Origin of the sequence: Microbacterium sp. ZW CA_36 (genome assembly GCF_044987475.1) — a bacterium.
In the GTDB taxonomy this organism is placed as follows: Bacteria; Actinomycetota; Actinomycetes; order Actinomycetales; family Microbacteriaceae; genus Microbacterium.
On the sequence record NZ_JBJDRL010000012.1, the window covers coordinates 1 to 93,896 of the forward strand.

Here is a 93,896-nt window from a genome sequence, read left to right on the forward strand (position 1 = left end):
GTCCCGCGCCCGGCGTCGCCCTGGTGCCGCGAGCCGGTGTCGCCCCGGTCCCGCCCGGTCCCGCGCCCGGCGTCGCCCTGGTCCCGCGCCCGGCGTCGCCCTGGTCCCGCGCCCGGCGTCGCCTGGTCCCGCACCGGTGTCGCCACGGGTTCGGGGCGCATGCCGTGCGTTCGGGGCGCACGGCGCGCGCCCCGAACGGACGTATCGCGCCCCAAACCCGGATGGGGACGGATGCCCACGGCCGCGGCATCCGTCATTCCCACTGGATGGGAATCTCCGACGCGGACCACACCGCGCGGTGCGACGCTGGGAAGACCCGAGTCGTCGAAGGAGACCTCATGACCGCGACCCAGCCCGATCCACAGGGCGAGGAGGCGTTCTCGTCGTCGGTGGTGCTCGAGCAGAACGTGGCAGCGCCGGAGTCGCTGCTCGCCTCGCCCGACCAGCTGACGCAGAACGAGATCACGCAGGAGATCGTCGACTACCACGCCGCCGCAGCGCGGCGCGAGGAGGCGGGGGAGCGGCAGAACATCAGCCTGCACGACTTCCCGCCGTACCGGTCGAGCCTGCTGCGCCATCCGACCAAGAACCCGAAGCTCGTCGACCCCGAGACGATCGAGTTGTGGTCGCCGGCCTTCGGGCAGCGGGATGTCGCCGCCATCGAGTCCGACCTGACGCTGCAGCACATCGGCGAGCCCCAGGGCGAACGCATGACCGTCGAGGGCCGCGTTCTCGACTCGTGGGGGCGCCCGGTCGCCGGCCAGCTCGTCGAGATCTGGCAGGCGAACGCCGCCGGCCGCTACATCCACCAGCGCGACCAGCATCCCGCACCCCTCGACCCGAACTTCACCGGCGCCGGCCGCATCGTGACCGACGACGACGGGTTCTACAAGTTCACGACGATCAAGCCCGGCGCCTACCCGTGGAAGAACCACGTCAACGCGTGGCGTCCCGCGCACATCCACTTCTCGGTCTTCGGCTCGGGCTTCACACAGCGCCTCGTGACGCAGATGTACTTCCCCGGCGACCCGCTGTTCCCGCTCGACCCGATCTACAACACCATCTGGCGACAGAAGGACCGCGACCGGCTCATCGGGCTGTACGACCACGACCTGTCGGTGCCCGAGTTCTCGATGGGCTACCGCTTCGACATCGTCGTCGACGGCCCCGACGCGACGTGGTTCGAGCCCGAAGAAGGAGAGCACTGATGTCGACCCGCACCAAGCGCGACCTGGGCCCGAAGACCCACGAGGCCACGGGCGGGCAGACGGTCGGCCCGTTCTTCGCCTTCGGCCTGGACTACCCGAAGAAGCACGAGGTCGTCTTCCCGCACAGCCCCGGTGCGATCGTGCTCGGCGGCACGGTGTTCGACGGCGCCGGTGCGCCGATCCCCGATGCCGTCGTCGAGATCTGGAGCGCCGACGAGAACGGCGAGATCCCGCGCGCCCACGGCGCGTTCCGCCGCGACGACCACTCCTTCACGGGCTTCGGCCGGGCGGCGACGACGGACGTCGGCCGCTACGAGTTCTGGACCCGCAACCCCGGTCCCATCGACGGCGGCGCCCCGTTCTACTCGGTCGTGGTCTTCGCGCGCGGGCTGCCCGACAAGCTCGTCACGCGCATCTACCTGCCCGAGCACGACGATCTGCTCGCGGCGGACCCGCTGCTGTCCTCGCTCGACGAGGACGACCGCGCTACGCTCATCGCGACGCGCCTGGCCGATGGCAGCCTTCACCACGACATCCATCTGCAGGGCGAGAAGGAGACCGTGTTCCTTGCCTTCTGACCGTGACCGGCCCCCGATGGACGAGGGCCTGCTCTCGCCGGTGACCGTGGGTCACGACGAGACGGTGACGGATGCCGCGTACCTCGACGCTCTGGTGACGGCCGAGGTCGCGCTGGCCCGGGCCTACGGCGAACTCGGCCTTGCTCCGGCGGAGGCGGTGGACGAGATCGAGGCGGAGTTCGGCTGGCAGGGCGGCCTGCGCGGATGCCCCGACCACGGCGTCGACCTGACGGCGCTCGTTGCGGCATCCGTGGCCGGCGGGAACCCTGTGATCCCCCTCGTCGCGCGGCTCCGGGAGCGCGTGTCGGACGATGCTCGCGTGTGGGTGCACCGCGGGGCGACGAGCCAGGACATCGTCGACACCGCCGCGATGCTGCTCGCCCGCACGGCGACCAGCAAGGTCGTCGCCGCGCTCGAGCACACCGAGGTCTCGCTGCGCTCGCTCGCGCGCTCGCGTCGCGACGAGGTGGCGGCCGCCCGCACGCTCACCCAGCACGCGGTGCCGACGACCGTGGGCCTGCGCGCCACAGCATGGCTGAGAGGCGTCGCGCGTGCCAAGGAGCGAGTGCAGGAAGTGGAGCACAACCTGCCGGCACAGCTGGGCGGCGCCGCCGGGACGCTCGCGTCGTTCGCCGAGATCGCCGGACCCGAGCCCGCCGCCGACCTGCCCGCGGCGTTCGCGCACGAACTCGGGCTCGCGGCGCCCGACGCACCATGGCACACGACGCGCTGGCCCATCACCGAGCTCGGCGACGCCCTCGTGCAGGCGATCGACGCGGTCGGCAAGATCGCGGGGGATGTCGCGACCCTCAGCCGCACCGAGATCGGCGAGCTCGCCGAGGGCTCGGGCGGCGGATCGTCGGCGATGCCGCAGAAGCGCAACCCCGCGGCATCCGTCCTCATCCGCTCCGCCGCGCTGCGCGCGCCGCAGCTGGGTGCGACGCTGCACCTCGCGTCGGCGCTCGCGGCCGATGAGCGGCCCGACGGCGCCTGGCACGCGGAGTGGCCGACGCTCAGGGAGCTGCTGCGTCTCGCGCTCGGCGCCACGGCCCATGCCTCTGCACTCGTGAGCGACCTGCACGTCGACACCGACGCCGTCGCGCGCAACCTCGGTGCGACCGGCGGGCTCATCGTGGCCGAGCGGCTCTCGCTCGTGCTCGGCCCCGTGGCGGGCGCCGAGGCCGTGTCGCGTCTCGTCTCGGACGCGGCCGCGGGCGGCGGCGAGCGCGATCACGTCGGGCGCGGGGCGACACCCGAGGCGTTCGTCGCCGACCTGCTGGATCCCGCGAACTACACCGGCCTGGCCGGCGCGCTGGTGGACGATGCCGTCGCGCCTTCGGGCCGGTCCGGCGCCGACGTCGGTCCCCGGTTCGGGGCGCACGACGCGCGTTCGGGGCGCGCGGCGCACGCCCCGAATGCACGCGACGCGCCCCAAACCCCGCTTTCGGACCAGGAGGAGAACCCGTGACACTTCCCGCCATCGCCGTCGGCGCGCCCGTGGGGCCCTCGACAAGCTCAGGCGCCGGGGGCGTCGCGGGCACCGGGGGCGGCTCAGGGACCGGGCGAGGCGCGAGCGCCGCCGCGCCGACGCTCGTCCTCGGGCCGTCGCTCGGCACGTCGACGCTGCTGTGGGAGCGCGTGATCCCGGCCCTCGCCAAGCGCTATCGGGTCGTGGCGTGGGACCTTCCCGGCCACGGCGCCGCGCGGCCGGCGACCGAGCCGTTCACGATCGCCGAGCTCGCCGATGCCGTCGCCGAGGCGGTCGAGGGCCCGTTCCTCTACGCCGGCGTGTCACTCGGCGGCTGCGTGGGCCTCGAGCTGCTCCGGCGCCACGGCGACCGCATCGACGCCGCCGCGATCATCTGCTCCGGCGCGGCGATCGGCGCCCCCGAGGGGTGGCGCGACCGTGCCGCTCAGGTGCGTGCGCAGAGCACCTCGAGCCTCGTCGTCGGATCGGCGCAGCGCTGGTTCGCGCCGGGCACGATCGCGCGCGACCCCGACCTGACCGGGCGCATGCTGCACGTGCTGCAGGACACCGACGACGAGAGCTATGCGCTGTGCTGCGAGGCGCTCGCGGGCTTCGACGTGCGGGACGGGCTCGGCGAGATCGCCACTCCGGTGCTCGCGGTCTGGGGCGATCACGACGGCGTCACGCCCGAGGCATCCGCTCGCGAGATCGCCGACGGCGTGCAGCGCGGCCGGACGGTCGGGATCGCGGATGCCGCCCACCTGCCGCCCGCGGACGATCCGGCCGCGACGGCCGCGGCGCTGCGAGAGTTCTTCGACGCCGTTGCGCGGGAGCGTGCGGCATGAGCCGGCCCGCGGGCGAGGGCCTCACCGACGAGGAGCGATACGACCAGGGGATGGCCGTCCGGCGCGAGGTGCTGTCGGACGCCCACGTGGACCGGGCCATCGCCGGCACGAACGAGCTCACCGCCGACTTCCAGGACTTCATCACCCGCGTCGCGTGGGGCGACGTCTGGTCGCGCCCCGGCCTCGATCGGCGATCGCGGTCGGTCGCGGTGCTCACTGCGCTCATCGCACTCGGCCACCACGAAGAGCTGGCGATGCACCTGCGGGCGGCCCTGCGCAACGGCCTGACCGTCGACGAGATCAAGGAAGTCATCCTGCAGGCGGGCGTCTACTGCGGCGTCCCCGCCGCCAACACGGCTTTCCGCATCGCGAAGGACGTGTTCGCGGAGGAACACTGACGCCGTAGGCTTCATCGCATGACGGACCCGGGGACCGCATGACGGCCGAGCACGCGCCCCGCATCCTCTATCAGGTGAAGCAGGTCGAACTGGCGGTCCGCGGGCGCCTCGATGCGGTCGTGCGGCCGCACGGCATCACCGTCACGCAGTACACGGCGCTCACCGTGCTGGAGCAGCATCCGGGAATGAGCTCTGCGCAGCTCGCCCGCCATGCCTTCGTGTCGGCGCAGGCGATGGAGGGGATCGTGCGCGCCCTGGGCGAGGCGGGGCTGATCGAGCGCGTGCGCGACGCCGACAACCGCCGGCGCATGACGATCTCGCTCACTGCGGCGGGCACCGCACTGCTGGCGGCATGCCGGAACGACGTCGACCGCATCGAGGCCGAGGCCTTCGCCGGTCTGTCGTCGACGGAGCGCTCTGCGCTCGGTCGATGGCTGCAGGATGCACGACGCGCGCTCGAGCAATCGCCCTGACCCCTTGATTCATCATCAGGAAACTTGATAATTGGTCCTAGCTCCGTCGCCGACGACGGAGTCCCTGTCGATGATGACAACGGAAGGACCACCCCATGTCCCCGCACGTACGCACGCGCGTCCTCGGAGTCGCAGCGGTCGCCGCCGGCGCGCTGCTCTCCGCCGGTCTCGTCGCCCCGCCCGCCGTCGCAGCCACCCCGGGCGATTACTCCGGCTCGCTTCCCACCGGAACGACCTGGCTCGCCTCGGTGCCCTCGGACTGGAACGGCACCGTCCTGCTGTACAGCCACGGATACCGGCCCTCGTTCGTCCCCGGCAACCCGGCATCCGTCGCCCCCGACGACGCCACGAAGACACTGCTGCTCGAGCAGGGTTACGCGCTCGTGGGCTCGTCGTACGCCGCGAGCGGATGGGCGGTTCCCACCGCCGTCGACGACCAGCTGCAGTCGCTCGACGCGATGCTCGATGAGACCGGCCTCGATCCCGACCACATCCTGGCGTACGGCACCTCCATGGGCGGCCTCGTCACCGGCCGGATCGCGGAGTCCGCGGGCGACGTCATCGAGGGCGCGATGCCCACGTGCGGGCTCATGGAGGGCGGCGTCGATCTGAACAACTACCAGCTCGACGGGGCGCACGCGATCGACCAGCTGCTGGCTCCCGCGCAGGAGATCGACATCGAGGGCTATGCCACGCTTCCCGATGCGTTCGCGGCGTCGGCGGCACTGACTGCGGCGGTGGATGCCGGCCAGCAGACGCCCGAGGGGCGTGCGCGGATCGCCCTCGCCGCCGCCCTGTTCCACCTCTCGGACGGCGTGCTCGCGGCGGACGCGCCCACCGATCCCGCCGTGGCGCAGCAGTCGCTCTACGAGCAGCTGGTCGACACCATCGGGTTCGTCACGCCGGGGCGCTTCGACATCGAGTCGACCGCGGGTGGCAACGCGACGTGGAACGTCGGCGTCGACTACCAGAAGCTCTTCGCCCAGTCCGCGGACCGCGCGCTCGTCCAGGAGCTGTACCGGCAGGCCGGGCTGGGCCTGAAGGGCGACCTGGCGACGCTGACGCAGACCGCGGACGTCGCGGCGGACCCGGGATCGGTCGAGACGCTGCGCGCGTCGTCGGGGCTCACCGGCGACCTGGAGATGCCCGTGCTGACGCTCCACACCCTCGACGACATCCTCGCCCCGGTGCAGGTCGAGCAGGAGTACGCAGAGGACGTCCGCGCAGCGGGCGACCAGAGCCTGCTCCGTCAGTACTTCGTCGACCATGTCGGGCACTGCGTCTTCACGCCGGCCGAGATCGCGGCCGGCATCGAGACGCTGATGGACCGAGTCGAGAGCGGACACTGGGGCGGCCAGTCGGCCGAGCGCATGAACCGCCTCGCGGCGTCGCTGGACGAGAGCGGGTCGGCCTTCGTGCCGACGAAGCCCGGCGAGTTCCTCGCCGACCGCGAACGGCGCTGACCGGCCGCCGATCGCCGCAGTCGCAGAGAGGCCGCACCCCGACCCGGGTGCGGCCTCCGCGTCTCTCTCCGGCGGCGTCGCGTTGGGGTGTCACGACGCGCGGCTACGTCGTGCGCGTTGCCACGTTTCGTGACACATGAACGGTTGCCGGTGCGTGCCGGCGCCGGTTCGGGGGTCACGACGCGCGGCTACGTCGTGCGCGTTGCCACGTTTCGTGACACCCGAACGGTTGCCGGTCCGGGCCGTCGACTCGCGAGGGATGCCGCGCGCGGCCGGGTGCGATAGGCTATCCGCAGAACGGACGACTGTTCGCACAGCGAACACGAGGGGATCGTATGATCGACAAGACCGTGGGGTCTGTCGCGGAGGCCGTGGCCGGCATCCGCGATGGAGCGACCATCATGATCGGCGGCTTCGGCCGCGCCGGGCAGCCGGTCGAGCTCATCGACGCGCTCATCGCGCAGGGCGCCACCGACCTGACGATCATCAACAACAACGCGGGCAACGGCGATACGGGGCTCGCCGCCCTCCTCGCCAAGAAGCGCGTGCGCAAGATCCTGTGCTCGTTCCCGCGCCAGCACGACTCCTGGGTGTTCGACGGGCTGTACCGCGCCGGCGAGATCGAGCTCGAGCTGGTGCCGCAGGGCAACCTCGCCGAGCGCATCCGTGCGGCCGGCGCCGGCATCGGCGCCTTCTTCTCGCCGACGGGTGTCGGCACGCAGCTGGCCGAGGGCAAGGAGCTCCGCGAGATCGAGGGGCGCAACTACGCGCTCGAGTACCCCATCAGGGCGGATGTCGCGCTGGTCGGCGCGTATCGCGCCGACCGCTGGGGGAACCTGGTCTACCGCGAGACGGCGCGCAACTTCGGCCCGATCATGGCCGCTGCCGCGACCACCACGATCGTGCAGGTCGACGAGATCGTGCCTCTGGGTTCGCTCGACCCCGAGTCGGTCGTGACCCCCGGCATCTTCGTCGACCGGGTGGTCGCGGTGGGGGAGCGCCGCTGGCTGAGCGACGGCGCGTTCGTCGGGGGAGTCGACATCGAAGGGCGCCCGCTCGTACGCGCGGACTCATCCGCAGAAGGAAGCGAGGTCGACCAGTGAGCGCCACCGAGTCGTCGCCGGCCACGCGCATCACGCGCGAGCAGCTCGCCGCGCGCATCGCGCAGGACATCCCCGAGGGCTCCTACGTGAACCTCGGCATCGGGGCGCCGACGCTCGTCGCCGACTACCTGCCGCAGGACCAGGAGATCATCCTCCACACCGAGAACGGGATGCTGGGCATGGGGCCGTCTCCGGCCCCGGGCGCGGTCGACCCCGACCTCATCAACGCCGGCAAGCAGCCGGTCACCGCGCTCGCCGGATCCGCGTACTTCCACCACGCCGACTCGTTCGGCATGATGCGCGGCGGCCATCTCGACGTGTGCGTGCTGGGTGCCTTCCAGGTGTCGCAGGCCGGTGACCTCGCGAACTGGTCCACCGGAGCGCCGGGCGCCATCCCCGCCGTCGGCGGTGCCATGGACCTCGCCATCGGCGCGAAGAACGTCTATGTCATGACGGACCTGCTGACCAAGACCGGCGAGTCGAAGCTGGTCGAGGCCTGCACCTACCCGCTGACCGGCGTCAGCTGCGTCACGCGCGTCTACACGGACCACGCGGTGTTCGACGTCACGCCCGACGGCTTCGCGGTGCGTGAGGCGTTCGGCGACAACACGATCGAGCTCCTCGCCGAGCTCACCGGACTGGAACTGACCGACGCTTCAAGGAGCACGGATGCCGCGGCCCGCAGCATCCGGGAGGAGAACTGACATGGCCACCTACATCTATGACGCGGTGCGCACGCCGTTCGGGCGCGCCGGCGGTGCCCTGTCGGGCGTGCGGCCCGATGACCTCGCCGCGATCGTGATGAAGGCGACGGCCGAGCGCACGGGCATCGACCCGGCCCGGATCGACGACGTGATCTTCGGCGATGCGAACCAGGCGGGCGAAGACAACCGCAACGTCGCGCGCATGGGTGCGCTGCTGGCCGGGTTCCCGACATCCGTCACGGGCGTCACGGTGAACCGCCTCTGCGCCTCGTCCGTCGAGGCGGTGGTCCAGGGCTCCCGCGCGATCGAGGCCGGCGACACCGACATCGTGCTCGCCGGGGGCGTCGAGTCGATGAGCCGGGCGCCGTACGTGGTCGAGAAGTCGCCGCGGCCGTGGCCGAGCGTGGGCAACCAGACGATGTGGAACACGTCGATCGGGTGGCGCATGACCAACCCGAAGCTGCCGAAGCAGTGGACGATCTCGAACGGTGAGTCCGCCGAGCTGATCGCCCGCGAGTGGGGCATCTCGCGCGAGGCGCAGGACGAGTTCGCGGTGCGCTCGCATCGGCTCGCCGCCGAGGCGTGGGCCGCGGGCCGCTACGACGGCGAGATCGTGCAGGTGCCCGGTGCGGAGCTCGCCCGCGACGAGGGCATCCGCGACGACACCTCGGTCGAGAAGCTCGCCGGGCTGAAGGCGCTGTTCGCCGCCGACGGCGAGGGAACGGTCACGGCGGGCAACTCCTCGCCGATCAACGACGGCGCGTCGGCCGTGCTGCTCGGGCGCGAGGGTGCGCTGCCCGGCGAGCCTCTGGCGCGCATCACCGCACGTGCCGCGCACGGCGTGGACCCCGACCAGTTCCCGATCGCGCCGATCGAGGCCGCGAACAAGGCGCTGGCACGCGCCGGGCGCACGTGGGCGGACGTCGACTTCGTCGAGCTCAACGAGGCGTTCGCGTCGCAGTCGCTCGCATGCTTGGCCGGCTGGCCCGAGCTCGATCCCGACAAGCTCAACGTGCACGGCGGCGCGCTGGCGATCGGGCACCCGCTCGGCGCCTCGGGCGGGCGCATCATCGGCCACGCCGCGCACGAGTTGCGCCGGCGCGGCAGCGGCGTCGCGGTCGCCGCGATCTGCATCGGCGTCGGGCAGGGGCTCGCCGTCGTACTCGAACGGTGACCCGCGTTCCGGGTCGGTAGGGTGAGCCGATGACCGCGACCAGCGATGTGCCCGCCGCGGCCGACCGCCGCGGCGACCCGACCCCCGCCGCCGTCACCGACCTGGCTGGCAGCGGCGTGGTCCCGGCGGGCAGTGACCCCGCCGCGGGAAGGGACACCGTGCAGTCCCTCGCGCGGGGGCTCGCCGTCATCCGCGCCTTCGATGCCGACCACGCCGAGCTCACGCTGAGCGAGGTCGCGCGACGCGCCGGCATCACGCGTGCGGCGGCGGGCCGGTTCCTGCGAACGCTCGAGGAGCTGGGCTACGTCCGCGGCCGTGACCGGCTCTTCGCACTCACCCCGCGCGTGCTCGAGCTGGGCTTCAGCTACCTGTCGGCGCTGTCGATCCCCGAGATCGTGCAGCCGCACCTCGAGCGCCTGTCGCGCGACGTCGACGAGAGCGTGTCGGCGGCGGTGCTCGACGGCGAGGAGATCGTTTACATCGCCCGCGTGCCGACCCGCCGCATCATGAGCGTGCGCATCACGATCGGCACGCGGTTCCCCGCCTTCGCGACGTCGATGGGACGCGTGCTGCTGGCCGGGATGCCGGATGCCGCCCGCGACGCGCTGCTCGCGGCATCCGCTCTCCCCGCCCTCACCGACCGCACCGTGACGAGCGCCGGCGCGCTGCGCGACGAGCTCGCGCGCGTGCGGGAGCAGGGCTGGGCGCTGGTGGACGGCGAGCTGGAGCCGGGCCTGCGCTCGGTGGCCGTCCCGCTGCACGATCGCCGCGGCGACGTGGTCGCGGCCGTGAACGTGTCGACCAGTGCCACGCGCGACAGCATCGACCACGTCGTCGCCGAGTATCTCCCCCCGCTGCAGCGGACCGCGGCGGCCATCGACGCCGAGCTGCGCCTGGTCTGAGGTCACGGGCGTTTCGTCTCGCTCCGCTCGCTCAACGACCGGGGCCCGCCTCGGGCGACACGACGGGCGTTTCGTCTCGCTCCGCTCGTTCAACGACCGGGGCCGCATGGGGCGACACGACGGGCGTTTCGTCTCGCTCCGCTCGTTCAACGACCGGGCCGGGGCCGCATGGGGCGACACGACGGGCGTTTCGTCTCGCTCCGCTCGTTCAACGACCGGGCCGGGGCCGCATGGGGCGACACGACGGGCGTTTCGTCTCGCTCCGCTCGCTCAACGACCGGGGCCGCTTTGGGCGACACGACGGGCGTTTCGTCTCGCTCCGCTCGTTCAACGACCGGGGCCGGGGCCGCATTGGGCGACACCCCGGTCGTTGAGCGAGCGAGGCACGAGCGAGACGAAACGCGCCGGCTCTGACCCGTACGGATGCCGCGGGCCGCGGCGTCCATCTCAGAACACGATCGTGTGGTTGCCGTGGCGGATGATGCGGTCCTCGGCGTGCCACAGCACCGCGCGGGAGAGCACCTGGCGCTCGACGTCGGCGCCGCGGCGGGCGAGCTCGGCGGCGGAGTCGGCGTGCGTGACGCGCACCGTGTCCTGCTCGATGATCGGACCCTCGTCGAGGTCGTCGGTGACGTAGTGCGAGGTCGCGCCGATGAGCTTGACCCCGCGCTGCTTCGCCTTCTTGTACGGCTCGGCGCCGATGAAGGCGGGCAGGAACGAGTGATGGATGTTGATCACCGGCACCCCCAGCTGCGACAGGAAGTCGCCCGAGAGGATCTGCATGTACCGCGCGAGCACGACGAAGTCGACGTTGCCTCTGAGCAGCTCGATGATCTTCGCCTCGGACGCCGACTTGTCGGGACCGGGTGCGCCCGGCACGTGGAAGAACGGCACGCCGAACGAGCGCACGTCCTCGGCCGATGTGGTGTGGTTCGAGATCACCATCGGCACGGTGACGGGCAGGTCGCCACGGCGGTGGCGCCACAGCAGGTCGAGCAGGCAGTGGTCCTGCTTCGACGACAGGATCGCCATGCGCTTGGGCACCGACTGGTCGGTCAGCGACCACTCCAGCTCGAAGCCGGCGAGCGTCTCGGCGATCTCGCTCTCGATCACGGGGCGGTCGGCGGCGAACCCCGGGCGGTGGAACACGACCCGCTGGAAGTACGCCCCGCCGGTGGGGTCGTCGGAGTACTGGTCGAACGCGACGATGTTGCCGCCGATGCGCGTGATCATCGCCGAGACGGCGGCCACGATTCCGGGCCGGTCGCTGCCGTGCACGATGAGGCAGGCGTGGTCGGGCTTCAGGTTCGGTGAGGCTGGCACCGTTCGATTCTGCCCTGTGCGAAGGATCGCCGCTTCTTGGCGTCGGATGCGCGGATTCACAGGCGACAGCCGGATGCGGCGGCCAATACCCTGACGGCATGAACGCCGCCACGCCCACCCGTGCAGCGGGTCGCGACGACCGGATCACGCTCCGGTTCATGGCGGTGCCTTCCGACACCGCCGCCGGTGGACGATCCGTCGCCGCCGGAAGCGTCATGGAGTGGATCGACAAGGCCGGCTACGCGTGCGCGGTCGGCTGGGCGGGCGCCTACTGCGTCACCGCGTACGTCGGGAATGTCCGCCATCGGCGGCCGATCGCCCCGGGAAGCCTCATCGAGGTGCAGGCACGCATCGTGTACACCGGCCGTACGAGCATGCACGTGGTCGTCACCGTCTCGTCGGCGCGGGTGAATGAGCGCGCCTACACGCCGGCGACGACGTGCATCCTCGTCTTCGTCGCGAAGGGCGAGGACGGCCGGCCGACCGAGGTGCCGGCGTGGGAGCCGGTCTCGCGGTCGGATCACAAGCTCGCCGACGGCGCGCTCGAGCGGATCGAGTCGCGCGCCGAGATCAAGCGGCTCATGCTGGCGCAGGAGTACACGGACGCGTCGGCGGCGCCGCGCACCACGCTCCGCTTCCTCGCCCCGCCGGGCGTCGTGAACTTCGGCGGCAAGGCTCACGGCGGCACCGTCATGCGGTGGATCGACGAGGCGGACTACGCGTGCGCCGCGGCGTGGGCGAAGGACGGTCTCGGCACGCCTCGTTCCTCGGCACTCGATCCGGCGGGCGCCGACGCCAGCGCGGCGGTCGGCGTCTACTCCGGCGGCATCCACTTCTTCGCGCCCGTCGTCATCGGGCACCTCGTGGATGTGGACGCGCGCATCGTCTACACCAGCAGGCACAGCATGCATCTGAGCACGCAGGTGTGGACGGCCGATCCCCGCACGCCGGCGGAGCGCATGCTGACGACCCAGTGCCTGAGCGTGTTCGTCGTGCCCGGACCCGATGGCGTCGCCCGGCCGGTTCCGCAGTGGAGCCCGGAGCTGCCCGAGGATGTGCGCCTGCAGGAGCACGTGCGCGAGATCATGAGCCTGCGCGAGGAGATCCCGCCCATCGCGGCATCCCTCACCCTCGAGCCCTGAGCCAAGCCGCCGGACGTCGGGTGTCTGGACGGCGGGAAGGATGCCGCTACGCCGCCGTCCCGCTGCGCACCAGGTCGCCGTTGCGGGTGAGCGCGAGGAACTCCGCGACCGCATCGCGGCTCTTGGTCAGGCACGCGAGGCGGTCCTCGAGGGCGGCGAGCTCGGTCGCGAGCATCTCGGCGAGCTCGCGCGAGCAGGTGAGCTGTGACTGCAGCGCGCACTGCCGCTCGACGTCGAGCACGACCTTCGCAAGGCGCGTGGTGAGCCCGGCCTGGACGAGACCGCGTGCGCGTGTGGCGCGATCGACGTCGGACTCGTCGTACGACCGATAGCCGTTCGCCGACCGCTCGGAGACGAGCAGGCCCTGCTCCTCGTAGTACCGCAGCATGCGCGTGGGGATGCCGGTGCGCTCCGACAGCTCGCCGATCTTCATGACGCTCGGGCCTCCGTGTCGATTGATGTCGCTCGAAAGCTTGACATTGACATTGATGTCAAAGTTTAGCCTCGCTGCATGACTTCGTCCACGGCATCCGTCCCCCCTCCCTCCGCCGCCGTCGAACGGCTCCCGCTCGGCCCGCTCCTGCTGCTGTCGCTCGGCGTCTTCGTGACCGTCACGGCCGAGTCGCTGCCTGCAGGGCTCATGCCCGAGATGGCGGCCGAGCTCGGGGTCGATCCGCTGCGCATCGGCCTGCTGGTATCGGTGTGGGCGATGGTCGTCATCGGCACGAGCATCCCCCTCACGCGAGCTACCCGGCGCATCGACCGCCGCGTCGTCGTCGCGGTCTCGCTCGGGGCGTTCGCACTGGCGAGCGTCGCGACCGCCTTCTCGCCGAGCTACGAGTTCGCCTTCGCAACTCGGGTGGTCGCCGCGATCGCGCACGGCGTGTTCTGGGCGATTGTCATCGTGTACGCATCGTCGATGCTGTCGGGCGCGCAGCTCGGGCGCGGGCTCGCGCTCGTCACCGGCGGCGGGACGGCCGCCACCGTCGTGGGCCTTCCCCTCGCGACGGGTCTGGCGCAGCTCACGAGCTGGCGCGTCCCGTTCGCGGCGATGGGGATCGGGATGCTGCTGCTCGCGGTCGTCGTCTATCGCAGGCTGCCCCGATCGGTCGTGGCCGCGGTGCCGGAGGCCGAGCGCGCGCCGCTGCGGAACGACCGGTCGCTCCCGCCGCTCCTCGCCTTCGGGCTGGCAGGCCTGCTCATCGGCCTCGCGCAGTTCCTCGCCTTCGTCTACATCCGGCCCTACCTCTCCGAATCGGCCGGCATCGCCGATGGCTGGGCGAGCGCGCTGCTGTTCGTCTTCGGCGCCGCCGGGATGGCCGGCGTGGCGGTCGCCGGGACCCTTGCCGATCGGTTCCCGCGGACTGCGCTGAGTGCGACCCTCCTCGTCTTCGTCGCCGCCTACGCCGCCCTGGCGCTGTTTCCGCAGGTCACGGTCGTCATGCTCGTCGCCCTGGCGCTGTGGGGCGCGGGCACCGGCGCGATGTTCCCGCTGATCCAGACGGCACTCATGCGCGCGGCTTCCGATCGCCTGCGCGACCTCGCGAGCGCCTCGATCGTGGTGCTGTTCAACGTGGGGATCGCCGGCGGCTCGTGGGCGGGCGGTCAGCTCGCAACGACCTACGGGCCGACGGCGAACATGGCGGTCTCGGCCGCCGTGGTGCTGATGGCCACCGCACTGACTGCCGTCGGTGCGGCGCTGGCAGCCCGGCGGGCCGCTGTGCCGACGGCTCGGCGTGCCACTGCCGAGCCCAGCGCGGCTTCCACATCCGCTCGCCTGTCACAAAGTGTCGCCCCACCCGACACTTTGTGACAGGTGAGCAGCTCCGAATACCTCTATGTGCGTATCAGACATACTTATGCCATAAAACATCGGAACCTCGATACGCTGGTCGAACCGCAACCACGTGCGCCACCGCCGGCGCACAGAACAGAGAGCGAGCGTCGATGCTTCTCGAGCGCGACCTGATCCAGTCCACGGGCTTTCGCAACGTGCGAGAGGGCGGCGAGATCACCGGGTTCCAGCTGCGCGTGCGCATTCCGAACTACCGCGGACTGTATGCGTCGCTCATCGACGGGATCGCGGTGCGCGTGGGCGATCTCGTCGATGTCCGGCACGACGCGCCGCTGTGGACCCTCGGCGGCAGGACCTACACGCTCGCGCAGCTCTGGGACTCCGACGGGGTGCGCTGGCCGCTCGAAGAGGCTGCCGTCGTGACGGTGCCGTACCCGGGCGGACTGCCTGACGGCACGCACGAAGTGTCGGTGGAGATCCTCCTCCGGGCCTCGTACATCCCGATCGAGCACCAGCCGAGTCGCACGAGCGCCACACGTCACGTGACGCTGACCTCCGAGAACGACGGCGGACCGTTCCGGTACGGCGTGAGCCTCTACAGCTACACCGGCGACTTCAGCACGGTGCTCGACCTCGAGACCTCGATGGCGGCGATCGCCGACCTCGGTGCGACGGGCATCGAGATCCTCGGCGAGGGGCACGTCGCGGGCTACCCGGATCCGTCGGCCGCGTGGATCGACGAGTGGTTCCGGCTTCTCGAGGCGTACGGGCTCGAACCGACGAACCTGGGCTCGTGGATAGACACGCGCCTGCACTCGAGCGGGCGGAACGCCCGGGACATGACGGCCTCGGAGGGTGCTGCGGCGCTGCAGCGCGACATCCGTCTCGCCCATCGGCTCGGGTTCCGGTTCGTGCGCCCGAAGATCGGCGTCGTCTCGAGCGATCTCGTGCCGCACCCGATCTGGGCCGAATCGGTCGAGCGCAGCCTCGACCTCGCCGCCGAACTCGATGTCGTCATCGCCCCCGAGATCCACTCGCCCACGCCGATCAAGCACCCGGTCGTCGACGACTATATCGACCTCATCCAGCGCACAGGCACGAAGCACTTCGGCCTGCTCATCGACACCGGCATCTTCCAAGACCGACCCATCCCGCTGCGCCCAGGCGAGACGCGCGAGACGCGCCCGGCATTCCTCGACGGCATCGGCGTCGATCCCGCGGACCTGAAGGCGATCGGCGAGTACATCGTGTTCGTGCAGGCCAAGTTCCATGACATCGACGAGAACCGGGTCGACCAGCAGATCCCGTGGCGCCCGGTGCTGCAGGGGCTGAAGGATGCCGGCTACACCGGCTACCTGTCGAGTGAGTACGAGGGCGAGCGCGAGCCGTGGCGCTCGCTCGAGCAGGTGCGTCGGCAGCACTCGATCATGCGCGAGATCGCGTCGGATCTGGACTGAGAAGGAGAGACGGATGCCGAACGGAATGATCTCCGAGGACTCCCTGCGCGTCCACCCTGACGGGTTCGCGCTGGCGCTCACTCTGCCCTGGTACAGGAGCCTCTGGCTCTCATCGGTCTCGACGATCCGCGTCGCGATCGACGGCGTCGACCTGCCCGAGGCCGACCTGGCCTTCGAACTCCGCGGCACGCGCTACGCGATCGCCGATCTGCCGCAGCAGGCCGACGTGCTGTGGTTCCTGCAGGAGCACCCGCTCCTGATCGTGCGCCGCGATGTGCCGATCGCGGTCGGCGAGACGCACGACGTCGTCGTGCACGCCGAGCTCCGCCTGCCGTACATGCAGATCGCGCCCGGGCAGGATGGCGGGCCCGGACTGTACGTGCCCAACATCGTGCACCAGGAGCTCGCATTGACGGCCACGGAGGGTGCGGCATCCGTTCCGGCCCTCGTCTCGGGAGCAGTCCCGCCACCGCCCGCCACCGACGCCGACCCGTTCCAGCTGGGCCTTACGCTGTACTCCGCCAGTGCCGAGTTCCGCGCCGGCTGGTACGACTTCGACGGACTGCTGGATCGTGTGGCGGAACTCGGGATCGGTCCCGGCATCGAGATCGTCGCGTCGCAGATGGTGCCGACCTATCCGGTCGTGTCGGACGAGTTCGTGCGTACGTGGCGTGCGGCGTTCGACCGGCACGGGTTCGCGCCGAGCTCGTTCGGCGCGAACCTCGACATGGGTCGTCGACGCGACCGCGACATGACGCCCGACGAGGAGTTCGAGTTCAGCGAGCTGATGTTCCGGGGCGCGAGGAAGCTCGGCTTCCCGCTGGTGCGCATCCAGTCCGCGAAGCCCGAGCTGCTGCGGCGACTGCTCCCCGTGGCCGAGAAGCTCGAGCTGACGCTCGCGTACGAGATCCACGCGCCGATGGGGCCGAACGCCGAGCCGATCCTGCGAGTGCGCGAGACGTATGCGGAGCTCGACTCGCCGCTCCTCGGCTTCGTCGCCGACTTCTCGTCGACGATGCACGCGATGTCGCCGACGCTGCTGCGCGCTGTGCAGCGCGCCGGTCTCGACGACGACGCGCTCGTCGAGCTGCAGCGCATCTGGACGACCGATGCGACGATGCAGGAGCGACAGCAGGAGTTCATCGAATACCTGAAGTCCCGCGACTTCGACCCCGGCCGCCTCGGATCGTTCGCGCACCTCGCCTTCAACATGCACGGTCACGTCGACCCCCACGAGTGGGCCGACATCATGCCGCAGATCCGGCACGTGCACGCGAAGTTCTACGACATCGACGACGACGGCCAGGAGCCCGCGATCGACTACCCCGAGCACGTGCGCGTGTTCGTCGAGAACGGCTACCGCGGCTACTGGTCGAGCGAGTGGGAAGGTCACGCTTTCGCCGAGCTCGGAGAGGTCGACCCGCTGCTGCTGGTGCGCGGGCAGCACGACCTGATCCGCTCGGCGATGCGCTCGCCGCAGACCGCCTGAGCACTCGGATCAGGCGAGGTGCGCGTCGGCCTCGACGATGCGACCGGCCTCGACGAAGAGGGCGCGCATCCAGGCGTGCTCCGGGTCGCGGCCGTGCACGGGGTGCCACCACAGCGCGTTCGTCAGGGGCGTCGCGTCGAAGGGGAGCCCGACGATGCGCAGGCCGCCGGCCCGCTGCACGATCGGCGCGAGCGCGGCCTGCACGAGGCCGATGCGGCTGGTGCCGGCGACGAACAGCGGCAGCGACATGAAGCTCTCCACGACGACCTCCACGCGCGGTTCCACGCCGAGCTGCTGTACCTGCCGCTCGGCCGAGGTGAACGCCGTGCGCGACTGGTAGTGCATCGCCCACGGCAGGGTGGAGATGTTCTCCATGGTCAGCGCGTCCCCGACGGCCGCATTGTCTTCCGCGACGATCCCCACCCACCGGTCGTGCCACAGATCCGCGAAGGGCAGCTCGGTGAGGAAGCCGTGCGGGATCACCATGGCGTCGGCCGCACGCAGGCGGTTGGAGGCGTCCTCGACGATGAGCGGAGTGTGCAGGGCGAACCGGAACCGCACGCCGGGGGCGCGGTCGGCTGCGAGCTCGGACACCACGCGGCCGATCGTGGTGAAACCGTAGTCGGAGCCGTAGATGAGGAACTCGCGCGCCGACTCGGAGGGCTCCCACGTCGCCTGGCTCTCGAACACGCGGCGGGCGGCATCCAGGGCGGTGGTCGTGTGCTCGGCCAGCCGCAGTGCGAACGGCGTCAGCTCGTATGTGTTGCCACGGCGGGCCAGGATCGGATCGTTGAAGTGGGTGCGCAGTCGCGCGAGCGACGCCGACAGGGCCGGCTGGCTCAGGTGCAGCCGCTCTGCCGCTCGCGTGACGCTGCGCTCGGTGAGGAGCGCGTCGAGCGAGACGAGCAGATTCAGATCGAGCCGCGAAAGCAGCGCGTGGTCGGTCACGGCGATGTGATCCTTCGGGTGAGGTTCGGTGCTGCGATTGTATCCAGGCAGTCAATGCCCGCGCGAGGTCGCATAGGTGTCATCGATGGAAGAGGCGCCGCCGCAGTGCCTGACGACGGGCGCATCATCATCCGCAATTGCTCGAATCAGTCAATCTAATGAGGCTTTAAGACATAAGGTCTGGAATGATGGAGACAGCAGACTGAGCGAAGGCGGTCATCCATGTCCACGTCCACGGATCTCCTCATCATCGGGAGCGGCCCGGTCGGGTCGGCGTTCGCGCGCCTGATCTGGGAGCAGCGGCCGGGCACGGCCATCACGATGATCGAGCTCGGCCCGCAGGTCTCCGATCCTCCCGGCACGAACGTGCGCAACCTGCCCGCCGACGAACGGGATGCCGCACGTGAGCGTTCGCAGGGACCCCAGGGTGCTCCCAGCGGCGACTCGGCGCGCGGGCTGCAGGTCGAGGGCACTGTCATCTCCCCAGGCGGCACCTACCTCGCCTCGCCGGGTCATCAGCCCGGCATGCCGGCGGCGGCGCTGTCGAGCTGCGTGGGCGGGATGGGGGTGCACTGGACCTGCGCCACCCCACGGCCCAACGACGACGAGCGCATCGACTTCATCCCGCCCGCCGAGCTCGACGCGGCGCTCGACGAGGCGGAACGACTCATGCAGGTGACGACACTCCCCGAGAATCCGTACGGCTCGGCGATCAAGACCCTGCTGCGCGAGCACTTCGGCGACACGCTGCCCGAGGGCCGCCGGCCCGACGGCCTCCCGATGTCGGCGCTCCCACAGCCGGACGGGTCCATCCGCTGGGGCGGCGCCGACACCATCCTCGGCGACACGCCCGTCGTGCTGCGCGCAGAGACGATCGCCCGCCGGTTGATCCTCGACGGCGGCCGCGTCACGGGCGCCGAGGTGGAGCACGTGCAGACCGGGGAGGTGGACACCATTCTGGCCAAGGCCGTCGTGGTAGCGGCCAACGCGCTCCAGACCCCGCAGCTGCTCTGGGCATCCGGCATCCGTCCGCCCGCCCTCGGGCGCTACCTGACGGAGCATGTGCTGGTCTACAGCGTCGTCGCGCTGAGCGACGAGGTCGTCGTGCGCGCCGGCATCGATACGCCGGTGAAGGAGCTCGTGAAGGATCCGACCGCCTCGACCTTCGGCATCCCGTACACGGCGGGGGTGCACCCCTACCGCACCCAGGTGATGCACATGGCGGATGCCCCCTTCCCCGTCGACGAGGCCGCGGTGAGTGTGGGGGCGGCGCGCTACGTCGCGATGGGCAACGGCGTCCGCAAGTTCCCGCGCGCCGAGGATCGCGTGGTGTTCTCCGATACGGCGCTCGACGTCTGGGGGATGCCGCAGCTGTCGATCGAGTACGAGGTCACCGAGCGCGAGCTGGCCGAGGTCGAGGCGGCGATGACCGATCTGCGGGCAGTCGCTGCGAGCATCGGAGCGTTCGTCCCCGGCGGTGAGCCACGGCTCATGCCCGCCGGCACGTCGCTGCACTACAAGGGCACCGTGCGGATGGGTGACGACGAGGGAGAGGCATCGGTCGTCGACGATCGCTCCCGCGTCTGGGGATTCGAGAACCTGTTCCTCGGCGGCAACGGACTCATCCCGACGGCGACCGTGACCAATCCGACCCTGACGAGTGTCGCACTTGCCGTGCGTGCCGCGCCGACGCTCGCTCAACAGTTGAACGCCTGATCAGCAGGTGAAAACGGGCCGATACGCGGAAGCGTTCCGGCCCCGTTTCGCGGCCGTCGCACCGCTTATGTCCGGTATCGAAACGACTTATGTGCAAATCAGGCACATCGCGGTCATACTGAAGACACAGCAGGGTGCCTCGACGAACGAGTCGCCGACAACGAAGTCAGAAAGGCTGGACATGACACAGCACCGTCACTCCGCTCTGCGCCGAGGAGCGATCATCGCGATTCCGGTCGCCGGAGCGCTGCTCCTCGCCGGCTGCTCCGGTTCCGGCGGTGATTCCGGCGACGCCGGCGAGTCGGGGGAGGCCGAGTTCTCGTTCACGTTCGCCACCTCGAACAACCTCGAGAGCCCGTACGAGACCCTCGCCAATGCGTACATGGACGCCAACCCGGACGTCACCATCACGACCAACCCGACCCCCAACGACAAATACGGCGAGACCATCCGCACGCAGTTCCAGGCCGGCAACGCCGCCGACGTCGTTCAGACGACGCCAGGCTCCGGCGACGCCCGTGGGATCATCCCCCTCGCCGAGGCGGGGTTCCTCGAGCCTCTGGGCGACACCGCGGCCGGGCTCGTTCCGGCCGGCAGCGAATCGATCTTCGAGATCGACGGCGATGTCTACGGCCAGCCGATGGACTTCACGATCGCGGGGGTCGTGGCGAGCATGGGCACGGCCGCGATGAACGGGCTCGACGAGTGGCCGGCGACGGAGTCCGACCTCTACGACGCCTGCTCCGCGCTCTCGGCCGACGGCAAGTCGCTGCTGGCGGTCGCCGGCGCCGCCGGCCCGAACGCCGGTCTGACCGCGCAGGGAATCGCCGCCACACGCGTCTATGCCGAGGAACCCGACTGGAACGAGCAGCGCGCCGCGGGCGACACGACCTTCGCCGAGAGCGAGGGCTGGGCCGACACCCTGCAGACCGTCATCGACCTGAACGAGGGCGGGTGCTTCCAGCCCGGCGCCGAGGGCGGCGGCTTCGACGCCATCACCAACGGACTCTCGCAGGGCACCTCGGTCGGCAGCTTCATCCCGTCGGGCTCCGCGGTGGAGATCGCGACGGCCGCGCCGCCGGAGGCCGACTTCAAGGTGCAGCCCTTCCCGGCAGCCGATGGCGGCGACCCGTACATCATCGCGAGCTCGAACTACACGATCTCGATCAACGCCGCTTCCGAGAACAAGGATGCCGCCGCGGAGTTCGTCGAGTGGCTGGCGACGTCCGAGGCGCAGGAGATCTACTACGAGGCATCCGGTCTGCTGCCGATCTCGTCCTACCAGGATCTCGACCTCAGCGACACGATCTACTCGCCGGTGGTCGACCTCCTCGCCGACGGGTCGTACGCGCCGCTGCCGAACAACATCTGGCCGAACCCCGCGGTGTACGAGGCGCTGCAGGTGGGGGTGCAGGGTCTGCTGACGGGTCAGAGCACCGTCGAGCAGGTGCTGCAGAACATGGACGCCGCCTGGGGCGAGTGATCCGGACGCGGCCGCCCGGGAGCACATCCCCGGGCGGCCGCGCGTTCCGCACGACGCCGTACGAACACGAGGGATCATGACCGCGACACTGAACTCCGAGACTGAAGCGCTGATCGTTCCCAAGCGCGATCGCCGGGGCCGCCGGCGCGACACTTCTCCACGCCGCCCGGGCCTCCTGAAGTTCGGCTACTGGTGGTGGGCGCTTCCGGGCATCCTCCTCGTCCTCGCGATCCACTACGTCGCGACGACGATCGGCGGGTTCTTCGCATTCACCGACTGGTCCGGGATCGGGGACTTCAGCTGGATCGGCCTCGACAACTTCGTGGCGATCTTCAACGACCCGACCCAGATCGGCGCGGTCACCAACACGCTGTTCCTCGCCTTCGCGTCGGTGATCCTGAGCAACGTCGCCGGCCTCGCGCTGGCACTCGGCCTCAACCGCGGGCTCAAGACGAGGTACGCGCTGCGCGTCCTGTTCTTCATGCCGGTGGTGCTCAGCCCGCTGGCCGTCTCGTACGTGTGGAAGTTCATCTTCGACTACAACGGGCCGATCAACGGCGTCCTGCGAGCGATGGGTCTCGGCGAGTTCGCCAAGGCCTGGGTCGCCGATCCGACCTGGGCGATCTGGACAGTGCTCATCGTGATCGTGTGGCAGAACACCGGCTTTGCGATGGTGATCTACATGGCGGGCCTGGCCGCGGTTCCCATCGAGATCGAGGAGGCGGCGGCGATCGACGGGGCGTCGCTCTGGCAGCGCTTCTGGAACGTGACGCTGCCCGCGATCCGGCCAGCCGTCGCCATCGCGACGACGCTCGGCCTCGTCAACGGCCTGCGGGTCTTCGACCAGATCATGGCGCTCACCGGAGGCGGCCCGGCCGGCGTGACCGAGACACTGGCGACGCAGGTCTACAAGGAGTCCTTCGCGCTCGGCAACTTCGGCTACGGCGCGGCGCTCGCGCTCGTGCTCACGCTCATCATCCTGGTGTTCGCCGTCATCCAGCAGCGTGTGAGCACCGGTCGCCCCGAGGAGGCCTGACATGTTCCGCTACACCAAGCTCACCGCGCTGCGCGAGGTCGTCTTCTGGGTGATCGCCCTCGTGTTCCTGGCGCCTTTCTACTTCCTGCTCACGACGGCGCTGAAGTCCGACGAAGAGGTGCTGACCACGTCCAACCTCGCGCCGCCGTCGAGCCTGGACCTCAGCAACTTCGCCGAGGTGCTGACAGCGCAGGGGAACTCGAACGTGCTGCTCGGCCTTCTCAACAGCGTCATCATCACGGCGGGCAGCATCCTCGGACTGGTGCTGCTGGGCGCCCTCACCGGCTACGTCATCGCACGCAGCACGCGTCGCTGGAGTCGCGCGGTGTTCTACCTGTTCCTCATCGCCATCGTGCTGCCGACGCAGCTGGGCACCGTACCTCTCTACATCGGCGCGCGGGCGGCCGGTCTGACGGGTTCGGTCTGGGGGATGATCTTCCTGTTCACCGGGATGCTGCTGCCGCTGTCGATCTTCCTCTACGCCGGGTTCTTCCGCGGCCTCGGCACCGAGTATGAAGAGGCGGCGACCATCGACGGCGCCTCGCGCACGCAGATCTTCTTCCGGATCGTGCTCCCCCTGATGTCACCGGCGACCGGCACAGTGGCGATCCTCGCCGGGCTGATCGTGTGGAACGACTTCTTCACCTCGCTGATCTTCCTCGGCGGCTCCGACAACCAGACGCTCCCGGTCGCCATGTACTACTACATCGGCTCGCTGGTGTCGTCGTGGAACAAGATCTTCGCCATCGTCATCGTCTCGATGATCCCGATCCTCGCCTTCTACCTGTTCGCACAGAAGCGCTTCATCCAGGGCTTCGCGGGCGGGCTCAAGGGCTGATCCCGCAGAACCTTCCGACGACGGATGCCGCCGCCGCGGCATCCTTCTCGACCCCACCTTCTTTCGACTCAAAGGAGCACCCCATGTACCAGCTCGCCCCGAACATCGAACTGCTCTTCACCGAGGCCGGTGACTACCACGACCGCGTCCGCGCCGCCGCCGCGGCCGGCTTCGACGCCGTCGAGATGTGGGGTCCGACCGGCGTCGACGCGCCCGCGACGCCCAAGGACCTTCCCGCGCTGAAGGCGGCGCTGGAAGAGACGGGGACGCAGCTGACGGCGCAGCTGGCCGAGCCGCGGACGCAGTTCATGATCCCGCCGTGGGATCACTCGGAGTTCTATCGCAAGCTCGACGAGGGCGTCGAGATCGCCCACTTCCTCGGCACGCCCCGGATGGTGGTGGGAAGCGGCACCGGATTCGGCGGCTGGAAGCGCCAGGTGCAGCTCGACAAGCTCGTCGAGATCTATCAGAAGGCCATCGCCCAGATCGAGGGATCCGGCATCGCGCTCGTGCTCGAGCCGGTCAACGTGCGCGTCGACCACCCCGGGTCCCTCCTGGATCGCACCAGCGAGGCGGTCTACGTCGCCCGAGGCGTGGACTCGCCGTGGTTCGGCGTGCTCTACGACCTCTACCACTCCACCGTCGAGGGCGAAGATGTCGCCGCCGAGCTCGCGAACGCGGGTGACCTGATCCGGTATGTGCAGCTCGCAGACGCGCCGGGGCGCGGCGAGCCCGGCACCGGCGCGATCGACTGGAAGGCGCGACTGGGCGACCTGCGTGCGTCCGGCTACGACGGGCCCATCGGCCTCGAGTACTACCCGCAGACGCCGTCCGCCGAGTCGGTGAAGCGGATCGTCGAACTGGCGGCCGCCGCATGAACGAGCGGCGCTACCCCGATGCCGTCGACGTCGTCATCGTCGGCAGCGGCCCGACCGGGGCAGCGTACGCACGCATCCTCAGCGAGCAGGCGCCGGATGCGGTCATCGTTATGTTCGAGGTCGGTCCGACGGTGTCGGATCCTCCCGGCGCTCACGTCAAGAACATCGAGGATCCGGCCCGTCGCAGCGCCGCGCAGCTCGCCTCCCAGGGGCCCGCGGCGTCGGCCGAGACCGTCAGCAACCCGGGAGCCGTCAAGAGCGGTCAACGCCTCGCGCGCGCGGGCACGTTCCTCCTCGAGGACAGGTACCACTACCCGGGCGAGGACGGGCTCCCCGTCGCGGCGATGTCGAGCAACGTCGGCGGGATGGCCGCGCACTGGACGGCGGCGTGCCCGCGCCCGGGCGGCGCCGAGCGCATCCCGTTCCTTCCCGACCTCGACGAGCTGCTCACCGACGCCGAGCGGCTGCTCGGGGTGACGACCGATGCGTTCGACGGCTCGCCGTTCGGTGATCTGGTGCGCGAGCGGCTGGCGAAGGCCGTCGACGCCGGGCGCGTCGACGCCACCCGCGTGCAGCGCATGCCGCTGGCGGTGCACCGTCGTGAGGACGGCCGGCTCGTCTGGTCGGGGTCGGACGTGGTGCTCGGCGACGTCACCCGCGCGAACGCGAACTTCACCCTCTCCGACGAGTCCCTCGTCACCCGTGTCCTCCTCGACGGCGCGCGGGCGGTCGGCGTCGAGGTGCGCGACATGCGCAGCGGTGCCACCCACACCGTGGCGGCGTCGTTCGTGGTGGTCGCCGGCGACGCACTGCGGACCCCGCAGCTGCTCTGGGCGTCCGGCATCCGCCCCGCCGCATTGGGCCGTTACCTGAACGACCAGGCGCAGATCGTCTTCGCGGTGAGGCTTCGCGATGTGCCGCCGCTCGACGCCGAGGTGCCGGCCGATGGGACTCTCGCGGAGTACAGCGGCGTCAGCTGGGTCCCTTTCACCGACGACGTCCCGTTCCACGGGCAGGTCATGCAGCTCGACGCGTCGCCGGTGCCCCTCGCCGAGGACGACCCGGTTCAGCCGGGCTCGATCGTCGGCCTCGGCCTGTTCTGCGCCAAAGACCTGCAGCGCGACGACCGCGTCGAGTTCGACGACGCACGACGGGATGCCTACGGACTGCCGGCGATCGGCATCCACTACCGCCTCACCGACGCGGACCGAGCCGTGCTGGCCCGCGCGCAGCAGGAGATCGTGCGGCTCGGCGTGGCCGTCGGAGACCCACTGGACCCGCGGCCGTTCACCATGCCGCTGGGTGCCTCGCTGCACTACCAGGGCACGACCCGCATGGGGCAGCGCGACGACGGCGAGAGCGTCTGCGATGTCGACAGTCAGGTGTGGGGCGCGTACGGCGTGTTCGTCGCCGGCAACGGAGTGATCCCGACGGCGACCGCGTGCAACCCGACCCTCACCAGCGTGGCGCTCGCGGTGCGGGGCGCCCGTCGCATCGCTGCCGAGCTGGCCGGAACTGCACCGAGAACTGTCGGCGATCTTGCTTATGTCGAAAAACAGCATTAGACTGCAGGAATCAAGACAAAGGTGTCGGCGGGATCGCCCGCCCACGAGGACGAGGAGGTTCCGGTGATACCGGACCGCATCATCGAGCAGGGCACGCTGACCAGCGACGGTGCACACACCGCGGTCGAGGTGCGCATCCCCTGGTACCGAGCCCTTCCCGGGTCGTGCATCGCGGGCGCCGCGCTGAAGATCGACGGCGTTGCAGCCGACCCCGAGTCCCTGCGGTGGACCATGAACGGTCGGGAGTTCACCTTCGCCGAGCTGGCGACGAACACCGAGGAGTGGTGGTTCCCGCTGGACTCCGCCGTCCTCTCGGGTGACGTCGCGGCGGCTCCGGATGCCGAGCACGAGGTCGAGGTCGACCTCACCCTCTACATCCCGTACATCGTGATCTCCGATTCCGAGGTGCTGCACATCGAAGAGCACGACAAGAAGACCATGAAGGCGGTGGCGGCATGACCGGCCTCGGCACGCCCATCCAGGGCGTCACGCTCTACAGCTTCACGCGCGCCTTCCACGGCCGCGAGTACGACCTCGAGGGTCTCATCCGCAAGGTCGCGGCAGACGGCTACGGTCCCGGGCTCGAGATCATCGGCTTCTCCAGCTTCCGGGGGTTCCCCGACATCGACGACGCGTTCGCGGGCTGGTTCCGCGAGCTGGTCGCCGAGACCGGGCTCGTCACCACGTCGCTGGCGGTCAACGCCGATATCGGCATCCATCGCGATCGCCTGCTCAGCCAGGACGAGCTCCTCGAGTACATGCGCCGGCAGATCGCGGCGGCGGCGAAGCTCGGCTTCCCCATCGCGCGGGTGCAGATCTCGATCACGCCCGACTCGATGGAGGCGCTCGCGCCGATCGCCGAGGAGTACGGCGTGACGCTCGCGCTCGAGGTGCACGCCGACCAGTACGCGTCGCATCCGCGCATCCTGGCACTCCGCGACCGCTACGAGAAGGTCGGATCGCCCTTCCTCGGCTTCACGATGGACTGGGGAGCGACGGTGACGGGCTTCGCCCCCTCGCTCCTCGAGGCCTACCGTCGCCGTGGCGCGTCGGACGAGCTGCTCGCCCAGGTCACCGACCTCTGGAACGAGTTCTACGAGCAGGGTCCGCCGGTCGACCAGGCAGACCACGGTCGGCGCTTCGGCCGGTTCATCGGCCTCGCGGCGCAGAACGGACGTCCCGACCTCGGGATCGACTTCGGCATCAACGGCACGGGACTGTTCGGCCCGGCGCGCGTCGACGACTGGCTCGAGATCATGCCGTGGATCAAGCATGTGCACGGCAAGTTCTTCGGCATCGACGAGCACGGCGAGGAGCCCTCGGTGCCCGTGCGCGACCTCGTCCGGCTGCTGGTCGAGAACGGCTATTCAGGAGCGATCTCGAGCGAATACGAGGGCTGGCACTGGAACAGCTGGCAGAGCCCGTTCGACATCATCTCCGGCGAGCAGGCGGTGCAGCGCTCGGCCGCTGAGGCGGCCGGCTCGCGCATGGTGACGGATGCCTCGGAGGCACAGTCGCAGCTCGCCGCATGGCTGCCGCGCACGACAGGAGCACACGCATGACCACCGGAATCGCCGGCACCGGCATCAAGCTCGGAACCACCCTCTATTCGATGACCAGCGAGTTCGCGGCCGGGCTCTATACGCCCGAGAGGCTGATCGCTGCGGTCGCTGAGCAGGGCATCGGCCCGGGCGTCGAGTTCAACATCGCCCAGCTGCTGCGCACGTACCCCGACGTCGACGACGCGTTCGTCCGGCTGTGGTTCGACAGCATCGAGAAGTACGGCCTCGAGCCCAGCGCGATCGGCACGAACCTCGACATGGGGCGACGCAAGGACCGCGACATGACGCCCGACGAGGAACACGAGTTCCTCGCCCGCCAGCTGAAGACGGCCCACACCCTCGGGTTCAAGAGAGTCGTCATCCGCTCGCACGGCAAAGAGCTGCTGCGGAGCCTCCTGCCGCTCGCCGAGAAGTACGACCAGAAGCTCGGCTACGAGATCCACGCACCCTCCGGGCCGAACGACCCGCAGGTGCTGCAGATGCGGGAGATGTACGACGAGCTCCAGTCCGACCGGCTCGGGTTCACCGCGGACTTCAGCTCGACCATGCACTCCCTCTCGCCGACGCTGCTGCGCACGCTCAGCCAGATGGGCATGGACGAGAAGCACTTCGCCGTCATGGACGAGATCTGGCATGAGCCCACGCCCATGCACGTACGTAACCAGAAGTTCGAGGACTACCTGACCGGCGAGGGCGTCGACCCGCTGCGCTTCGGTCCGTTCACGCGCCTCGCCTTCAACATGCACGGACTCGTACCGCCGGAGGAGTGGCTCGACATCATGCCGCAGATCTTCCACGTGCACGCGAAGTTCTACGACATCGGCGCCGACGGCGAGGAGCCGGCGATGGACATCCCGCGCATCGTGCGGCAGTTCGTCGAGGGGGGATACCAGGGCTATCTCTCCAGCGAGTGGGAGGGGCACGCCTTCTCCGACCTCGGCGAGTCCGACCCGATCGACCTGGTGAAGAAGCAGCACGCGCTCATGCGGCGTGCGATCGAAGAGACCGTGGCGGCGCGCGCAGGCGCGACGGCGTAGGAGAAGGAACATGGCAACCCACAATTCGCTGTTCTCCGAGAACGACGTCCGTCGCACCGATGACGGCATCGCTGTGTCGGTGCAGCTGCCCTGGTACCGGAGCCTGTGGCTGTCGGCGGTCGACGATGTCGCGGCATCCGTCAACGGTGTCGAGATCCCGCGCGACGAGCTGCGGTTCGTGCTGGAGGGTCGCAGCTATCGCGTCGACGAGCTGCCCGAGCAGTCCGAGACGCTCTGGTTCGTCGCCGACCGCCCCGACGTGGTCATCCCGCTCGCGCACGCTCCCGCCGCCGGCGAGAAGCTCACTGTCGAGATCGTCCTCACGATGCGCCTGCTCTACATGCAGATCATGCCGGGTGCCGATGGCGGTCCGGGCCGGTACGTCACCAACCGCGTCCCGGTGGAGCGCGAGGTGGTGCTGGCATGACCGCGCGGCCGCTGCGGGTCGCCATGATCGGCTACGGCTTCATGGGCGCCGCCCACTCGGTGGGCTGGCGGCAGGCGCCGCGCATGTTCGCCCTGCCCCAGCCGGTGGAGATGGCCGTCGTCGTGGGGCGCAACGGGCAGGCGGTGGCGGATGCCGCGGCCCGGTGGGGCTGGCAGGAATCGGCGACCGACTGGCGCGAGGTCATCGCACGCGACGACATCGACATCGTCGACATCGTGACCCCCGGCGACTCACACGCCGAGATCGCGATCGCGGCGCTCGACGCCGGCAAGCACGTGCTCTGCGAGAAGCCCCTCGCCAACACCGTCGACGAGGCGGAGCGGATGGCGGATGCCGCCGCCCGCGCCGCGGCGCGCGGCATCCGGTCGATGGTGGGCTTCACGTACCGCCGGGTGCCCGCCGTGACATTCCTGCGCGACCTCATCGCGCAGGGCGCCGTGGGGAAGATCGCGCAGGTGCGCGCCGCGTACCGGCAGGACTGGCTGGTCGACCCCGAGATGCCGCTGGCGTGGCGCCTTCAGAAGGAGCACGCGGGATCCGGTGCTCTGGGCGACATCGGAGCGCACATCGTCGACATGACGCAGTTCGTGACGGGGCTGGAGGTCACCGCCGTCTCGGGCGTCGTCGACACCATCGTCAAGGAGCGGCCGCTGGAAGGCGACCACCCGTCCTTGAGCCTGTCGAAGGGGTCCGGCACCGCCTCGGAAGGGTACGGCGAGGTCACCGTCGACGACATCGCCCTCTTCACCGGGCGCCTCTCCACCGGTGCGCTGGTGTCATTCGAGGCGACACGCTTCGCGACGGGACGCAAGAACGACCTGTCGATCGAGGTCTCGGGAGACAAGGGCGCACTGCGGTTCGACCTCGAAGATCTGAACACGCTCTGGTTCTACGACCGGACGGCGCCCGAGTCGACGCAGGGCTTCACGAGGATCCTCGTGACCGAGGCATCCCATCCCTATGTCGACGCCTGGTGGCCGGCGGGGCACATGCTCGGCTACGAGCACGGCTTCACCCATCAGGTCGTCGATCTGGTGACCGCGATCGCGGAGGACAATGATCCGCAGCCGGGCTTCGCCGAGGGGCTCTCGGTGCAGCGGGTGCTCGCGGCGGTGGAGCGGAGTTCGGCAGACGGCTCCGCCTGGGTCCGCATCGGCGCGGGCGCGCTGACGCCCGGCGGGTGAGTTCATCACCCGCTGGCACGAGAATGGGTTTCTCGACACGAAGGAGTCTTGAGATGACACGACCGATCACCCTCTTCACCGGCCAGTGGGCCGACCTTCCGTTCGAGGAGGTGGCGCGACGGGCGGGTGAGTGGGGCTTCGACGGCCTCGAGATCGCCTGCTGGGGCGATCACCTCGACGTGTCTCGGTGGAATGACGCGGAGTACGTGCAGGGCAAGCTCGACATCCTCGAGCGCAACGGCCTGAAGGTGTGGACGATCTCGAACCACCTGGCCGGGCAAGCCGTGTGCGACGACCCGATCGACGCGCGGCATCGCGACATCCTCAATGACCGCGTATGGGGCGACGGCGACCCCGAGGGCGTGCGGCGGCGCGCCGCCGAGGAGCTGAAGATGACGGCTCGACTCGCGGCCGCACTCGGCGTGAAGACGGTGACCGGCTTCACCGGGTCGTCGATCTGGAAAGCCGTCGCGATGTTCCCGCCGGCTTCGGACGAGTGGATCGCGGCCGGCTACCAGGACTTCGCCGACCGGTTCCATCCGATCCTCGATGTCTTCGAAGAGGTCGGGGTGCGCTTCGCGCTCGAGGTGCACCCGTCCGAGATCGCCTACGACTACTGGACGGCCAAGGCCACACTCGACGCCATCGGACACCGCAAGAGCTTCGGGATCAACTTCGACCCGTCGCACTTCATGTGGCAGCAGCTCGACCCGGTCGCGTTCGTGCTCGACTTCGCCGACCACATCTTCCACGTGCACGTGAAGGAGTCGATCACCAACCTCGACGGTCGCAACGGCGTGCTCGGGTCGCACCTGGCGTGGGCGAACCCGCGTCGCGGCTGGACTTTCGTCTCGACCGGCCACGGCGCCGTGCCCTGGGAGCCGCTCTTCCGCGCGCTGAACGCGATCGGCTACGACGGCCCGACGAGCGTGGAGTGGGAGGACGCCGGGATGGATCGCATGATGGGCGCGCCCGAGGCCGTGGAGTTCGTCCGCAGGCTCAACGCCATCACGCCGCCGGCCGCCGCGTTCGACGCCGCCTTCTCGACCAAGGCCGAGTAGCACCACCACCCCGCCCCGACCTCGGACCCCGAGGTCGTCGTCCGGCGTGCCCGCTTCGCGCGCCACGCAGATGGAGATTCCAGATGACCGACGTCCTGAATGCGCTCATCCTCTCGGGCCACATGACACGCGAGCACGACAACGAGTTCCGCAGCTTCCGCCTGCACAACCAGTGGCTCACCACCCTGCTCGAAGACAGCGGGCGATTCCGCGTCCGCGTCATCGAGGACCCGCGCGGGCTGGGCGCCGAGATCATCGACAAGTACGACGTGGTGATCGTCGTGTTCGAGGGGCGGGACGGGTACCACGAGAAGGCTGTCGGATTCGGTGCGGAGACGGATGCCGCGCTCCTGAAGTTCGTGCATGACGACGGCAGGGGCATCGTGTGGTTCCACGGTTCCGCCGCGCAGGAGGACGACTGGGGCTATCCCGAGGAGTTCAACGTCATGCGCGGCTCGAGGCTGACCGTGGCCGGCGGTCTGCGGCCGCGGCCGTGGGGCGAGGCGCTGCTCGACACGGTCGAGCCGCGCCACGCGATCACCGAGGGCATCAGCGCGCACTGGACGGTGACGGGCGACGACATCCTGACAGGCGTCGAGATCCACGAGAGCGCGCGAGTGCTGGTCACGACATTCGATGACCTCGCGTCGTACGAGAACGCGCCGATGTGGCCGATGTCGCACTATCCGGTGGCCATCCCGCCGGAAGGGGTCGCGGCATTGCCCGGCATGAACACCGATCAGCCCATCGCGTGGATCAACGAGTACGGCCAGGGCCGATCCTTCACGATCACGATCGGTCACGACATCGACACGTTCCGGCGCATCGAGTTCATCCGCATGTTCCCCCGCGGCGTCGAGTGGGCGGCGACCGGCGAGGTCGCGCTGAACGGACCGGACCGCCGGGGCGAACGTCGCTTCCTGCCCTGGCCCTACTACAACCACGAGGCGTGACCGGCGCTGGGCGAGGTCGCGCGCACCGGTCACCGCCCGGGGGCGAAGAGAGAGTTGAAAGCGCCTCAGGCGAGAACGGATGCCGCGCCCTGGGCCAGCGCGGATCGTGCGAGGGCGAGGTGGGCCGAGGTCATCTGTGCGGGGTCGTCGTCGAGCCACTCGTGTCCGCCCCACTCGCTGCAGAGGGTGCCCGAGAAGCCCGTCGGCGCGAGTGCGCGCGCGAGCTCGCGGATCGGCCGCGAGACCCGGTCGTCGGTGTCATCGAGGTCCCAGAATTTCAGGTGGACGGCGCCGACCAGGGGAAGGATCCCGCGCAGGTCCGCGGCATCCGACCGGCCGAATCTCACCAGCAGGTTCATGTACAGGGTGTGCACGCCCGGCGGCACGCCGTCTGACCGCAGCAGCGCCACGACGGCGTCGTGCGTCGCCGGGTCGCGCCAGTCATCGCGCAGCCGCGTGACGAGATCGGACGGGATGCCGCCCGCCAAGAGCTGTTCGAGGTACGACACAGGCAGCGCCGGCATGAGCATGCTGATGTCGACGAGCAGCCGTATCCGCGCATCGCCGAGCGCAGCGACGGTTTCGTACACCGCAGCGTGCTGCCGCGAGGACGGCGTCTGCTGACCCTGGACCTCTTCGTACAAGGTCAGGCCCAGCTCGTGCAGGTGAGGCAGCAGGCGATCGAGCAGCGCCGGCCCCGCCTGGCCGGCCGGCAGCCGCACGCCCTCCGCGCCGACTCGCCGGGCGGCGTGCAGCTGCGGCAGCAGGAAGTCCAGCCGCCCGGTCTCGGAGCGCCGCTGCGTCGGCGACGCCCAGTCGTCGAGGCTCGCACCCACGATGCTCGCCCGGCCGCCGGCGGCGGCGAGGCGTTCGCGCAGCACGTCGGCCTCGGCATCCGTCGTCGCAGGGAAAGATGGCCACAGCTGACCGGGCTCGAGCTCGACCACGTCCGCCACGCCATCGGCGATGATGCCGACAGTGATGTCGGTCGCTGGGCGGTCGGCGCGGATGACGTCGGGTGTCCAGTTGAATGCGCTCGCCGCGAGCGTCCAGTCCGGGTCGAGGCGGGGCTGCGGAGACACCGGGCGGTCGGTGGTCTTCGCGCCGGCGGGCCGGATGGATCGCTGATCGGGCGCGACATCGAGCTCGAGCGCGCGCTCGACGCGGAATGGCAGCGTGAGGGGCGCGTCGGGACCGGCCTGCAGGTACGGCACGGCGAGCGAGAACGATACCCCGACCACATGCGAGCCGGGGGCGAGCGGCGCCGGTGCCTCGAGCGTGAGCCGATCCTGCACGAACCACCAGCCCTGCTCCGTGGCCAGAGCGGACAGCGGAATCGAACGATCCCCGAGCGCGCAGGTCAGCCCGTCCACGGGCGAGCCGTCCAGCGTGACGCCGAGGTCGCGCACGCTCCACAGCGGCAGCGATCGGATCCACGGGAGCGACAGGTGCAGGCGGAACCCATCGGTCGTCGAGGTCAGCGCATCATCGCGCAGGGTGGCGAGCGTCATCGGCGGCCCTTCCGTCATAAGACTTTCGAGCCGACCATACACTCTTATGTCTAATACGGGAATAAGTTAGGTCACCGCACCGCGAATGCTGTCGATCGTCGGTCGCCCGATCGCGAACCAGCGCGGGAAGGTGACGTCGAACAGCTGTTCGCGGGCGAGCTCCGCGCCACCGCGCATCGGCTCGCGCACGTCGTTGGCCGAGTTCAGGATCGTCAGATCGCGCGTTGCGAGGGGCAGCGACAGCTCGTATACGCGCTGGCGCACCTCCGCCAGAAACAGTTCGCCCGCCGATGCCACCGCGCCGCCGATGACGATGAAGCTGGGGTTGAACACGTTGACCAGCGTCGCCGCCGACTCCCCGATCACTCGGGCCGACCGCTGGATGAGGGAGATCGCGAGGGCGTCCCCGTTCTCGGCGGCGATCGATATGCGCTCCGGATTCACCGGCTCGCCCGCGGCTGCGGCACGTGCGAGGGCGCCGGTCGCGCCCTCGGCGATCGCCGCCTCGGCGTCGCGGACCAGTGCCCAGCCGCCGGCAACGGCCTCGAGGCATCCGACCTTGCCGCATCGGCACAGTTCCTCGGACTCGCGGACGCGAACGTGGCCGATGTCTCCGGCTGCGCCGTTCGCCCCCCGGTGGACGTGCCCCTGCGAGAGCAGGCCGGCGCCGATGCCGGTGCCCACCTTGACGTAGATGAGGTCCAGCCTGTCGTCGCCCCGCCGTGCGCGCTCGCTGAAGGCGAGCAGGTTGACGTCGTTGTCTACCCAGACCGGCGCATCGAAGCGCTGCTCGAATCGCCGCCGCACGTCGAAGCCGTTCCACCCGGGCATGATGGGCGGTGCCACGGGCCGACCGCTGTTGAAGTCGACCGGGCCGGGAACGCCGACGGTCACCGCCCAGACCGGCACCTCGGGGTTGCGGCCCAGCAGTTCGTCGATCATCGCCATGACCGTGTCGAGCGTCTCCGCCGGTCCGCGGGCGATGTCCCAGCCCTGATCGATGTGGTCCTCGATGTCGCCGTCGAGCGCGGCGATCCCGATGTGGATGTGGAGGGCGCCCAGTGCGCACACCAGGATGCGCCCCCGCTCGGCGCGGAACCGCAGGGTGCGGGGCGCGCGTCCCCCCGAGGACGGCCCGAACTCACCGTCCTGGAGGTAGCCCATCTCGATGGCCTGATCCACCCGCTGCGTGACCACGCCGCGACCGAGGCCGGTGACGCGGCCGATCTCGGGGCGGGTCGTCGCCTCGCCGCGACGCACCATGTTGACGATGCGCAGCAGGCTGGTGACCTCGTCGGTCTGGGCGCCGAAACGGAGGGTGGATTCGCTGGCCATGGTCGATCTTGACACAACTCAATGCAGTGAATGCGGATATAAGCCACCTCTATAGTTCGGGATGTCGCCACTTAGGTACGCTTGATACGTAAGTGTTTCCAGGCTCGAGTGCAGACATCGCGCGGAACCTGACTCAGGATCGAGGGAGATCGGATGCGCAGCGGCGTCGGCGTCATCGGGGCGGGACCGGGCGTGTCGGCCCTGCACCTGCCGACACTGGCGAGGCTCGCGGACAGGGTCGAGGTCGTGCACGTCTCCGACGGCGGCAGCGGGGGCGCCGCGGCGCTCGCGGCGCGCAGCGGGGCGGCCCACTCTGTCGGCGCCGCAGAGCTGCTCGCCGACCCGAGGGTCGAGACCGTGGCGATCTGCAGTCCGCCGCACCTCCACGCCGCGCAGGTGCGTGCGGCCGTCGCTGCGGGCAAGCGGGGTGTGCTGTGCGAGAAGCCTCTCGCGCTCACCCAGGACGAGGCCGAGGCGGTGATCCAGGAGTGCCGTGCCGCCGGGACCGCGCTGGTCGTCGGCACCAATCACCTGTTCGATCCCGCGTGGGTCAGCGCGAAGCACCACCTCGTCGCGCATGGCGGCCGCGTCCGCACCGTCTCGATCACGGTCGCTCTCCCACCGAATGCGCGCTACCACGACCTCGTCACCGAGTTCGCGCCCGCCGCCGAGTCGCCGACCCGCCGGCAGCCGGACTGGGGTGACGCCGAGGTCGCGGCATCCGTCGTCAGGCAGCTGATCGTCGGCCTCGGTGTGCACGACCTGCCCATCGTGCGCGATCTCGCGCCGCGGCTCGAGGAGGTGGTCTATGCGCGCCCGGTCGCACCGATCGGCTTTGCGGTCGGGTTCGTCGCCGGCGGCGTGCTGGTGCAACTGAACGCCGTCATGCTCCCGGGTGGGGCCGACGCGCTGTGGCGCATGACGATCGGCACATCGCTCGACGAGCTCGAGGTGCAATTCCGGCCCGCCTTCACGCACGACGGGAGTGCGGTGGTGCGCGTCCGTGATATCGAAGGCCGCGTGATCGAGTATCCGCGGTCCGCGGGCGACGGGTACGTCGCCGAGTGGGAGGCGCTCGCCGCGACCCTGGACGGTGCCGAGGTGGTCGAGTACGACGAGCTGCTGGCGGATGCGCGCTACGCGATCGATCTCGCGGATGCCGCAGCCGACGCCGTGCGAGAGGCGATGGCGTCATGATCGGCGTGACGACGGCCCTCGCGCCTTACCGGGTCGCCATCGCCGAGCTGCCGTTGCGCGCTCGGGCGGTCGATGCGGCGGACGGGGCGATCGCGGTGATCGACGGCACTCGCGGTCGGGGACGAAGCGGACTGACCGGTGCTGCCGCTGTCGTCGTCGCCGACCCGGCGCCCGGTTCGCCGACTGCGTTCCCGCCGGGGATTCCTGTGATCGTCGACCGTGAGCGGCTGCGTCCCGACGCCGCTCTCGGTGATGCCGCGGTCGACGCCGCGCTCTTCACGGTCGAGTGCTCGGCCGCCGCGGTCGCTCTGCCCGAGGCTGTGCGCGACGCGGTCGGCTGGCTGCGAGTGCTGAGCGGCGGTGAGCTGTCCGTCGACGAGGTGCGCGCGGGCCGGCACGGCATCATCGCGCTGCTGCGCACCGATGCCCGATCTCCGGCGGGGGCGCGTGCCGCGACGCTCGTCGCCACCGTCCTGGCGGATGCCTCTGCCGCGCCACGGCTGAGGGCCCTCGCCATCGGCCCGGAGCGCACGGAGGTGGTCGTCGACGGATCGGGCGCGACATCCGTCGTCGTGACCTCTGCGTCGGGAGCGCGCCACCTGCCCGTGCGGTACGAATCGCGCCGCCGCGTCGCGCTGCGTCGGGCCATCGATGCCGTCGGCGGCGCGGAGACCGGCGATCTCGCCGACCTCCGTCACGACGAGGCGGTCGCCGCGCTGCTTCTCGACGCCATAAACAGTGCTGATTCGTCGCATAGGCAGAATCGGCTTCCTGGATAGCGCGTGGCGGACGAAAGTAGTGTGCGGGGCAGTTCCCAATCGGAGTCTCCCGCCCCTTCGGAAAGGAAACCGATCGAAGATGATCAAACTGCTGTCCCACCTGTCGTACGTCGCGATCACGTCGCCGGACGTCGAGGCATCTGTCGAGTTCTATAAGGACCAGGTCGGCCTGATCGAGGTCGATCGCGTCGACGGCGCCGTCTACCTGCGCTGCTGGGGCGACTACTACGCGTACTCCGTCGTCGTGGTGCCTGGCGACGAGCCGGCACTCGAGACGATGGCCTGGCGTACGTCGAGCGCCGAGGCGCTCGACGAGGCCGCCCGCCGCATCGAGGCCGCCGGCGTCGAGGGCGAATGGCTCGACGACGTGCCCCAGATCGGCCGCGCCTACCGGTTCACCGGCCCGTGGGGTCACTCGATGACGCTCCACTGGGACGTCACGCGCCACCACGCCACCGACGCGAACGCGCTCGCGGGTGAGGCTGCCTCGATCTACCCCGACCGTCCGTCGCGGCGCAGCAAGGTCGCCGGGGCACCGCGTCAGCTGGATCACGTCACGATCGCGTGCAGCGACGTCGACGCGTTCGCCGCCTGGTACAACGACGTCCTCGGGTTCCGCATCATGGCCAAGACGATCCTCGACGAGGCGCCGATCTCGGTGTTCTCGGTGCTGACCACCAACGAGAAGTCGCACGACCTCGGCGTCGTGCTCGACGGCTCGAGCCGCGCCGGCCGCATCAACCACTACGCCTTCTGGGTCGACACCCGTGAAGAGCTGCTCATCGCGGCCGACGTGCTGGGTGAGAACGGCTACCCGATCGAGTACGGCCCGTCGATCCACGGCATCGGCGAGCAGAACTTCCTCTACTACCGCGAGCCGTCGAGCCTGCGGATCGAGCTGAACACCGGCGGCTACCGCAACTACGTGCCCGACTGGGAACCCAACACGTGGAAGCCCTCGCAGGGCTCGAACAACTTCTACCGCAACAGCGCCATGCCGATGTCGATGACCGAGTCGTTCCCGCCCGCCGACGGTCCGTCGGCGACCGAGGAGGGCGTGCCCGACGAGATCAAGGAAGCGCTCTTCAACCCCTACGCCAAGCACGGCCAGGGCTGAGACCCGGCCGGGGTGGCGCCGATCGCGCCGCCCCGGCCGCACCATTCGATCCATAGGAAGCAGACATGACGACGACGTCGACCGGACCCGATGCCCCCTTCGCCCTCGCCCGCTATCGGGAGGGGGATGCCGTGCGTCTGGGCCTCGTGGCCGCAGACCGCATCCGCCCGCTCACTCCCGAGCAACTGGGCGCTGCGAGCCTGAACGACTTCCTCGCCGCCCCCGACTGGGACCGGCTGGCGATGCTCACGAAGAGCGCCGAGGGCGGATGGATGCCGTTGGCCGACGTGACGCTGACCGCGCCGGTCGAGCCGCGACAGGTGCTGCAGACCGGCGCGAACTACCGGCAGCACGTGATCGAGCTGGTGGCGGCCGGGCTCACCAACAACTCCGACCGCACCCCGGAGGAGGCGCGCGAGTTCGCCGCCAAGATGATGGACGACCGTGCGGCGAACGGCGAGCCGTACTTCTTCATAGGCCTGCCCGCCTGCGTGGTCGGCGATGACGTGCCGCTGACGCTGCCGGCCTACAGCGACGTGCACGACTGGGAGCTGGAGCTCGCCGTCGTGATCGGCCGCGAGGCCTTCCGCGTCTCTCGCGAAGAAGCGCTCGACCACGTCGCCGGGTACACGATCGTCAACGACATCACCACGCGCGATCTGGTCTTCCGCAAGGACATGAAGGAGATCGGGACGGACTGGTACCGGGCGAAGAACGCCCCCGGCTTCCTGCCGACGGGGCCGTTCCTCGTGCCGGCCACGTTCGTCGACGGGTCCGACCTGAGTGTGCGGCTCGAGCTCAACGGCGAGGTGATGCAGGATGCCTCGACCAGCGACCTGCTCTTCGACATCCCCGCTCTCGTGTCGGGCGCGTCGCAGACCATGCCGCTGCTGCCGGGCGACATCCTGCTGACCGGCAGCCCCGCCGGCAACGGACAGCACTGGAAGCGGTTCCTCCGCGATGGCGACGTCATGACCGGCACCATCGCCCACCTCGGCACCCAGGTCGTCCGCTGCGTCGCCGAGGAGGCCGCGCGGTGATCCAGCGCCAGAAGCCCCGGTCGTTGAGCGAGGGAGCGTCAGCGACCGAGACGAAACGCCTCGGACCGGCGAGCGAGGTCGGCTCGCGACGTTTCGACTCGCTTCGCTCGCTCAACGACCGGGAATCGAGCGAGGCATGAGTGCCGCACCCTCCGAGAACCCGGCCGACCTCGACCGCAGCCACCCCGAGGGTGAGATCGCCGCGCGCGCGGCGGCCTACCGCAACTGGGGTCGCTGGGGTGACGACGACGTGCTCGGCACGCTCAACTTCATCGACCCCGCCCAGCGCGTCGATGCCGCGGCGCTCGTGCGCGACGGTGTGGTCATCTCGCTCGCGCAGGCGTTCGACACGAACGGTCCCCAGAAGGGCTGGCGTCGACGCACCAACCCGGTGCACACCATGACCGACACGGGCGTCGACGCCGAGCGGGGCAACCAGGGCTTTCCGCACGGCATCGGCGGAGCCGACGACGTGATCGCGATGCCGCTGCAGTGCTCGACGCAGTGGGACGGTCTCGGGCACATCTTCGACCACGGCACCGCCTGGAACGGCCGCCGTGCCGGCGACGTCGTCACGAGCGAGGGCGACCTCGTCACGGGCATCGAGCACGCGGCATCCGTCATCGTCTCCCGTGGTGTGCTGCTCGACGTCGGCCGGCACATCCACCCGGAATCGGGTGAGCTCGACGACGGCTACGCCGTCACCGTCGCCGACATCGAGGCGACGATCGCGGCGCAGGGCGCCTCGAGCGCCGTCGGACGCGGCGACATCGTCCTGGTGCGCACCGGCCAGTACGGCCGCACGCGCCGCGAGGGCTGGGGCGACTACGCAGGGGGCCCGGCGCCGGGGCTCTCGCTGACGACGGCGGGATGGCTGCACCGCACCGAGATCGCCGCCATCGCGACCGACACGTGGGGCTTCGAGGTTCGGCCCAACGAGTTCGACGCGCCGGCGTTCCAGCCGCTGCACCAGGTCGTCATCCCGAACATGGGGCTCACGATCGGCGAGATGTGGAACCTCGAAGAGCTCGGCGCCGCGTGCGCCGCGCGAAGCCGCTGGGAGTTCCTGCTCTCGGCCGCACCCCTGCCGATCACTGGAGCGGTCGGCTCGCCGATCAACCCCGTGGCCATCCTCTGACCCGAACATCATCCTGAAGAACAGAGAGGTTCTGACATGACCGCCGTACACAAGGTCGCCGTCATCGGCGCCGGAGTCACCGGCCTCGCCGCCGCCATCCAGCTCGCGAAGGCGGGCGTCGAGGTCGACGTCTTCGAGGCGAAGCCGGAGCTCAGCCCGCTGGGCTCCGGCATCTCGCTGCAGGGCAACGCCCTGCGGGTCTTCGACGCGCTGGGCGCGTGGGACGACATCCGCGCTGCCGGCTACCCCTTCGAAGGCCTCAACCTGCGTGCGCCCGGTCCGGCCGCGCCGATCGTCGCCGAGCTTCCGGACGTCAAGACGGGCGGGCCGGATTATCCGGCGGCGATGGGGATGCCGCGGCCCGCTCTCGCGCAGATCCTGCTGGCCCATGCCGAGAAGGCCGGCGCTCGGGTGCGCTTCGGCGTGAAGCTCACCGCATTGGAGGACGCGGCCGGCGACCGCGTGAACGTGATCGTCGATGGTGAGAGCGCGGGGGAGTACGACCTCGTGATCGGCGCGGATGGGCTGCACTCGACCGTGCGCGAGCTCATCGGCATCGAAGAGAAGCCGCAGTCGACGGGCATGGGCATCTGGCGCACGTTCGTCTCGCGCCCCGCCGACGTCGTGCGCAGCGAGCTGTACTACGGCGGCCCGGTCTACATCGCTGGCTACACGCCGACCGGCGACGACACGATGTACGCCTTCCTCGTCGAGAAGGCGCAGGATCGCTTCGCCGTCTCGGACGACGACGCCACGCGCATCATGCTCGAGGAGTCGCGCGCGTACGGCGGACCCTGGAACGCCATCCGCGCCGACCTCGAGAAGGGAGCGCACGCGAACTACACCTGGTTCACCCAGCACATCGTGACCGAGCCGTGGAACCGCGGGCGGGTCGTCATCATCGGGGATGCCGCGCACTCGTGCCCGCCGACGATCGCCCAGGGCGCGGCGCAGGGCCTCGAAGACGCCTTCGTGCTGACCGAGCTGCTCACCTCGCGCGACGCCGTGGACCAGGGGCTGTGGGACGAGTTCCACGCACGACGGCTGCCGCGCGCGACCGCGGTGGTGGAGGCATCCGTCCAGCTGGGCCAGTGGCAGATCGACGGCAACCGCGACGCGGACGCCGGCGGGCTGATCTTCGGCATCGCACAGAAGATGGCGCAGCCCGCATGAGCGCCGGCGAAGCCGGAGCGATCACCGGCACCGCGGTCACCGATGTCCACGCCCACCTGCTCCTGCCCGCGCTGCATGCCGAGGTGGAGCGGCGGGCGCCGGAGGGCGTGGCCGAGGCCGCCGACCTCGAGCGTCGCCGCAACGGCGTCGAGAGCCTGCAGGCCTCCGGGGCGATGGTCGGCGCGCGCATCCCGCAGCTCACCGACGTGAACGCTCGGCTGGCTGCGATGAACGCGCAGGGCGTCGAGCGGCAGTGGGTCAGCGTGTCCCCCAACCACTTCTACCCGTGGGCGCCCGAGGGTCTTGCGGTGTGGGTCGCCATGGAGACCAACCGCCTCATCGCCGAGCACGTCGCGCAGGCGCCCGACCGGCTCACCGGGCTCGGCGTCGTGCCGCTGCAGCATCCGTCGCGGATCGTCGAGTACCTCGACGACGCCGTGCTCGGCAGGGGACTCGCCGGCGTGGAGATCTCGTCCTTCGCCGGCGACGTCGAACTGTCGGACGAACGACTCGAGCCGTTCTGGGTGCGCGCGGCCGAACTCGGCTGCATCGTGTTCCTGCACCCGTTCGGCTGCAGCCTCGACGAACGGCTCGACCGGTTCTACCTGTCGAACACCGTCGGCCAGCCCACCGAGAACGCCGTCGCGCTGTCGCACCTGATCTTCGCGGGCGTCCTCGACCGCCACCCCGGCCTCAAGATCGTCGCCGCTCACGGCGGCGGCTACCTGCCGTTCGCGATCGGCCGGTCCGACCGCGCGTGGCGCGTGCGGCCAGAGGCCCACGGCTGCGTGCACGAGCCGTCGAGCTACCTGAAGAAGCTCTGGTTCGACACCGTCGTGCACGACCCGGTCGCGCTCAGGCACCTGGTCGAAGCGGCCGGCGCGGGGCGCGTGCTGCTGGGCAGCGACTTCCCGTTCGACATGGGCCTGGACGACCCGGTCTCGTTCGTGCGCGGCGCCGGCCTGCCCGCCGAGCTCACCCAGCGCATCCTCGGCGGCAACGCCGCCGCGCTCCTCGCGACCAAGGTGCCGGCATGAGGATCGCCCGGTGCGCGGGCGGTTCCCGCGCAGGAGACGGGGGCGCCTGATCCGATCGTCACGGTGTCAGGCGCAGGCGCTTCGGCAGCGGTCCGCTGGGCTCGCGCGACAGCGAGGGGACGGTGCGCATCAGCGCTTCGCGCAGCCAGACGATGGCGGCGTCATCCTCGTCGCGGGGGTGCCAGTAGACGCACTCCGTCATCGGGATCGTGATTCCCTCGGGCAGCTCGAAGATCGCCAGGTGAAGGGTGCGCGACGCTTTCGCGGCCAGCATCCGGGGCACGAGCGCCACCATCTCGGTGCCCGACACGAGCAGCGGGAGAGAGGCGAGACCGAACAGCCGCGCGCCGACGACATGATCGATGCCGGCCCTGCGCAGGACGTCCTGCATGTTGTCGTGGTCGGGGTCGTTCAGGTAGGCGATCGCGTGCGGCAGTTCCGACAGGCGCGCGATGCTCGGCTCCGGAGCGGACAGCGCGGCGTTCCCGGGATCGGCGATGAGCACGAAGTCATCGGTGAACAGCTCTTGGCTGTGTCCCGGGATGTTGAAGCCGACCGGTCCGACGATCACGTCCAGCCGACTGTACGGACTGAGCGTTCCGTCGCGCTCCGGCTGCGGCACGAAGTCGACGGACGCGCGCGGGGCCTCCTCCGAGAGCGTCCGCAGCAGGGGCCCCGCGAGGATCGCCGTCATGTAGTCCGTCGCACCGATGACGAAGCGCCGCTCTGTCTGGGCGGGATCGAAGGACTCCTTCCGGTCGATCACCGGCTCCAGTTCGCGCACGGCGCGACTCACGGCTGGAAGAAGATCCCGTGCGAACGGCGTGAGCTGCATCGTGCGACCGGCGCGCACCAGCAGGTCGTCGTCGTAGTGCCGGCGCAGCCGGGCCAGCGCGGCCGAGGTGGCGGGTTGGCTCAGATGCAGCCGCTCGGCGGCGCGCGTGACGTTGCGCTCCTCGAGCAGCGCCAGGAGCGGACGCAGCAGGTTCAGATCGAACGTCGCCACTGCCGCCTTCCTATCCATGGCGTGGATACCACGCATGCCCGATTGCAGATTGCATGAATACTACGCCGTTGAAAGCATGGAGCGTCGCGCGCGGACGCGCGGCATCCGACTTCACCGTTGAAGGAAGCAGTACCCCAATGGCCGAGACCATCACGTCACCCAGCCCATCCCAGGCCAAGGCATCCGGCGAGTTCCGCCGCGGATGGCCGACGCTCGTGTTCAGCACGTTCGGCGCGGCGGTGGGCCTCAGTTCGCTGGGCTACATCCTGGGCACGATGGTCGTGCCGCTGCAGGCGGAGTTCGGCTGGGGGCGCGGCGAGATCAACCTCGCGTCACTGATGAGCTCGCTCGGCCTCGCGGCAGCCCTCCCCTTCGTCGGCAGATTCCTCGACCGGTTCGGCGTCAAGCGCGTCGCGGTCATCTCGATCCCGCTGTTCGTGCTCATGCTCGTCATGATCGGCCTGTTCACCACGAGCCTCGCGACCTTCCTCGCGTTCTACGCGCTCGCCGGCATCCTGGGCGCCGGAACCTCGGCCGTGACGTACTCCAAGGCCGTCGTCGAGAAGTTCGACCGTCGCCGCGGCATCGCCCTGGGCATCGTCGCCGGCGGGCTCGGCGCGGCCGGTCTGTTCCTGCCGCCGCTCATGGGCATCGTGATCGCCGACAACGGCTGGCGCGCGGCCTACCTCACGATGGCGCTGCTCGGTGCGCTGCCGTTCGTCCTCGTGTTCTTCGCCCGCCTCAGCGCCCCGGCAACCGTCGCGGCGGTGGACCGCTCCACACTGCCGGGACTCACGGTCGCGACCGCCCTGCGCAACCGGGCGTTCTGGAGCCTGTGCGTCGTCTTCTTCCTCCTCGGCTGGGCGCTGCTGACGATGGTGCCCCACTTCGTTCCGCTGCTGATCGACTCCGGAGTCGATCCAGTGCGGGCCGCGTTCCTGTCGTCGCTGGTCGGAGTGGGGACCGTCATCGCCCGGCCGCTGATCGGCTGGCTCTTCGACCGGTTCTACGCCACCTATGTCGCCGTCCCCCTCTTCCTCGCTGCCGCGCTGGGGTGCCTGCTCCTGCTGTGGGCCGGCCCGAGCTTCGCCCCGCTGACCGCGCTCCTCATCGGCATCGGATTCGGCGCCGAGATCGACCTCATGGGGTACCTCAGCTCGCGCTACTTCGGCCCGCGCGCCTTCGGCACCCTCTACAGCATCGTCTACAGCGTGTTCATGATCGGCAGCGCCTTCGGCCCGGTCACCGCCGGCTTCGCGTTCGATGCCACCGGGAGCTACAGCATTCCGCTCATCACCGCGGCATCCATGATGGTGATCGCCACGGTCATCCTCCTGACGCTGCCGCGCTTCTCGAAGGAGAGCGCCGCGTGACCGATGCGCCGCGCATGCAGCGGCTCGCCGACGGGGTCTGGGCGTACGTCCAGCCCGACGGCGGGTGGATGATCAACAACACGGGGCTCGTCGACGATGCCGGCGGTGCCACCAGCATCGACGTCGCCTCGACGGAGGCGAGGACGCGCGCGTACCTCGCCGCGGCCGCACAGGTCGCGTCCTCGCCGATCCGGCGGGTGGTGCTCACCCACTCACATCCGGATCACTGCAACGGCGCATCGCTGCTGCCGGATGCCGAGATCATCGCGCACCGCCGCGTGGCCGACGATCTGCGGGTACCGCACCGGCTCGCACCGCACATCTTCGCGCCGTTCGTCCAAGGCGCCGCGACACCGCGGCTGCCGACGATCGTGTTCGACGATCACCTGACGATCGCGCCCGAGGGGCGACGGATCGACGTGCGGCATCCGGGGACGCCGGCGCACACGACGGGCGACGCCTACGTCTGGCTTCCTGCGGAGCGCGTGCTCTTCACGGGCGACCTCGTTTTCCACGGCGGCACCCCGTTCGCGCTGTCGGGCTCGCCCGCCGGCTGGCTGCGCGCCCTCGAGCAGATGGCGTCGCTCCAGCCCGAGATCGTCGTTCCCGGGCACGGCCCGGTCGGCGGACCCGAGCTGTTCGCTCCGGTGGCGGAATACCTGCGGTTCCTCATCGACGCCGCCGCCGACGCCCGCTCCCGCGGCCTCTCGCCGCTCGAGGCGGCGCGCACGCTGGACCTCGGCCGGTTCTCCGGGCTCGCCGAGCGGGAGCGGATCGTCGGGAACCTGCATCGCGCGATGGCCGAGGTGGAGGGCGGGCAGCCCGACATCCCCTCCGCGTGGCAGGACATGTACGAGTACAACGGCGCCCAGCCGTTGGAGTGCCGCGCCTGACAGGCTGACGGCAGGAGAGAAGGGGTCCGCATGAGGATCGCGCGCTGGAGTCACAAGATCACCGTCGGCGAGGGCTTCGTCGTCGACGACCGCGTCGTCGCGTTCCCGGACGGGCTGACCGTCGCCGACATCCTCGCCGGGGGAGTGGATGCCGCTCGCGCGGCGTTCGCGCGGGTGCACGACGACGCCGGCACGCCGCTCTCCGATGTGCGGCTGCTCGCACCCCTTGTGCCGGCATCCGTCCGCGACTTCGTCGCCTTCGAGGAGCACGTCGAGGGCGTGAGCGCGGGCGTGGAAGGCAAGAGCCACGTCGCCGACGAGTGGTACGAGGCTCCCACGTTCTACTTCACGAACCCGCACACGATCCTCGGTCCGGGCGACGTGCTGCGCCCGCCCGTCACCGAGCGGCTCGACTTCGAGCTCGAGGTCGCGGTGATCATCGGCGCGACGCGCGACGTCGGCGAGTCCAACCTGACGCCGGAGGACGCGGCATCCGTCGTCTTCGGGTACACGATCATGAACGACTGGTCGGCCCGCGACCTGCAGGGCCGCGAGATGAAGGTGCGCCTCGGCCCCGCGAAGGGCAAGGACTTCGGCACCGCGCTCGGCCCGTGGATCGTCACGGCCGACGAGCTCGAGCCCTTCCTCGACGCCGCCGGCTTCCTCGCGATCCGCGCCGAGGTCTACGTCAACGGCGAGCTCATCGGCGAAGACCTGGTGTCCAATGCCGGCTGGCCGTTCCCCGAGTTCGTCGCGTACGCGTCGCGCAATTCGCGCGTCGTGCCGGGCGATGTGCTGGGCAGCGGCACGGTGGGCAACGGCGGATGCCTCGGCGAGCTGTGGGGACGCAACGGCGGCCTCGTGCCGCCGCCCCTGCGAGAGGGCGACGAAGTGCACATGGTGGTCGAGGGCATCGGCGAGCTCGTCGGCACCGTCGGCGCTGCGGTGCCGGCGCCCGACGTGCCACCGGCGCGCCCGCGGCCGCGGCTGCGGCGGCGCGAGGAACGATGACGCACCTGCCGGGTCTCGAGGGGCGCACGGTCGTCGTGACCGGCGCGGCCGGCGGCCAGGGCGCGGCCGCCGCACTGCTGCTCGCGTCGTCGGGTGCGCGTGTCATCGCGACGGATCTGGCGGACATCATGCCGGCGTACGAGGGCACCGGCGTTGCGTATCGTCGGCTGGACGTGACCGACGAGGCGGCCTGGATCGAGCTCGCGGCCGAGCTGCGCGTTTCGCTCGGCGGATCGTCTTTGCGCGGTCTCGTCAACAACGCCGGCATCACCCACCGTGCCCGCCTCGCCGAGACCGAGCGCGCCGACTGGGATCGCGTGCTCGCCGTGAACACGACAGGGCCGATGCTCGGCATCCGTCATCTCGCGCCGCTGATGGGCGCCGGTTCATCGATCGTCAACGTCGGGTCGGCCGCCGGGCTCACCGCCCACTACACGGCCGCCTATACGACGTCGAAGTGGGCCCTGCGCGGGCTCACCCACGTCGCCTCGAACGAGTACGGGCCGCGCGGCATCCGGGTGAACATCGTGCACCCCGGCTTCATCGAGACCGAGATGACGGCCGCAGCGCCTCCGGCGATGCGTGCCGCGCAGCTCGAGCTCACACCGCTGGAGCGGTTCGGCGAGGCGGACGAGGTCGCCCAGGTGGTCGCGTTCCTGCTGTCGGACGCCGCGGCGTACGTGTCGGGCGCCGAGATCCCCGTCGACGGTGCTTTCACCGCGGCCGGTGCCGCCAAGTACATGAGCGATCGCATCCGAGCAGGCGTCGCGGCGTCGTCGGCATCTTTAGTTGAAAAAGAGCAGAAGTCGGACTAGAATCGACGTGACGTTGGGGTTCTGCCGAACTCGATCCCGTCCGTGAGGTTGCGGCCGGGGCACATCCGGTCGCGTCGACGGCCCGATCGGTCGGGCGCCCCGTATGCCACTCTCTCCCGCCAGAACGCGACTGCTCGTCGCCTCCCTTCTCGTCGTCGGCTTTCTCGGCGCGCTCGATCACACGATAGTCTCGACCTCGCTCGCGACGATCGCGGGTGAGCTCGGCGCCCTCGAGCACATGAGCTGGGTGGTCGTGGGCTACACGCTCGCGAGCACCGTGCTGCTCCCCGTGTTCGGCAAGCTCGGCGATGTTCTCGGCCCACGTGCCGTCTTCCACACGTCGCTCGTCGCGTTCCTGATCGCATCGCTGCTGTGCGGCTTCGCCACCGACATGGCGTGGCTCATCGTCGCGCGCGTGATCCAGGGCGCGAGCTCGGCCGGCTTGCAGCTCATGTCGCAGACGATCGTCGCCAAGGTGAGCACCCCCCGCGAGCGACCGAAGTACATGGCCGTGATCGGCGCGGCGTTCCCGATCGCGATCCTGGTGGGCCCGCTGGTCGGGGGACTGATCACGGACTACTGGGGCTGGCCGTGGGTGTTCTGGATCAACCTTCCGGTGGGCGTCGCCGCGCTCGTGCTCGCCCTCATCGCCGTGCCGCACATCGAGGGCGGCGCTCGCGGCCGGTTCGACGTGGCGGGGGCCACGACCTTCACCGTCGCGCTCGTCGCGCTCGTGCTGGCAGTGACCTGGTTCGCCGATCCGGCCGCGCGCGCCGGCGCCCTCGGGGCGCTGGCCGTCTCTCTGCTGGCGCTGATGACCTTCTTCTTCGTCGAGCGGCGGGCCGCGGAGCCGATCGTGCCGCTGCGGCTGTTCGCGGACCGCACGATCGCGGCGGGAACGGCGCTCTCGGCGATCATCGGCATCGGGCTGTTCTCGATCACGGCATACCTGCCGACCTACGTCCAGATGGCATACCGCACCAGCGCGACCGTGTCGGGGCTCGTCCCCATCGCGACCGTCTTCGGCATGCTGGTCAGCAACCTGCTGAGCGGATTCCTCGCGAGCCGTACCGGCCGCTACCGCGTGTACCCGATCCTCGGCACCACGCTCGGCGCCCTCGGCCTGCTGGTCATGGCGCTCCTTCCGGTGGGCATGCCGCTGTGGGTGCCGATGGTCGTGATGGCCGTCGTCGGCCTCGGCACCGGCGCGTTCATGAGCCTCATCGTCGCCGTCGTGCAGAGCGCGGCACCGCCGAAGGACATCGGGGCGGTCACGGCGAGCGTCAACATCGTTCGTCAGGTCGGCTCCACCGTGACGACCGCGATCATCGGCGCGGTCATCGGCTTCGGCGTGGCCGCACTGCTGCCCTCCGCCATGGATGACGCGACGCTGACCCCTGCGCTGGTGCAGGCCGCGTCGCCCGCGGTTCAAGCCGGTGTCGCGGGCATCTACCGAGACGTGTTCGCGCCCGTCTTCCTCGCGCTCGCCGCCGTGTACGCGCTCGGCATCGTGGCTGCAGTGCTGCTGCCGCACGGGCGGCTGTCCGACGAGGCCTCGGCCACGGTCGAGCCGCGGCCCGCCACCGCCTGAGCACGGGACCCGCGGGTGCGGCAGTCGCTTGCCGGCAGGGACTCAGCCACGTGGCCGCGACGGTCGAAGGGGACTCGCCGCGACCTGGTGATTCCGGAGAGCGGATGCCGCGGCATCCGCTCTCCGGATCGATCAGGCGGCCGTCACCGGGGCGGGCTGCTGCCGGGGCAGGACGAATGCGAGGATCGCGGCGACGATCGCGGCCGCGATGCCGACGATGCCCACGGCGACCGGCAGCGGCGCGCCGGTGCCGGCAGTGAGCGCGCCCATCAGGAGCGGCGTGACGAACTGCCCGAAGAAGAAGGCGGCGGTCCACCAGCCGGTCGCGCGGCCGCGCTCCTCGAACCGGGTCCGCGAGACCACCCACGTGACGAGCGAGGGGAGCAGGATGCCCGAGCCGTAGCCCGCGACGATCGCGCCGACCAGCACCCCGGCGAAGCCGTCGAAGAGCCACACGATGACCATACCCACGGCCTGGAGCCCGAACGCCAGCGGGAGCTGCAGCCGCGTGCCCGCCTTCGCGATGCGCGGGAACGTGAAGGCGCCGGCCGCCGTGGCGAGCGACGCGATCGCCGCGACCAGGCCGATCGTGGCCGTGTCGTCGGCGGCCACGCCGGTGCCCACGACGAGGTAGCTGACCTCGATGATCATGACGTAGAAGGTGAAGCCGCCGAAGAGGGTGACCACGAGCGGCAGGCCGAGGATGCGCCACGGCACGCGGGCCTTCTCGCCGGTCGGCACGTGGAGGTCGGTGGAGTCGCCGCGGCCGGGCTCCCACAGCGAGAACACCATGGCGACGGCGATCGGGATCGCGATGGCGTAGATCCAGAACGGCGCATGCCAGCCCGCCGAGCCGACCGCGCCCCCGACGGCGATGAACACCGTCGCGCCGAGGGTCGTGGCGACGGTCTGCAGGCTGAGGTACCTGTTGCGGCGGTGCTCCTCGTGGAAGTAGTCCACGATGAGCGTCGTGCAGACGGTCATGATGGCCGCTTCGAACAGGCCGACGAACGCACGACTGATCAGGATGCCGGTCAGGTTGTCGAGCCACGCCGGCACGGTGCCGGCCACGGCGTAGGCGAACATCGCCACGACCAGCAGGGTCTTGCGACCGGTGCGGTCGATGATCTGCCCGGCGAACGGCGCGAACAGCGCGATCATCAGCGCCGGGATCGCGACGATCATCGGCACCAGCACATCGGCACCCGGCTGGTCGCCGAAGTGCTCCGAGAGCTGGGGCAGGACCGGTGTGATGAGGACCGACCCCATCACGGGCATGCAGCTGCCGGCCAGCAGGAGGGTTGCCTGCCAGGCTCCGGCGCGTCGAGGGGTCGTCGTCTGGGCGACCTCGAGGTTGGGCTTCGTCATTGAAATCTCCTTTGACTCCACCCTCATTGAAGGGGTTCCGAGGAGATCGGCGAAGACCGATTCCGTGATCGCGCGCATCGATGGCGCTGATGCCCTCCCGCGGCCCGCAGCAGCCTGCTGCCCGGTGCGGTCGCGTCGCGCAGGAGCGACGCGAGCTCAGCCCGCCGAGCGGAACCGATCCACGAGCCGGCGGTACACCTCCGCGCTGGGCTTGGCGGTGCGTTCGAAGCTCTCGCGGTCGACGCTGTGGAGTCCGAGCTGCGGGCCGTAGCCGAAGATCCACTCGAAGTTGTCCATCAGCGTCCAGTGGCAGTAGCCGATCACGGGCACGCCGCCGGCGATCGCCTGTGCCAGACCGGCCAGCGACGGCTCGATGAACGCGGCACGGATGCTGTCATCCGGCGTGCCCACGCCGTGCTCGCTGACGAGGACCGGAACGCGCGCGACGGAGTAGGCGTACTCGACGGCACCACGCAGCGAATCGGGTTCGACAGTGGTGCCCATGCCGTTGAGGCTCGCGTCGGGCTCGGGCGGGAGCTGTCCCTCGGGGCCGTACGCGATGCGCTCGTAGTTCTGCACGCCGACGAAGTCGTCGCCCTGGGCGAGTTCGAGCCAGTGCTCGTACACCTCGGCACGCTTGCGGTCGCGCGTCGCCTCGCCGCCCGGACCGGCGACGTCGTCGACCAGCGCGAGCGAGAGGCCGACGCGCAGGTCGGGGCGACGCGCCTTGATCGCGGCCTTGCCTGCCCGATGGCCGGCGGTCATGCCGGCGCGCATGCCGGCGAAGTCCTTGCGCAGCATCACGTTGCCGGCGCGGTAGGTCTCGACGCCGGCTTCCCGCCCGGCTGCCTCGAGCGTCTGACGCTCCAGTTCGGCGACGAACTCGGGCAGGTGCGCCCACGTCAGCATCTCGGGCAGGTCCGGCTCGTTGAAGGTGACGGCGAGGGCGATCCGGTCGCCGAAGCGGTCCATGACGACACCGCAGTACCGGGCGAACAGCTCCGGCGCCTCGCGGTCGAGCCACGCGCCGCGCGCCGCGAACCAGTGCGGCGACGTGAAGTGGTTGAACGTCACGATCGGCGCGAGCCCGCGGGCGAGGCATCCGTCGATCACGGCCTCGTAGTGCGCGAGCGCCTCGTCCGAGAACTCGCCCTCCTGAGGCTCGATGCGCGCCCACTCGACGGAGAAGCGGTAGGCGTTCAGACCGAGTCCGGCGACGAGGTCGAGGTCTGACTCCCACAGCTCCCATCCGTTCGTCGCTTTGCCGGAGCGCTCCTGGAAGACGGTGGGCGTCACGTTCTCGAGGAACCAGGTGTCGCTGTGGACGTTGTCGCCCTCGTTCTGGTGTCCGGCGGTGGCGACGCCCCACAGGAAATCGGAGGGGAAGACGGGCGATGTCATGGGCGAGTCCTTTCTCGGCATCCACAGCTTGCCATAGTTGTTCACTCAATAAAAGCATGTTTCACTGTGCGGATCCGGAGATGACCGCCACATTAGGCGTTCGCTAACGGGAAGCAGGTGAATCCGAATGGCCAAACGGGTCGTCCGGGGTCAGCCTTGGTCCAAGGATCGCGCCACCCGACGGCGATCCGCGACACCGAAGTCCGCAGCAGCACACCGATCACAGGAGATCAGGATGTCCCGACACACCACCCGCGGCGCCGCCGTCATTGCGGCCGTCGCCGCCACCGCCCTCACCCTCACCCTCACCGCCTGCAGCGGAGCTGCCGAATCCAGCGACGGCGGAGATGTGGCTGACACGTCGAAGCTCACCATCGCACTCGACTCCGATCAGGCCGCGCTCGGCTACGACCCCGTGCGCTACGGCAGCGGGCAGCGGTTCTTCTACGAGGGCATCTACGACTCGCTGTTCGTCCTCGATGAGGACGGTCAGGTCGTGCCCGACCTCGTCACGTCGTTCGAGTACAACGACGACCAGACGCAGCTGACCCTCGATCTCGACACCACGGCCACGTTCGACGACGGCACCGCCCTGAGCGCCGACCTCGTCAAGGAGAACCTCGACGCCCGCGGCAATCCCGATCTCTCGGCCTACAGCGGGTTCGCCGCCGGCGGTGAGAGCGAGATCTCGGACGTCACGGTCGTCGACGACGACACCGTCACGCTCACCTTCGCCGCAGCCCAGCCCGGATTCGAGGCGAACCTCGTGCTGCCCGCGGGTGCCATCGTCGGCCCCACGGGGGCCGCGGACCGTTCCAGCCTCGACACGACGCCGGACGGCTCCGGCCCGCTCACCGTCGACGAGGACGCGACAGTCAAGGGCAACTCGTACCTGCTCGTGAAGAAGGACGACCACGACGCCGCAGCGGACTACCCGTTCGACACCTATGAGTTCCGTCCGATCCTCGACCCCCAGGCGCGTGTGAACGCGGCGATCTCGGGCGAGGTCGATCTGGCGTTCATCACGTCCGACACGCAGGCGCAGGTCGAGTCGGCCGGCATCGGGCTCGTCGCGAACGGCGGCACCGTCCAGAACATCGTCGCGTTCGACAAGGCCGGGGCCCTCGGCCCGCAGTGGGCGGACCCGCGCGTCTACCAGGCGCTCTCGATGGCGATCGACCGCGAGGCGTACGTCAACGCCGTGCACCCCGGTGAGCTGCCGACGGCGAACGCCCTGCCGGCCGACAACGCCGGGTACCTGCCCGAACTCGACGAGGAGTACGCGTACGACCCCGACGCCGCGAAGGACCTGCTCGCCGAGGCCGGCTACCCCGACGGGTTCGACTTCACCTTCACGATCTCGTCCGCCAGCCAGCGCGACCTCGAGGCGCTGCAGCCGTACTGGGAGGCGATCGGCGTGAACATGACGCTGAAGAACGCGGCCTCGACCGAGGAGATCTTCGCGGTCGTGCAGACCGAGCCGCTCGGCGGTCCGCTGCCGCTGACCTGGACCAACCCCCTGGGCAACGTGTTCGGCGTGCTGTTCGGCTTCGCGAACTTCCACGGTGCGGAGAACCCCGAGATCCAGGCGGCCGCCGGTGCCTACGGTGCAGCGACGGGCGACGAAGAGGCCCAGGCCGCTGCGCTGAAGGACCTCAACCGCGCGATCGTCGACTCGGGTTGGCTCATCCCGCTGTTCGAGCAGCTCGCACCGTGGGCCTACAACACGGCGAAGGTGGCAGAGCCCACCTTCCCGGGCGCCGAGGCGTTCCCGATCCTGGCCACGATCCAGCCCGCATCCTGATCCGATGACGGTGCCGGCGGGCTCATCCCGCCGGCACCGCCGTCAGGAGGAGTTCCGATGCTCATCTTCGTTCTGAAGCGCGTCGCGTGGGCCCTGCTCACGCTGCTGATCGCGTCGTGGATCGCGTTCGTGCTCGTCCATCTCTCGGGCTCGACGCCCGGCGGCGTGGCGCTCGGTCAGTCCGCCACGCCCGAGCAGGTGGTCGCCTACAACGAGTCCATCGGCTGGTATGAGCCGTGGATCCAGCAGTACCTCGTCTGGGTCGGGCAGGTGCTGCAGGGCAACCTCGGCACGTCCCTGATCGACGGGCGCCCGATCGGGCCCGACATCGCGAAGCGGCTGCCGGTCACGGCGGCGCTCGCCGCCGGGGGCACGATCCTCAGCGCCGTGCTGGGCATTGTGCTCGGGGTGATCGCCGCCGTCCGCCGCGGCGCCGTCGACCGGTTCATCACGGTGCTCACCGGCGTCATGCTGTCGCTGCCCGCCTTCTGGGTCGGCATCCTGCTCGTCTACGTCTTCGCCGTGCAGCTGCGACTGCTGCCGGCCACGGGCTTCGTCCCCTTCGAGGTCAGCCCCGAGAAGTGGTTCAAGTCCCTGGTGCTCCCCGTGCTCACGATCGCGATCACCTCAGCGGGGTTCATCGCGCGGCAGACGCGCGCATCCATGGCGGAGGCGCTGGCCCAGGAGCACATCCGCACCCTGCGCGCGGTCGGCACCCCGAGTGGTCGCATCATCTACGTCCACGCGCTGCGCAGCGCCAGCCTGCCGATCCTCGCGACCATCGCGGTCCAGTTCATCGTGCTGTTCGGCGGCTCGGTGATGATCGAGCTGCTGTTCGCGCTCCCCGGCATCGGCCAGGCCATGCAGTCAGCCGTCGGCTCGGCCGACCTGCCGTTCGTCCAGGCTCTCGTGCTCGTCGCGACGCTCGTCGTCGTCATCGTCAACGTGGTCCTCGAGACCCTCAACCGCACCCTCGACCCGAAACTGCGCACATCATGACGGTCTCGACCACCTCCATCCTCACCATCCGCCGCTCCGAGCGGCGGCGCGGCACCCGGCTGTTCCGGTCGCCGACCGCCGTCCTCGCCCTCGTCTGGCTCATCGGGCTGGTCGTCGCATCGCTGACCTCGCCGTTGTGGCTGCGGTACGGACCGCTCGAGCAGGACCTCTCGGCCGTGCTGCAGGGGCCGTCCGCCGCGCACCTCCTCGGCACCGACGAGCTCGGCCGCGATCTGCTGTCGCGCATCGTGACGGCGGCAGCCTCGACGCTCGCGATCGGATGCATCCCGCCGATCGTCGCGGTGCTCATCACCGTTCCGGTCACGCTGTGGGCCGTGCGCAGCCCGCGCGCAGAGGCGACGATGAACCGCGTCAGCGAGATCGTGATGTCGCTGCCGGGGACGGTGATCATCCTCGCGTTCATCGCGGCGGTCGGCACCAACATGCCGCTCGTGATGACGCTTCTCGGCGTGCTCCTCTTCGGTGCCCTCTACCGGATCTTCTTCGGCCAGGCCAAGGCGCTGCAGAAGCAGCTGTTCGTCGAGGCCGCCGCGGTCGACGGCGTGCGGCCGACGGCGGCGAGCTTCCGCCATGTCCTGCCGAACATGTCCACGACGGTGATCGTGCAGTTCGTCCTCTTCTTCGGCGTCGGCATCATGATGCAGGCCGGCCTCGCGTTCATCGGCCTCGGGCCGCAGCCGCCCGAGCCCACCTGGGGCGGCATGATCCAGACCGCCGCCCGGTTCATCTTCCAGCAGCCCTGGATGATGGTGCCCACCGGCGCCGTGCTGGCGCTCACGATCATCGCGGCGAACTCGCTCGCCGACGTGCTGTCGGGCGGGGCGGCCACGCCGCCGCCGCTGGTCGCCCTCCGGCGGCGCAAGAAGAAGACCGCGTCGGACGACGAGTACCTCGTGGCGCTGTCGCCCGCGGGTGCCGGGGCGTCCCTCCCGGCCGAGGCGACGGCACTGTTCCCCGTCGAGACGTCCGCCGACCTGCCCGAGGTCGTCGCCGCGCTGCCGGCCGACAACATCGGCACCAGCGCGCCGGATCTGACCGACCGACCGCCCGCCCGCGCCGCCGCCGACGGCGAGCTCATCATCGAGGACCTCGTGCTCGGCGTCGAGGGTGGCCCGGCGCTCGTGACGGGCGTCTCGCTGCGGGTGCAGCCCGGCCGCGTCATGGGCCTCGTCGGCGAGTCGGGATGCGGCAAGAGCGTGACGTCCTACGCGATCCTCGGCCTGCTCTCGCCCGGCCTCGCGGTCCGCTCCGGCCGCATCCAGTGGGGCGCGACCGACCTCGCCCAGGCCGACGAGCGCACGCTCGCCAAGGTGCGCGGCCATGACATCGCCTTCATCTCGCAGGAGCCCGGTCGCGCGCTCGATCCCATGTTCACGGTCGGGTGGCAGCTCGGCGCCGCCGTCAAGCGACTCCGGGGAGTCTCGTCGCGCGAGGCGAGGCGGATCGCCGCGGGCCTCCTCGAAGACGTCGGGATCGTCGACGTGCCGCGGGTGCTCCAGAGCTATCCGCATCAGATCTCGGGGGGCATGGCGCAGCGCGTCGCGATCGCCCTCGCCCTGGCCGGCTCGCCGCGGCTGCTCGTCGCCGACGAGCCCACGACGGCGCTCGACGTCACCATCCAGGCCGAGATCCTCGCGCTGCTGCGAGGACTCGTCGCCGCGCGGGGCATGTCGATCATCCTGGTCACCCACGACCTCGGCGTCGTCGCCGACCTCTGCGACGACGTCTCGGTCATGTACGCCGGCCAGATCGTCGAGACGGGCACCGTCCGGGACGTGCTCGTGCGGCCCGAGCACCCGTACACGATGGCGCTCCTGGCCGCGGATCCGCACGCGATCGTCGAGTTCGAGGGCACGACGAGGCTGGCATCGATCCCGGGCCAGGTTCCGCTGCCGGGTTCGTGGACGACCGGATGCCGGTTCGCCCAGCGCTGCCGCTTCGCCCGCGACGAGTGCATGACGGCGATCCCGCTGCTGCCGCGTGCCGAGGGCGAGGGCGGCGTGCGCTGCGTCCGGCGCGACGAGGTCCTCGGACGCCAGGAGGAATGGCGACAGCCCGTCGCCGTCGGAGGAGGAGACCTGTGAGCACCGTGCAGGACCGAGGGGACGCCGTCGGCGCCCCGCTTCTCGAGGTGCGCAACCTCGTCGTCCGCTACGGCAGGAAGGGCCTGGCCGCCGTGGACGACGTGTCGTTCACGATCGCACGCGGCGAGACCCTCGGCCTCGTCGGCGAGTCGGGGTCCGGCAAGACCACCATCGGCCGCGCCATCCTCGGCCTCCAGCCGGTCACGAGCGGCCGGATCCTGTTCGAGGGTCGCGACATCACGAGCCTCGGCGCCTCGCAGCGCCGTGCCCTCCAGGGCGACCTACGGGCCGTGTTCCAGGATCCGTTCTCGTCGCTCAACCCGCGGCGTCCGATCGGCGACGCCATCATCGAGCCGTTGCGCGTGGCGGGTGTGCCGCGCGCGGAACGGGACCAGCGCGTGCAGCAGGTGCTCGACGCCGTCGGCCTCGCGCCGGGATCGGAAGCGCGGTACCCGCGCCAGTTCTCCGGCGGGCAGCGTCAGCGCATCGCGATCGCGCGGGCGCTCGTCACCGACCCGCGGCTCGTGGTGTGCGACGAGGCCGTCAGCGCGCTCGACCTGTCCACGCAGGCGCAGGTGCTGAACCTCCTCGCCGACCTGCGGGCAGGCAAGGACCTCGGCTATCTCTTCATCGCGCACGACATGGCCGTCGTCGAATTCCTCGCCCAGCGGGTGGTGGTGCTCAACCGCGGCCGCGTCGTGGAGGAGGGGCCGACGCTGGAGGTGATGCGCAACCCGCGCGAGCACTACACGCGCGTGCTCATGGCGGCGTCGCCGGTTCCCGATCCTGACGAGCAGGCGCGCCGCCGGGAGGCGTGGCGCGAGCTCAAGGCCTCCGCCGCCTCGGCCGCCTGAGGGGAGGTGACCGGACTGGGCGCCGGCCTGCAGCCCGAGTGCCGGTCAGTGGAAGGTCGCGTCGACGAGTGGTGAGAGCGCCTGCGCGGTCTCGCGGAAGGTGTCGACCATGGGGTTGAGGCTGTCGGTGAGGCTGCAGAGCACGATCGTCGCCGGTTCGATGTCGTGGATCGGGATGAACGCCAGCTCCTCGCGCCGGTAGTGACGGCTGGCCGATTCGCCCGCGATGTTGACGCCGGCGCCCGCCGCGACGAGTTCGAGCAGGCCTTCGACGCTGTCGGCCGTCGGTCCACGTCGGGGGCGCGTGCCGTCCGGGCGAGGATCCACGATCCACCAGTCCACGACTTCGGGCACGCCCTTCGCGACGGAGACGAACACCTCGTCGCCCGTCTCCAGGATCGACAGCGACTCCCGCTGCGCCAGCGGGTGATCCGAGCGGACCACGAGGACGCGCGCCTCGCGCCAGAGGGGCTCGGCGCGCACGCGCGGCGGCAGGTGCATCGGCCACGGGGCGAAGACCACGTCCACGCGTCCGCCTTCGAGATCCTCGGCGACGTCGAAGAACCCCAGGCGCCGCATCTCGATCCTCGCCTGCGGGATAGCCTGCATGGTCGCGGCGATGGCGGCGGTCGTGAGGGTGCCGGCGCCGGCTGCGACGACGCCCACCCGAAGCACCGGCGCGTCTCGATCCCGCTTCACCGAACGAGCCCAGCTGAGCAGCTGGTCGTGGTCGTCCTGCACGCGCCGGGCGAGGGGCAGGAGGTCCCGGCCGTAGGGTGTCAGCTCGACCTTGCGGGGGCTCCGGTCGAACAGCTTCACGCCGAGCTGCTGCTCGAGGCGACTGATCTGCTGGCTGAGCGACGGCGGCGTGATGCTGAGGCGCTCCGCGGCCCGGCCGAAGTGCAGCTCCTCGGCGAGCACGCAGAAGTACCGGATCACGTGGATAGGCACATCCATGCTCGGATCTTAGCCTGTGGCTAACGCCGGGTAGGGATGTCGAACTTCCTTCCTCCCGGCATCCTGCTGAGACTGGAGAGGTCCGGAACACCCGATCGGAATGGCCCGACAGTTCCGGCTGCCTAACGGCACGCACTGCTTTACGAGGAGGTAAGCATGACTCTTTTCCCCGTCGACGACCCCGACAAGGTCGCCTTCACCGGTGTCCTGCCCGCGGGGCCCCGTCCGTTCGTCCTCGGCGAGGGCCAGGGCGAGAAGTCCCTCGTCTTCGACCAGCTGTTCGAGATCCTGCTGTCGGGCGACGAGACCGACGACCAGTTCGGAGCGTGGACGATGAAGGCGCGTCAGGGCGACCGCATCCCGGCGCACGTCCACCTCAAGACCCACGAGTTCTTCTACGTCGTGGACGGCGAGATCTCGGTGTGGATGGACGACCAGGCCGGCTACCACTCCAAGACCACGCTGACGACCGGCGACTTCGCCTACGTCCCGGCGGGGATCGTCCACGCCTTCAAGATCGAGAACACCACGACCGTGTTCGGCGCGGGCAGCGCGGGCTTCGAGCGGTTCTTCCACGCCATCGGGCAGAAGACCGACGCGACCGAGCCGCAGGGCATCTTCGTGCCCGACTTCTCGGTGATGCGCGCGGCGGGGGAGAAGTACGCGACGATCTTCATGCCCGAGTTCCGGTTCCGCGACTGACCGCGCCATGTCCACGATCCTCGAGATCGACTTCGCCCAGCCGCCCGGGTTCCGTCCGCTGTCGCTCGATCTGCGGACTCCCTCGGCCGCGGACGCCCCCATCGTCGTGTTCCTGCACGGCGGCGGGTGGCTCCGCGGCAGCCGCAAGGTGTTCACGCCGGGGATCGGGGCCGCCGAGTCGTTCGACCGGATCGTGGCCGCGGGCTTCGCGGTGGCCTCGTGCGAGTACCGGCTGAGCGGCGAGGCGCTGTTCCCGGCGCAGCTGGACGACGTGGCGGCGGCGCTGGCCTGGCTTCACGCGCACGGGGCGGAGCACGGCGTCGACGCCTCCCGCCTCGTGCTGTGGGGCGTGTCGGCAGGCGCGACGCTGGCCGCGCTCACGGGGCTCGGCCGCGACGACGTGCGCGGAGTCGTGGACTGGTTCGGCCCGACGGACCTGATCGCCCTGGCGCAGCACGACACCGGCGAGCCGCCGGCCGAGACGCGGGAGGCCCGTTGGCTGGGCGCTCCGGCGACGGAGATCCCGGATGCCGCACTCCGGGCGAGTCCGATCGCCCACGTGCATGCCGGGTCGCCGCCGTTCCACATCTCCCACGGGACCGACGACGAGCACGTGCCGTTCGCGCAGAGCGCGTCGTTCGCCCGAGCACTGCGCGCCGCCGGTGCCGACGTCGAGTTCCACCCCGTCGACGGCGGCCGGCACTTCTGGCAGGGGCTCCACGACACCGGGCCGGTGTTCGACCGGGCCATCGACTTCGCCGCGCGGGTCACGGCGCGCGTGCAGCCGGGGTGAGGGCGGTGCGCTCAGGTCGCGCGCAGCAGCCGCGAGATCTCGTCGGCGGTCGCGCGCAGACGGGTCAGCAGCGGGCCGCGCAGCGACGCGAGGTCGTGGCGCGACGCGGCGACGGCGATGTTGATGGCAGCAGCGGGTTTCGCGTCGCGCCCGAACACGGGCACCGAGACCGAGCGCAGGCCGGCCGCGACCTCCTCGTCCTGCAGCGCGTAGCCCTGCTCGCGGATCACGGCGAGGCGCTCGCGCAGCTGGTCGAGCGAGGCCGCGGCGTTGGGTCCGGCATCCGCTCCGAAATCGTGGCCCGCCAGCGTCGCCGCGAGCTCGGCGTCGCTGAGGTAGGCGAGCAGCAGCTTGCCCATCGACGTGTACGCGGCGGGCAGCGTCGAGCCCACCTGGATGTTCGCGGTGACGAGATCGGAGTTGCGCAGTCGCGCGAGGTACAGCACCTGGTCGCCGACGAGCACGCCGAGGTTCACGGTCTCGCCGGACTCCTCGGCGAGGTGGCGCAGCGGCTGCTCGCTGAGCTGGACGAGGCTGGATCCGCGCAGCGCCGCGGATCCGAGAAGGAGCACGGCGACGCCGGGACGGATGCTGCCGTCGGGCAGGCGCTCGAGGTAGCCGCCCTCTTCGAGCGTCGCGACGACGCGGAAGGCGGTCGGCATGGGGATGCCCGTGCGATCGCAGATCTCGCGCAGCTTGAGCGAGGTCACCGACTCGTCGAACAGTCGCAGGACGTCGAGGCCTTTCGCGAGGGCCTCGATGCGGTAGCGACTGTGGGCCTTGTCGCCGTCCCCGGTGGCGGGCGACTCGTCCGGTGCTTTCATCGTGTGAAACCGTATCTTCTGGTCAGGGCTGCTGCAATGTCACGGGCGCACGCGGAAGACGCGCAGCTGCAATGCGAGCGTGGCGTAGTAGCCGACGAGCACCGTCAGCTCGAACACGACCTCGGGGCCGAGGGCGACGGATGCCGCGTGCCAGGCGTCGTCGTCGAGGTCTCCCTCGAGCAGCTGCTGGGCGGCAGCCGCCACGGCGGCCTCGTCGCCGGCGAACGACGTGGTGTCGCCGGCGCGCAGAGCGGCGAGTTCGGAGGACGTGAGCCCCGCCGCGGTCCCGACGGCCTCGTGCGCCTCTCGCTCGAACTCGCTGTCCCACCGTGCGGCGACGAGCAGGATCGCGATCTCCCGGGCGCGGGAGCTGAGCGCACCGCGGTACCGGATCGCCGCGCCGACGTCCTGCAGCGCGCCGCCGAGCTCGGGCGCCAAGAGGAAGGCGTTGAAGGGACCGCGCAGCGAGCCGTCGGCGCGCGTCAGCGCGAAGTGCTGCGGGCCCTGGGCGCGCGGCCCGCCGGTGATGGCGTCGTACAGGTCGCGCTGCGCGCCGGCAAGGGCGTCGGGTGGGAACGGGGGCAGGCGCTCGGTCATCGGGCTCCTTCATTTGACGGACCGCTCGGATCAGCATACATTCGGTAGACGAAACTCACTTTCATTCAATGAACTCACCTGAGAGAAGTGTCATGGCCGACACCCTTCCCGTCACGGACGTCGAACTCACCGCGGCGGAGCACGACTTCCGCCTGCGCGTCTATCCCGCTCCGCAGCCCGACGGCACCGTGCTCGTCTGGCTCCACGGCGGCGCCTTCATGTTCGGCGACATCGACATGCCCGAGGCCGACGAGACGGCGAGGCAGCTCGCCCGCCGCGGTACGACCGTCGTCTCGCTGGACTACACGCTCGCCCCGACCGATGCGATCGCGGCGCTGCCCGCGCCCGAACCGGTCGAGGGGATGCCGTCCCCCGAAGAGCTCATCGCGTCGTTCGGTGGCGACCGGGCACGGGCGCCGTATCCGGTCGCGTCGCTCCAGGCCGTCGCCGCGTTCGAATGGGCGCGCGCTCATGCGGCGGAGTTCGGCGGGCGGGCGGATGCCGTGGCCATCGGCGGTGCGAGCGCCGGAGGCAATCTCGCAGCCGGCGCGGCACTGCGGCTGCGCGACCGGGGCGGCGCGGGTCTGCTGGCGCAGGTGCTCGTGTACCCGGTGCTGCACGCGGTGCTCCCCGAGGCGGACGACGAGCTTGCGGCGATCCTCGCGCAGCAGCCGCCCGCGCTGCGGTTCCCGCCGGAGGCGACGCGCGCGATCAACGCGAACTACCTCGGCGGCGCGTCGCCCGACGAGCTCTACGCGTTCCCCGGCGGGCACGATGTGCGCGGAGCGGCGCCGGCGCTCATCGTGGCCAGCGAGGGCGACGAGCTGCGACCGTCGGCCGAGGCGTACGTCGGGGATCTCGCCCGCAGCGGCGTCGACGTCGAGTACGTCAAGGAGCGCGGCGCGATCCACGGATACCTGAACGTGGTCGGCGACGTCACCGCCGCACGCACCGCCGACCGCATCTCGCGCTTCCTGAACGAGCGCGCCGCCGGGGCGAACGCATGAACCACGACTGGCTCGGGCTCGCCGGATCGCGCGTGCTCGTCGCGGGAGGCGGCGGCATCGGCGGGGCGTGTGCGCTCGCGTATGCGGGTGCCGGGGCATCCGTCGCCGTCGTCGACCGGGATCAGCCCGCGCTCGACGCGATCGGCGCGGAGCTCGCGGCGACCGGCTCGCGCTTCGAGCTGATCCAGGCGGATCTCACCGAGCACGGCGCGGGGGAGCGCGTGGTGGCCGACGTCGTCGAACGGCTCGGTGGGCTCGATGTGCTGCTGCACGCCGTCGGGGTCAACGACCGCCGCCCGATCCTCGAGTTCACCGAGGACGAGTGGGACCACATCCTCCGCGTGAACCTCTCGTCGCTGTTCGGGCTCGCCCAGGCCGCGGGGCGGCACATGGTCGGCCAGGGGCACGGTCGCGTGCTCGCGCTGTCGAGCGTCTCGGGGCTCCTCGCGCACCACTCGCACGGTCCGTACGCCGCGTCCAAGGGCGGCATCAACCAGCTGCTGCGCGTCATGGCGCGCGAGTGGGCGTCTGCAGGGGTCACCGTCAACGCGCTCGCCCCCGGGTACATCGAGACGCCGCTCACCGCGGGTCACCTGTCCAAGCCCGGCAAGCGCGAGGAGCTGGAGAGCCTCGTCCCCGCCGGCCGGCTCGGCACGCCGGACGAGCTCACCGGTCCGGCGCTCTTCCTGTCCTCACGTCATGCCGGATTCGTCACCGGCCATGTCATGTACATCGACGGCGGACGCACGCTCGTCTGACAACTGCCGGTCCCCGAGCACATCGAGGGACGGAACGAAGGAGACACCAATGACCGACCCGCAGATCTTTCCGCGCTTCGCCGGCAAGACCGTGCTCGTCACCGGCGCCGGCACCGGCTTCGGCGCCGAGATCGCCGTCCGCGCCGCACAGGAGGGCGCGAAGGTCGCCGTGCACTACCGCTCGTCGAAGGCGGGGGCCGAGGCGACGCTGCAGCGCATCCGCGAGGCGGGCAGCGACGGCATCCTCGTCCAGGCCGACATCGGCTCGTGGGACCAGATCAAGCGCATGGCCGACGAGGTGTGGGCGGCCTTCGGGACTCTCGACGTCCTCGTGAACAACGTCGGCGACGTCTCGAGCGAGCAGATGAACTGGGACGAGCTCACGCAGGAGGCCCTCGACGCGGTCATCGACATCGACGTCAAGGGGACGCTCCTCATGACCCACGAGTTCGGCGAGCGGATGTTGCACCAGGGGCACGGCAACATCGTCCAGGTCGGCTCGACCGTGATCGTGCGGGGCTCCGCGCGCGCACCGCAGTACGCGGCCGCGAAGTACGCCATCCTCGGCATCACGAAGTCCTACGCCAAGGCGTTCGCCCCCGCGGTGCGCGTCAACACCTTCGCGCCGGGATTCATGGAGACCGAGCGGCTGCTGAACCGCGAGGACTGGAAGAACGGCCGCCGCGAGGTGCTGCTCTCGCAGACGCCGATGGGCGTCATCCCGCCGCCCGAGTTCGTCACCGGCGCCTGCCTGTGGCTCGCGACCGACGAGGCAGCCCATCTGACCGGCGGCTACATGCTCGCCGACGGCGGATTCAACATGGTCGGCGCCTGAGCCCGGACCGCTCGGTCGTTGAGCGAGCGCCAGCGAGACGAAACGCAAGAACCAAGGAGACAAGAACAATGAAGCTCATCACCTTCGACGGCGGCCGCGTGGGCCGTCTGGAACTCGAGGAGGGCGTCGTCATCGAGCTCGACGTGCCCTCGACCCGCGAGTACTTCGAGCGCGGCGGCAACGTCACCGAGACCGGCGAGCGTCTCGCCTTCGCCGACGTGAAGCTCGAGGCCCCCATCCGCCCGAAGAAGTTCTTCCACACCGCCGGCAACTTCGCCGACCACCACAACGAGCTGACCGCCGTGGACTGGTCGCACCCGGTGCACAAGGGCATCGTGTTCTTCCAGAACGTCGACGCGATCATCGGCCCGGACGACGACATCGTGTACCCCGATCACCTGACCAAGGAGATGGACTACGAGCTCGAGCTGGCGATCGTGATCGGCAAGTCGGGCAAGTTCTTCGGCCCCGACGAGGCCGACGACTACATCGCGGGCTTCACGGTGTTCAACGACATCTCCGCGCGCGACATCCAGCGCAAGGAGATGGAGTCCGGCGTCTTCTCGTTCTCGAAGGCCATCGACACCTTCTGCCCCATCGGCCCGTGGATCGTCACGCGCGACGAGGTGCCCGACATGCACGAGCTGCCGATGCAGCTGCGGGTGAACGGCGAAGTGCGTCAGCAGGGCAACACCAACCAGACCCGCATCAAGTTCCCGCACCTGGTGGCGTACCACTCGCCGCAGACCTACACCGCCGGCGACCTCATCACGACCGGCACCATCTCGGGCGTCGCCGCCGTGCAGCCGAATCCGTTCGACTTCTACCTCAAGCCCGGTGACGAGATCGAGGCCGAGATCACCGGCATCGGCACTCTCCGCAACCGGGTGATCAGCTGGGAGGACCGCTACGGCGAGCCCGCGCCGCAGCGGGTCGACTGGTGAGGGTCGTCCGGTGAAGATCGCGAACCTCGCCGGCCGTGCCGTCATCGTCGTCCCTTCGACGAGCTCAGGGCGAGTGGCCGCGATCGACGTCGCCACGGCATCCGGGGGACGCTTCGGCCCCGATCCCCAGGCGCTGTTCGACGACTGGCCGGCGTTCGCCCGGTGGGCGTCGACGGTGACGGCGGATGCCGGGGTCCCGGCATCCGTCTTCTTCGACGAAGCCGCGCTCGGCGCGCCCGTGCCGCGCCCGCGGCAGGTGTTCGCGATCGGCCTGAACTACGCCGAGCACGCCGCCGAGGCGGGCTACCCGCCGGACGCGCTGCCCGTCACCTTCACCAAGTTCCCGTCGTCGATCGTCGGGCAGGATGCCGCGGTAGAACTGCCCGAGGGCAACGTGGACTGGGAGGTCGAGCTCGTCGTCGTCATCGGGCGCGGGGCGCACAAGGTCGATCGCGAGAGCGCCTGGGATCACGTCGCCGGGCTGACCATCGGCCAGGATCTCTCGGAGCGCATCACCCAGCTGCAGGGTTCGGCGCCGCAGTTCAGTCTCGGCAAGTCGTTCCCCGGCTTCGGGCCGACCGGGCCGTGGCTGGTGACCCCCGACGAGTTCGCCGAGCGCGACGACCTCGCCATCTCGTGCCGCCTGTCGGACGAGACGATGCAGTCCTCTCGGACGTCGATGATGCTCTACGACGTGCCCGAGCTGCTCGTACGGCTCTCGGCCGTCTGCCCACTGCTGCCCGGCGACATCATCTTCTCGGGCACGCCGGCCGGCATCGGCAACCGCCGCACACCGCCGCGGTTCCTCACGCCCGACGACGTGCTGGTGAGCCAGATCGAGGGCATCGGCACGCTCACCACGCGGTTCAGTGCCTCGGGATCCCGGTCGCTGAGCTGAGCCCCCGGTCGTTGAGCGAGCGAGGAACGAGCGAGACGAAACGCCTCGATCGCACGAACGACCTCGTGTACTGCGTTTCGTCTCGGTCGCTGGCGCTCCCTCGCTCAACGACCGGAGCTGGTCGAAGCGCCCCCCACCGCCCGGCCGTTCGAGCCTGTCGAGGCGCCCGACACCTTGCGAGGAACCATGACCCCGTACGACCTGCGCGTCGAGTACCTGCACGCGCCGATCGGCGTCGGTGCCCGAGAGCCCCGATTCTCGTGGCTCGTCGACCACGTCCAGGACGCCTTCGAGCTGGAGGTGTCCACCGGCGGACGCGTCATCTGGGCGAGCGGTCCGGTGAACGGCCCGAACGGCGGACTCGTCGCCTACGCGGGGGAGCGGCTCGCCTCGAACAGCGCCTGCCGATGGCGGGTGCGCAGCAGGTCGTCCGAGGGCGAGTGGTCGGAGTGGGCGGCGTCGACGTTCGAGATGTCGCTCCTGGATCCCGCTGACTGGTCGGCGGCATGGGTCGAACCCGCGCAGCAGCAGGCCGTCGTCGAACGGTGGAGCATCGTGGACTGGGTCCGAGGGCTCGGCCCCGAGGCGCCGCCCGAGGAGCGGCTGCGGCCGCCGCAGCTGCTGCGCCAGCGGTTCGAGGTCGGCCCCGGCGTGGTGCGTGCGCGGCTGTTCGCCACCGCTCGCGGCGTGTACTCGGCGTTCGTCAACGGCCGCCGCGCCGATGATCACGTCCTCGCGCCGGGCTTCGACAGCTACGAGCACCGCATCTCGTTCTCGTCGTCCGATGTGACGGCGGCCCTGACCGAGGGCGACAACGTGCTCGGCATTGCGCTGGCCGACGGCTGGTGGGCCGGCCGCATCGGTCTCACCGGCTCGAGCGCGCAGTTCGGTTCCCGCACGTCGGCGATCTGGCAGCTGCACATCGACTACGCCGACGGTACGACGCAGGTCGTGGCATCCGGCTCCGACGTGCGCAGTGCGACCGGGCCCTGGGCGTACGCCGACCTGTTCGTCGGCGAGCGGTTCGACCGCCGCGCCGAGCCGGTGGGATGGCGCAGTCCCGGATTCGACGACGGCGAATGGATGCCGGTGGCCGAGGCCGGCGCCGACCACCGGCTTCTCGTGCCCTTCCGCGGCGAGCCCATTGGCCGCGTGCTCGAGGTGGCGCCCGTCGCACTGGTCGAGACCGCGGACGGCACGATCGTGGACTTCGGTCAGGTGCTGGTCGGACGGCTGCGGGTGCGGCTGCGCGACACGGCGCCCGGGCAGGAGATCGTGCTCGAGCACACCGAGACGCTCGCCGCCGACGGCTCCTGGTTCGCGAACATCGTCGGCATCAACAAGGAGCAGACCGATGTCTACGTCGCCGCGGGCGGCCTCGGCGAAGGCGGTCGAGAGGGCACCGAAGAGTGGGAGCCGGAGTTCACGTTCCACGGCTTCCGGTACGCGAGGATCAGCGGACTGGCGTCCACGCTCGTCGCCGAGGACGTCGTCGCCGTGGTGCTGGCCAGCGATCTGGAGCAGACCGGCTCCTTCGCGTCATCCGATCTCCGCCTGAACCGCCTGCACGAGAACGTGGTGTGGAGTCAGCGCGGCAACTTCCTCTCGGTGCCCACCGACTGCCCGCAGCGGGAACGGGCCGGGTGGACCGGAGACATCCAGGCATTCGTCGGCACCGCGACCGACAACGCGCAGGTCGTTCCGTTCCTCTCGCGCTGGCTCGACAACCTGCGCGCCGATCAGCTGCCCGACGGGCGGATCCCGATCTTCTCGCCGCGCTCGCCGTTCGACGCGGAGGCGGCGGCCGCGGCGCAGGGCATCGGCTCGATCGTCGCCGCGGCCGGCTGGAGCGACGCCATCGCGATCGTGCCGTGGACCCTCTATGAGCGCACCGGCGACCGCCGCGTGCTCGAGGAGAACTACGACGCGATGCTGCGGTGGATCGAGTTCCAGCGCACGACCGCCGCGGCGGAGCTGCCCGAGTCGCTCGCCGGCACCGATCTGGCGGACGAGCGCCGGCGCGCGCAGTCGCTGCTCTACAACACCGGCCTGCATTTCGGCGACTGGCTGACCCCGAGCACGATGGAAGGCCGCCCGACGCACGAGGCCATCGGCATCGCCCCCGCGCTCACGAGCGAGTACCTCGCGCCGATGTTCCAGGCGCGGACGCTGACGCTCGCCGCGCAGGTGGCGGCGGTTCTCGGGCGGGACGCCGATGCCGCAGCCTGCGCCGCGCGGGCGGCCGAGGTGCGCGCGGCCTTCGCCGCCGAGTACGTCGATGTCGACGGCGACCTCCCGGTGCGTCTGCAGGGGGTGTACGTCCTCGCGCTCGCCTTCGACATGGTCCCGCCCGAGCTACGTGCCCGTACGGCGGCGCGGCTCGTGGAGCTCATCCGCGAGCGGGGGAACCGGCTCGACACCGGGTTCCTCTCCACGCCGTACCTGCTCGACGTGCTGTGCGACAACGGATACTCCGACATCGCGCGGACGCTGCTGTGGCAGTCCGAGATGCCGTCATGGCTCTACGAGGTCGACCGCGGCGCGACGACGATCTGGGAGGCGTGGGATGCGATCTCGCCGGACGGCGAGATCCGGCCCATGTCTTTCAACCACTACGCGCCGGGCAGCGTCGACGACTGGCTGTACCGCCGGGTCGTCGGCATCCGCTCCACCTCGCCCGGCTACCGCACCGCGGTGGTCGAGCCCGATTTCGATGCGGGCGTCGACGCGGTGCGCGCCCATGTCGGCACGCCGTTCGGGCGGCTGGGCGCGGAGTGGACGCGCACGGCGGGCGCGGCTGGCGCGGCTGGAGGGGCAGCGGGGGCGGCGAGCGGAGGGATCGTGGTCACCGTCACCGTCACCGTCACCGTCGACGTGCCGTTCGGGGTGGCAGCGCATCTCGTCGTCGGCGGTCACATAGTCGCGCTCGAGTCGGGGCGCAGCACCCACGTGATCGGGCTCGGCGGACGGTGACGCCGCCGGCGGTCGCCCATCCGACGACGCGAGCGGGTCGCGGTGCGACAGATATGAACCACGCCGAGCCTCAGCGCACGCCGCGCATCAGCTTCAGCACGGGCCTCACCGAGGCGAGCAGCGCGAGGCCCAGGAGGATCGCGATGACGCCGAGGATCGTGAAGTACGGCACCTCGTTCGTCGGGTCGTAGAACTGCGCGAGCCAGCCGGCGATCGCGGTGCCGAGAGCGACCGACAGGAAGTACAGCGCCACCATCTGCGTGTGGAAACGCTCGGGGGCGAGCTTGGTCGTCACCGACAGGCCCGGGGGAGAGATGAACAGCTCGGCGATCGTGAACACGAGCAGGATCAGCACGATGGCCAGCAGCGGCGTGGAGTTGGGGGCGCCGTTCGCCCACGGGAGGAACAGCAGGAACGCGATACCCATGATCATCGCGCCGAGGGAGAACTTCACCGGCGCCGACGGTGCCCTGTTCCCCAGCTTCGTCCAGATCGCGGCGAACACCCCGGACAGGATGATCACGAAGATCGGGTTGATGGAGTTCACCCACGACACTGGCATCTCCCAGCCGAAGATCGAGCGATTGAGACGCTGGTCGGAGTAGATCGTCAGGACGGTGAACTGCTGCTGGTACAGCGACCAGAACCCCACGTTGACGATGAACAGCGGGATGAACCCGATCACGCGCGACCGCTCGTCGCCGCTGATGTGGCGCGACGCGATGATGACGCAGAAATACGCGATCGCCGCTGCGAGCGTGACGAGGATCACGACGCCCGCGAGGTTGTCGGCGCGGATGACGCCGGTGAGCACGAGCACGACGAGGACCAGCAGACCGGCGATGCCGATGCCGATCGCCATGCCCCTGCGGTTCGCGGGGAGCGGATTCGCGACGACGCGCGACGAGGCCGGCAGCTGCTTGCGCCCGAACGAGTACTGGATGAGGCCGATCGCCATGCCGACCGCGGCGGCCGCGAAGCCCCAGTGGAAGCCCACGTTGCTCTGCAGGAACCCCGTGACGATGGGCCCCAGGAACGCGCCGAGATTTATGCCGAGGTAGAACAGCGAGAAGCCGGCGTCGCGTCGCGGGTCCTTGGGGGAGTACAGCGTCCCGACCACGGCGGTGGCGTTGGCCTTGAGTCCGCCCGAGCCGATCGCGACCAGGACCAGCCCGACGCCGAGGCCCCACACGTTCGGAAGCACGGCGAGGGCGATGTGACCGGCCATGATGACCCACGCGCTGAAGAACAGCACGCGCTCCGAGCCCAGCAGGCGGTCGGCGACCCACGCGCCGAGGATCGTCGACAGGTAGACGGTGCCGCCGTACGCGCCCACGATGCCGGTGGCCGTCGCCTCGGGGATGCCGAGCCCGCCCTCCGCGACGGAGTAGTACATGTAGATGAGCAGGATGCCCTGCATGCCGTAGAAGCTGAACCGCTCCCACATCTCCACGCCGAAGATGTGCGCGAGCGACCACGGCTGACCGAAGAACCTCGTGTCGTGGTCTGCGCCGTCCTCCGTGCCTGTGGTGCCGGCGGCGTCGGTCCCGCTCGCGGCAGCCACCGTGCCGGTCCTCGTCGCATCGGCCGCGGCGGTCGCGCCGTCGGGTGGGCCGACCGGAACCTGTTCGGGCTTGCGCTCGCCCCGCGCCGGCTCGTCACCCTGAAAGCCCTGATCCCGCCCGCTCATCGTCTGCTCCCGTCGCCCCCGGTTTGACCGTCAGGCTAGCGATGGCGCACGCACGGGCGAAAGCCCCCGACCCGCGACCCCTAGTCTGAGCGCAGACTCAGAGGACGGCGCAGACATGCGGATCGGCATCATCGGCGGGGGGGCAGCCGGTCTCGCGACCGCGTGGCTGCTGGAGCAGGATCACGACGTCACGCTCTTCGAGAAGGACGATCGGCTCGGCGGTCACGCGCACACCGTCGACATCGACGTCGGGGGCCGGCCGCTCAGCGTCGATGCCGGGTTCCAATTCTTCGCCCGCAGCGCGGCGTATACCACCTTCAACCGCCTGCTCGACGCCCTCGATGTGCCCCGCACGACCTACCCGGCGACCCTCACCGTCTCTCGCGCCGACGGCACCCGGCCGGTCGTGATGCCGCCCTTCCGGCGAGGCCGCCCGGTCTGGTCGTCGCTCACTCCGCGCGCGATCATGCACCTCCTGCGGTTCCGTGCGTTCCTGTCCGGCATCCCCGCGTTCCTCGCTCAGCACGACACCATGCTGACGATCGCGGAGTACGTCGAGCGCAAGCATCTGCCAAGGTCGTTCGTCGATGATTTCCTGTTCCCGCTGCTGCTCGCGTTCTGGTGCGTCGACCTCGCCGACTTCCGCCGCTTCGCCGCCTACAACGCGCTGTACTATCTGGGCGCCAATCTCCCGCGGGGACTGCGGCCGCCCGATCAGAGCGAGATCCCCGGCGGACTCCGCGTCTATATCGACGCCCTGGTCCGCTCACTCGCGCGGGTGGACCTGCGCACCGGCGCGGCCGTCGAGTCGGTCGCACGGGATGCCGACGGCTCGCTGCTCGTCGGCGCGGCCGGCGTGCGGCATCCGTTCGACCATCTCGTCCTGGCGTGCGATGCGCGCCAGGCGCACGACCTGCTCGTGCCCCTCCCCGAGCTCGCGGACATGACGCAGCAGCTCTCGAGGTTCGGCTTCTTCGACACGACGATCGCGATCCACGGGGACCGGCGGCTCATGCCGCGCGACGAGGCCGCGTGGTCGGTCGTGAACGTGCGTGCGGATGACGCGCACAGCTCGCTGTCGATCTGGAGCCCCGCGCGCGGCATCCCGGTCCTCAAGAGCTGGGTGACCTACGACGCCGAGCTGCCGCAGCCCCTTTACGCCACCGCGACCTACCGGCACGGCCTGATCGACACGGCGTACTTCGACGCGCAGCGGAGGCTGCGGCCCCTGCAGGCGCGACACGGCGTCTCGCTCGCCGGGCTCTACACCGCGGATGCCGATTCCCACGAGAGCGCGATCCTGTCGGCCGTCGCCGTCGCCGAGCGTCTGGTCCCGGACTCGCCGCGTCTCGCCCTGCTGCGAGGGTGACTCCGGGCCGCCTCACTCGCGGAGGGACGGATGCCGCTCCTCGGGCGCGTGATGACGCGGGATGAACAATGCCACCACGAGGGCGACGATCGCGGCGGCCCCGCCGAGGATCAGCGACAGCGTGAAGCCGGTCGTCGTCGGGACCGGTACCCCCTCGAAGTCGACGGTGTACGTGGCGAGCACCGCGCCGATCACCGCGGCCGCGGTGCTGGTGCCGAGCGACCGGAACAGCGCATTGAGACCGTTCGACGCGCCGGTCTCGCTCTGCGGCACGGAGCGCATGATGAGCATCGGCATCGAGGCATACCCGAAGCCGATGCCGGCGCCGATGAGGATGTTCGCGACGAGGATGTGCCACACCTCGGAGGAGAACAGCAGCGTGAACCCGTACGCGGCGATCAGTGAGAGCGCGCCGAGCAGCAGCAGGAGCTTGGGACCGGTGCGGAACGCGATGCGACCGGCGATCGGCGAGAGCAGCATCATGACGATCCCCGAAGGCATGACGATCAGGCTCGCGACCAGCAGCGACAGCCCGAACCCGGCGCCGGTCGCGACCGGCAGCTCGAGCATCTGCGGGTACACGACGTTCGAGGCGAAGAGCGAGAACCCCATCGCCACCGAGGCGATGTTCGTGAGCAGCACGGCGGGCCGGGCGGCGACCCGCAGGTCGAGCAGCGGCTCGTCGATGCGCAGCTCGAACCATCCCCACAGCAGCAGCACGACCAGACCGCCGAGTCCGCACACCAGCACCGCCGGCGATCCCCAGCCCCATTCGTTGCCACGCGAGATCGCCAGCAGGATGCCGATGAGCCCGACGGCGAGTCCGGCGGCGCCGACATAGTCGAACCGGCCGGCGGTGCGCAGGACGCTCACCGGCACGATCCAGAGGACGAGGGCGAACACGACGACGCCGAGACCTGCGGCCATCCAGAACAGCAGATGCCAGTCGCTGCGCTCGGTGATCAGCGCGCTGATCGGCAGGCCGAGCGCGCCGCCGACGCCGAGCGTCGCGCTCATGAAGGCGATCGCGGAGTCGACACGGTCCTCGTGCAGCACGTCGCGCATGATCGAGATGCCGAGCGGCACGACGCCGACGATGGCGCCCTGGAGCGTGCGCCCCACGATGATCCCGACGATGCCCGGCGACAGCGCCGCGACGACGGAGCCCGCGACCATCACCGCGACGAGCACGAGCACGATGCGGCGCTTGCCGTACATGTCGCCGAGGCGCCCCGAGATCGGGGTGATCACGGCCGCGGCGAGCAGCGTCGAGGTGACGACCCACGCGGTGTCCTCGCGGCTGGAGTTCAGCAGCTCCGGCAGCTTCGACTGGATGGGCACCATGAGGGTGAACATGAACGACGAGCACAGGCCCGCGACCGCCAGCACGGCGACGATGGCGCCCTGACGCGGCATCCGGGTGAGTCTTCTTCTCGCGTCCTCGTCACCCGTGCCCATCACTTCAGGCTATCGGCGCTGCAGGTACGCGGGCTCCGCGGGTGCGCGCTGACGGCACGCGGCTCCGCGGGTGCAGACTGGGCACATGGCCGAGACCGCGACGCCGCCCGGCATCGACATCCGTCCGCTCGACACCGTCGAGGAGGTCCACCGCGCCTCCGACGTGCTGGCCGAGGTGTGGGGCGGCGACCGCGGGGGCATGCCGCCGAACCTGCTGCGCGCCCTCGCGCACTCCGGCAATTACGCGGTCGGCCTCTACGACGGCGATCTCATGGTGGGGGCGTCCGTCGCGTTCTTCGCGGCTCCGGCGGCGCGCTCGATGCACAGCCACATCACCGGCGTGCTGCCCGGCCACCAGTCGCAGGGTCTCGGCCGGGTGCTCAAGCAGCACCAGCGCGAGTGGGCGCTCGCGCGCGACGTCGGTCACATCACGTGGACGTTCGACCCGCTGGTCGCCCGCAACGCCCACTTCAACCTGCGGGTGCTCGGCACGCGGGTCACCGAGTACCTCGTGAACCACTACGGACCCATGGACGACGGGGTCAACCGCGGCGACGCGACCGACCGCATCATGGTGTCGTGGGCGCTCGCCGCGCCGCCGGTGCCCACCCCCGACGACGAGCAGGTGGTCGCGTCGGTCGAGATCCCTCACGACATCGAGACCCTGCGCCGCGAGACACCGGTGGATGCCGCGGTCTGGCGCTCGCACGTGCGGGATCAGCTCGTCGGCCACCTCGCCGACGGCCTCGTGATCGGCGGCTTCGACGACGCGCGCGGCTACCTGCTCGTCCCTGGTCGTTGAGTGAGCGAGCGCGGCCCCCGATCCCCGGTCGTTGAGCGAGCGCGGACCTCGATTCCCGGTCGTTGAGCGAGCGCGGACCTCGATTCCCGGTCGTTGAGCGAGCGCGGACCTCGATTCCCGGTCGTTGAGCGAGCGCGGACCTCGATCCCCGGTCGTTGAGCGAGCGAGCGCCAGCGAGCGAGACGAAACGCCTCGAGCACGCCGAAGACGTTTCGTCGCCCTTCGCTCGCTCAACGACCGGGTGGCTCCTTGGTCGGATCGCCGGGACGCACGTCGGCGTCGTCGCGGATGTCGATCCGCGTGATGCCGTCGTGGTGCGTCACGTCGATCCGCGGGTCGGCGTCGGACTCGACGGCATCCGGCGCGGACGTGAGCTGGTCACGCCGCTTCTCGTCGTCGGTCATGCCGGTGGAGTCGGTCTCGTCGTGGTCGTTCATGGTCATCCTCTCCGCCACTCGTCGCTCTTCAGATGCGAGCCGGCCTGCGGGCCCATCTGCAGCATCCCGCCGTCGACGGTCCAGCTCGCCCCCGTCACGTAGCTCGCCTGCGGCGAGGCGAGGAACGCCACCACCGCCGCGATCTCCTCGGGCCTTCCCGGCCGACCCAGCGGGATGCCGGGGCGACGGGTGTGCTCGGCGTCCTCGGGATCCTGGTTCGTGAGCGGCGTCGCGATCTCACCCGGAGCCACCGCGTTGACGGTGATCGCGTGCTCGCCGAGCTCCTGGGCCATCGTTTCGATGAGGCCGCCGAGGCCGTGCTTGGCGGCGACGTACGCCGCCGATCCGACCCGCGGCTGCGTCTCGTGCACGCTCGTGATCGCCACCAGGCGACCGCCGCGACCGCCGCGTACCAGGTGGCGAGCGGCAGCTTGAAGGCCGGCGAAGGCGCCGTCGAGGTTGAGGGCGACGATCTGACGCCAGTCCTCGATCGAGAGGTCCAGGAACGGACCGCCCGAGCCGCCGCCGGCATTGTTGACGAACACGTCGAGCCCGCCGAGGCGCTCGACGAGGCCGTCGATCGTGCCGGCGACATCGTCGAGGGCGGTCGCGTCGAACCGCGTCACCTCGGCCCGGCGCCCGCGTTCGCGCACGCCGTCGGCCGTGCGCTCGGCGCCCTCCTCGTCGCTGTGCCACGTGATGCCGACGTCCAGTCCGGCATCCGCGAGTGCCAGTGCGGTCGCCTGCCCGATGCCCGAGTCCGAGGCGGTCACGATCGCGTGCCGCGGCGCGAAGTCGAAGGTGTCCATGGGCCCGACGCTACGAGGCGGGATCCGCTCGGGGCACGGGGTTGCGTGCTCCGTGCGGCCCCGCTAGACGCGCGTACCGGTTCGGCCGAAATCCGACGGACGATGGCGGTTCCGGCCGGCGGTCGCCGGATGCCGCAACCCTAGGCTGATCCGCATGCCCGAGTACCGCGCGCACTTCGACTTCGACATCAGCTTCGCCAACCGCGGGGGTCTCGCCGGGACGGGGTTCCGGCTCGACCTGCCGACCGCCGACGCCACGGAGGATGAGATCGCGCGCCTGCTGGTCGCGCATCTCGGGCTCGCGCTCGTGGACGAGGTGTCGCTGCGCGGACTGCGCGTCGTCGAGGAGCCGCATCGCGGCAGCCGCGGCGTGGAGCAGGCGGTGGATGCCGCTGCCTCTGCCGGCCGCGTCGTCGACCTCAGCCACCCGATCCGCGCCGGGCTGGTGACCTACCCCGGGCTGCCCGCGCCGACGATCACGCCGCACCTCACCCGCGAGGACTCGCGCGCCCGCTACGCGCCCGGCACCGAGTTCGCGATGGACGTCATCCACATGATCGGCAACACCGGCACCTACCTCGACTCGCCGTTCCATCGGTACGCCGACGGCAGCGACCTGGCGGGCCTCGACCTGGCGTCGCTGGTCGGCCTCCGCGCGGAGGTCTTCCACCTCGAGGACGCGTGGGACGGCTCACGGCGCGGCATCCGTTCGGCCACGCTCGCCGATCGCGACGTGCGCGGCGCCGCCGTGCTGCTGCACACCGGATGGGACCGCTGGTTCGGTCGCCCGGAGTACGGCGTCGGCGCGCCGTTCCTGACGGGCGAGGCCGCGCAGTGGCTCATCGACGCCGGTGCGGTGCTGGTGGGGATCGACTCGCTCAACATCGACGACACCGAGTCGGGCGGCGAGCGGCCCGCGCACAGCCTGCTGCTCGATGCGGGCGTGCATGTCGTCGAGCACCTCACGCACCTCGGCGAGCTGCCACCGCGCGGCGCGCGTTTCACGGCGGCGCCGCCCGCCGTCGAGGGCTTCGGCACGTTCCCCGTGCGCGCCTTCGCCGAGATCCCCGCCTGACGCGGCGCGGCAGAGGCGGCGACGGCATCCGTCCCCCCACCGCAGCCCGGGATCGCCGCGGGACAGTCCCTACCGAACATGGAGTCCGCCGGGGGGGCTGCCACCGATTCAGATGTCGGAACCTGCGCCTACCGTGAGGTCATGGACGCGTTCGAGGGAGGGGTTGTCGACGGCGTGGGAGCGGCGCCGGTCGTCGACGACCTTGTAGCCGCGACCAGGCACGCGTTGTATCACCGGCACCCTCGCCATCTCTTCTTCTTCGAACGAGGAGAGATCATGCGCGAGCACATCGAGACCCTGATCGTCGCCCTGGGCGACTTGATGCGGAACCCACCACAGCACGCCGCCCCCGCAGAACCGCGCAGCCGCCGCCCGCGGCGTGCACGGTCGACGTACGTCGCGGTACGTCGCGAGATCGCTACCACGCGCCTCGCCCACTGACCCGCCTCCTGACGGCGGCCGGGCGTACGCTGAGCGCATGCCCATCGCCCGGCCGGCGGCATCCGTCGCCCTCGAAGGATTCGAGCTGCGGGTGCTGCACCTGCCGCTCGTCGCCCCGTTCACGACGTCGTTCGGCACCGAGACCGTGCGAGAGGTCATCCTGGTCCGCGCGCTGACCGGCGACGGCGACGGGTGGGGCGAGATCGTCACGCAGGCCGACCCGCTGTACTCCAGCGAGTACACGCAGGGCGCATGGGATGTCGCGCTGCGCTTCCTCGTGCCCGCGCTGCTGGATCGGGGGAGTGCGGCGCCGGAGGAGGTCGCGGGTGCGCTCGAGCCGTTCAAGGGCCACCGCATGGCGAAGGCCGGGCTCGAGCTCGCGGTGCTCGACGCCGCGCTGCGATCCGAGGGGCGCAGCTTCGGCGAGTACGTCGGCGCTGTGCGCGACCGCGTTCCCAGCGGAGTGTCCGTCGGCATCCAGCGCGACCCCGCGGCCCTCGTCGACACCGTGCGCGGCTACCTCGACGAGGGGTACGTCCGGATCAAGATCAAGATCAAGCCCGGCCGCGACGTCGGCGACACGGCCGCGGTGCGCGACGCCTTCGGCACGATCCCGCTGCAGGTGGACGCGAACTCGGCCTACACCCTGGCGGATGCCGACATCCTGGCCGAGCTCGACCGCTTCGACCTGCTGCTGATCGAGCAGCCGCTGCAGGAGGACGACCTCGTCGACCATGCCACGCTCGCCCGGCGGCTGCGCACCCCGGTCTGCCTGGACGAGTCCATCGTCTCGGACAAGGCGGCTGCCGACGCGCTCGCGCTGGGCTCGGCATCCGTCGTCAACATCAAGGCCGGGCGCGTCGGCGGATACCTCGAAGCCGTGCGGATCCACGACCGATGCCTCGCCGCGGGCGTGCCGGTGTGGTGCGGCGGCATGCTCGAGACCGGCATCGGCCGCGCGGCGAACGCCGCGCTCGCCGCCCTGCCGGGCTTCACGCTGCCCGGAGACGTCTCGGCGTCGAGCCGGTTCTACACGCGCGACATCGTGACCGAGCCGGCGGTGCTCGAGGACGGCCATGTGCGCGTGCCGACGGGTCACGGCCTCGGCGTCGAGATCGACCAGGTGGCGCTCGACGAGGTCACCGTCGCGCGCGAGACGCTGACGCGGTAGGTCTCGTGCGGACGTCGCCTGCCCACCGTTCCCGCCATGGGTCGCTGTCGGTGCAGGCCGGGATCGCGGCGGCTGCGGCGATCGCCGTTGCGCTGGGGCTCGTCGGCTGCTCGCCCTCGCCGACCGTCGCGACCACCGCGGCGCCCGTCCCCACACTGCCGGCCGGGGTGACCGTCGAGCTCGCGCAGCTGCGGGCCGACGTCGCACCGAGGCAGGCCCAGCTGCGGGTGAGGAACGGGTCCGACGCCGCCATCACGGTGGGGGAGGTGCGCGTCGAAGATCCGCGACTCGACGGCCCGGCGACGCGTGTCGTGCCCGACCGCGTGAGCACGATCCCGGCGGGAGGCTCCGTCGACATCCGCGTGCAGCTGCCGCCGGTGGCCTGTTCGACGCCGGATGACGGCGATTCCGACGCGGTGCTCGAGCTCGTGGGCGAGTCCGGGTCGGCCGAGGTGACGGCATCCGCTCCGGATGCGCTGGGCTTCCTCGCGCCGCTGCACGCCCGCGAATGCCTGCAGGAGCGGATGGCGGATGCCGCGACGCTGGCGTTCACCGGCTTCCGGCCGTCGGCTCCCGGGGAGCCTGCGACCCTCGAGCTGACGGTGACTCCCACCGGCACCGGTGCGGGCACCGTCGTCGGGCTGGAGCGCACGAATCTGCTGGACTTCGCCGGCACGCCCGCGGAGGACGAGGTGTTCCCCCTCGACATCGACGTGTCAGCGGCGGCGGCGGAAGCGGAGCCCGTGGTGGTGGAGATCCCGCTCGTTCCGTTCCGCTGCGACCCCCACGCGGTGCAGGAGGACAAGCGCGGCACCATCTTCGACGTCCGGATCGAGCTCCAGGGGGAGCCCGGCGAGTTCGAGCTCTTCGTGGGCGACGAGCTGCGCGGCCGGATCCTCACCTGGGTCGCCGGCTGGTGCGGCTTCGCCGGCTGAGCGCACGCTTCGGTGGCTGTGTGGGTGGCGGGGAGCCCCGGTCGTTGAGCGAGGGAGCGCCAGCGACCGAGACGAAACGCGCCTGGAGGTGCCGCCGCGTCTCGCCGGCGCTCGCTCCCGACCGGTGGCTGTGTGGGTGACAAGGAGCCCGGTCGTTGAGCGAGGGAGCGCCAGCGACCGAGACGAAACGCGCCTGGAGGTGCCGCCGCGTCCCGCTGGCGCTCGCTCCGCGACCGGTGGCTGTGTGGGTGACAAGGAGCCCGGTCGTTGAGCGAGGGAGCGCCAGCGACTGAGACGAAACGCGCCTGGAGGTGCCGCTTCGTCTCGCTGGCACTCGCTCCGCTGCCGGCTGGACGCGCGCCACTAGGCTGGCGCCATGTCCGCGCACGTGCTCGACATCGTGCCGGCGCCACCGACGGCGGACGGCGGGCACGAGCAGGGGGCGGACCGATGAGCGAGTATCCCGACATCTCGGACCACGGGCTGATCGGCGACCTGCAGACCGCCGCGCTCGTCGACACCGAGGGGTCGATCGACTGGTTCTGCGCGCCGCGGTTCGACTCGCCGAGCGTGTTCGGGTCGCTCCTGGACGCGCAGCGCGGCGGCTTCTGCCGCGTGCGCCCCGAGACCGACGACTACGTGACGCGGCAGCTGTATCTTCCTGACACGGCCATCCTGCTCACTCGGTTCATGACTCAGGAGGGCGTCGGCGAGGTCCTCGACTTCATGCCGATCGCGGGCGACGAACCGACCGACCGGCACCGCATCGCCCGTCTGATCCGCGTCGTCCGGGGTTCCATGACGTTCGTCGGCGAGATCAGGCCGGCGTTCACGTACGGGACGGTCGCCCACACCGGCGTCGAACCGGCGCTCGGCGACGGTGTGCTGTTCCGGGGCGGGGATCAGGCGCTCACGGTGCACCGCGTCGGCGAGATCATCCGCCGCGGCGAGCAGCAGGCGGGCACGATCGAACTGATCGAAGGCGGCCTGCGCGTCCACGGCACGCTGCACGCCGGCGAGCGCACCGGCGTGCTCATCGAGACGGGCGGCGCTGCGCCGCGTCGCGTCTCGATCGATGAGCTCGAGCGGATGTACCTCGAGACCCAGCGGTTCTGGCGGGACTGGGTGGGACGCTCGACGTACCGGGGACGCTGGCGCGAGATGGTCCACCGATCGGCCATCACGCTGAAGCTCCTCACCTACGCGCCCTCCGGCGCCCTGGTCGCCGCTCCCACGGCGGGCCTGCCCGAGCAGGTCGGCGGCGAGCGCAACTGGGACTACCGCTACACCTGGATCCGCGACGCATCGTTCTCGGTGCAGGCCCTGCTCGGCCTGGGCTATCGCGACGAGGCGGAGGCCTTCGTGCAGTGGCTCACCGACCGGGTGCAGGAGAGCGCGGGCGACGAGTCCGGCCCGCTCAAGATCATGTACCGCGTCGACGGATCGTCCGATCTCGCAGAGACGACATTGCCGCAGTGGCGCGGCTATCGCGACTCGTCGCCGGTGCGCATCGGCAACGGCGCGGCTGACCAACTGCAGCTCGACATCTACGGCGAGGCGATGGACTCCATCCGGCTCGCCGCCGAGCACGGCTTCCAGCTCAGCGACGGGGAATGGTCCGACGTGAGCCGCATGCTCGACTGGGTCTGCGACAACTGGGATCGGCCCGAGGAGGGGGTCTGGGAGACCCGCGGGGGACGGAAGAAGTTCACGTTCGGGCGCTTCATGTGCTGGGTGGCGCTGGACCGAGGCATCCGTCTCGCCGAATCCGGCGGCCGACCCGCCGACATCGTACGATGGCGCGGCCAGCGCGATGAGGTCTACCGGAAACTCATGGCCACGTCGTGGGATGCCGATCGCGGCGCCTTCGTGCAGCACGAGGGGAGCGACGTGCTGGACTCTGCGAACCTCATCATGCCGGTCATGGGTGTCGTCTCACCGCGCGACCCGAAGTGGCTCTCGACGCTCGAGGCGATGGAGGCCGAGCTCGTGTCGGACAGCCTCGTGTACCGCTACAACCCGGCCGCGTCGCCGGACGGGCTGCGCGGCTCGGAGGGCACCTTCACGCTCTGCTCGTTCTGGTACGTCGACGCGCTCACCCGCACGGGACGCACCGAGGAAGCACGCCTGACGTTCGAGAAGATGCTCACGTATGCCAACCACCTGGGGCTCTATGCCGAGGAGATCGGGCTGACCGGTGAGCAGCTCGGCAACTTCCCCCAGGCGTTCAGTCACCTGTCGCTCATCAACGCGGCAGTGAACCTGGACCGGCTGCTCGATCACTAGCACCGACGGATGCCGCGATACGTGGCATCCGCACCTTCGCGCATCCCCGGAGCCCGCGGAGGACCGTGGTTAGGCTGGCGCCATGGCTCACAGTGGCGCCGCTCCCGAAGGCCCCGCCGCGGCATCCCGCGGCATCTCGCGCCGGACCCAGTCCGACATCTATCGCGCCGGCATCAGCGGCACCCGCCCGCGCGTCCCCGTCGACGTCGCGAGGCTCGAGACGGCCGCACGCAAGGCGCTCAGCGCCGAGGCCTTCGCGTACATCGCCGGGGGAGCGGGCGCCGAGCGCACCGTCGCCGCCAACCGCGCCGCGTTCGGCCGATGGCAGGTGTGGCCGAGACCGCTGCGCGACGTGTCGTCGCGTGACCTGTCGATCGACTTCCTCGGCGTGCGCCGTCCGACGCCGCTCCTGCTCGCCCCGCTCGGCGTGATGGAGATGGCGCACCCCGACGCCGACCTCGCGGTCGCGCGGGCCGCGGCATCCCTGGGCGTTCCGTACACCCTCTCGAACCAGGCATCCGTCCCCATGGAGGCGGTGCGGGATGCCGCGCCGAGCGGATCACGGCTGTTCCAGCTCTACTGGTCGGCCTCCGACGAGCTGAACGCCTCGCTGCTGCGGCGGGCCGAGGCATCCGGCTGCGAAGCGATCGTGGTGACGCTCGACACCCACCTCCTCGGCTGGCGCACCCGGGATCTCGACCTCGCCTACCTGCCGTTCACGCGTGCCATGGGCATCGCGCAGTACACGAGCGACCCCGTCTTCCAGCAGCTCGTGCGCGAGCGGTCGCGCGCGTCGGCGTCGTCGTCCGCCGGGGGAGCGAATGCCGCGGCCGAGCCCGCGCCGCCGGTGCGGCTGACGCCCCAGGCGGTCGCCGCCGGCGTGCGCATCGCCCGCAAGGGCGCGGCGCTGACGGGCTCGAAGAGCGTCCGCGAGAACCTGCGCTCACCGCTGCCGCGCGCCGCCGTCGAGACCTTCCTCGACGTGTTCTCGACGCCCGCGCTCACGTGGGACGACCTCGCGAAGGTACGGCAGTGGACGTCGTTGCCCGTCATCCTCAAGGGCGTCGTGCACCCCGACGACGCGATCCGCGCCCTCGACGCGGGCATGGACGGCGTCTGGATCTCGAACCACGGCGGGCGGCAGATCGACCAGTCCGTGCCGACGCTCGACGTGCTGCCGACCATCGCCGAGCGGGTGGCGGGCCGCGTGCCGATCATCTTCGACTCGGGCGTGCGACAGGGCTCCGACGTCTTCATCGCGCTCGCGCTGGGTGCGACCGCCGTCGCGCTCGGCCGGCCGTACGCGTACGGCCTCGGGATCGCCGGCGAGGCGGGAGTGCGCGAGGCGACGCGCAACGTGCTGGCCGAGTTCGACATCACGCTGGGGCTGTCGGGGCACACCTCGATCGCCGAGGTCGGGCGCGAGGCGCTGCGCGCGATCTAGAGCCCGTCCGCTCCGTCGTGCACCGCGTCGGCCCGGGGACTTACTCTGTACCCATGGTCCCTCGCCTTCCGCGACCGTCCGCCCCTTCCGCTCCGTCGACGCCGACCGCGAGCGGCCGTCGTGCCGCCCGCGCGACGGGGATGGGAGCCGCGCTGATCGCGGTGGCCGTGATGGTCACCGGCTGCTTCGGCCCGACTCCCGACGGCGGCGAACTCGGCGACGGCGACTTCGCCGACGACGGCTGCACGAGCGTGGTCGTCGCCACCTCGTCCGAGAAGGTCAACATGCTCGACGCGCTGGCCGACGCGTTCAAGGAGTCGCCGCAGCACGAACAGCTCGACGAGTGCGCGACGGTGCGGCCCATCAACGTCTCCTCGGGCGACGCGACGCGCTTCCTCACGGCAGGCGGCGACTGGCCCGACGACGACACCCGGCGCTGGCCCACGATGTGGTCGCCCGCGTCGACGGTCTGGACCGACCGGGTCGCGGCGGCGGCATCTCCGTCCCTCGTCGGCGAGCCCGAGTCGTTCACCCACACGCCCGTCGTGTTCGGGGTGCCAGAGACCATGGCCAAGGCCCTCGGCTGGCCCGGCACCGAGATCGGCATCGCCGACTTCGAGGCGCTCTGCCAGGACCCGCAGGGCTGGGCCAGCGTCGGCAAGCCGCTCTGGGGCTCGTTCAAGATCTCGAAGACCAACCCGAACACCTCCACCACCGGGCTCTCCGCGATCCTGATGCAGTCCTACGAGGCATCCGGCAAGACCTCCGACCTGACCGCCGCCGACGTGGCCGCCGCTGCCGAGTTCTCGCGGGTGTTCGAGGAGTGCGTCATCCACTATGGCGACACCACCGGCAAGGTGCTGACGCGGCTGTACGACGAGACCCAGAACGGTGCCGGCGGCTCGGGCTACGTGTCGGCCGTGGCGCTCGAAGAGACCTCGCTCTTGAACTACAACCAGGGCAACCCCGACTCGCACACGGTGCAGCCGGGCGAGACGCTGACGCCGCCGAAGGAGAAGCTCGTCGCGGTGTATCCCTCGGGCGGCTCGATGTGGTCCGACAACCCGATCACGGTGCTCGGCGCCGACTGGGTGACCGACGTGCAGGCCACCGCGGGCGACGCCTTCGCAGCCTTCCTGCAGACCGACGCCGCGCAGGAGATCCTGCCCGACTACGGCTTCCGGCCGCTGGATGGCGCAGCACCCCTCGGCGAGCTCTTCACGACCGAGTACGGCGTCGACCCGGCCGGCCCCGCGGTGACGCTCCCGAAGCCTGCGGTCGACGTGGTGTCGGCGGCGATCGATCAGTGGACCCAGATCCGCAAGCCGTCGTCGGTGCTCGAGGTCATCGACATCTCGGGCTCGATGGACGAGGCGATCGGCGACGGCCGCTCGAAGCTCGATGGGGCCATCGAGGGCGCGCAGTCCACGCTCGGGCACTTCCGCTCCTCCGACGAGGTCGGGGTCTGGGCATTCACGACGGGCGTGGAGTCCGAGGCGGGCCAGAACATCGTCGTGCTCCGCGATGTCGAGCCGCTCGCCTCCGACCGCGAATCGGTGGATGCCTCGCTCGACGACCTGCGGTTCGCGCATCGCGATGGCACCCCGCTCTACGACGCCATCGCCGCGGCCTACGACGAGATGATCGCGCGCGCCGAGCCCGGCCGCATCAATGCGATCGTCTTGCTCTCGGACGGCCAGGACACCGACTCGTCGATCTCGCTCGACTCCCTCGTCGCCCGGATCGGGGCGTCCGCGCGCGAAGGCGGCGACGAGGCGCCCGTGCGCATCTTCCCGATCGCGTACGGCGAAGGCGCCGACACGGCCGCGCTGCAGCGCATCGCCGAGGCGACCCGCGGGCAGTGGTTCGACGCGTCGGATGCCGCGAAGATCGACCTCGTGTTCGCATCCGTGATCAACAACTTCTAGGCGTGACCCGGATGATCGTGGCGACCGATGGGCAGGGGTACGTGGACGATGCCGTCCAGGGCATCGGAGAGGACGGCGTCTACGTCTCGTCCGAGGTGCCGGACGCGGCGGCGCTGGAAGACCAGCTGGAGGCGCAGATCGGCGATGAGTCGATCGGCGTCGCGGTGTTCTCCGACAACGCCGGGATCGAGGCATCCGGTCCGGAGATCGTGGCGCAGCTCGCCGCGGCGCATCCCGAGTGCCAGACGATCATCGTGGCGGTAGGCGACGACCTGTCGGCCGGCTCGCGCGTGCTCGAGCAGGGCGAGGCCATGCGGATCGCCAATCAGGCGGAGGGGCAGGCGGATGACGTCGACGCTGCGCTCACCGAGACGATCCAGGGCGTGATCGCGGCGACGCCGGAATCGCCCGCGGGCTCGACCGACGCCGGGCCGTTCGTCGGCATCGCCATCGGCCTGGCGGTGCTCGTCGCCGCTGGCGGCGCGGTCTTCGGCATCGTCCGTTCCCGCTCCCGCCGTCGAAACCGACCTGCCGTCGGCCGTCACGCGCTCCCCGAGCCGGTGCGCACCCACGTGCAGACACTGCAGGCGCTGACCGCCGAGTACGCGCGCGCCGGCGCGGCCGGCGTCGCCCAGGCGGGCGAGGTCGCCGCGCAGGTCGGACTCATCGCCCAGAACACGACGGAGCTGTTCGGACGCCTGGATCGCAAGGGCGAAGAGGGCCAGCGCCCCGTCGCGGCGGTGGAGTACGGCGAGACCCTGCGCAAGCTGACCGGCGCGCTCGACCGCGACTACCTGCTCGACATCCTCATCCACCCCGACCTGTGGGACGACCCGGCCGAGCGCGTCCGCGAAGTCCGCACCGCGCTCTCGTCGTTCTCGACCGAGCTGGTCGAGAACATCAAGCAGGTCAACGCCCGCCGCGGCCTGCACTTCCAGGTCTCGCTCGACGGGCTGATGGGCCGGCGCAAGGAGCTGCAGGACTGGGATCGCGCGTTCGAGCGGGCGGACGGCGAGACCGGCCCCCTGCCGCACGGCGACTAGAATCGACGGATGCCGCGATTCGTGGCATCCGCACCTTCGTGCATCCCCCCTCCCGACCATTGGAGCCACCGTGGCCGAGCAGTCTCGCCTCGACAAAGTCATCGCCCTCGCCCGTCATCGCGGGTTCGTGTTCCAGGCGGGTGAGATCTACGGCGGATCCCGGTCGGCGTGGGACTACGGTCCCCTCGGAACCGAGCTCAAGGAGAACATCCGCCGCCAGTGGTGGCAGACGTTCGTGCGCGGCCGCGGCGACATGGTCGGCCTCGACTCGTCGATCATCCTGCCCAAGCGCGTGTGGGAGGCATCCGGTCACGTCGCGACCTTCACCGACCCGCTGGTCGAGTGCCTGCAGTGCCACAAGCGGTTCCGCGCCGACAACCTCATCGAGGACTTCGAGGCCCGCAAGGGCCGCAAGGCTGAGAACGGCCTCGCCGACGTGCCGTGCCCGAACTGCGGCACCAAGGGCCAGTACACCGAGCCCAAGGCGTTCTCGGGCCTCGTGAAGACCTACCTCGGCGTCGTCGACGACGAGAGCGGCCTGTATTACCTCCGCCCCGAGACGGCGCAGGGCATCTTCGTGAACTTCGCGAACGTGCTCACCGCGAGCCGCAAGAAGCCGCCGTTCGGGATCGGCCAGGTGGGCAAGGCGTTCCGCAACGAGATCACACCGGGCAACTTCATCTTCCGCACGCGCGAATTCGAGCAGATGGAGATCGAGTTCTTCGTGCCGCCCGCCGATGCGCAGGAGTGGTTCGATCACTGGGTCGAGGCGTGCTGGGACTGGTTCGTCGACCTCGGCATCGACCCGGCCAACATGCGCCGGTTCGATGTGCCCGAAGAGGACCGCGCGCATTACTCCGACGGCACGATCGACGTCGAGTACCGCTTCGGGTTCGCCGGCAAGGAGTGGGGCGAGCTCATGGGCGTCGCCAACCGCACCGACTACGACCTCGGCAGCCACAGCGAGGCATCGGGCCAGAGCCTGTCGTACTTCGACCAGGCGTCGGGCGAGAAGTACATCCCCTACGTGATCGAGCCCTCGTTCGGTCTGACGCGCGCCATGATGGCGTTCCTCGTCGACGCGTACCACGAGGAGGAGGCGCCGAACGCGAAGGGCGGCACCGACACCCGCACGGTGCTCAAGCTCGACCCGCGCATCGCGCCCGTCAAGGCCGCGGTGCTGCCGCTGTCGCGCAACGAGCAGCTGTCGCCGATCGCCCGCGAGGTGGCGGAGGTGCTCCGCGGCGAGTGGAACATCGACTTCGACGACGCCGGCGCCATCGGTCGCCGGTACCGTCGCCAGGACGAGATCGGCACGCCGTTCTGCGTGACGGTCGACTTCGACTCGCTCGACGACCGCGCCGTCACGGTGCGCGACCGCGACACGATGGGCCAGGAGCGCGTGCCGCTCGAGGGCCTGCACGCCTACCTCGCGGAGCGCCTCGCCGGCGCCTGACCCGCAGTACATCGGATGCCGCGACCTGGCCGGGTCGCGGCATCCGTCGTCTCCGGCGCCTGGGCGGGTGTGGCCGGAACAGGTGATGTCATGAGCGCAGGCTGATCCTGGCGGAATCGTCCTGTTCTGGTGAGATCACCTGATGTCGTCGCCGACCGCCGGGATGCGGCGACCTGGCCGGGTCGCGGCATCCGTCGTCTCCGGTGTGGGTGTTCGGAACAGGTGATGTGGTGAGCGCAGGCCGATTCCGAGCGGATCGTCCTGCGCTCGTGAGATCACCTGATGTCGTCGCCGACCGCGGCCTTCAGCGGAGCGGCGGAGAGGCGAGGCCGCGCCACACGGCGGCGATGGTCGCGGCGGTGGCGTCCTCCCATGGCACGCCGTCGAGGAGGTCGTCGGTCGCGAGCGTCGCGACGCCGTGCACCGCGGCGAACGCGACGAGCGCGGCCTCCTCGGGCGGGCGGGGCGGCAGCTCGCCGGCGTTCTGGGCGGCGCGGAAGAGGGCGACCAGCGCGGGCATCGCGACGTGGCTCACGTCGACGAGCTCGGGCGACACCGCCGGGTGGTGCTTGGCCGAGTACATCGTGCGGAGGATCGCGGGATGCCGCACCGCGAAGCCCACATAGGAGTCGCCGGCGGCGCGGAAGCGGTCGGCGAACGGCCCCGCGGTCTCGACCGCATCCGACAGCGCCGCATTCAGGCGCGTGAACCCCAGCACCGCGACGGCGTCGAGCAGGGCCTGCTTGTCGCGGAAGTGCCGGCCGGATGCCCCGTGGCTGACGTCCAGGTCGCGGGCCAGCTGCCGCAGCGACAGGGCGTCGGCGCCCTCGGCGTCGACGACGTCCCACGCACGGTCCAACAGCGCCGCGCGCAGATTGCCGTGGTGGTACGAACGCTCCGTCACGGTCACCACCTTAGCGTGATGTTGGCATTGACAACAATGCTGTCACTGTCTACATTGGCGACATGGACATCACGTACCGCGGCACGACCGCCCTCATCACCGGAGCCAGCGCCGGGCTCGGCACCGAGTTCGCCGAGCAGCTCGCCGCACGCGGCGCCGATCTCGTGCTCGTCGCACGGCGCGAGGAGCGCCTGCGCGAACTCTCGGAGCGGCTCGAAGCGGCGCACGGCATCAGGGCGACGGTGATCCCGCTCGACCTCTCTCGGACGGATGCCGCTACCGCCCTCCGCGCCGCGCTCGACGAGCGCGGCATCCGCGTCCAGACTCTCGTCAACAACGCCGGCTTCGGCATGAAGGGCGCGTTCGCCGACGCCGATCCCGGCCGCATCGCGGAGATGGTGCAGGTCAACGTCGCGAACCTGGTCGGGGTGACGCGCGAGCTCCTGCCGGATCTCGTCGCCGACGGTCGGGGCGCTCTGGTGAACATCGCGAGCACGGCCGCCTACCAGCCGTGCCCGAACATGGCGGTGTACGGCGCCACGAAGGCCTTCGTCCTGAGCTTCACCGAGGCGCTCGCGTACGAGACCCGCGAGAGCGGGCTGCGCGTGCTGGCGGTCAGCCCGGGCGCCACGCGCACCGAGTTCTTCGACGTGGTCGGCACGGAGGACGCCGCGGTGGGAAGCTTCCAGACGCCGGCGCAGGTGGTCGGCCTCGCGGTGCGCGAGCTCGATCGCGGTCGGCGCCCGAGCGTGGTGTCGGGCTGGGCGAATGCGGTGAGCGCGAAGCTCGCCGGTCTGATGCCGCGGCGGCTCACGCTCGCCGTCAGCGGGCGCGTGCTCCGCTGACCCGCCCCGGGCATGCCCGGGCGGGCCGAGCGGGCCGCCCGGCCGAGCGCCGTGACAGCGCCGTGACAGCGCGTTGACAGCGCGGGGGCGGGCACGGCAGAGGCATGACAGTGGGCGGGGCGCACTCTGGGTGACGTCGAAAGGCGAATCCCATGACCATCACCAGTTCCGCATCCCGCACCCCCGCGGTCCGCGCCGAAGGGCTCGTGAAGAGCTTCGGCAGCAACCGTGCGGTCGACGGCGTCGACCTGACCGTCGAAGCCGGCACCGTCTACGGTGTGCTCGGCCCCAACGGCGCGGGCAAGACCACCACCATCAGCATGCTGGCGACGCTGCTGCGTCCCGACGCCGGCCGGGCCGAGATCTTCGGCTACGACGTCGTGCACGACCCGCAGATCGTGCGCCAGCTCATCGGCCTGACCGGCCAGTTCGCGTCGGTGGACGAGACCCTCTCGGCCACCGAGAACCTCGTCATCTTCGGGCGGCTCCTCGGGCTCTCGCGCATCGACGCGAAGCGCAAGGCGACCGAACTGCTCGAGGAGTTCTCGCTCACCGAGGCCGCCACCCGCCCGCTGGCCAAGTTCTCCGGCGGCATGCGCCGCCGCCTCGACCTGGCGGCATCCCTCATCGCCCAGCCGCCGCTGATCTTCCTCGACGAGCCGACCACGGGCCTCGACCCCCGCACCCGCGGGCAGATGTGGGACACCATCCGGCGTCTGGTCGCGACCGGCTCGACGGTGCTGCTGACGACGCAGTACCTCGACGAGGCGGATCAGCTCGCCGACCGCATCGCGGTCATCGACCGCGGCACGGTGGTCGCCGAGGGAACGGCACTCGAGCTGAAGTCGTCGGTCGGGCAGGCGTCGCTGCTGCTGCGGCTGCGCCCCGGCTCCGACATCGACGACGCCCAGCGCGAGATCGTGCGCGTGCTCGGCGTCCCCGCGATCGTCTCGCCCGAGGCCGCCCGCCTCACCGTGCCGATGAGCGACCCCGACCGCGTGGCCGACCTGCTCGTGGCCTTCCGCGAGGCCGGCCTGCACCTCGAAGAGCTGAGCGTCCAGCAGCCGACGCTCGACGAGGTCTTCCTCACCCTGACCGGCAAGGGCGTGCCGGATGACGACGCGGCCGCACGCGCGACGGCCGATGAGATCGAAGGAGTGCGCGCATGACCGTCATCGCGACCCCCATCGTGCCGGTCGCCGACCGGCACCTCTCCAACCGCGCAGGTCTCGGGCTCACGGCGCGCAACACGCTCACCATGGCGTGGCGCGGCATCCTCAAGATCCGCCGCACGCCCGAGCAGCTCATCGACGTGACGGTGCAGCCGATCATCTTCACGCTGATGTTCACGTACATCTTCGGCGGTGCGATCGCCGGCGACGTGCAGAGCTACCTGCCCATCATCATCCCGGGCATCCTCGTGCAGACCGTGATCACGACCTCCGTCGTCACCGGCGTGCAGCTGCGGGAAGACATGGACAAGGGCGTGTTCGACCGGTTCCGCTCGCTCCCGATCGCGCGCATCGCGCCGCTGTCGGGAGCCCTGCTGGCCGACACGCTGCGCTACACGATCGCCACGACGCTCACCTTCACGATGGGCTTCATCATGGGCTTCCGTCCGGGCGGCGGACTCGGCGGCGTCATCGCGGCCGGCCTGCTCGTGATCGCCTGCTCGTGGGCGATGAGCTGGATCTTCGCCTTCTTCGGCGTCATCGCGCGCACCGCGTCGAGCGTGCAGGGCATCTCGATGCTCATCCTGTTCCCGCTGACGTTCCTCTCGAACGCCTTCGTGCCCGCCGACACCATGCCCGACTGGCTGCAGTGGTTCGTCGACATCAACCCGGTCTCGCACCTGGTCACCGCGGTGCGCGGCCTGGTCAACGAGGGCGCCGTCACCACGGACGTGTTCACCGCTCTGCTCGGGGCCGCCGTGATCGTGGCCGTGTTCGCACCGCTCACGGTGCGCGCGTACATGCGCAAGGCATGATCGGATGCCGTCGCTCGCGGCGACGAGGAGCCGGGGTGGCATCAGCTGCCCCGGCTCCTTCGTGCGTCGGCAGCCCGGGTCGGGACTGCACCCGGCGCTTCGCTCGGTGCAGCGCGTTTCGTCTCGGTCGCTGGCGCTCCCTCGCTCAACGACCGGAAACTCTCGGTCGGCTCTCGGTTGTTGAGCGAGCGAGGAACGAGCGAGACGAAACGCCTGCACCCGGTGGTCGGTCAGCTCAGGAGCGCCGCCAGCACGGCGAGCTCGTCGGCGCCGTCGGAGTCGAGTTCGGCGCCGGCCGCAGCGCCCGGCAGCAGGGCGTCTTTCTGAAGCCTGTCGCGCAGGACGCGGAGGAACGGATCGGAGGCGTCGACCCCGCCCCGCAGGCGCGCCGCCGCGACGAGCGCGCGCCGGGCCTCGGCATCCCTCCCCGTCACGGCGAGCCAGCCGGCGATCGACACGGCGACGTCCGAGACGATGGGGTGGTCGCCGCTCCGCGCCGCGGAGGGATACGCCTGGCGCAGGGCGTCGTGCGCCTCGTCGGCACGCCCCTCCAGCAGCAGCGCCTGCGCACGGCGCGACTGCGACCAGGCGGTCAGCTGGTCGGGGAAGGCCGGCAGCATCTGGGCGTCGATCGTGTCGAGGTGGCGAAGCGCCTCGGCGCCGTCTCCGACGGCGATCTCGATCATCGCGGCATCCATCTCGGTCTGCGCGAGCGCCCGCGGCGACTCGAACGACCGGGCGAGCTCGCGGCTGCCGGTGAGTCGCTCACGGGCCTCGTCGACGCGGCCGAGGCGCAGCAGCAGGCCGATGCTCTGCGAGCGCTGCTGCACGAGGTCGGTGGTCGAGGTGAGCCCGGCGAGCCCCTCGGTCGACGCGTCGGCGACGGCGAGGGCCTCCTCGAGCCGCCCCGCCAGCTGCAGCCACTCGGAGCGCATCTGACTCGCGAACGCGGTGCCCCACACGTCGCCGAGCTCGAGGAACATCGACAGCGCCCTGTCGCTCTCGGCGCCGAGCGTCCGGGTGTCACCGGTGTTCTGCGCGAGCGCCGAGCGCATCATGCTCAGGAACGCGTGCGTCCACGCGGGGGCATCCTCCAGACCGTCGTCGCGGATGGTGAAGCTGCGCGTCCAAGGGGCACCGGGCACGTACAGCCGCGCCTCCTCGAGGAGCCCGCAGAGGAGCGGGGGAACGGCGGCCGAGAGCTCGCTGCGGTACAGGGCGGCGGCCGCGACGACGGCCGGAGCCTCACGTTCGAGACGTGCGAGGCCGCTCGGGGTCGGCTCGCCCGGGCGGGCGGCCGAGTCGTCGGCCGGAGGGCGTGAGCCCCGGCCGGCGGTGTCCCGCGCGCCGCCCTCGCCGCCCGCCCCCGCCAGGACGGCTGCGGAGTCCGGCTTCCCGGCGTCAGGCGCGAAGGCGAGGCCGAGGAGCGCGATCGCCCGCACGACCACAGCAGGCTCGGAGTCGAGTGCCGCGGCAGCCTCGCCGAACTGACCGATGCCGGACTGCAGCTCGGTGAAGCGCTCGCGCATGATCCACGTCCAGAAGCACGCGCGCACGAGTCGGATGCCGATGTCTTCGAGGCCCGGCTGCTCCGCGCACGTCCGCAGCGCGGCGCTGAGGTTCTCCTCGTCGGCGTCGAACCAGGCGAGCCCCTCACGCACGCGCGGCCCGCGCAGCAGCGCGTCCTGACGAGCGGCGAGCTCGCTCATCGCGCGCGCCTCCCGTGCGCGGAACTCCGCCTCGCGACCTTCGGTGCGCAGCCGGTCGATGCCGTACTCGCGCACGGTCTCGAGCATTCGCAGGCGCCCTTCCGATCTCCGCAGCAGAGACTTGTCGACGAGGGTCTCGAACGATTCGCCGTCGACACCGAAAGCTGCGGCGATCGTCGGCACATCCCGCGCATCGATGCCGTCGGGGAACACCGCAGCGGCGCGCAGAGCCGTGCGTTCGCCATCCGTCAGGGTCTCCCAGCTCCAGTCGATGAGGGCTCGAAGCGTCTGGTGCCGTGCCTCGAGGGCGCGTGGACCCGTGGCCAGAAGGGCGAACCGATCGTCGAGGCCGCTGTCGATCTCGGCGATCGTGAGCGTGCGGGACTTCGCCGCCGCGAGCTCGAGCGCCAGCGGCAGACCGTCGAGGCGGCTGACGATCCGTTCGATCGCGGCCGCTTCGTCGCCGTTGGGCGGAGTGCCTCGCGCTGCCCGCACGCGCCGGGTGAAGAGCTCGCGGGCGTCGTCGCCCGGGAGCGGGCCGAGATCGACGAACGCCTCGCCGGCGAGTCCCAGGGGCTCGCGGCTGGTCGCGAGGATGCGGGATCCTGGCGCGCTCCCCAGCAGATCGAGTGCGACGCGTGCGGCCTCGGCCGAGACGTGCTCGCAGTTGTCGAGCACGACCAGCACCGACCTGCCGGCGAGCGCCTCGGCCACCCGGTCGCGGGCGCTCGTCGACACCAGTTCACCGACACGGATGCTGCGGCCGACGGCTCCGGCGACGGCGGCCCACACTTCGCCGGGGGCGGCAGGGGCGAGCTCCACGACGATCGAGCCGGGTGTGCGGCGTGCGGTCTCGAACGCGAGCGTGGTCTTGCCTGCGCCGCCGGGTCCGATGAGGGTGACGAGGCGCTCCACGCGCAGCTGGGACTCGATGAGCTCCAGTTCGCGGGTGCGTCCGATGAGCGGGGTGAGGCTCGCGGGGACGCTCGCCGCGGCGGCGACCGCAGGTGATGCGGCTGCGGGCGGTGCGGGCGCGGCGGG

Annotated in this window: 83 protein-coding genes; 65 read left to right on the forward strand and 18 right to left on the reverse strand. The window is 70.6% G+C overall.

All coding sequences use genetic code 11. The features are described from left to right. The first annotated feature begins 338 nt into the window (after positions 1–338). From pcaH to ACI3KX_RS07635, 11 genes are all read left to right on the forward strand, one after another. Complete coding sequence (gene pcaH / locus ACI3KX_RS07585; protein WP_404909215.1) at positions 339–1,208, forward strand: protocatechuate 3,4-dioxygenase subunit beta; 870 nt, start codon at positions 339–341, stop codon at positions 1,206–1,208. After that, positions 1,208–1,786 (forward strand): protocatechuate 3,4-dioxygenase subunit alpha, encoded by a 579-nt coding sequence (gene pcaG / locus ACI3KX_RS07590; RefSeq protein WP_363355426.1) that lies wholly within the window; start codon positions 1,208–1,210, stop codon positions 1,784–1,786. The genes pcaH and pcaG overlap by 1 nt, the downstream gene beginning before the upstream one ends. Continuing rightward, positions 1,776–3,254, forward strand: coding sequence for a lyase family protein (locus ACI3KX_RS07595; RefSeq protein WP_404909217.1), 1,479 nt, complete (start codon positions 1,776–1,778; stop codon positions 3,252–3,254). The genes pcaG and ACI3KX_RS07595 overlap by 11 nt, the downstream gene beginning before the upstream one ends. Next, a complete protein-coding gene (locus ACI3KX_RS07600) occupies positions 3,251–4,099 on the forward strand; it encodes an alpha/beta fold hydrolase (protein ID WP_404909219.1) in 849 nt (282 codons plus the stop codon). The genes ACI3KX_RS07595 and ACI3KX_RS07600 overlap by 4 nt, the downstream gene beginning before the upstream one ends. After that, positions 4,096–4,497 (forward strand): 4-carboxymuconolactone decarboxylase, encoded by a 402-nt coding sequence (gene pcaC, locus ACI3KX_RS07605; RefSeq protein ID WP_404909221.1) that lies wholly within the window; start codon positions 4,096–4,098, stop codon positions 4,495–4,497. The genes ACI3KX_RS07600 and pcaC overlap by 4 nt, the downstream gene beginning before the upstream one ends. A gap of 38 nt (positions 4,498–4,535) precedes the next feature. Then, the gene (locus ACI3KX_RS07610) at positions 4,536–4,970 is read left to right on the forward strand and encodes a MarR family transcriptional regulator (RefSeq protein ID WP_363355419.1); all 435 of its coding nucleotides are present in this window, start codon (positions 4,536–4,538) and stop codon (positions 4,968–4,970) included. A 95-nt stretch (positions 4,971–5,065) separates the two neighbouring features. Further along, on the forward strand, positions 5,066–6,433 hold the full coding sequence (locus ACI3KX_RS07615; protein WP_404909223.1) for an alpha/beta hydrolase family protein: 1,368 nt from the start codon (positions 5,066–5,068) through the stop codon (positions 6,431–6,433). Between the two features lie 335 nt (positions 6,434–6,768). Beyond that, entirely contained in the window at positions 6,769–7,536 is a 768-nt protein-coding gene (locus ACI3KX_RS07620; protein WP_404909225.1) for a 3-oxoacid CoA-transferase subunit A, read from the forward strand. After that, on the forward strand, positions 7,533–8,240 hold the full coding sequence (locus ACI3KX_RS07625; RefSeq protein WP_404909230.1) for a 3-oxoacid CoA-transferase subunit B: 708 nt from the start codon (positions 7,533–7,535) through the stop codon (positions 8,238–8,240). The genes ACI3KX_RS07620 and ACI3KX_RS07625 overlap by 4 nt, the downstream gene beginning before the upstream one ends. A gap of 1 nt (position 8,241) precedes the next feature. After that, entirely contained in the window at positions 8,242–9,414 is a 1,173-nt protein-coding gene (locus tag ACI3KX_RS07630; RefSeq protein WP_404909232.1) for a thiolase family protein, read from the forward strand. Positions 9,415–9,443: 29 nt separating this feature from the next. Next, complete coding sequence (locus tag ACI3KX_RS07635; protein ID WP_404909234.1) at positions 9,444–10,316, forward strand: IclR family transcriptional regulator C-terminal domain-containing protein; 873 nt, start codon at positions 9,444–9,446, stop codon at positions 10,314–10,316. 447 nt (positions 10,317–10,763) lie between these two features. On the opposite strand, the gene purU is transcribed toward ACI3KX_RS07635, so the two are convergent. Continuing rightward, on the reverse strand, positions 10,764–11,639 hold the full coding sequence (gene purU, locus ACI3KX_RS07640) for a formyltetrahydrofolate deformylase (protein ID WP_349425481.1): 876 nt from the start codon (positions 11,637–11,639) through the stop codon (positions 10,764–10,766). Between the two features lie 98 nt (positions 11,640–11,737). On the opposite strand from purU, the gene ACI3KX_RS07645 reads away from it, so the two are divergent. Further along, positions 11,738–12,781, forward strand: coding sequence for a hotdog domain-containing protein (locus ACI3KX_RS07645; protein ID WP_363355407.1), 1,044 nt, complete (start codon positions 11,738–11,740; stop codon positions 12,779–12,781). Between the two features lie 46 nt (positions 12,782–12,827). Here the strand turns inward: ACI3KX_RS07645 and ACI3KX_RS07650 are convergent, their stop codons facing one another. After that, complete coding sequence (locus ACI3KX_RS07650; protein ID WP_363355405.1) at positions 12,828–13,214, reverse strand: MerR family transcriptional regulator; 387 nt, start codon at positions 13,212–13,214, stop codon at positions 12,828–12,830. A gap of 78 nt (positions 13,215–13,292) precedes the next feature. Between ACI3KX_RS07650 and ACI3KX_RS07655 the strand changes: the two genes are divergently transcribed. The 3 genes from ACI3KX_RS07655 to ACI3KX_RS07665 all read left to right on the forward strand — a co-directional run bounded on the left by ACI3KX_RS07655 (position 13,293) and on the right by ACI3KX_RS07665 (position 17,522). After that, positions 13,293–14,594, forward strand: a complete 1,302-nt coding sequence (locus tag ACI3KX_RS07655) for an MFS transporter (RefSeq protein WP_404909237.1) — start codon at positions 13,293–13,295, stop codon at positions 14,592–14,594. A gap of 134 nt (positions 14,595–14,728) precedes the next feature. Continuing rightward, positions 14,729–16,033, forward strand: a complete 1,305-nt coding sequence (locus tag ACI3KX_RS07660; RefSeq protein ID WP_404909239.1) for a DUF6379 domain-containing protein — start codon at positions 14,729–14,731, stop codon at positions 16,031–16,033. A gap of 13 nt (positions 16,034–16,046) precedes the next feature. Then, positions 16,047–17,522: a DUF6379 domain-containing protein gene (locus ACI3KX_RS07665; protein ID WP_404909241.1), complete on the forward strand. Its 1,476-nt coding sequence runs from the start codon at positions 16,047–16,049 to the stop codon at positions 17,520–17,522. A gap of 9 nt (positions 17,523–17,531) precedes the next feature. Here ACI3KX_RS07665 and ACI3KX_RS07670 read toward each other — a convergent pair whose 3' ends face one another. Beyond that, positions 17,532–18,470, reverse strand: a complete 939-nt coding sequence (locus ACI3KX_RS07670) for a LysR family transcriptional regulator (RefSeq protein WP_404909243.1) — start codon at positions 18,468–18,470, stop codon at positions 17,532–17,534. A 222-nt stretch (positions 18,471–18,692) separates the two neighbouring features. Between ACI3KX_RS07670 and ACI3KX_RS07675 the strand changes: the two genes are divergently transcribed. The 13 genes from ACI3KX_RS07675 (at position 18,693) to ACI3KX_RS07735 (ending at position 32,231) form a co-directional block, all read left to right on the forward strand. Next, positions 18,693–20,186, forward strand: a complete 1,494-nt coding sequence (locus ACI3KX_RS07675) for a GMC oxidoreductase (protein ID WP_404909248.1) — start codon at positions 18,693–18,695, stop codon at positions 20,184–20,186. A gap of 181 nt (positions 20,187–20,367) precedes the next feature. After that, positions 20,368–21,669, forward strand: coding sequence for an extracellular solute-binding protein (locus tag ACI3KX_RS07680; protein ID WP_363355393.1), 1,302 nt, complete (start codon positions 20,368–20,370; stop codon positions 21,667–21,669). 76 nt (positions 21,670–21,745) lie between these two features. Beyond that, a complete protein-coding gene (locus ACI3KX_RS07685) occupies positions 21,746–22,705 on the forward strand; it encodes a carbohydrate ABC transporter permease (protein WP_404909251.1) in 960 nt (319 codons plus the stop codon). 1 nt (position 22,706) lies between these two features. After that, positions 22,707–23,543 (forward strand): carbohydrate ABC transporter permease, encoded by an 837-nt coding sequence (locus ACI3KX_RS07690; RefSeq protein ID WP_363355389.1) that lies wholly within the window; start codon positions 22,707–22,709, stop codon positions 23,541–23,543. An 83-nt stretch (positions 23,544–23,626) separates the two neighbouring features. Continuing rightward, positions 23,627–24,421, forward strand: coding sequence for a TIM barrel protein (locus tag ACI3KX_RS07695; RefSeq protein ID WP_404909253.1), 795 nt, complete (start codon positions 23,627–23,629; stop codon positions 24,419–24,421). Continuing rightward, positions 24,418–25,986: a GMC oxidoreductase gene (locus tag ACI3KX_RS07700; RefSeq protein ID WP_404909255.1), complete on the forward strand. Its 1,569-nt coding sequence runs from the start codon at positions 24,418–24,420 to the stop codon at positions 25,984–25,986. Before ACI3KX_RS07695 ends, ACI3KX_RS07700 begins: the two co-directional genes overlap by 4 nt. Before the next feature lie 63 nt (positions 25,987–26,049). Next, positions 26,050–26,445: a DUF6379 domain-containing protein gene (locus ACI3KX_RS07705; RefSeq protein ID WP_404909257.1), complete on the forward strand. Its 396-nt coding sequence runs from the start codon at positions 26,050–26,052 to the stop codon at positions 26,443–26,445. Further along, positions 26,442–27,548, forward strand: coding sequence for a sugar phosphate isomerase/epimerase family protein (locus tag ACI3KX_RS07710; protein WP_404909259.1), 1,107 nt, complete (start codon positions 26,442–26,444; stop codon positions 27,546–27,548). The genes ACI3KX_RS07705 and ACI3KX_RS07710 overlap by 4 nt, the downstream gene beginning before the upstream one ends. Next, entirely contained in the window at positions 27,545–28,585 is a 1,041-nt protein-coding gene (locus tag ACI3KX_RS07715) for a sugar phosphate isomerase/epimerase family protein (protein ID WP_404909261.1), read from the forward strand. The genes ACI3KX_RS07710 and ACI3KX_RS07715 overlap by 4 nt, the downstream gene beginning before the upstream one ends. A 10-nt stretch (positions 28,586–28,595) precedes the next feature. Then, on the forward strand, positions 28,596–29,012 hold the full coding sequence (locus ACI3KX_RS07720; protein ID WP_404909263.1) for a DUF6379 domain-containing protein: 417 nt from the start codon (positions 28,596–28,598) through the stop codon (positions 29,010–29,012). Next, positions 29,009–30,217 (forward strand): Gfo/Idh/MocA family protein, encoded by a 1,209-nt coding sequence (locus ACI3KX_RS07725; RefSeq protein ID WP_404909265.1) that lies wholly within the window; start codon positions 29,009–29,011, stop codon positions 30,215–30,217. Before ACI3KX_RS07720 ends, ACI3KX_RS07725 begins: the two co-directional genes overlap by 4 nt. Before the next feature lie 53 nt (positions 30,218–30,270). Next, positions 30,271–31,278, forward strand: coding sequence for a sugar phosphate isomerase/epimerase family protein (locus ACI3KX_RS07730; protein ID WP_404909267.1), 1,008 nt, complete (start codon positions 30,271–30,273; stop codon positions 31,276–31,278). 83 nt (positions 31,279–31,361) lie between these two features. Then, a complete protein-coding gene (locus ACI3KX_RS07735; RefSeq protein ID WP_404909269.1) occupies positions 31,362–32,231 on the forward strand; it encodes a ThuA domain-containing protein in 870 nt (289 codons plus the stop codon). 65 nt (positions 32,232–32,296) lie between these two features. Here ACI3KX_RS07735 and ACI3KX_RS07740 read toward each other — a convergent pair whose 3' ends face one another. Further along, positions 32,297–33,742, reverse strand: a complete 1,446-nt coding sequence (locus ACI3KX_RS07740) for a hypothetical protein (RefSeq protein WP_363355366.1) — start codon at positions 33,740–33,742, stop codon at positions 32,297–32,299. A gap of 66 nt (positions 33,743–33,808) precedes the next feature. Continuing rightward, the gene (locus ACI3KX_RS07745) at positions 33,809–35,077 is read right to left on the reverse strand and encodes an ROK family protein (RefSeq protein ID WP_363355364.1); all 1,269 of its coding nucleotides are present in this window, start codon (positions 35,075–35,077) and stop codon (positions 33,809–33,811) included. Between the two features lie 153 nt (positions 35,078–35,230). On the opposite strand from ACI3KX_RS07745, the gene ACI3KX_RS07750 reads away from it, so the two are divergent. The 7 genes from ACI3KX_RS07750 (at position 35,231) to ACI3KX_RS07780 (ending at position 42,558) form a co-directional block, all read left to right on the forward strand. Continuing rightward, positions 35,231–36,274 (forward strand): Gfo/Idh/MocA family protein, encoded by a 1,044-nt coding sequence (locus ACI3KX_RS07750; protein ID WP_404909272.1) that lies wholly within the window; start codon positions 35,231–35,233, stop codon positions 36,272–36,274. Then, positions 36,271–37,053 (forward strand): hypothetical protein, encoded by a 783-nt coding sequence (locus ACI3KX_RS07755; RefSeq protein WP_363355360.1) that lies wholly within the window; start codon positions 36,271–36,273, stop codon positions 37,051–37,053. Before ACI3KX_RS07750 ends, ACI3KX_RS07755 begins: the two co-directional genes overlap by 4 nt. A gap of 79 nt (positions 37,054–37,132) precedes the next feature. Then, positions 37,133–38,170, forward strand: a complete 1,038-nt coding sequence (locus ACI3KX_RS07760; RefSeq protein WP_363355358.1) for a VOC family protein — start codon at positions 37,133–37,135, stop codon at positions 38,168–38,170. 65 nt (positions 38,171–38,235) lie between these two features. Next, on the forward strand, positions 38,236–39,210 hold the full coding sequence (locus ACI3KX_RS07765; protein WP_404909275.1) for a fumarylacetoacetate hydrolase family protein: 975 nt from the start codon (positions 38,236–38,238) through the stop codon (positions 39,208–39,210). Between the two features lie 136 nt (positions 39,211–39,346). Further along, the gene (locus ACI3KX_RS07770) at positions 39,347–40,348 is read left to right on the forward strand and encodes a cyclase family protein (RefSeq protein WP_404909277.1); all 1,002 of its coding nucleotides are present in this window, start codon (positions 39,347–39,349) and stop codon (positions 40,346–40,348) included. A gap of 36 nt (positions 40,349–40,384) precedes the next feature. Beyond that, positions 40,385–41,521 (forward strand): FAD-dependent oxidoreductase, encoded by a 1,137-nt coding sequence (locus ACI3KX_RS07775; protein ID WP_404909279.1) that lies wholly within the window; start codon positions 40,385–40,387, stop codon positions 41,519–41,521. Then, a complete protein-coding gene (locus ACI3KX_RS07780) occupies positions 41,518–42,558 on the forward strand; it encodes an amidohydrolase family protein (RefSeq protein ID WP_404909281.1) in 1,041 nt (346 codons plus the stop codon). Before ACI3KX_RS07775 ends, ACI3KX_RS07780 begins: the two co-directional genes overlap by 4 nt. A 58-nt stretch (positions 42,559–42,616) precedes the next feature. Here ACI3KX_RS07780 and ACI3KX_RS07785 read toward each other — a convergent pair whose 3' ends face one another. Continuing rightward, positions 42,617–43,564: a LysR family transcriptional regulator gene (locus ACI3KX_RS07785; RefSeq protein WP_363355348.1), complete on the reverse strand. Its 948-nt coding sequence runs from the start codon at positions 43,562–43,564 to the stop codon at positions 42,617–42,619. 137 nt (positions 43,565–43,701) lie between these two features. On the opposite strand from ACI3KX_RS07785, the gene ACI3KX_RS07790 reads away from it, so the two are divergent. From ACI3KX_RS07790 to ACI3KX_RS07810, 5 genes are all read left to right on the forward strand, one after another. After that, a complete protein-coding gene (locus tag ACI3KX_RS07790; protein WP_404909284.1) occupies positions 43,702–44,937 on the forward strand; it encodes an MFS transporter in 1,236 nt (411 codons plus the stop codon). Further along, a complete protein-coding gene (locus ACI3KX_RS07795) occupies positions 44,934–45,830 on the forward strand; it encodes an MBL fold metallo-hydrolase (RefSeq protein ID WP_404909286.1) in 897 nt (298 codons plus the stop codon). The genes ACI3KX_RS07790 and ACI3KX_RS07795 overlap by 4 nt, the downstream gene beginning before the upstream one ends. A 30-nt stretch (positions 45,831–45,860) precedes the next feature. Next, positions 45,861–46,841, forward strand: coding sequence for a fumarylacetoacetate hydrolase family protein (locus ACI3KX_RS07800; protein WP_404909288.1), 981 nt, complete (start codon positions 45,861–45,863; stop codon positions 46,839–46,841). Beyond that, entirely contained in the window at positions 46,838–47,656 is an 819-nt protein-coding gene (locus tag ACI3KX_RS07805; RefSeq protein WP_404909290.1) for an SDR family NAD(P)-dependent oxidoreductase, read from the forward strand. The genes ACI3KX_RS07800 and ACI3KX_RS07805 overlap by 4 nt, the downstream gene beginning before the upstream one ends. A 103-nt stretch (positions 47,657–47,759) precedes the next feature. Continuing rightward, positions 47,760–49,247: an MFS transporter gene (locus ACI3KX_RS07810; RefSeq protein WP_404909292.1), complete on the forward strand. Its 1,488-nt coding sequence runs from the start codon at positions 47,760–47,762 to the stop codon at positions 49,245–49,247. A gap of 132 nt (positions 49,248–49,379) precedes the next feature. Here ACI3KX_RS07810 and ACI3KX_RS07815 read toward each other — a convergent pair whose 3' ends face one another. Then, positions 49,380–50,615 carry an MFS transporter gene (locus ACI3KX_RS07815; protein WP_363355336.1) on the reverse strand — a complete coding sequence of 412 codons (1,236 nt, stop codon included), beginning with the start codon at positions 50,613–50,615 and terminating at the stop codon, positions 49,380–49,382. A 156-nt stretch (positions 50,616–50,771) separates the two neighbouring features. Then, entirely contained in the window at positions 50,772–52,016 is a 1,245-nt protein-coding gene (locus ACI3KX_RS07820) for a glycoside hydrolase family 1 protein (protein WP_404909295.1), read from the reverse strand. Positions 52,017–52,251: 235 nt separating this feature from the next. Between ACI3KX_RS07820 and ACI3KX_RS07825 the strand changes: the two genes are divergently transcribed. Genes ACI3KX_RS07825 through ACI3KX_RS07840 form a run of 4 tightly spaced genes read left to right on the forward strand, consistent with a single transcriptional unit; the run spans position 52,252 to position 57,778 of the window. After that, positions 52,252–53,820, forward strand: a complete 1,569-nt coding sequence (locus ACI3KX_RS07825; protein ID WP_404909297.1) for an ABC transporter substrate-binding protein — start codon at positions 52,252–52,254, stop codon at positions 53,818–53,820. Positions 53,821–53,877: 57 nt separating this feature from the next. Beyond that, on the forward strand, positions 53,878–54,819 hold the full coding sequence (locus ACI3KX_RS07830; RefSeq protein WP_404909299.1) for an ABC transporter permease: 942 nt from the start codon (positions 53,878–53,880) through the stop codon (positions 54,817–54,819). After that, a complete protein-coding gene (locus ACI3KX_RS07835; protein ID WP_404909300.1) occupies positions 54,816–56,924 on the forward strand; it encodes a dipeptide/oligopeptide/nickel ABC transporter permease/ATP-binding protein in 2,109 nt (702 codons plus the stop codon). The genes ACI3KX_RS07830 and ACI3KX_RS07835 overlap by 4 nt, the downstream gene beginning before the upstream one ends. Then, positions 56,921–57,778, forward strand: a complete 858-nt coding sequence (locus tag ACI3KX_RS07840) for an ATP-binding cassette domain-containing protein (protein WP_404909301.1) — start codon at positions 56,921–56,923, stop codon at positions 57,776–57,778. Before ACI3KX_RS07835 ends, ACI3KX_RS07840 begins: the two co-directional genes overlap by 4 nt. A 45-nt stretch (positions 57,779–57,823) precedes the next feature. Here ACI3KX_RS07840 and ACI3KX_RS07845 read toward each other — a convergent pair whose 3' ends face one another. After that, positions 57,824–58,735 carry a LysR family transcriptional regulator gene (locus ACI3KX_RS07845; RefSeq protein ID WP_363355324.1) on the reverse strand — a complete coding sequence of 304 codons (912 nt, stop codon included), beginning with the start codon at positions 58,733–58,735 and terminating at the stop codon, positions 57,824–57,826. Positions 58,736–58,891: 156 nt separating this feature from the next. Here ACI3KX_RS07845 and ACI3KX_RS07850 point away from each other — a divergent pair, with 156 nt between their 5' ends. After that, positions 58,892–59,437: a quercetin 2,3-dioxygenase gene (locus tag ACI3KX_RS07850; RefSeq protein WP_404909302.1), complete on the forward strand. Its 546-nt coding sequence runs from the start codon at positions 58,892–58,894 to the stop codon at positions 59,435–59,437. Positions 59,438–59,444: 7 nt separating this feature from the next. After that, positions 59,445–60,230, forward strand: coding sequence for an alpha/beta hydrolase fold domain-containing protein (locus ACI3KX_RS07855; protein WP_404909303.1), 786 nt, complete (start codon positions 59,445–59,447; stop codon positions 60,228–60,230). Positions 60,231–60,241: 11 nt separating this feature from the next. Here ACI3KX_RS07855 and ACI3KX_RS07860 read toward each other — a convergent pair whose 3' ends face one another. After that, positions 60,242–61,054 (reverse strand): IclR family transcriptional regulator, encoded by an 813-nt coding sequence (locus ACI3KX_RS07860; RefSeq protein WP_363355318.1) that lies wholly within the window; start codon positions 61,052–61,054, stop codon positions 60,242–60,244. 39 nt (positions 61,055–61,093) lie between these two features. Beyond that, complete coding sequence (locus ACI3KX_RS07865; RefSeq protein WP_363355316.1) at positions 61,094–61,651, reverse strand: carboxymuconolactone decarboxylase family protein; 558 nt, start codon at positions 61,649–61,651, stop codon at positions 61,094–61,096. Positions 61,652–61,743: 92 nt separating this feature from the next. Here ACI3KX_RS07865 and ACI3KX_RS07870 point away from each other — a divergent pair, with 92 nt between their 5' ends. The 6 genes from ACI3KX_RS07870 to ACI3KX_RS07895 all read left to right on the forward strand — a co-directional run bounded on the left by ACI3KX_RS07870 (position 61,744) and on the right by ACI3KX_RS07895 (position 69,066). Next, positions 61,744–62,658: an alpha/beta hydrolase fold domain-containing protein gene (locus tag ACI3KX_RS07870; protein WP_363355314.1), complete on the forward strand. Its 915-nt coding sequence runs from the start codon at positions 61,744–61,746 to the stop codon at positions 62,656–62,658. Continuing rightward, a complete protein-coding gene (locus ACI3KX_RS07875) occupies positions 62,655–63,416 on the forward strand; it encodes an SDR family NAD(P)-dependent oxidoreductase (RefSeq protein WP_404909304.1) in 762 nt (253 codons plus the stop codon). Before ACI3KX_RS07870 ends, ACI3KX_RS07875 begins: the two co-directional genes overlap by 4 nt. A 49-nt stretch (positions 63,417–63,465) precedes the next feature. Continuing rightward, positions 63,466–64,251: an SDR family NAD(P)-dependent oxidoreductase gene (locus ACI3KX_RS07880; protein ID WP_404909305.1), complete on the forward strand. Its 786-nt coding sequence runs from the start codon at positions 63,466–63,468 to the stop codon at positions 64,249–64,251. 68 nt (positions 64,252–64,319) lie between these two features. Beyond that, positions 64,320–65,195, forward strand: coding sequence for a fumarylacetoacetate hydrolase family protein (locus ACI3KX_RS07885; protein ID WP_404909306.1), 876 nt, complete (start codon positions 64,320–64,322; stop codon positions 65,193–65,195). A gap of 10 nt (positions 65,196–65,205) precedes the next feature. After that, on the forward strand, positions 65,206–66,093 hold the full coding sequence (locus ACI3KX_RS07890; protein ID WP_404909307.1) for a fumarylacetoacetate hydrolase family protein: 888 nt from the start codon (positions 65,206–65,208) through the stop codon (positions 66,091–66,093). A 186-nt stretch (positions 66,094–66,279) separates the two neighbouring features. Beyond that, positions 66,280–69,066, forward strand: coding sequence for a family 78 glycoside hydrolase catalytic domain (locus tag ACI3KX_RS07895; protein ID WP_404909308.1), 2,787 nt, complete (start codon positions 66,280–66,282; stop codon positions 69,064–69,066). A gap of 70 nt (positions 69,067–69,136) precedes the next feature. Here the strand turns inward: ACI3KX_RS07895 and ACI3KX_RS07900 are convergent, their stop codons facing one another. Beyond that, positions 69,137–70,756, reverse strand: coding sequence for a peptide MFS transporter (locus ACI3KX_RS07900; RefSeq protein ID WP_363355302.1), 1,620 nt, complete (start codon positions 70,754–70,756; stop codon positions 69,137–69,139). A gap of 115 nt (positions 70,757–70,871) precedes the next feature. Here ACI3KX_RS07900 and ACI3KX_RS07905 point away from each other — a divergent pair, with 115 nt between their 5' ends. Continuing rightward, entirely contained in the window at positions 70,872–72,125 is a 1,254-nt protein-coding gene (locus ACI3KX_RS07905) for an FAD-dependent oxidoreductase (protein WP_404909309.1), read from the forward strand. 12 nt (positions 72,126–72,137) lie between these two features. Here the strand turns inward: ACI3KX_RS07905 and ACI3KX_RS07910 are convergent, their stop codons facing one another. Further along, complete coding sequence (locus tag ACI3KX_RS07910) at positions 72,138–73,541, reverse strand: MFS transporter (RefSeq protein WP_363355298.1); 1,404 nt, start codon at positions 73,539–73,541, stop codon at positions 72,138–72,140. A gap of 127 nt (positions 73,542–73,668) precedes the next feature. On the opposite strand from ACI3KX_RS07910, the gene ACI3KX_RS07915 reads away from it, so the two are divergent. Then, a complete protein-coding gene (locus tag ACI3KX_RS07915; RefSeq protein WP_363355296.1) occupies positions 73,669–74,385 on the forward strand; it encodes a GNAT family N-acetyltransferase in 717 nt (238 codons plus the stop codon). Positions 74,386–74,615: 230 nt separating this feature from the next. Here the strand turns inward: ACI3KX_RS07915 and ACI3KX_RS07920 are convergent, their stop codons facing one another. Beyond that, complete coding sequence (locus ACI3KX_RS07920) at positions 74,616–74,822, reverse strand: hypothetical protein (protein WP_363355294.1); 207 nt, start codon at positions 74,820–74,822, stop codon at positions 74,616–74,618. 2 nt (positions 74,823–74,824) lie between these two features. Continuing rightward, positions 74,825–75,631 (reverse strand): SDR family oxidoreductase, encoded by an 807-nt coding sequence (locus tag ACI3KX_RS07925; protein WP_404909310.1) that lies wholly within the window; start codon positions 75,629–75,631, stop codon positions 74,825–74,827. A gap of 154 nt (positions 75,632–75,785) precedes the next feature. Here ACI3KX_RS07925 and ACI3KX_RS07930 point away from each other — a divergent pair, with 154 nt between their 5' ends. Further along, complete coding sequence (locus ACI3KX_RS07930) at positions 75,786–76,706, forward strand: cyclase family protein (RefSeq protein WP_404909311.1); 921 nt, start codon at positions 75,786–75,788, stop codon at positions 76,704–76,706. 108 nt (positions 76,707–76,814) lie between these two features. Here the strand turns inward: ACI3KX_RS07930 and ACI3KX_RS07935 are convergent, their stop codons facing one another. Continuing rightward, entirely contained in the window at positions 76,815–77,144 is a 330-nt protein-coding gene (locus tag ACI3KX_RS07935; protein WP_404909312.1) for a hypothetical protein, read from the reverse strand. Positions 77,145–77,184: 40 nt separating this feature from the next. Here ACI3KX_RS07935 and menC point away from each other — a divergent pair, with 40 nt between their 5' ends. The 7 genes from menC to ACI3KX_RS07970 all read left to right on the forward strand — a co-directional run bounded on the left by menC (position 77,185) and on the right by ACI3KX_RS07970 (position 87,410). Beyond that, on the forward strand, positions 77,185–78,318 hold the full coding sequence (gene menC / locus ACI3KX_RS07940) for an o-succinylbenzoate synthase (RefSeq protein WP_363355286.1): 1,134 nt from the start codon (positions 77,185–77,187) through the stop codon (positions 78,316–78,318). A gap of 5 nt (positions 78,319–78,323) precedes the next feature. Next, entirely contained in the window at positions 78,324–79,253 is a 930-nt protein-coding gene (locus tag ACI3KX_RS07945; protein ID WP_404909313.1) for a hypothetical protein, read from the forward strand. Between the two features lie 450 nt (positions 79,254–79,703). Further along, entirely contained in the window at positions 79,704–81,539 is a 1,836-nt protein-coding gene (locus ACI3KX_RS07950) for a glycoside hydrolase family 15 protein (protein WP_404909314.1), read from the forward strand. A gap of 82 nt (positions 81,540–81,621) precedes the next feature. Then, a complete protein-coding gene (locus tag ACI3KX_RS07955) occupies positions 81,622–82,983 on the forward strand; it encodes an alpha-hydroxy-acid oxidizing protein (protein ID WP_404909315.1) in 1,362 nt (453 codons plus the stop codon). Between the two features lie 53 nt (positions 82,984–83,036). Next, complete coding sequence (locus ACI3KX_RS07960) at positions 83,037–84,911, forward strand: substrate-binding and vWA domain-containing protein (protein WP_404909316.1); 1,875 nt, start codon at positions 83,037–83,039, stop codon at positions 84,909–84,911. A 2-nt stretch (positions 84,912–84,913) separates the two neighbouring features. Beyond that, positions 84,914–85,954, forward strand: coding sequence for a hypothetical protein (locus tag ACI3KX_RS07965; protein ID WP_404909317.1), 1,041 nt, complete (start codon positions 84,914–84,916; stop codon positions 85,952–85,954). A gap of 70 nt (positions 85,955–86,024) precedes the next feature. Beyond that, positions 86,025–87,410: a glycine--tRNA ligase gene (locus tag ACI3KX_RS07970; protein ID WP_363355274.1), complete on the forward strand. Its 1,386-nt coding sequence runs from the start codon at positions 86,025–86,027 to the stop codon at positions 87,408–87,410. Between the two features lie 304 nt (positions 87,411–87,714). Here the strand turns inward: ACI3KX_RS07970 and ACI3KX_RS07975 are convergent, their stop codons facing one another. Next, positions 87,715–88,314, reverse strand: a complete 600-nt coding sequence (locus ACI3KX_RS07975) for a TetR/AcrR family transcriptional regulator (protein WP_404909318.1) — start codon at positions 88,312–88,314, stop codon at positions 87,715–87,717. Between the two features lie 62 nt (positions 88,315–88,376). Between ACI3KX_RS07975 and ACI3KX_RS07980 the strand changes: the two genes are divergently transcribed. The 3 genes from ACI3KX_RS07980 to ACI3KX_RS07990 all read left to right on the forward strand — a co-directional run bounded on the left by ACI3KX_RS07980 (position 88,377) and on the right by ACI3KX_RS07990 (position 91,146). After that, positions 88,377–89,159, forward strand: coding sequence for an SDR family NAD(P)-dependent oxidoreductase (locus ACI3KX_RS07980; RefSeq protein WP_404909319.1), 783 nt, complete (start codon positions 88,377–88,379; stop codon positions 89,157–89,159). Positions 89,160–89,311: 152 nt separating this feature from the next. Continuing rightward, positions 89,312–90,328: an ATP-binding cassette domain-containing protein gene (locus ACI3KX_RS07985; RefSeq protein ID WP_404909320.1), complete on the forward strand. Its 1,017-nt coding sequence runs from the start codon at positions 89,312–89,314 to the stop codon at positions 90,326–90,328. Beyond that, complete coding sequence (locus ACI3KX_RS07990) at positions 90,325–91,146, forward strand: ABC transporter permease (protein WP_404909321.1); 822 nt, start codon at positions 90,325–90,327, stop codon at positions 91,144–91,146. Before ACI3KX_RS07985 ends, ACI3KX_RS07990 begins: the two co-directional genes overlap by 4 nt. Positions 91,147–91,376: 230 nt before the next feature. Here the strand turns inward: ACI3KX_RS07990 and ACI3KX_RS07995 are convergent. Continuing rightward, on the reverse strand, positions 91,377–93,896 hold a 2,520-nt coding region (locus tag ACI3KX_RS07995), incomplete at its 5' end, for an ATP-binding protein (protein WP_404909322.1).

Coding starts and splice junctions, on each gene's coding strand:
- pcaH (WP_404909215.1), top strand. CDS start 339: ATGACCGCGACCCAGCCCGATCCACAGGGCGAGGAGGCGTTCTCGTCG.
- pcaG (WP_363355426.1), top strand. CDS start 1,208: ATGTCGACCCGCACCAAGCGCGACCTGGGCCCGAAGACCCACGAGGCC.
- pcaC (WP_404909221.1), top strand. CDS start 4,096: ATGAGCCGGCCCGCGGGCGAGGGCCTCACCGACGAGGAGCGATACGAC.
- ACI3KX_RS07610 (WP_363355419.1), top strand. CDS start 4,536: ATGACGGCCGAGCACGCGCCCCGCATCCTCTATCAGGTGAAGCAGGTC.
- ACI3KX_RS07615 (WP_404909223.1), top strand. CDS start 5,066: ATGTCCCCGCACGTACGCACGCGCGTCCTCGGAGTCGCAGCGGTCGCC.
- ACI3KX_RS07620 (WP_404909225.1), top strand. CDS start 6,769: ATGATCGACAAGACCGTGGGGTCTGTCGCGGAGGCCGTGGCCGGCATC.
- ACI3KX_RS07630 (WP_404909232.1), top strand. CDS start 8,242: ATGGCCACCTACATCTATGACGCGGTGCGCACGCCGTTCGGGCGCGCC.
- ACI3KX_RS07635 (WP_404909234.1), top strand. CDS start 9,444: ATGACCGCGACCAGCGATGTGCCCGCCGCGGCCGACCGCCGCGGCGAC.
- ACI3KX_RS07645 (WP_363355407.1), top strand. CDS start 11,738: ATGAACGCCGCCACGCCCACCCGTGCAGCGGGTCGCGACGACCGGATC.
- ACI3KX_RS07650 (WP_363355405.1), bottom strand. CDS start 13,214: ATGAAGATCGGCGAGCTGTCGGAGCGCACCGGCATCCCCACGCGCATG.
- ACI3KX_RS07655 (WP_404909237.1), top strand. CDS start 13,293: ATGACTTCGTCCACGGCATCCGTCCCCCCTCCCTCCGCCGCCGTCGAA.
- ACI3KX_RS07660 (WP_404909239.1), top strand. CDS start 14,729: ATGCTTCTCGAGCGCGACCTGATCCAGTCCACGGGCTTTCGCAACGTG.
- ACI3KX_RS07665 (WP_404909241.1), top strand. CDS start 16,047: ATGCCGAACGGAATGATCTCCGAGGACTCCCTGCGCGTCCACCCTGAC.
- ACI3KX_RS07675 (WP_404909248.1), top strand. CDS start 18,693: ATGTCCACGTCCACGGATCTCCTCATCATCGGGAGCGGCCCGGTCGGG.
- ACI3KX_RS07680 (WP_363355393.1), top strand. CDS start 20,368: ATGACACAGCACCGTCACTCCGCTCTGCGCCGAGGAGCGATCATCGCG.
- ACI3KX_RS07685 (WP_404909251.1), top strand. CDS start 21,746: ATGACCGCGACACTGAACTCCGAGACTGAAGCGCTGATCGTTCCCAAG.
- ACI3KX_RS07690 (WP_363355389.1), top strand. CDS start 22,707: ATGTTCCGCTACACCAAGCTCACCGCGCTGCGCGAGGTCGTCTTCTGG.
- ACI3KX_RS07695 (WP_404909253.1), top strand. CDS start 23,627: ATGTACCAGCTCGCCCCGAACATCGAACTGCTCTTCACCGAGGCCGGT.
- ACI3KX_RS07700 (WP_404909255.1), top strand. CDS start 24,418: ATGAACGAGCGGCGCTACCCCGATGCCGTCGACGTCGTCATCGTCGGC.
- ACI3KX_RS07710 (WP_404909259.1), top strand. CDS start 26,442: ATGACCGGCCTCGGCACGCCCATCCAGGGCGTCACGCTCTACAGCTTC.
- ACI3KX_RS07715 (WP_404909261.1), top strand. CDS start 27,545: ATGACCACCGGAATCGCCGGCACCGGCATCAAGCTCGGAACCACCCTC.
- ACI3KX_RS07720 (WP_404909263.1), top strand. CDS start 28,596: ATGGCAACCCACAATTCGCTGTTCTCCGAGAACGACGTCCGTCGCACC.
- ACI3KX_RS07725 (WP_404909265.1), top strand. CDS start 29,009: ATGACCGCGCGGCCGCTGCGGGTCGCCATGATCGGCTACGGCTTCATG.
- ACI3KX_RS07730 (WP_404909267.1), top strand. CDS start 30,271: ATGACACGACCGATCACCCTCTTCACCGGCCAGTGGGCCGACCTTCCG.
- ACI3KX_RS07735 (WP_404909269.1), top strand. CDS start 31,362: ATGACCGACGTCCTGAATGCGCTCATCCTCTCGGGCCACATGACACGC.
- ACI3KX_RS07740 (WP_363355366.1), bottom strand. CDS start 33,742: ATGACGCTCGCCACCCTGCGCGATGATGCGCTGACCTCGACGACCGAT.
- ACI3KX_RS07745 (WP_363355364.1), bottom strand. CDS start 35,077: ATGGCCAGCGAATCCACCCTCCGTTTCGGCGCCCAGACCGACGAGGTC.
- ACI3KX_RS07750 (WP_404909272.1), top strand. CDS start 35,231: ATGCGCAGCGGCGTCGGCGTCATCGGGGCGGGACCGGGCGTGTCGGCC.
- ACI3KX_RS07755 (WP_363355360.1), top strand. CDS start 36,271: ATGATCGGCGTGACGACGGCCCTCGCGCCTTACCGGGTCGCCATCGCC.
- ACI3KX_RS07760 (WP_363355358.1), top strand. CDS start 37,133: ATGATCAAACTGCTGTCCCACCTGTCGTACGTCGCGATCACGTCGCCG.
- ACI3KX_RS07765 (WP_404909275.1), top strand. CDS start 38,236: ATGACGACGACGTCGACCGGACCCGATGCCCCCTTCGCCCTCGCCCGC.
- ACI3KX_RS07770 (WP_404909277.1), top strand. CDS start 39,347: ATGAGTGCCGCACCCTCCGAGAACCCGGCCGACCTCGACCGCAGCCAC.
- ACI3KX_RS07775 (WP_404909279.1), top strand. CDS start 40,385: ATGACCGCCGTACACAAGGTCGCCGTCATCGGCGCCGGAGTCACCGGC.
- ACI3KX_RS07780 (WP_404909281.1), top strand. CDS start 41,518: ATGAGCGCCGGCGAAGCCGGAGCGATCACCGGCACCGCGGTCACCGAT.
- ACI3KX_RS07790 (WP_404909284.1), top strand. CDS start 43,702: ATGGCCGAGACCATCACGTCACCCAGCCCATCCCAGGCCAAGGCATCC.
- ACI3KX_RS07800 (WP_404909288.1), top strand. CDS start 45,861: ATGAGGATCGCGCGCTGGAGTCACAAGATCACCGTCGGCGAGGGCTTC.
- ACI3KX_RS07805 (WP_404909290.1), top strand. CDS start 46,838: ATGACGCACCTGCCGGGTCTCGAGGGGCGCACGGTCGTCGTGACCGGC.
- ACI3KX_RS07810 (WP_404909292.1), top strand. CDS start 47,760: ATGCCACTCTCTCCCGCCAGAACGCGACTGCTCGTCGCCTCCCTTCTC.
- ACI3KX_RS07815 (WP_363355336.1), bottom strand. CDS start 50,615: ATGACGAAGCCCAACCTCGAGGTCGCCCAGACGACGACCCCTCGACGC.
- ACI3KX_RS07820 (WP_404909295.1), bottom strand. CDS start 52,016: ATGACATCGCCCGTCTTCCCCTCCGATTTCCTGTGGGGCGTCGCCACC.
- ACI3KX_RS07825 (WP_404909297.1), top strand. CDS start 52,252: ATGTCCCGACACACCACCCGCGGCGCCGCCGTCATTGCGGCCGTCGCC.
- ACI3KX_RS07830 (WP_404909299.1), top strand. CDS start 53,878: ATGCTCATCTTCGTTCTGAAGCGCGTCGCGTGGGCCCTGCTCACGCTG.
- ACI3KX_RS07835 (WP_404909300.1), top strand. CDS start 54,816: ATGACGGTCTCGACCACCTCCATCCTCACCATCCGCCGCTCCGAGCGG.
- ACI3KX_RS07845 (WP_363355324.1), bottom strand. CDS start 58,735: ATGGATGTGCCTATCCACGTGATCCGGTACTTCTGCGTGCTCGCCGAG.
- ACI3KX_RS07850 (WP_404909302.1), top strand. CDS start 58,892: ATGACTCTTTTCCCCGTCGACGACCCCGACAAGGTCGCCTTCACCGGT.
- ACI3KX_RS07855 (WP_404909303.1), top strand. CDS start 59,445: ATGTCCACGATCCTCGAGATCGACTTCGCCCAGCCGCCCGGGTTCCGT.
- ACI3KX_RS07860 (WP_363355318.1), bottom strand. CDS start 61,054: ATGAAAGCACCGGACGAGTCGCCCGCCACCGGGGACGGCGACAAGGCC.
- ACI3KX_RS07865 (WP_363355316.1), bottom strand. CDS start 61,651: ATGACCGAGCGCCTGCCCCCGTTCCCACCCGACGCCCTTGCCGGCGCG.
- ACI3KX_RS07870 (WP_363355314.1), top strand. CDS start 61,744: ATGGCCGACACCCTTCCCGTCACGGACGTCGAACTCACCGCGGCGGAG.
- ACI3KX_RS07875 (WP_404909304.1), top strand. CDS start 62,655: ATGAACCACGACTGGCTCGGGCTCGCCGGATCGCGCGTGCTCGTCGCG.
- ACI3KX_RS07880 (WP_404909305.1), top strand. CDS start 63,466: ATGACCGACCCGCAGATCTTTCCGCGCTTCGCCGGCAAGACCGTGCTC.
- ACI3KX_RS07885 (WP_404909306.1), top strand. CDS start 64,320: ATGAAGCTCATCACCTTCGACGGCGGCCGCGTGGGCCGTCTGGAACTC.
- ACI3KX_RS07895 (WP_404909308.1), top strand. CDS start 66,280: ATGACCCCGTACGACCTGCGCGTCGAGTACCTGCACGCGCCGATCGGC.
- ACI3KX_RS07900 (WP_363355302.1), bottom strand. CDS start 70,756: ATGAGCGGGCGGGATCAGGGCTTTCAGGGTGACGAGCCGGCGCGGGGC.
- ACI3KX_RS07905 (WP_404909309.1), top strand. CDS start 70,872: ATGCGGATCGGCATCATCGGCGGGGGGGCAGCCGGTCTCGCGACCGCG.
- ACI3KX_RS07910 (WP_363355298.1), bottom strand. CDS start 73,541: ATGCCGCGTCAGGGCGCCATCGTCGCCGTGCTGGCGGTCGCGGGCCTG.
- ACI3KX_RS07915 (WP_363355296.1), top strand. CDS start 73,669: ATGGCCGAGACCGCGACGCCGCCCGGCATCGACATCCGTCCGCTCGAC.
- ACI3KX_RS07920 (WP_363355294.1), bottom strand. CDS start 74,822: ATGAACGACCACGACGAGACCGACTCCACCGGCATGACCGACGACGAG.
- ACI3KX_RS07925 (WP_404909310.1), bottom strand. CDS start 75,631: ATGGACACCTTCGACTTCGCGCCGCGGCACGCGATCGTGACCGCCTCG.
- ACI3KX_RS07930 (WP_404909311.1), top strand. CDS start 75,786: ATGCCCGAGTACCGCGCGCACTTCGACTTCGACATCAGCTTCGCCAAC.
- menC (WP_363355286.1), top strand. CDS start 77,185: ATGCCCATCGCCCGGCCGGCGGCATCCGTCGCCCTCGAAGGATTCGAG.
- ACI3KX_RS07950 (WP_404909314.1), top strand. CDS start 79,704: ATGAGCGAGTATCCCGACATCTCGGACCACGGGCTGATCGGCGACCTG.
- ACI3KX_RS07955 (WP_404909315.1), top strand. CDS start 81,622: ATGGCTCACAGTGGCGCCGCTCCCGAAGGCCCCGCCGCGGCATCCCGC.
- ACI3KX_RS07960 (WP_404909316.1), top strand. CDS start 83,037: ATGGTCCCTCGCCTTCCGCGACCGTCCGCCCCTTCCGCTCCGTCGACG.
- ACI3KX_RS07980 (WP_404909319.1), top strand. CDS start 88,377: ATGGACATCACGTACCGCGGCACGACCGCCCTCATCACCGGAGCCAGC.
- ACI3KX_RS07985 (WP_404909320.1), top strand. CDS start 89,312: ATGACCATCACCAGTTCCGCATCCCGCACCCCCGCGGTCCGCGCCGAA.
- ACI3KX_RS07990 (WP_404909321.1), top strand. CDS start 90,325: ATGACCGTCATCGCGACCCCCATCGTGCCGGTCGCCGACCGGCACCTC.